At 74.7% G+C, this 115343-nt stretch carries 88 protein-coding genes and 1 pseudogene (1 of these 89 only partly in view); 43 read left to right on the top strand and 46 right to left on the bottom strand.

Translation table 11 applies throughout. From position 1 onward, the window contains the following. Both R3E88_14250 and R3E88_14255 read left to right on the top strand, forming a co-directional pair. Positions 1 to 2549, top strand: the 3' portion of a protein-coding gene (locus R3E88_14250; GenBank protein MEZ4217642.1) for an FtsX-like permease family protein. Its footprint begins 67 nt before the window's first position; 2549 of the gene's 2616 nt are visible here — the last part of the coding sequence; its start codon lies off the left edge, out of view; the stop codon is at positions 2547 to 2549. Positions 2550 to 2666: 117 nt separating this feature from the next. After that, entirely contained in the window at positions 2667 to 3476 is an 810-nt protein-coding gene (locus R3E88_14255; GenBank protein ID MEZ4217643.1) for an enoyl-CoA hydratase, read from the top strand. A gap of 49 nt (positions 3477 to 3525) precedes the next feature. Here the strand turns inward: R3E88_14255 and R3E88_14260 are convergent, their stop codons facing one another. Next, on the bottom strand, positions 3526 to 4716 hold the full coding sequence (locus R3E88_14260; GenBank protein ID MEZ4217644.1) for a cytochrome P450: 1191 nt from the start codon (positions 4714 to 4716) through the stop codon (positions 3526 to 3528). Between the two features lie 162 nt (positions 4717 to 4878). Between R3E88_14260 and R3E88_14265 the strand changes: the two genes are divergently transcribed. After that, complete coding sequence (locus R3E88_14265; protein MEZ4217645.1) at positions 4879 to 5769, top strand: TIGR03619 family F420-dependent LLM class oxidoreductase; 891 nt, start codon at positions 4879 to 4881, stop codon at positions 5767 to 5769. Between the two features lie 30 nt (positions 5770 to 5799). On the opposite strand, the gene R3E88_14270 is transcribed toward R3E88_14265, so the two are convergent. From R3E88_14270 to R3E88_14290, 5 genes are all read right to left on the bottom strand, one after another. After that, positions 5800 to 6957, bottom strand: coding sequence for a hypothetical protein (locus R3E88_14270; GenBank protein ID MEZ4217646.1), 1158 nt, complete (start codon positions 6955 to 6957; stop codon positions 5800 to 5802). Continuing rightward, entirely contained in the window at positions 6954 to 8102 is a 1149-nt protein-coding gene (locus R3E88_14275) for a phosphotransferase family protein (protein MEZ4217647.1), read from the bottom strand. Before R3E88_14275 ends, R3E88_14270 begins: the two co-directional genes overlap by 4 nt. A gap of 1 nt (position 8103) precedes the next feature. Continuing rightward, a complete protein-coding gene (locus R3E88_14280) occupies positions 8104 to 9222 on the bottom strand; it encodes a Zn-dependent alcohol dehydrogenase (GenBank protein ID MEZ4217648.1) in 1119 nt (372 codons plus the stop codon). Between the two features lie 76 nt (positions 9223 to 9298). After that, positions 9299 to 10756 (bottom strand): aldehyde dehydrogenase family protein, encoded by a 1458-nt coding sequence (locus tag R3E88_14285; protein ID MEZ4217649.1) that lies wholly within the window; start codon positions 10754 to 10756, stop codon positions 9299 to 9301. Then, complete coding sequence (locus tag R3E88_14290; protein ID MEZ4217650.1) at positions 10753 to 12507, bottom strand: amidohydrolase family protein; 1755 nt, start codon at positions 12505 to 12507, stop codon at positions 10753 to 10755. The genes R3E88_14285 and R3E88_14290 overlap by 4 nt, the downstream gene beginning before the upstream one ends. A 342-nt stretch (positions 12508 to 12849) precedes the next feature. On the opposite strand from R3E88_14290, the gene R3E88_14295 reads away from it, so the two are divergent. Both R3E88_14295 and R3E88_14300 read left to right on the top strand, forming a co-directional pair. Then, a complete protein-coding gene (locus R3E88_14295; protein MEZ4217651.1) occupies positions 12850 to 13665 on the top strand; it encodes an SDR family oxidoreductase in 816 nt (271 codons plus the stop codon). A 127-nt stretch (positions 13666 to 13792) separates the two neighbouring features. Then, the gene (locus R3E88_14300; protein ID MEZ4217652.1) at positions 13793 to 15229 is read left to right on the top strand and encodes a M48 family metallopeptidase; all 1437 of its coding nucleotides are present in this window, start codon (positions 13793 to 13795) and stop codon (positions 15227 to 15229) included. Here R3E88_14300 and R3E88_14305 read toward each other — a convergent pair. Further along, the gene (locus tag R3E88_14305; GenBank protein ID MEZ4217653.1) at positions 15138 to 16544 is read right to left on the bottom strand and encodes an alpha/beta hydrolase family protein; all 1407 of its coding nucleotides are present in this window, start codon (positions 16542 to 16544) and stop codon (positions 15138 to 15140) included. The genes R3E88_14300 and R3E88_14305 overlap by 92 nt on opposite strands. 343 nt (positions 16545 to 16887) lie before the next feature. Between R3E88_14305 and R3E88_14310 the strand changes: the two genes are divergently transcribed. Beyond that, the gene (locus R3E88_14310) at positions 16888 to 18321 is read left to right on the top strand and encodes a wax ester/triacylglycerol synthase family O-acyltransferase (protein ID MEZ4217654.1); all 1434 of its coding nucleotides are present in this window, start codon (positions 16888 to 16890) and stop codon (positions 18319 to 18321) included. On the opposite strand, the gene R3E88_14315 is transcribed toward R3E88_14310, so the two are convergent. Further along, entirely contained in the window at positions 18266 to 19534 is a 1269-nt protein-coding gene (locus R3E88_14315; GenBank protein MEZ4217655.1) for an alpha/beta hydrolase, read from the bottom strand. The genes R3E88_14310 and R3E88_14315 overlap by 56 nt on opposite strands. Positions 19535 to 19944: 410 nt before the next feature. Here R3E88_14315 and R3E88_14320 point away from each other — a divergent pair, with 410 nt between their 5' ends. From R3E88_14320 to R3E88_14335, 4 genes are all read left to right on the top strand, one after another. Next, a complete protein-coding gene (locus tag R3E88_14320) occupies positions 19945 to 21759 on the top strand; it encodes a phosphoenolpyruvate carboxykinase (GTP) (protein MEZ4217656.1) in 1815 nt (604 codons plus the stop codon). A 109-nt stretch (positions 21760 to 21868) separates the two neighbouring features. Further along, positions 21869 to 23677: a peroxidase family protein gene (locus R3E88_14325; protein MEZ4217657.1), complete on the top strand. Its 1809-nt coding sequence runs from the start codon at positions 21869 to 21871 to the stop codon at positions 23675 to 23677. Between the two features lie 75 nt (positions 23678 to 23752). Continuing rightward, a complete protein-coding gene (locus R3E88_14330) occupies positions 23753 to 24355 on the top strand; it encodes a 2-hydroxychromene-2-carboxylate isomerase (protein MEZ4217658.1) in 603 nt (200 codons plus the stop codon). Positions 24356 to 24448: 93 nt separating this feature from the next. Further along, a complete protein-coding gene (locus tag R3E88_14335; GenBank protein MEZ4217659.1) occupies positions 24449 to 24997 on the top strand; it encodes a porin family protein in 549 nt (182 codons plus the stop codon). 16 nt (positions 24998 to 25013) lie between these two features. Here the strand turns inward: R3E88_14335 and R3E88_14340 are convergent, their stop codons facing one another. Continuing rightward, positions 25014 to 26312, bottom strand: coding sequence for a cytochrome P450 (locus tag R3E88_14340; protein ID MEZ4217660.1), 1299 nt, complete (start codon positions 26310 to 26312; stop codon positions 25014 to 25016). 236 nt (positions 26313 to 26548) lie between these two features. Here R3E88_14340 and R3E88_14345 point away from each other — a divergent pair, with 236 nt between their 5' ends. Then, a complete protein-coding gene (locus R3E88_14345) occupies positions 26549 to 27697 on the top strand; it encodes an acyl-CoA dehydrogenase family protein (GenBank protein ID MEZ4217661.1) in 1149 nt (382 codons plus the stop codon). Between the two features lie 37 nt (positions 27698 to 27734). Here the strand turns inward: R3E88_14345 and R3E88_14350 are convergent, their stop codons facing one another. After that, entirely contained in the window at positions 27735 to 28418 is a 684-nt protein-coding gene (locus R3E88_14350) for a DUF4336 domain-containing protein (GenBank protein MEZ4217662.1), read from the bottom strand. 10 nt (positions 28419 to 28428) lie between these two features. Next, the gene (locus R3E88_14355; protein ID MEZ4217663.1) at positions 28429 to 30129 is read right to left on the bottom strand and encodes a PLP-dependent aminotransferase family protein; all 1701 of its coding nucleotides are present in this window, start codon (positions 30127 to 30129) and stop codon (positions 28429 to 28431) included. A gap of 27 nt (positions 30130 to 30156) precedes the next feature. Between R3E88_14355 and R3E88_14360 the strand changes: the two genes are divergently transcribed. Beyond that, positions 30157 to 32400 carry a molybdopterin-dependent oxidoreductase gene (locus tag R3E88_14360; GenBank protein MEZ4217664.1) on the top strand — a complete coding sequence of 748 codons (2244 nt, stop codon included), beginning with the start codon at positions 30157 to 30159 and terminating at the stop codon, positions 32398 to 32400. A 19-nt stretch (positions 32401 to 32419) separates the two neighbouring features. Here the strand turns inward: R3E88_14360 and R3E88_14365 are convergent, their stop codons facing one another. The 8 genes from R3E88_14365 to R3E88_14400 all read right to left on the bottom strand — a co-directional run bounded on the left by R3E88_14365 (position 32420) and on the right by R3E88_14400 (position 40635). Next, positions 32420 to 33124, bottom strand: a complete 705-nt coding sequence (locus R3E88_14365) for a tetratricopeptide repeat protein (GenBank protein MEZ4217665.1) — start codon at positions 33122 to 33124, stop codon at positions 32420 to 32422. 167 nt (positions 33125 to 33291) lie between these two features. Next, positions 33292 to 34980 carry a VCBS repeat-containing protein gene (locus R3E88_14370; GenBank protein ID MEZ4217666.1) on the bottom strand — a complete coding sequence of 563 codons (1689 nt, stop codon included), beginning with the start codon at positions 34978 to 34980 and terminating at the stop codon, positions 33292 to 33294. Continuing rightward, positions 34977 to 35849: a hypothetical protein gene (locus R3E88_14375; protein MEZ4217667.1), complete on the bottom strand. Its 873-nt coding sequence runs from the start codon at positions 35847 to 35849 to the stop codon at positions 34977 to 34979. Before R3E88_14375 ends, R3E88_14370 begins: the two co-directional genes overlap by 4 nt. Continuing rightward, a complete protein-coding gene (locus R3E88_14380) occupies positions 35846 to 36787 on the bottom strand; it encodes an ABC transporter ATP-binding protein (GenBank protein ID MEZ4217668.1) in 942 nt (313 codons plus the stop codon). Before R3E88_14380 ends, R3E88_14375 begins: the two co-directional genes overlap by 4 nt. 51 nt (positions 36788 to 36838) lie before the next feature. Beyond that, positions 36839 to 38056: an amidohydrolase family protein gene (locus tag R3E88_14385; GenBank protein MEZ4217669.1), complete on the bottom strand. Its 1218-nt coding sequence runs from the start codon at positions 38054 to 38056 to the stop codon at positions 36839 to 36841. Between the two features lie 52 nt (positions 38057 to 38108). Beyond that, the gene (locus R3E88_14390) at positions 38109 to 38792 is read right to left on the bottom strand and encodes a thiopurine S-methyltransferase (protein ID MEZ4217670.1); all 684 of its coding nucleotides are present in this window, start codon (positions 38790 to 38792) and stop codon (positions 38109 to 38111) included. A gap of 21 nt (positions 38793 to 38813) precedes the next feature. Then, positions 38814 to 40121 carry an acetyl-CoA hydrolase/transferase C-terminal domain-containing protein gene (locus R3E88_14395; protein ID MEZ4217671.1) on the bottom strand — a complete coding sequence of 436 codons (1308 nt, stop codon included), beginning with the start codon at positions 40119 to 40121 and terminating at the stop codon, positions 38814 to 38816. Between the two features lie 40 nt (positions 40122 to 40161). Further along, positions 40162 to 40635 carry a group II truncated hemoglobin gene (locus tag R3E88_14400; GenBank protein MEZ4217672.1) on the bottom strand — a complete coding sequence of 158 codons (474 nt, stop codon included), beginning with the start codon at positions 40633 to 40635 and terminating at the stop codon, positions 40162 to 40164. 93 nt (positions 40636 to 40728) lie between these two features. Here R3E88_14400 and R3E88_14405 point away from each other — a divergent pair, with 93 nt between their 5' ends. After that, positions 40729 to 41646, top strand: coding sequence for a DUF5718 family protein (locus R3E88_14405; protein MEZ4217673.1), 918 nt, complete (start codon positions 40729 to 40731; stop codon positions 41644 to 41646). Between the two features lie 89 nt (positions 41647 to 41735). After that, positions 41736 to 43160 carry an amidohydrolase family protein gene (locus R3E88_14410; GenBank protein MEZ4217674.1) on the top strand — a complete coding sequence of 475 codons (1425 nt, stop codon included), beginning with the start codon at positions 41736 to 41738 and terminating at the stop codon, positions 43158 to 43160. Positions 43161 to 43242: 82 nt separating this feature from the next. Here R3E88_14410 and R3E88_14415 read toward each other — a convergent pair whose 3' ends face one another. Continuing rightward, positions 43243 to 44811, bottom strand: a complete 1569-nt coding sequence (locus tag R3E88_14415) for a hypothetical protein (protein MEZ4217675.1) — start codon at positions 44809 to 44811, stop codon at positions 43243 to 43245. A 377-nt stretch (positions 44812 to 45188) separates the two neighbouring features. Between R3E88_14415 and R3E88_14420 the strand changes: the two genes are divergently transcribed. Then, the gene (locus tag R3E88_14420; protein MEZ4217676.1) at positions 45189 to 46088 is read left to right on the top strand and encodes a 1,4-dihydroxy-2-naphthoyl-CoA synthase; all 900 of its coding nucleotides are present in this window, start codon (positions 45189 to 45191) and stop codon (positions 46086 to 46088) included. Here R3E88_14420 and R3E88_14425 read toward each other — a convergent pair. The 7 genes and pseudogenes from R3E88_14425 to R3E88_14455 form a co-directional block, all read right to left on the bottom strand. Continuing rightward, positions 46082 to 48190: an ATP-binding protein gene (locus R3E88_14425; protein MEZ4217677.1), complete on the bottom strand. Its 2109-nt coding sequence runs from the start codon at positions 48188 to 48190 to the stop codon at positions 46082 to 46084. The genes R3E88_14420 and R3E88_14425 overlap by 7 nt on opposite strands. 51 nt (positions 48191 to 48241) lie before the next feature. Then, positions 48242 to 49264 carry an MBL fold metallo-hydrolase gene (locus tag R3E88_14430; protein MEZ4217678.1) on the bottom strand — a complete coding sequence of 341 codons (1023 nt, stop codon included), beginning with the start codon at positions 49262 to 49264 and terminating at the stop codon, positions 48242 to 48244. A gap of 60 nt (positions 49265 to 49324) precedes the next feature. Next, positions 49325 to 51424 (bottom strand): sodium-translocating pyrophosphatase, encoded by a 2100-nt coding sequence (locus R3E88_14435; GenBank protein MEZ4217679.1) that lies wholly within the window; start codon positions 51422 to 51424, stop codon positions 49325 to 49327. A gap of 465 nt (positions 51425 to 51889) precedes the next feature. Next, a pseudogene (locus R3E88_14440) lies at positions 51890 to 52519 on the bottom strand (mechanosensitive ion channel family protein). Between the two features lie 226 nt (positions 52520 to 52745). Further along, positions 52746 to 53954, bottom strand: a complete 1209-nt coding sequence (locus tag R3E88_14445; protein ID MEZ4217680.1) for a CoA transferase — start codon at positions 53952 to 53954, stop codon at positions 52746 to 52748. Continuing rightward, on the bottom strand, positions 53951 to 54991 hold the full coding sequence (locus R3E88_14450) for an NADPH:quinone oxidoreductase family protein (GenBank protein ID MEZ4217681.1): 1041 nt from the start codon (positions 54989 to 54991) through the stop codon (positions 53951 to 53953). The genes R3E88_14445 and R3E88_14450 overlap by 4 nt, the downstream gene beginning before the upstream one ends. Before the next feature lie 59 nt (positions 54992 to 55050). Next, a complete protein-coding gene (locus R3E88_14455) occupies positions 55051 to 56022 on the bottom strand; it encodes an NADPH:quinone oxidoreductase family protein (GenBank protein ID MEZ4217682.1) in 972 nt (323 codons plus the stop codon). A gap of 100 nt (positions 56023 to 56122) precedes the next feature. On the opposite strand from R3E88_14455, the gene R3E88_14460 reads away from it, so the two are divergent. After that, a complete protein-coding gene (locus tag R3E88_14460; GenBank protein MEZ4217683.1) occupies positions 56123 to 57370 on the top strand; it encodes an autotransporter outer membrane beta-barrel domain-containing protein in 1248 nt (415 codons plus the stop codon). Here the strand turns inward: R3E88_14460 and R3E88_14465 are convergent. Then, positions 57266 to 59863, bottom strand: coding sequence for a caspase family protein (locus R3E88_14465; protein MEZ4217684.1), 2598 nt, complete (start codon positions 59861 to 59863; stop codon positions 57266 to 57268). The two genes, R3E88_14460 and R3E88_14465, sit on opposite strands and share 105 nt — an antisense overlap. Here R3E88_14465 and R3E88_14470 point away from each other — a divergent pair. Continuing rightward, complete coding sequence (locus R3E88_14470) at positions 59862 to 60365, top strand: hypothetical protein (protein MEZ4217685.1); 504 nt, start codon at positions 59862 to 59864, stop codon at positions 60363 to 60365. The two genes, R3E88_14465 and R3E88_14470, sit on opposite strands and share 2 nt — an antisense overlap. An 18-nt stretch (positions 60366 to 60383) precedes the next feature. Here the strand turns inward: R3E88_14470 and R3E88_14475 are convergent, their stop codons facing one another. The 3 genes from R3E88_14475 to R3E88_14485 all read right to left on the bottom strand — a co-directional run bounded on the left by R3E88_14475 (position 60384) and on the right by R3E88_14485 (position 64512). Next, the gene (locus R3E88_14475) at positions 60384 to 61634 is read right to left on the bottom strand and encodes a DUF4384 domain-containing protein (GenBank protein MEZ4217686.1); all 1251 of its coding nucleotides are present in this window, start codon (positions 61632 to 61634) and stop codon (positions 60384 to 60386) included. Positions 61635 to 61724: 90 nt separating this feature from the next. Beyond that, positions 61725 to 62228 carry a hypothetical protein gene (locus tag R3E88_14480; protein MEZ4217687.1) on the bottom strand — a complete coding sequence of 168 codons (504 nt, stop codon included), beginning with the start codon at positions 62226 to 62228 and terminating at the stop codon, positions 61725 to 61727. A gap of 13 nt (positions 62229 to 62241) precedes the next feature. Further along, complete coding sequence (locus tag R3E88_14485) at positions 62242 to 64512, bottom strand: caspase family protein (protein ID MEZ4217688.1); 2271 nt, start codon at positions 64510 to 64512, stop codon at positions 62242 to 62244. Between the two features lie 984 nt (positions 64513 to 65496). Here R3E88_14485 and R3E88_14490 point away from each other — a divergent pair. From R3E88_14490 to R3E88_14530, 9 genes are all read left to right on the top strand, one after another. Next, complete coding sequence (locus R3E88_14490) at positions 65497 to 67308, top strand: YdbH domain-containing protein (GenBank protein MEZ4217689.1); 1812 nt, start codon at positions 65497 to 65499, stop codon at positions 67306 to 67308. A gap of 108 nt (positions 67309 to 67416) precedes the next feature. Then, positions 67417 to 69669, top strand: a complete 2253-nt coding sequence (locus R3E88_14495) for a hypothetical protein (GenBank protein MEZ4217690.1) — start codon at positions 67417 to 67419, stop codon at positions 69667 to 69669. Continuing rightward, complete coding sequence (locus R3E88_14500) at positions 69666 to 70874, top strand: hypothetical protein (GenBank protein ID MEZ4217691.1); 1209 nt, start codon at positions 69666 to 69668, stop codon at positions 70872 to 70874. Before R3E88_14495 ends, R3E88_14500 begins: the two co-directional genes overlap by 4 nt. A 20-nt stretch (positions 70875 to 70894) precedes the next feature. Continuing rightward, a complete protein-coding gene (locus R3E88_14505) occupies positions 70895 to 72742 on the top strand; it encodes a hypothetical protein (protein MEZ4217692.1) in 1848 nt (615 codons plus the stop codon). Positions 72743 to 72746: 4 nt separating this feature from the next. Continuing rightward, positions 72747 to 75080, top strand: coding sequence for a hypothetical protein (locus R3E88_14510; protein ID MEZ4217693.1), 2334 nt, complete (start codon positions 72747 to 72749; stop codon positions 75078 to 75080). Positions 75081 to 75084: 4 nt separating this feature from the next. Beyond that, entirely contained in the window at positions 75085 to 76908 is a 1824-nt protein-coding gene (locus R3E88_14515) for a hypothetical protein (GenBank protein ID MEZ4217694.1), read from the top strand. Further along, positions 76905 to 78776, top strand: a complete 1872-nt coding sequence (locus R3E88_14520) for a hypothetical protein (GenBank protein MEZ4217695.1) — start codon at positions 76905 to 76907, stop codon at positions 78774 to 78776. Before R3E88_14515 ends, R3E88_14520 begins: the two co-directional genes overlap by 4 nt. Continuing rightward, a complete protein-coding gene (locus R3E88_14525) occupies positions 78776 to 79360 on the top strand; it encodes a YnbE family lipoprotein (protein MEZ4217696.1) in 585 nt (194 codons plus the stop codon). Before R3E88_14520 ends, R3E88_14525 begins: the two co-directional genes overlap by 1 nt. After that, complete coding sequence (locus R3E88_14530) at positions 79357 to 81480, top strand: hypothetical protein (GenBank protein MEZ4217697.1); 2124 nt, start codon at positions 79357 to 79359, stop codon at positions 81478 to 81480. Before R3E88_14525 ends, R3E88_14530 begins: the two co-directional genes overlap by 4 nt. Here the strand turns inward: R3E88_14530 and R3E88_14535 are convergent. The 3 genes from R3E88_14535 to R3E88_14545 form a co-directional block, all read right to left on the bottom strand. Next, positions 81477 to 83165, bottom strand: a complete 1689-nt coding sequence (locus R3E88_14535; protein ID MEZ4217698.1) for a hypothetical protein — start codon at positions 83163 to 83165, stop codon at positions 81477 to 81479. The genes R3E88_14530 and R3E88_14535 overlap by 4 nt on opposite strands. Next, positions 83162 to 85039, bottom strand: a complete 1878-nt coding sequence (locus R3E88_14540; protein ID MEZ4217699.1) for a hypothetical protein — start codon at positions 85037 to 85039, stop codon at positions 83162 to 83164. The genes R3E88_14535 and R3E88_14540 overlap by 4 nt, the downstream gene beginning before the upstream one ends. A 90-nt stretch (positions 85040 to 85129) precedes the next feature. Next, positions 85130 to 85816, bottom strand: a complete 687-nt coding sequence (locus tag R3E88_14545) for a TetR/AcrR family transcriptional regulator (protein MEZ4217700.1) — start codon at positions 85814 to 85816, stop codon at positions 85130 to 85132. Between the two features lie 293 nt (positions 85817 to 86109). On the opposite strand from R3E88_14545, the gene R3E88_14550 reads away from it, so the two are divergent. From R3E88_14550 to R3E88_14560, 3 genes are all read left to right on the top strand, one after another. Then, a complete protein-coding gene (locus tag R3E88_14550) occupies positions 86110 to 86847 on the top strand; it encodes a hypothetical protein (GenBank protein ID MEZ4217701.1) in 738 nt (245 codons plus the stop codon). A gap of 61 nt (positions 86848 to 86908) precedes the next feature. After that, positions 86909 to 87676: a Coq4 family protein gene (locus R3E88_14555; GenBank protein MEZ4217702.1), complete on the top strand. Its 768-nt coding sequence runs from the start codon at positions 86909 to 86911 to the stop codon at positions 87674 to 87676. Between the two features lie 78 nt (positions 87677 to 87754). Continuing rightward, entirely contained in the window at positions 87755 to 88651 is an 897-nt protein-coding gene (locus tag R3E88_14560) for an SDR family NAD(P)-dependent oxidoreductase (GenBank protein ID MEZ4217703.1), read from the top strand. A gap of 103 nt (positions 88652 to 88754) precedes the next feature. Here the strand turns inward: R3E88_14560 and R3E88_14565 are convergent, their stop codons facing one another. After that, positions 88755 to 90008, bottom strand: coding sequence for a porin (locus tag R3E88_14565; protein ID MEZ4217704.1), 1254 nt, complete (start codon positions 90006 to 90008; stop codon positions 88755 to 88757). Positions 90009 to 90227: 219 nt separating this feature from the next. Here R3E88_14565 and R3E88_14570 point away from each other — a divergent pair, with 219 nt between their 5' ends. After that, complete coding sequence (locus tag R3E88_14570; GenBank protein ID MEZ4217705.1) at positions 90228 to 91184, top strand: LLM class flavin-dependent oxidoreductase; 957 nt, start codon at positions 90228 to 90230, stop codon at positions 91182 to 91184. A gap of 66 nt (positions 91185 to 91250) precedes the next feature. On the opposite strand, the gene R3E88_14575 is transcribed toward R3E88_14570, so the two are convergent. The 4 genes from R3E88_14575 to R3E88_14590 all read right to left on the bottom strand — a co-directional run bounded on the left by R3E88_14575 (position 91251) and on the right by R3E88_14590 (position 95724). Next, entirely contained in the window at positions 91251 to 92321 is a 1071-nt protein-coding gene (locus R3E88_14575) for a succinylglutamate desuccinylase/aspartoacylase family protein (GenBank protein ID MEZ4217706.1), read from the bottom strand. Beyond that, complete coding sequence (locus tag R3E88_14580; protein MEZ4217707.1) at positions 92318 to 93814, bottom strand: glutamate--cysteine ligase; 1497 nt, start codon at positions 93812 to 93814, stop codon at positions 92318 to 92320. Before R3E88_14580 ends, R3E88_14575 begins: the two co-directional genes overlap by 4 nt. Before the next feature lie 53 nt (positions 93815 to 93867). Next, a complete protein-coding gene (locus R3E88_14585) occupies positions 93868 to 94362 on the bottom strand; it encodes a CBS domain-containing protein (protein ID MEZ4217708.1) in 495 nt (164 codons plus the stop codon). A 177-nt stretch (positions 94363 to 94539) separates the two neighbouring features. Next, the gene (locus R3E88_14590; GenBank protein MEZ4217709.1) at positions 94540 to 95724 is read right to left on the bottom strand and encodes a cytochrome P450; all 1185 of its coding nucleotides are present in this window, start codon (positions 95722 to 95724) and stop codon (positions 94540 to 94542) included. Positions 95725 to 95951: 227 nt separating this feature from the next. Between R3E88_14590 and R3E88_14595 the strand changes: the two genes are divergently transcribed. From R3E88_14595 to R3E88_14610, 4 genes are read left to right on the top strand one after another with little or no spacing between them, the layout of a single operon-like run. Further along, positions 95952 to 96824, top strand: coding sequence for an SGNH/GDSL hydrolase family protein (locus R3E88_14595; GenBank protein ID MEZ4217710.1), 873 nt, complete (start codon positions 95952 to 95954; stop codon positions 96822 to 96824). Positions 96825 to 96854: 30 nt separating this feature from the next. Next, positions 96855 to 97676 carry an SDR family NAD(P)-dependent oxidoreductase gene (locus R3E88_14600; GenBank protein MEZ4217711.1) on the top strand — a complete coding sequence of 274 codons (822 nt, stop codon included), beginning with the start codon at positions 96855 to 96857 and terminating at the stop codon, positions 97674 to 97676. A 40-nt stretch (positions 97677 to 97716) separates the two neighbouring features. Further along, positions 97717 to 98907, top strand: coding sequence for a DUF1214 domain-containing protein (locus R3E88_14605; protein MEZ4217712.1), 1191 nt, complete (start codon positions 97717 to 97719; stop codon positions 98905 to 98907). Further along, positions 98889 to 100214 carry a sulfotransferase gene (locus tag R3E88_14610; GenBank protein ID MEZ4217713.1) on the top strand — a complete coding sequence of 442 codons (1326 nt, stop codon included), beginning with the start codon at positions 98889 to 98891 and terminating at the stop codon, positions 100212 to 100214. Before R3E88_14605 ends, R3E88_14610 begins: the two co-directional genes overlap by 19 nt. Positions 100215 to 100238: 24 nt before the next feature. Here R3E88_14610 and R3E88_14615 read toward each other — a convergent pair whose 3' ends face one another. Continuing rightward, positions 100239 to 101030 carry a hypothetical protein gene (locus R3E88_14615; GenBank protein ID MEZ4217714.1) on the bottom strand — a complete coding sequence of 264 codons (792 nt, stop codon included), beginning with the start codon at positions 101028 to 101030 and terminating at the stop codon, positions 100239 to 100241. 102 nt (positions 101031 to 101132) lie between these two features. Here R3E88_14615 and R3E88_14620 point away from each other — a divergent pair, with 102 nt between their 5' ends. After that, complete coding sequence (locus R3E88_14620; protein MEZ4217715.1) at positions 101133 to 101801, top strand: hypothetical protein; 669 nt, start codon at positions 101133 to 101135, stop codon at positions 101799 to 101801. Here R3E88_14620 and R3E88_14625 read toward each other — a convergent pair. Beyond that, positions 101798 to 103027 carry an NAD(P)H-dependent oxidoreductase gene (locus R3E88_14625; GenBank protein MEZ4217716.1) on the bottom strand — a complete coding sequence of 410 codons (1230 nt, stop codon included), beginning with the start codon at positions 103025 to 103027 and terminating at the stop codon, positions 101798 to 101800. The two genes, R3E88_14620 and R3E88_14625, sit on opposite strands and share 4 nt — an antisense overlap. A gap of 341 nt (positions 103028 to 103368) precedes the next feature. Between R3E88_14625 and R3E88_14630 the strand changes: the two genes are divergently transcribed. Further along, a complete protein-coding gene (locus R3E88_14630; GenBank protein MEZ4217717.1) occupies positions 103369 to 104250 on the top strand; it encodes a hypothetical protein in 882 nt (293 codons plus the stop codon). Positions 104251 to 104272: 22 nt separating this feature from the next. Then, complete coding sequence (locus tag R3E88_14635; protein MEZ4217718.1) at positions 104273 to 105505, top strand: hypothetical protein; 1233 nt, start codon at positions 104273 to 104275, stop codon at positions 105503 to 105505. 19 nt (positions 105506 to 105524) lie between these two features. On the opposite strand, the gene R3E88_14640 is transcribed toward R3E88_14635, so the two are convergent. Together R3E88_14640 and R3E88_14645 are read right to left on the bottom strand one after the other, a co-directional pair. Further along, the gene (locus R3E88_14640; GenBank protein ID MEZ4217719.1) at positions 105525 to 106307 is read right to left on the bottom strand and encodes an SDR family oxidoreductase; all 783 of its coding nucleotides are present in this window, start codon (positions 106305 to 106307) and stop codon (positions 105525 to 105527) included. Between the two features lie 51 nt (positions 106308 to 106358). Continuing rightward, complete coding sequence (locus R3E88_14645) at positions 106359 to 107420, bottom strand: dihydrodipicolinate reductase (GenBank protein MEZ4217720.1); 1062 nt, start codon at positions 107418 to 107420, stop codon at positions 106359 to 106361. A 137-nt stretch (positions 107421 to 107557) separates the two neighbouring features. Between R3E88_14645 and R3E88_14650 the strand changes: the two genes are divergently transcribed. The 5 genes from R3E88_14650 to R3E88_14670 all read left to right on the top strand — a co-directional run bounded on the left by R3E88_14650 (position 107558) and on the right by R3E88_14670 (position 112425). Then, positions 107558 to 108352 carry a glucose 1-dehydrogenase gene (locus R3E88_14650; GenBank protein MEZ4217721.1) on the top strand — a complete coding sequence of 265 codons (795 nt, stop codon included), beginning with the start codon at positions 107558 to 107560 and terminating at the stop codon, positions 108350 to 108352. 21 nt (positions 108353 to 108373) lie between these two features. Next, positions 108374 to 109123, top strand: coding sequence for an SDR family oxidoreductase (locus tag R3E88_14655; protein ID MEZ4217722.1), 750 nt, complete (start codon positions 108374 to 108376; stop codon positions 109121 to 109123). 67 nt (positions 109124 to 109190) lie between these two features. Then, positions 109191 to 110276, top strand: a complete 1086-nt coding sequence (locus tag R3E88_14660) for a dihydrodipicolinate reductase (GenBank protein ID MEZ4217723.1) — start codon at positions 109191 to 109193, stop codon at positions 110274 to 110276. A gap of 19 nt (positions 110277 to 110295) precedes the next feature. Then, positions 110296 to 111378 carry a dihydrodipicolinate reductase gene (locus R3E88_14665; protein MEZ4217724.1) on the top strand — a complete coding sequence of 361 codons (1083 nt, stop codon included), beginning with the start codon at positions 110296 to 110298 and terminating at the stop codon, positions 111376 to 111378. A gap of 129 nt (positions 111379 to 111507) precedes the next feature. Further along, positions 111508 to 112425 carry a TauD/TfdA family dioxygenase gene (locus R3E88_14670; protein MEZ4217725.1) on the top strand — a complete coding sequence of 306 codons (918 nt, stop codon included), beginning with the start codon at positions 111508 to 111510 and terminating at the stop codon, positions 112423 to 112425. Between the two features lie 46 nt (positions 112426 to 112471). Here R3E88_14670 and R3E88_14675 read toward each other — a convergent pair whose 3' ends face one another. Together R3E88_14675 and R3E88_14680 are read right to left on the bottom strand one after the other, a co-directional pair. Further along, on the bottom strand, positions 112472 to 112993 hold the full coding sequence (locus R3E88_14675) for a VOC family protein (GenBank protein ID MEZ4217726.1): 522 nt from the start codon (positions 112991 to 112993) through the stop codon (positions 112472 to 112474). A 3-nt stretch (positions 112994 to 112996) separates the two neighbouring features. Next, positions 112997 to 113647: a carboxymuconolactone decarboxylase family protein gene (locus tag R3E88_14680; GenBank protein MEZ4217727.1), complete on the bottom strand. Its 651-nt coding sequence runs from the start codon at positions 113645 to 113647 to the stop codon at positions 112997 to 112999. A 130-nt stretch (positions 113648 to 113777) separates the two neighbouring features. On the opposite strand from R3E88_14680, the gene R3E88_14685 reads away from it, so the two are divergent. Next, the gene (locus R3E88_14685; GenBank protein MEZ4217728.1) at positions 113778 to 114644 is read left to right on the top strand and encodes an isocitrate lyase/phosphoenolpyruvate mutase family protein; all 867 of its coding nucleotides are present in this window, start codon (positions 113778 to 113780) and stop codon (positions 114642 to 114644) included. A gap of 15 nt (positions 114645 to 114659) precedes the next feature. Here the strand turns inward: R3E88_14685 and R3E88_14690 are convergent, their stop codons facing one another. Further along, positions 114660 to 115274 carry a TetR/AcrR family transcriptional regulator gene (locus R3E88_14690; GenBank protein MEZ4217729.1) on the bottom strand — a complete coding sequence of 205 codons (615 nt, stop codon included), beginning with the start codon at positions 115272 to 115274 and terminating at the stop codon, positions 114660 to 114662. Positions 115275 to 115343 lie beyond the last annotated feature (69 nt).

Consider the following 115343-nt stretch of genomic DNA (forward strand, 5'->3'; position numbering starts at 1 on the left):
TGTACGGCGCCTGCATGGCGATCGGCATCGCTGCGATCGTCGCGCTGCACTCGCTGCGCACGTCCGTCGACGCCGCGATCGACGCGCAGTCGCGCTCGCTGCTCGGTGCGGACGTGCGCATCACGAGCCGCGCGCCCATCGAGGGCGAGCTCGCCGATGCGTTCGGCGAGCTCGAACGCGAGCACGCGAAGGCGCCGGCCGCGCGCGTCCTGCGCTTCGGCACGATGGCGCTCGCGCCGCGGACGGGGCGGACGCGGCTCGTCGACGTGCACGCCGTCGAGGGCGGCTTCCCGTTCTACGGCGCGGTCGAGACCGAGCCGCCCGGCGCGTGGGCGCGCATCGCGGGCGGGGCGCGCGACGCCTTCGGCGACCCGTCCGCCGCCGGCGACGCGCCGCTCGAGGCGATCGTCGACCCGAGCCTGCTCGTGCAGCTCGATGCCGAGCTCGGCGACGAGATCGCGCTCGGCGACGCGCGTTTCGTCGCGCGCGCGACGGTGCGACGCGCGCCGGGCGGGTTCGGGCTCGCGACACAGGCCGCCCCGCGCCTGTTCATCGCGCGGCGCGACGTCGCCGCGACGGGGCTCGTCACGTTCGGCAGCCTGGTCGAGCACATCGTCTATCTCGCGATCGAGCGCGCGCCGCTCGACGCGTGGCTCGACGCGCACGGTCCCGCGCTCGAGGCGGCGCGCCTGCGCGTGCAGACCGTGCAGCGCTTCCGGCGCGAGCTCTCGGGCGGCTTCGACCGCCTCGCGCGCTTCCTCGGTCTCGTCGGGCTCGCCGCGCTCGCGCTCGGCGCGATCGGTGTCGCGTCGGGCGTGCGCGTCTTCGTGCGCGAGAAGCTCGACGCGGTCGCCGTGCTGCGCGCGCTCGGCGCGCGCCCGCGCGACGTCGTCGCGACCTACGCGCTGCTGGCGGTCGCGTTCGGGCTCGCGGCCGGCGCGGCGGGCGTGCTCGCGTGCGCGCCGCTCGTCGCGCTCGTCCCGCGCTTCATCGCGAGCGCGCTGCCCGAGCTGCCGGTGGCGATCGACTTCGCGCTCTCGCCGCGCGCGGTGGTGGCGGGCCTCGGGCTCGGGCTCGCGGCGACGGGTGTCTGCGCGCTCGGGCCGCTCGTCGACGTCGCGCGCGTCGAGCCGCTGCGCGCGCTGCGGCGCGACTTCGCGGCGGCGGGCGAGGGCGCGCCGCGCGCGGGGCGCATCGCGCTCGCGCTCGTCGCGGGCGCAGCGGTGCTCGGCGCGTCGCTCTGGCAGGCGCCGAGTGCGCGCGTCGGGCTCGGGTTCGCGGCGGGTCTCGGTGCGGCGGTCGCGGCGCTCGCGCTCGCGGCGCGGCTCGCGATGCGCGCGGTGCGCGCGCTCGCGCCCGAGCGCGCGCCCTACTGGCTGCGGCAGGGCGTCGCCAACCTGTTCCGCCCGCGCAACCACACGCTCGCGACGACCGTCGCGATCGGCTTCGCGCTCTTCCACCTCGTCGCGCTGCGGACCGTGCAGCACAGCCTGCTCGCCGACCTCGCCGCGGACGACACCGCGAGCCGCCCGAACCTCGTGCTGTTCGACGTGCAGCGCGACCAGGGCGACGAGGTCGCCGCGTTCCTCGAAGGGCGCGGCGCGCGCGTGCTCGAGCGCGCGCCGCTCGTCTCGGCGCGGCTCGCGGCGTTCCGCGGCCGCCGCGCGACCGACTGGCTGCGCGAGCCCGACCTCCACCGCGAGCTGCGCTGGGCACTCGGGCGCGAGTACCGCCTCACGTATCGCGACGATCTCCGCGACACCGAGCGCATCGTCGCGGGAACGTGGTGGGAGCCGGGCGCGCGCTTCGCGCCCGACGCGCTGCCCGTCTCGCTCGAGGAGGACCTCGCGCGCAGGCTCGGCGCCGGGCTCGGCGACCGCGTGACGTGGGAGGTCCAGGGCGTCGACGTCGACACGGTCGTCACGAGCGTGCGCGAGGTCGATTGGGGGCGCATGGCGACGAACTTCTTCGTCGTGGTGCCGCCGGCCGTCCTCGAGCGGGCGCCGCAGTCGGCCGTGCTGCTCGCGCGCCTCGAAGGCGCGGACGAGCGCGCCGAGCTGCAGCGCGACCTCGTGGCGCGCTTTCCGAACGTCTCGGCGATCGACGCGACGGCGATCCTCGGCGTGCTCGACGCGGCGATGCGGCAGGTGGAGACGGCCGTGCGCGCCGTCGGCGCGTTCACGCTCGCGGTCGGGCTGCTCGTGCTGCTGGCGGCCGCGGGCGCGGTGCGCGGCGAGCGGGCGCGCGAGGCGGCGCTGCTTCGGGTGCTCGGCGCGTCGTCGCGCACGCTCGCGCGCATCGCGGCGACCGAGGCGCTCGCGCTCGGCGCGCTCGCGGCCGGTGTCGGCACGGCGCTCGCGCTCGCGGGCGCGTGGGCGCTCGTCCGCGGCGTCTTCGAGGCGCCGTTCTCGGTGCCGTGGGCGGAGGTCGCGCGGCTCGCGCTCGGCACGCTCGCGGCGACGGCGCTGCTCGGCGCGGCGGGCGGAGGACGGCGCGGGCGGCGCGCGAGCCCGCGCGCCCTGCAGCGCGCCGCGCTCGCGTCGCGCTAGCCCGGACCCCGGCCCCGGCCGCGATCGGATCGCGCGTCGCGCCCGCCCGTTGTCACGCGCCGCGCGCGCGACGCACAATGCGCCGCCGCCGCCCCGGGCGCGGCGCAGGAGGACCCCGTGAGTCGTCGCTACATCCGCATCGAGAAGCCCCGGCCGCACACGACCGTCATCGTGATGGACCGGCCCGAGCGCATGAACTCGATGTCGTTCGAGCAGATGGTGCCGCTGCACGAGGCGATCGAGGAGGTCGCCGCCGACAACGACTGCCACTGCGTCGTGCTCACGGGCACGGGGCGCGGCTTCTGCTCGGGCGCGGACACGCAGGGCGGCGAGCCGCCGCCCAACATCGCCGGCATGACGCTCACGCGCATCGCGACGCGCTCGATGACGATCCTCGCGGATCTCGTGCCCGCGCTGCGGCGCATGCCCCAGCCGGTGATCGCGGCGATCAACGGCGCGGCGATCGGCGGGGGCATGTGCCTCACGCTCGGGGCCGACGTGCGCATCGCGGGCGAGTCCGCCTACTTCCGCGCGGCGGGCATCAACAACGGGCTCACGGCGACGGAGCTCGGGCTCTCGTTCCTGCTGCCGCGCGCGATCGGCACGTCGCGTGCGTTCGAGATCATGCTCTCGGGGCGCGACGTCGACGCGCGCGAGGCCGAGCGCATCGGGCTCGTGTCGCGGACGGTGCCCGACGCGGAGCTGCTCGACGCCGCGCTCGACATGGCGGACCGGATCAACGGCTGGAGCACGCACGGCGTGCAGCTCACGAAGCGCATGATGTGGGCCGGGCTCGAGACGGGGAGCCTGGCGGCCGCCGTCGAGCTCGAGAGCCACACGCAGCTCTACATCCGGCTCACGACCCAGAACTTCGAGGAGGCGGTGCGGGCGCGCAAGGAGAAGCGCCCGCCCGCGTTCCGGGACTGAGCCCGCGGCCGCGCGCGAAGCGCGCGGCCGCGGGCCGCAGGCGTGCGGCCTAACGAGCGCCCGGCGCGAACGTGACGGGCATCTTCCAGAAGCCGCGGAAGAACTCCGACTGGATGCGCTCGATGCCGCCGCGGTCGACCTCGTAGTCGGGGATGCGGCGCATCACCTCCTCGAGCAGCGCGCGGCCCTCGAACTTCGCGACGTGGTGTCCGAGGCACATGTGCTGGCCGGCGCCGAACGACAGGATGCGCGGCGCGCGCCGGTCGACGTCGAAGCGGTCCGGGTCGGGGAACTCGCGCTCGTCGCGGTTCGCCGAGCCCCACAGGAACATGATCGCCGAGCCCGCCTCGAGCTTCTGGCCGTGCAGCTCGAAGCCCGTCGCGATCGTGCGGCCGAGCATGTGCGTCGGCATGTCGTAGCGGAGCGCCTCGTGGAACGCGTGCGGCAGCAGCTCGGGGTCGGCCGCGCAGCGCGCGCGCTGGTCGGGGTTCTCCCAGAGCCGGCACAGCGTCGCCGAGAGGATCTTCGGGAACGTCTCGGTGCCCCCGATGATCATCATGTTCAGGTGGATCGCGATGTCCTTCGCGTCCTGCTTGCGCTCGAGCAGGTCCTCGCGGAGGAGCTTCTCGAGCACGGTGTCCTCGGGCGCGCCCTGCTTCTCGGCCCGGCGCGCGAGGTCGAACAGGTAGAGCCCGAGCTCCTTCTGGTTCTTGAGTCCGATGGCCGTGGTGCCGCGCGTGCCGGGCTCGCGGTGGAAGAAGCCGTTCACCCAGTCCATCACCATGTTGGCGTCCTCGAGCGGGATGCCGAGCAGCGAGCACGCGGTGCGGACGGCGACGGGGCCGCCGAGGTCGTGCACGGCGTCGGCGCGGCCCTTCTCGACGACGGCGTCGACGGCGTCGCGCGCGAAGTCGCGGATGCGCGGCTCGAGGCGCTTCAGGTACGCGGGCAGGAAGAACGGGTTGAAGTACGAGCGCACCTTCGTGTGCTCGCGCCCGTCGTAGTACGTGAGGTTCGGCGCGCTCGGCGTCTGGTGCGTGAGCAGGTGCGTGGTGGTCGTGCCCTGCTGCGACGTGAAGTTGCGCTGGTCGGTCTCGAGCTTCCAGACGTCCTCGAAGCGCGAGATGAACCAGCAGTCGAACTCCTCGAGATAGTAGGCGGGCGCCTCGTCGCGCAGCTGCTTGTAGACGGGGAACGGATCGTCCCAGATCGTCTCGTCGAACGGGTGGTAGGCGACCATCGGGGTCTTCGGGGCTCCATGTGCAGGGGTGGTCCCGCCCTGCGTACGGGCGGGGCGGCGGCACTCTACCAGCGATCGGGGCGCGACGGACCCCCTCCGCCCCGCGCGCGCGGGTATGCTCCCGGGCCGGCCGCCGCAGGCCCGTCGACGAGGAGCCGCCCCGTGAAGTTCTGCAGCATGATGTCGTTCGTGAACCCGGAGTACTACGTCGAGCTCGCGCAGCTCGCGGAGGCCTGCGGGTGGGACGCCTTCGGTCTCTCGGACCACGTCGTCAACCCGGACGTGATCGAGGCGAAGTATCCGTACAACGCCGACGGCTCGCGCATGTGGGACCACTCCGCGCCGTGGCCCGACGTGTGGGTCGCGACGGCGGCGATGGCCGCGGTCACGAAGCGCCTCGAGTTCATCCAGAGCGTCTACGTGCTGCCGATGCGCGACCCGTTCACGGTCGCGAAGGCGCTCGGCACGGCCGCGCTGCTCTCGCACTACCGCGTGAGCCTCGGCCTCGGGCTCGGCTGGATGAGCGACGAGTTCGAGATCCTCGGCCACTCGTTCGCGCGCCGCGGCGCGCGCGCCGACGAGATGGTCGAGGTGATGAAGAAGCTCTGGACGGGCGGCCTCGTCGAGCACCACGGCGAGTTCTACGACTTCCCGAAGCTCGCGATGAGCCCGGGCATGAAGGGCCCGATCCCGATCGTCGTGGGCGGCATCTCGAAGGCCGCGATGGAGCGCACGGCGCGCATCGGCGACGGCTGGGCGCCCGCGTACCTCACGGTCGACCAGGTGCGCGACGGGCTCGCCTTCATCCGCGAGCGCCAGAAGCACCACGGCCGCGAGGGGCACCCGCTCACCGTCTACACGGCGTGCCTCGACGCCTTCGACATCGACGGCTTCAAGCGCATGGAGGACGCGGGCGTCACGCACCTGGTGACGACGCCGTGGCTCTTCGGCGACCGCGCGATCGACTACAAGGACATCGCGAAGGGCGCGCCGCTCGACACGCTGCGCGCCGGCATCGAGCGCTTCGCGGAATCCGTGATCGCGAAGATGTGAGGCGCGGCGCCGGCCCGCCGGCGCGACGCGCTACATCCAGCTCTCGTCGTCGAGGCCGAGCTCGGGCCACGGGCCCGACGCGATCGGCTGGCAGTTGCCGACGCCCGTGCCGCCGACCGTCGGGTCGACGACCTCGACGCACGTGTCGCGGATCTGGTGGAGGCGGCGCGCCTGCTCGGGCGTCGTGCAGTCGGCGATGTGCTCGCCGTCGACGTGGAGCGCGCCGCGCCACTCGCCGTGGTGGTGGCCGTCGAAGCCGAAGTAGAGCCCCGCGCCGAGGTGCACGCCCGTGTCGCCGAGCACGCGGATCTCGAGCGGGCGCGCGCTCCCGTCGGCCATCGTGCAGCGCAGCCGACCGCCGAGCAGGCGCCGGTTGCGCGGGTCGAAGCGCAGCTCGGGCGCGATGTCGGCGATCGTCTCCTCGCGCCCGTCCGGGTGCTCGATGCGCGCCGTCGTCATGCGCTGCTCGAAGCCGAGCCCCTTGAACCACGTGAAGTGCAGGTGCAGGCCGTACGGCTCGCCCTGGCTCGTGCGCATGAGCACGGGACACCAGATCATCATGAAGCCGACGCCCGGCGGGATGCCCGGCCGCGGCTCGACGTCGGTCGGCGGCGTGCCCACGTCGTACCGCACGCCCCACGAGTGGTCGCGCGTCGACACCCAGCTCGACGCGTCCATCTCCGTGCGCTCGCCGTCGACCTCGATCCAGCCCGAGGCGACGCCGGTCTGGTGGTAGCGGACGAGCTCGGAGGAGATGCGGTAGGCGGCGCGCTGGAGCGTGCGGTCCTCGGGGAAGCAGGGCAGCACGGCTTCGAACTGCCAGTCGAACGCGATCGGCAGCGTGTCGTTGCGCTCGAGCCGGAAGCGCACCTTGCGCAGCGGCTCGACCACCTCGTAGTGGATCGGGCCGATCGACATCGTCGTCGGCTTCGGCGCGAGCGCGCGGCTCGCGCGCACCGTCCACTGCTCGGCGCCGCGCGACACCGCCGCGTACGCGTCCATGACGTTGCGGTTCGTGTACTTGCCGAGGCCGAAGCCGATCTGCAGCCCGCCGTCGCGCGCCATCGCCATCGCGCAGACCTTCTCGGTCCACGCCGGGTCGCTCACGGCCGGCGTCGCGAACGTCTCGGTCGTCTGGTGGATGAACTGCTCGTCCTCGGGGAGGATGTCGCCGATCGGGTTGTTCACGTGAGCGGGCTCCAGCTGCCGTCGAGCAGGCGTTCGAGCGCCGGCCGATGGGGGATCACGGAGTCGGGGTCGTCCGTCCACTGCGACTGGCCGAACGCGATCATGCGCCGCTGGATGCGCGACATGACGATGCCGTGTCGCAGCGCGGCGTAGACGTAGTACCAGACGAGGTCGCGCGGCGTGCGACCACTCGCGCGTTCGTAGGCGGCGGCGGCATTCGGCAGGCGGAGGAAGTCGGGCAGCCCCGTCATCCCCACCGCGACCGCGATGTCCTGGAAGAAGGCGTGCATGAAGCACAGCCAGCCGAGGTCGAGCTCGCGCGGGCCGAGCCCCGCCATCTCCCAGTCGAGGAGCGCCGCCGGCTCGAAGCCGCGGTAGATCACGTTGCCGATGCGCGAGTCGCCCCAGCTGATGACGGGCTCGCTCTCGTGCGCGGGCCAGTGCGCGTCGAGCCACGCGAACGTGCGCTCGAGCAGCGGGTGGCGCACGCCGTCGGCGACGACCCACGCATAGTAGTCGCGCTGGTTCTCCACGTGGCGCTCGAGCGGCGTGTCGCCCTTCACGGGAAAGGCGAGGAAGCCCGCGTCCGCGCGCTCCGCGTCGATCGCGTGCAGCGCGGCCATCGCCTCGACCGTCGAGCGCTCGAGCGTCGCGCGCTCGGCGTCCGACGCCTCGAGCACGAAGCCCGCGAACACGTAGGGCGGGACGTCGGACGGCACGCGCCCCTCGACGCGGTCCATCGCGAGGAAGGGCGCGCCGAGGTGCGCGGCGTCGGTCTCGAGCCAGCGCACGCGCGGCACGGGCACGCCGCCCTGCGCGGCGACGAGCCCGAGCAGCCGGAACTGCGCGGCGAGGTCGTAGGACGGGAACACGGGCACGTCGCGGTGCTGCGGCGCGAGGCGCGCCACGAGCGACAGCGTCTCCTCGCCCGCGTCCGTGCGCACGCGCGCGTCGAACAGCAGCGTGTCGCTCGACATGCCCGAGCCCGACGGGCTCGACAACGCGGGGATCTCGACGGACGCGCCCGCGCCGAGCCGCCCGGCGAGCCACCGCTCGAGCCGCGCGCGCGCCTCCTCCCGGTCGAGCGTCGACCGCTCGACGCTCGTGATCTCGTCGATCGAGGGTGCGCGCTCGTCCGCCGCCACGTCAGCCGAGGCTCAGCACGGTGCGGATGCCGCGGCCCGCGCGCATGTCGTCGAAGCCCTTGTTGATCTCGGCGAGCGGCCGGCGCTGGCTGATCATGCCCTCGAGATCGAGCGCGCCCTTGCGCCAGAGCGCGAGGAAGCGCGGCACGTCGCGGTGGCTGTGGCACGAGCCGAGCAGCGAGCCCGTGAGCTTCTTCTCGTGCGTGAGGAAGAGCGCGGGGATCGGGATCTCGAGCATCATCTCCATCGGCGCGCCGACCATCACCGTCGTCCCGCCGATGCGGCAGGCGTTGATGCAGTCCTGCACGAGCCTCGCCGACCCCGCGCCGTCGAAGCCGTAGTCGACGCCGATGCCGCCCGTGATCTCCTTCGCGCGCGCGACGACGTCGTCCTGCGTCGGGTCGAGCACGTCCGTCGCGCCGAAGTTCGCCGCGTGGTCGCGGCGCTCGGCCACCGGGTCGGACACGATGATGCGCGACGCGCCCGCGAGCCGGGCGCCCTGGACGATCGAGATGCCGATGCCGCCGAGGCCGGTGACCAGCACGGTCGCGCCTTCCTCGACCTTCGCGGTGTTGAGCACGGCGCCGACGCCCGTCTGCACGGCACAGCCGATCACGCACGCGATCTCGAGCGGCGTGTCGTCGGGCACCTTCACGGCGCTGTTCTGGTGCACGACCGTGTAGGCGCCGAAGCCGCCCACGCCGAAGCCGCGGTAGACCGTCTTCCCGCCGCGCGACAGCGGCGACGTGCCGTCCGGGCGCGTTCCCGTCATGAAGCCCTGCGCGTCGACGCACAGCGTCGGCTGCTGGCGCACGCAGTAGTAGCAGTGCCCGCACGGCGGCAGCGGCGTCAGCATCACCTTGTCGCCCTTCGCGAGGCGCGTGACGCCCGGGCCGACCTCCTCGACGACGCCCGCCGCCTCGTGCCCGAGGACGACGGGGACCTGCGCGCCGCCGGGCGTGTCGACCATCGTGAGATCGGAGTGGCAGATGCCGCAGTTCGACACCTTCACGACGACCTCGCCCGTTCCCGGGCTCTCGACGGCGATGTCGTCCGCGATGGACAGGGGCTTCTGATGCTCTTCGAGCAGGGCGGCGCGCATGGTCGTCGCGGACGTCATGGGGTCTCCTGTGTGCCGGCGGTGCGGCCGGGCGGGTGAAGTCGTTCCGTTCGCGGAGTGGGGCGTCTTCGTTCGCTCAGCTCGCCCACACCACGCTCTGCAGCTCGCTGTACGCGTGCAGCCCGAACTCGCCGCCGTCGCGACCGACGCCGCTGCGCTTCGTTCCGCCGAACGGCGCCTCGTGGTTGCGCTGCGTGGTGTCGAGGCCGACGTTGCCCGAGCGGAGGCGGCGCGAGATCGCCATCGCGCGCGCCGCGTCGCGCGAGAACACGTAGTCGTAGAGACCGTACTCCGTCGCGTTCGCGATCGCGATCGCCTCGTCGTCGTCGTCGCACGGGATCGCGACGACCACCGGGCCGAACACCTCCTCGCGCGCGATCCGCATCGAGGGCGGGCCGGTGACGAGCGTCGGCGCCGCGAAGAAGCCGCGCGCGAGCGCCGGCCGCTCGCCGCCGGCGACGACGTCGCCGCCGTCCTCGCGCGCCGTCGCGATCCACGCCTCGATCCGGTCGCGCTGCGCGGCCGAGATCACCGGGCCGACCACGGTCTTCGGGTCGGTCGGGACGCCGACGGGAAGGCCCGCCGCCAGCGCGGCGAGCCCGGCGACCACCTCGTCGAAGCGGCTGCGGTGCACGATCGCGCGCGTCGGCGCCGTGCAGATCTGCCCGCTGTGGAACGTGAACGTCGAGCCGATCATGCGCACCGCGTTCGCGACGTCGGCGTCGTCGAGCACGAGCGCCGCGCCCTTGCCGCCGAGCTCGAGCAGCATGCGCTTCAGCGTGCGCGCGCCCGTCTCGGCGATGCGCGTGCCGACCGACGTGCTCCCCGTGAAGCTCACCATGTCGACGTCGGGCGACGCGACGAGCGCCTCGCCCGTCTCGGGCGTCGAGCCCGTCACGACGTTCACGACGCCGTCCGGGAAGCCCGCCTCGCCGAGCAGCTCGACGAGCCGGAGCACGCCGAGCGGATCCTGCGGTGCGGGCTTCACGACGACCGTGTTCCCCATCGCGAGCGCGGGCCCGAGCTTGCCCGCCATGTTCGTGATCGGGAAGTTGTACGGCGTGATGCAGGCGACGACGCCGACGGGCTGTCGCCGCGCGATCGCGTTGACGACGCCGCCGGGCGCGAGCGGCGTCGCGGGCATCTCCTGCGGTGCGAGCGGGAGCACGTGCGAGTGCAGCGCGCGGCGCGCGTAGTCCTCGAAGCGCGCGATCGCGACCGGGATCTGCATCTGCCGCGCGACGGCCTCCGTGCACCCCGTCTCGGCGATGACGAGCGGGACGAGCGACTCGGCGCGCGCGCGCAGCAGCTCGGCCGCGCGCGCGAGGAGCGCGGCGCGCGCGGCGGGCTCGGTCCGCGACCAGGGCTCGAAGGCGTCGCGCGCGGCGGCGGCCGCGCGTTCGGCCTGAGCCGCCGAGCCCTCGGGCGCGCGACCGACGAGCTCCTCGGTCGCCGGATCGACGACGTCGTAGGTGCCGCGCGCGCCCGGCTCGCGCGCGCCTGCGATCCGCAGCGTGTACGCGGCGTCGCTCACGCGCGCGCTCCGGAAGCAGGGGCGGCCGATGCGCGCGGCGGCGGTGCGAGCGATGCGGTGCGCGTGTCGGCGCCCGGCCGCAGCACGCGGCCGGGCAGGGCGCCCGTCGGACTCCCGTCCTCGAGCGTGCGCACGCCGCCCACCCACACGCCGCGCACGCCGATCGCGTCGGCCGTGAGGCGGCGGCTCGCGCCCGGGAGGTCGTCGCGGAACGCGGGCTCGGCGGCGTCGACGCGTTCGGGGTCGAAGAGCACGAGGTCGGCGACGAAGCCCTCGCGCACGAGGCCGCGGTCGCGCAGGCCGAACAGCTCGGCCGGCTCGCCCGACATCATCGCGACCGCGCGCTCGAGCGGGACGAGGCGCCGCCCGCGCAGGACGTCGCGCAGGAACGCGGTCGGGTAGCTCGAGCCGCACATGCGGTCGAGGTGCGCGCCGGCGTCGGAGCCGCCGAGCATCACGTACGGGTGCTCCCACGTGCGCGCGCGCAGCGCCCAGCTCGCATCGTCCTCGCCCGGCTGCGAGGGCCACAGCACGGTGCGCAGCCCGTCCGCCACGACGACGTCGAGCAGCGCGTCGAACGCCGATGCGCCGCGCTCGCGCGCGACGTCGACGATGCGGCGGCCCTCGAGCCCCGCGTTCGCCTCGGCGAAGGTCGTCCCGATGCGGTAGTCGCCCCAGCGCGCGAGGCCCGCGAAGACGCCGGCCTCCTTGCTGCGCGCGCGCGCGTCGAGCTCGCGCCGCACGTCGGCGTCGCGCAGCTTCGCGATGCGCTCGGGAACGGGAAGCTGCATCACCGGCGCCCAGCCCGGGATCGAGTGCAGCGCGCTGTGCGTTCCGAAGCTCGCGCACATGCCCGCGATCGTCGGCATCGTGAGCGCGACGATGCGCGCGCCGCGCTCGGCCGCGCGCTCGGACAGCTCGACCTGCCGCGCGACGCGCTCCGCGCTCTGCGCGTCCACCGTCAGCACGTTCCAGTTCGCCGGCCGTCCCGCGGCGAGCGCCATCTCCGTCGCGAGCTCGATCTCCTCGTCCGTGAAGCCCTTCAGGCAGCCGTCGACGATCCACTCGAGCGTCGTGCCCTCGTGGTCGCGAAGCGCGCGGCAGAGCGCGAGCACCTCGTCGCGCTCGGCCCAGCGCGACGGCACGGGGCGTCCCTCGCCGTCGGTGTGCGTGAACGAGAGCGAGGTCGAGAAGCCGAGCCCGCCGGCCTCGATGGACGCGTGCAGCAGCGCCACCATCGCGTCGATCTCGGACGGCGTCGCGGCGTTCCCGACGGCGCGCTCGCGCATCACCGCGCGGCGCAGCGCGCAGTGCCCGACGAGGAACGCGGCGTTCACGGCGATGCGTCCCTCGAAGCGCGCGAGGTAGTCGCCGAAGCCGCGCCAGTCCCAGGCGAGGCCCTGCTCGAGCGCGGCGAGCGGCATGCCCTCGACCTTCGCGAGCATGCGCCGCAGGTAGTCGGCGTCGTCGTCGCCGGCGAGCGGCGCGATCGTGAAGCCGCAGTTGCCGCCGACGACGGTCGTGACGCCGTGGAGCGACGACGGCGTCGCGAGCGGGTCCCACAGGAGCTGTGCGTCGTAGTGCGTGTGCGGATCGACGAAGCCCGGCGCGAGCACGAGCCCGTCGCCGTCGACGACGCGCGCGGCGTCCGCGGCGAGCCCGCCCGGTGCCGCGATGCGCGCGATGCGCCCGTCGCGCACGCCGACGTCGGCGTCGCGCGCGGGAGAGCCCGTGCCGTCGACGAGGCGCACGCGCGCGAAGAGCGTGTCGAGGCGGCCCTCGCCCGATCCCGGAGCGGGGCCGGGCTCGGGCGCGTTCGGCGCGGCGCGATCGGGAGGTCGGGACACGGGGCTCCTCGCGGGACGCCGAGCTTACTCCCCGCGGCGAGAACGTGACAAGATCGCTCGCAGCGTGCGGGTTCGGCGCGCGGGTTCGGCGTGCGGGTTCGGCGTGCGGGCGGCGCGCACCGGCCGGCGACCGCGGCCGCCGCGCCATCGACTAACAATGCGCGCGGGCTCGGCGCCGCGGGTCGCCCGGCGGGCGGCGCCCGTCGGGCGCGGGCGCGCGCGCCGGCGCGAGGGGGAGGAATCGGCGTGGATCTCGGACTTCGCGGCAGGACGGCCCTCGTGACGGGGAGCTGGCGCGGCACGGGCGCCGGCATCGCGCGCGTGCTCGCGCGCGAGGGCGCGCACGTGCTCGTCCACGGACTCGAGCCCGGGCAGGCGGAGGCGGTCGCGAGCGAGATCGCGTCGGCGGGCGGCCGCGCGAGCGCCGTCGCCGGCGACGTCCGCACCGATGCGGGCGCCGAGGCCGTGGCCGGCGCGGTCGGCGAGCGCGGCGGCCTCGACATCCTCGTCAACAACTACGGGCGCGCCGAGGGGCGCGGCTGGCTCGACGGCGCGAGCGACGACTGGACGGCGATGTGGGAGACGAACGTGCTGTCGGGCGCGCGCATGGTGCGGCTCCTCGTGCCGGCGATGCGCGCGCGCGGCTGGGGCCGCGTCGTCTTCGTCGGGACCGTCGGGAGCCGCCGTCCGCGCGCGCAGATGCCGGGCTACTACGCCGCGAAGGCCGCGCTCGCGAACATGGCCGTCGGGCTCGCGAAGGAGCTCGCCGGAACCGGCGTGACGGCGAACGTCGTGAGCCCCGGAATCCTCGCGACCGACGAGGTCGTCGCGTCGCTGCGGGCGCGCGCCGAGCGCGCGGGCGAGCGCGTCGCCGAAGGCGACCTCCCGGCGCTGGCGCGCGTCGCGGCGGCCACCTTCCTGCCCGCGCCGAGCCTCGCGAGCGGGCGGATCGGCACGGTCGAGGACGTCGGCCACCTCGTGGCCTTCCTCTGCAGTCCGCACGCCGACTACGTGAACGGGGCCGACCTGCGGATCGACGGAGGCGCGGCCGACTGCGTGTGACTTCCCCGTCGGTCCGGCGCGCCGGATTCCGGCGCTCCGCCCTCTCCCGCGCGCGCCGCCCTAACAAGGATGGCGCCGGCGGCCGAAGGACCCCGGGGTCCACCGGAGGCCTCGGGAGGGGGAAGTCGTGCAGCTCGTCTATCCGAAGGAGAAGGCGCTCTTCGCCATCGTCGTCGCGGTCTCGGCGCTCGTCTGGACGGCGCTCGTCGTCGGCACGCTCGGGATCGCGCTCGTCTACGCGCCGTTCGTGCTCGTCGGCTACCTGTTCGCGCAGTCGGGCTTCATCTCGTACGTGCGCGGGACGGGCGTCGAGGTCTCGCCCGCGCAGCTCCCCGACCTCCACGACCGCCTCGAGCGCTGCTGCGCCGAGCTCGGCATGGAGCGCGTCCCCGTCGCGTACGTGCTCAACGCGCACGGCCTGCTGAACGCACTCGCGACCCGCTTCCTGCGCCGCCACTACGTCGTGCTCTTCAGCGACGTGCTCGAGGCGCTGACCGACCGGCCCGACGCGCTCGACTTCTACATCGGTCACGAGCTCGGCCACATCCGCCGCGGCCACCTCGCCTGGGCCTGGTTCCTCGCGCCGGGGCGCATCCTCCCGCTGATCGGCACCGCCTACTCCCGCGCGCGCGAGTACACGTGCGACCTGCACGGGCTCGCGTGCTGCGCCGACCCCGAGGACGCGGCCTACGGCCTCGCGGTGCTCGCGGCGGGCCGACACGGATCGAACGCGCTCGACCTCGACGCCTTCGCCGACCAGTCCGATGCGACCGGCGGGTTCTGGATGTCGTTCCACGAGCTGACGGGCGACTACCCGTGGCTCACGAAGCGCATGCGGCACCTGCGCGCGGCGGCGACGCGGCACGCGCCGTCGTTCCCGCGCCGCCATCCGCTCGCGTGGCTGATGGCCGCCTTCGTCCCGCGCATGGGCGGCGCGGCGGGAGGCGCCGCCGGCGCGATGATGAGCGTCGCGATCGTCGGCGTCGTCGCCGCGATCGCGATGCCGAACTACCTGCGCTTCCGCGCCGCGTCGGAGCTCGCGCCCGCTGCCGAGATGCGGCGCGAGGTCGAGCGAGCGGCCGGCGCGTTCATCCTCGAGCGCGGCCACGTGCCGGCCTCGCTGCCCGACATGGGCCTGCCCGCCGACGCGGCGAACGCCGCGGTCGAGTCGGTCCGCATCGAGGGCGCGACGATCGTGATGGAGCTGCGCACGATCGAGAATGCCGGCGGTCGCACCGTCGTGCTCACGCCCTACATGGACGGCGACCGGATCGGATGGGAGTGCGAGACCGACGTCGCCGACGCGTTCGCCGGCGCCATCTGCAGCGACGCTCCGCCCGCGGCGCCGTCGCCGGGGCTCGCGGAGATGCTCGGCGCCCTCGCGGGCGGCGCGGCAGAGCCGGGCGGCGACGATGCGGGGGGCGACGACCCGACGTGGTTCGTCGGCCGCGAAGAGTACGCCTGCGGCGCGTTCAAGGAGACCGACGGCTTCGAGGCGCTCGAGCCGTCGAGCCGGCAGCGGCTCCTGCAGCACTGCGCCGAGTGGAAGCTCGAGAACCTCTAGCGCGCCGCGCGGGACGGGCGAGGCCCGCTTCGTCCCAGGCGCGCGCGAGCAGCGCGCGCACCTTCGGCTCGGTCGCGTAGGAGACGTGCCCGCCCGGATACCACGCGATGCGCGGGCGCTCCCAGTGCCGCCACAGTGCGAGCACGTCGGCCGGACGCACGACGCGATCGACGACGCCCGCGAACACGTAGCGGCGCTCGCGCGGCACGAGCGGCGCGACCGCCGTCGGCGCCGCGACGCGCAGCAGCCGCTCGGCGCGCGCGCGCACGTCCGACGGCGCCTCGCCCGTCTTGCGGGCGACGCCGTCGCAGTAGCTCGCATAACGAGGAGCGACGTCCGTCGCCGGCATGCCCGCGACGACGCAGTCGAGGCCGGGCTCGACGCTCGCGAGCAGCGCGGCGAACGACGCCCCGAGCGAGAGCCCGAAGACGCCGACGCGCTCGGCGCCCTCCGCGCGCAGCCACGCGACGAGGCGTCGCAGCTCCCACACCGCCTGGGCCGACGCGTGCACGAAGGCGAGCGGGCTCGCGTCGAAGAGCCCGTCGCCGCTGCGCCAGCCCGCCCGCCGCGGGCCGTGGAGCGGCGGCACGTAGAGCAGCACGTTCAGCCCGTGGGCGGCGTGCAGCGCGTCGGCGGCGAACGCGGAGAGGTCGAGCGACGGCGAGCCCATCCCCCAGCCCGGGATGCAGACGAGCCAGCGGCGGGTGTCGCTCGCGCTGCGCACGGCCCACGCGTGCGCCTCGCGGTTCGCGCGCTGGGCGAGCCAGCGCGCGCGGCCGGGGACGTCGGGATCGGGCGCATAGCCGCTCACGAAGCGCAGGTGGTCGAAGCGCCCGACGGCGGACCACTCGCGCCGCGCGCGCGGCGCGGCCGGAGGCGGCGAGCCCGCATCGCCGGCCGTGTGCCGGTGGAAGGAGCGCGGGTCGTCGAGCCAGCCGCGCCGCGCGAACAGCTCGAGCGCGGCCGCGATCTCGGCCTCGGCGCCGACGAAGTCGACGGCCGGGCCGAGCGAGCTGACGAGCGGTGCGCGCGCGAGCAGGTAGGCCTCGTCGGCGACGAGCTTCGCGGCGACGAGCGGGTGGGGCGGCGCGATCGGGACGTCGATGCCGCCCGGGTGCGCGACGAGGCGGTTCCACTCGTCGAGCCAGCGCGCGACCCCGGCGCCGTCGCCGAGACCGCCGAGCGACGACAGGCGGCGGAGGTCGCCGAGGCGCGCGAGCGCGGCGAGGTCCGGGCGCAGGTCGAGAGCGCGAAGCTCGGGAAGCCAGCGGAGCCAGGACGCGCGCTCGTCGCGTCCGGTGCGTCGTTCGCCCACGGGGCCTGCTCCTCGCGTCGGCGGCGCGCGCTCGCCGCGCCGGCTCTCCGGCGCGGCACGCCGCTCCGGACGCGGAGCTTCGCACACGGCGGGCCGAGGGTGGGCGCGTCGCGGGGCGGGATTCGCGTCCGCGCGGGACGCTCGCGCTCGGCGACCGGTGGCGCGCGGCCCGAGCGGGCCGCGTGCGACCCGATGTCGCACCGGCGGGCGCGCGCGCCGGGGGCGGCGTCGCGCATGGCCTCGGCGGCGCCGGGCGGCGGACGCGTCGCCGCTTCTGACCTAGCCTGCGCGCGCCGGTCCGTCGGCTCGCACGGGCCCGCACGGCGAGGAGCGCGCGCACGCGATGACCCGGTACCACTACGAGCGGCTCACGACCGAGAGCGCGTCGCACCTGATGGTCGAGGACTCTCGCCACTTCGCGCACGCGCTCAGCATCATGATCTTCGAGCGCGGGCCGCTCGCCCGCGCCGAGCGCGCGATCGACGTCGAGCAGGTCTCGCGCGGCATCGAGGCGCGCCTGCACCTGGCGCCGCGCTTCCGCCAGCGCCTCAAGTGGGTGCCCTACGAGGACCACCCGTGCTGGGTCGACGACGCGGAGTTCCGGCTCGACTACCACGTCCGCCACACGGCGCTGCCGCACCCCGGGATGGAGCGGCAGCTGCGCCGGCTCGCATCGCGCCTCATGGCGTCGCGCCTGCACCGATCCCGCCCGATGTGGGAGTGCTGGGTCGTGGAAGGGCTCGACCGCGACCGCTTCGCGCTGATCGGCAAGGTCCACAACTGCATGATCGAGGACGACTCGGGCGCCGACCTGTTCCAGGCGCTGCTGTCGCCGGACCCGGACGAGCCGTTCGATCACGCGCCCGAGTTCACGCCGCGTCCGGCTCCGTCGGGCGTCGAGCTCGTGCGCGACGAGGTCGTGCGCCGCTTCCGGCTTCCGCTCAAGGCGCTCGAGCGCATGCGCCGCCTCGCCGCCGACCGCGATGCGCTCCGCCACGACGTGCAGCGCCGCATGGAGGGCGCGGCGCGGCTGCTCGGCTACTCGGTGATCCCGCCGCGCACGACGCCGATCAACGGGCGCATCGGCCCGCACCGCCGCGTCCACACGCTCGTGCTCCCGCTCGCGCCGATCCTCGACGCGCACCGCGCGCTCGACTGCACCGTGCACGACGTGATGCTCGCCGTGCTCTCGTGCGCGCTCCGCCGCTTCTTCCAGGAGCGGCTCGTGCACCCCGCGTCGCTCGACCTGCGCGTCGCGACCCCCGTGCAGCAGCCGGCCGACGCGGGCCGCGACGAGATCGCCGAGTGGGTCGTCGAGCTGCCGATCTGGGAGGCCGACCCGCTGCGCGTCGTCGACGTCGTGCGCACGCAGACGCGCGACCAGTTCGCCGCGCATCCGGCGATGGGCGCGCGCACGCTGTTCTCGGTCGCGCGCTGGTCGGGCTCGCGGCTCGTCGCGCTCGCCGCGCGCTCGCTGTCCAACTACGCACCCGTGCACACGTCGCTGATCAACGTGCCGGGCTCGCAGGAGCCGCTCTACTTCATGGGGGCGCGCCTGCTCGAGACGTATGCGGCGGCGCCGCTGCGCGGCGAGCAGGCCGTCGCCGTGTCCGCGATGAGCTACGAGGGCAAGATGTGCATCGGGCTGAACGCCGATTCCGACGTCGTGCCCGACGTCGACCAGCTGGGCAAGGCGTTCGAGCGCGCGCTGTCGGACCTCGTCAGTGCGAGTCAGCAGCCCGGCCCGCGGCTGCGCGCGATCCAGGGCGGCGCCTGACGCGCGCCTTGGCCCGCCGTCCGGCGGGCCCGCCGTGGACGACGCCCGACTTCGCGAGCGCGGACTCGATGAAGGTCATCACCTCGCCCTTCCACTGGCTCGCGACGTGGCCGCCCGAGTACCAGAGCATCTCGGGCCGGCCCCAGTGGCGCCACAGCGCGCGCGCCTGGTCGGGGCGCACGACGCGGTCGGCGATGCCGGCGTAGACGAAGCGCTTCTCGCGCGGCACGACCGGATCGAGCGCGAGCGGCGACACCATGTGCGTCATCTTCCGCACGTTGTGCCAGTCGATGGCGAGCTCGCGCTCGTAGCCGCGCAGCACCCAGGGCTGGTTGTCGCGCGCGACGTTGGGGAAGTCGCTCGGCGGGATGCCGGCGATCACGCAGTCGAGGTCCGCCTCGAACGCCGACACGAGCGCCGACGTGTAGCCGCCGAGCGAGACACCCCACAGCGCGATGCGATCCGCGCCGCGGTCGCGCACCCAGCCGAGCAGGCGTCGGATGTCCCACACCGCCTGCGAGAACACGTAGACGAGGTTCACGAAGTCGGGCGTGAGCAGCTCGGAGCCGCTCATGTGCGCGCCACCGCGCGGGCCGTGCAGCGGCAGCACGGGCAGCAGGACGTTCAGGCCGAGCTCGTGGTGCAGCCTGCGCACGTTGAAGCCCGCGAAGTTGACGACGGGGCTCCCCATCCCGAACCCGTGCACGCCGACGACCCACGGTCGATCGGACTCGCCCTCGTGCTCGAGCACGTAGGCGTAGGTGCGCTGGTTGTGCGTGTACGCGGCCCAGCGATCTGCGTGCGGGAGGGCGGGGTGCGCGCGGTACTCGCTCTCGAACGAGAGCTCGCGGTAGCGGAGGAAGCGCCCCTGCGCCCACGCGCGGCCTTCCTTCTCGTCCCACGTCTCGACGCGCGGCGGCGTGCGGTAGAAGGAGCGCGGGTCGCCGAGCCAGCCGCGCGATTCGACGACGCGCGCCGCGCGGTCGAGCGCCTCGTGCGCGGCGCGCACCTCGGTGGGGTTCGGGACACCGGTGAGGAGGTTCACGCCGAGCGTGAAGCTGCGGTCGAGGACGGCCTCGCCGATGGCGGCGAGTGAGGCGTCGAGCGGCGGGACCTCGGCGTGCGGCGTCTCTCCGCGCGCCGCCGTCCACGCCTCCGACACGAAGTGGCCGAGCTGCAGGATCGGGAGCGCGAGGATGCGAAGGCCGCCCATCGGGGCGCGATACTAGCCTCGGAACGGCGCTCGCGCGGCGGCGCGCTCGGCCCCGCTTCGCGTTTTCCGCCGCGCGCGCCCGGCCCGCGCTCTTCACGCCGCGGTCGCCGCGCCCGCGGCGGGGCAGCGCGTACGCATCCGCGCGCGCAACGCCGGGTGTTCCCTCGATTCGTCGCACCCGCGCCGCGCGAGCTGTGCCATGCTCGGGCGCTCGTTCCCGAGGGCGGCCCGTCGCGGCCGTCCCCGCGGTGCATCACCCCGACGCGCCGCGCGGCCACGCACACCGGGATGCGAGCGACCTCCGCACGTATCTCCCGGGCCGTGCCGGTCGCGATCGGCGCGCGCGAGCGTTTCCGGCATTCGACGCGATGGCGGTCGGTGTCGGCGGAGAGAGGCCGAGGAAGGCGACGATGACGACGGATGCTCCCACTCGAAACGCGAAGCTCCTCGCCTGGGTCGAGGAGGTCGCGGCGCTGACGAAGCCCGACGCGGTCCGCTGGTGCGACGGGTCCGAGGCCGAGTACGACGAGATGTTCCGGCTGCTCGAGGCGAGCGGGACGGCGCGTCGGCTCGACGAGGGGAAGCGGCGGAACAGCTACCTCGTGCTCTCCGATCCGGCGGACGTCGCGCGCGTCGAGGACCGCACGTTCATCTGCTGCGAGCGCCGGGAGGATGCGGGCCCGACCAACAACTGGCGCGCGCCCGCCGACATGAAGGGGACGCTGCGCGGCCTCTTCGACGGCGCGATGCGCGGCCGCACGATGTACGTGATCCCGTTCAGCATGGGGCCGCTCGGCTCCCACATCGCCCACATCGGCGTGCAGATCTCCGACTCGCCCTACGTCGTCGCCAACATGCGCATCATGACGCGCATGGGGAGCAAGGTGCTCGACGTGCTCGGCGACGGCGACTTCGTGCCGTGCCTGCACTCCGTCGGCTTCCCGCTCGTGGACGCGCAGGGCGCGCGCCGCGCGGACGTCGCGTGGCCGTGCGACGGCGACAACAAGTACATCGTGCACTTCCCCGAGACGCGCGAGATCTGGAGCTACGGCTCGGGCTACGGCGGAAACGCGCTGCTCGGCAAGAAGTGCTTCGCGCTGCGCATCGCGTCGACGATGGCGCGCGACGAGGGCTGGATGGCCGAGCACATGCTCATCCTGAAGCTCACGTCGCCGGGCGGCGAGGTGAAGTACGTCGCGGCCGCGTTCCCGAGCGCGTGCGGCAAGACGAACCTCGCGATGCTCGAGCCCACGATCTCGGGCTGGAAGGTCGAGACGGTCGGCGACGACATCTGCTGGATGAAGTTCGGGAAGGACGGCCAGCTCTACGCGATCAACCCGGAGGCCGGGTTCTTCGGCGTCGCGCCGGGCACGGGCATGGACTCGAACCCGAACGCGATGCGCGGGCTCGACGAGAACTGCATCTTCACCAACGTCGCACTCACCGACGACGGCGACGTCTGGTGGGAGGGGATGAGCGCGCCGCCCGCGCACGCGATCGACTGGCGCGGCAACGACTGGACGCCGGCCGCGGGCAAGCCCGCCGCGCACCCGAACGCGCGCTTCACGGCGCCTGCGCGCCAGTGCCCGGTGATCGCGCCCGAGTGGGAGGACCCGAACGGCGTGCCGATCAGCGCCATCCTGTTCGGCGGTCGGCGCGCGACGGTCGTGCCGCTCGTGCACGAGAGCCGGAGCTGGCAGCACGGCACGTTCCTCGGCTCGATCATCTCGAGCGAGAAGACGGCGGCGGCGGCCGGCAAGGTGGGCGAGCTGCGCCGCGACCCGATGGCCATGCTCCCCTTCTGCGGATACAACATGGCCGACTACTGGAGCCACTGGCTCTCGATCGGCGCGCGCTCGGGCGCGAAGCTCCCGCGCATCTACTACGTGAACTGGTTCCGCAAGAGCGCGGAGGGCGACTTCCTGTGGCCGGGCTTCGGCGACAACGGCCGCGTGCTCAAGTGGGTCTTCGAGCGCGTGACGGGCAAGGCCGAGGGCACGGAGACGCCGATCGGTGTCGTGCCGGCGCCCGGCGAGCTCGACCTCGCGGGCCTCGCGCTCGACCAGACCGACCTCGACGAGCTGCTCGCGGTCGACGTCGACGGCTGGCTCGCGGAGATCCCGCTCATCCGCAGCTACTACGCCAAGTTCGGCGAGCGCATGCCGCAGGCGCTCGTCGGCGAGCTCGAAGCGCTCGAAGCGAGGCTGCGCGCCGCGAAGCGGTGAGTGTCGGTGCGCACGCCGACGGCGCGGGGAGCGGCCGAGACGACCGGTTCGTGACTTCGTCGTGACCTCGGGAGGGGGAGCCGGCGCATCGCGCCGCAGGAGCCCTGCCATGCCCAGTTCGACTCCCCCCGTCCTTCCGTCGCCGTCGGTGCGCGCGCGACGCGCGACCCTCCCGTTCGAGCTCGCCGGGCTTGGGCTCGCCGGGCTCGCGCTCGCGGGCATCGCGCTCGCGGGCATGGCGAGTGCCGCCGAGGCAAGGAGCCGCCGCGCGTCACCCGAACAGCGCATCGAGCGCAGCCGCTCCGAGCGCGCGGCGCTCGCCGGTGCGCACCGCCGCGACGCCCACCGGCGCGACCGGCGCCCGCGCTGGCAGCGCGACTTCCGCACGATCGACGGCTCGTTCAACCACCCGGGCGACCCCGACGCGGGCGCGGTCGGCGCGCGACTCCTGCGCTGGGGCGGGAGCGACTACGCGGACGGCGCGAGCGAGATGGCGGGCGCCGCGCGCCCGAGCGCGCGCACCGTCAGCAACCTCGTGCACGCGCAGGACGCGCCGCGGCCGAACGCGCTCGGCGCGAGCGACTACCTCTGGCAGTGGGGCCAGTTCCTCGACCACGACCTCGACCTGACCGGCGGCGCCGACCCCGCCGAGCCCGCGCCGATCGCCGTTCCGATCGGCGACCCGCACTTCGACCCCTTCGCGACCGGGACCGCGCAGATCGACTTCGACCGCTCGATCTACGACGGTGCGACGGGCGTCGCGTCGCCGCGCGAGCAGGTCGACGAGATCACGGCGTGGATCGACGCGTCGAACGTGTACGGCTCGGATGCGGAGCGCGCGCGCGCGCTCCGCGCGGACGACGGCTCCGGGCGGCTGCGTACGAGCGCCGGCAATCTCCTGCCGTTCAACGACGCCGGGCTGCCCAACGCGGGCGGCTCGGACGACGCGTCGCTCTTCCTCGCCGGCGACGTGCGCGCGAACGAGCAGGTCGGCCTCGCGGCGATGCACACCCTGTTCGTGCGCGAGCACAACCGCATCGTCGACGAGCTCGCCGCTCGCCACCGCGGCTGGCGCGGCGACCGCGTCTACGAGAAGGCGCGCCAGCTCGTCGGCGCGCTGATGCAGGCGATCACGTATCGCGAGTTCCTGCCGGCGCTGCTCGGGCCGAACGCGCTCGCTCCCTACACGGGCTACGACCCGGGCCTCGAGCCCGGGATCGCCAACGTCTTCGCGACGGCCGCCTACCGGTTCGGGCACAGCGCGCTGAGCCCCGTGCTGCAGCGGCTCGACGCGAACGGCGACCCCATCGCCTACGGACCGCTCGCCCTGCGCGACGCGTTCTTCGCGCCGGAGCGGATCGTCGACGAGGGCGGCATCGAGCCGATCCTGCGCGGCCTCGCCGCGCAGCGCTGCCAGCGTGTCGACGCCTACGTCGTCGACGACGTCCGCAACTTCCTGTTCGGGCCACCCGGAGCGGGCGGCTTCGATCTCGCCTCGCTCAACGTCCAGCGCGGCCGCGACCACGGCCTGCCGAGCTACAACGCCGCGCGCGCCGCGTTCGGCCTCGCGCCCGCGGCGGACTTCGACGACGTGACGAGCGACCCGGCGCTCGCCGCGCGCCTCGCCGCCGCCTACGCGAGCGTCGACGACGTCGATCTCTGGACCGGCGGGCTCGCCGAGGACGCCGTCGACGGGGCGCACCTCGGCCCGCTCTTCCACCGCATCGTCGTGATGCAGTTCCAGGTGCTCCGCGACGGCGACCGGTTCTGGTACGAGCGCGTGCTCGAGCCCGACGAGGTCGCGTGGGCGAACGCCTCGCGGCTCTCGGACGTGATCCGCCGCAACACCGCGATCGGCGACGAGCTGCCCGACAACGTCTTCCAGCCCGAGGTCGGGGCGAGCGCGCGCCCGCGCTGAGCGCGGCGGCGGGCGCGGCACGCGCGCGCGGATTCCCGCTCGCGCGCGCGCGACCGATGATAGGCTGCGCGCCCCATGGCGACGCTCGAGTTCTTCTACGACATCGGAAGCCCGTGGACCTATCTCGCCTTCCACCGCATCGAGGAGGTCGCGCGCGAGGCGGGCGCCGAGCTCGCGTGGAAGCCGATCCTCGTCGGCGGCGTCTTCAACCGCGTCAACGCCGGCGTCTACGAGGCGCGCGCGAACCCGAACCCCGTGCGCTGGCGCTACATGGCGAAGGACATGGCCGACTGGGCGCGCGCCTACGGCCTGCGCATCGCGTGGCCGCCGAGCGTCTTCCCCGTGAACAGCGTGAAGGCGATGCGCGGCGCGCTGGTCGCGCTCGACGAGGGCCGTGTCGCCGCCTACTCGCGCGCTGCCTTCGAGGCCTACTGGGGCGACGACCGGGACATCTCGCGCGACGACGTGCTCGCGGACGTCGCCGCCCGCGCGGGGCTCGACCCCGCGCGCTTCCTCGCGCGGATCGCGAGCGACGACGTGAAGGCGCGCCTGCGCGCGAACACGGACGAGCTGATCGAGCGCGGCGGCTTCGGCACGCCGACGATGTTCGTCGACGGCACCGACATGTACTTCGGCAACGATCGGCTCCCGCTCGTGCAGCGGGCGCTCGCGAGCTAGCGCGCGACGCGCCGGCTGGGCGAGCGCGCGAGGAGGGAGGCAGGCATGGACGAGCGAGGGCGGTCGCGGCAAGTCGGCGTGCGTCGGGTCGCCGTGGCGGGAGTCGCGCTCGCGGTCGCATTCGCGCTCGGTGCGGCGCGCGATGCGCGCGCCGAGGAGGCGCCGTCCGGGGCCTACGTCGCCGTCGGCGTGGCCGGCGTCTTCGACCAGACGGGAATCGACTTCGACTCCGGCGTCGGGGCCGACGTGCGGGTGGGCGGATTCCTCTCGGAGTACGTGCGCCTCGAGGCGGAGTACGCCTACACCGGCGATCTCGAGCGCTCCTTCGGCTTCTTCGGGCGGCTCGAGGCCCGCGCGCACACCGCGACCGTGAACCTGCGCGTCGGGCTGCCTTCCGAAGTCGTGTCGCCCTTCGTGGTCGCCGGCGTCGGCTACCAGCGGCTGCAGGCCGAGACCTTCTTCGCCCGGGCCGACGACGACGCCTTCGCGTTCCGCGTCGGCGGCGGCCTCGAGGCGCAGGTGGGCGGCCCCTTCGACTTCTTCCTCGAGGCCGGCTACGTGCGCTCGACGAGCGATCTGCTCGGGGCCGACTTCGACTACGTCGCCGTGGTCGGCGGGCTCGCGCTGCGCTTCCCGCGCTAGGCGGCGCGGCCGTCGACTAGCGAGGCGCGAGCGCGACCGGCAGCGCGCTCGGTCCGCGCACGAGGAACGAGTCGAGCCGCGGGCTGCGCGGGCCCGCGCGCCGCAGGCGCGGGAGCAGCGGCAGCAGCGCCTCGAGCGCGCACGTCGCCTCGAGGCGCGCGAGCGACGCCCCCAGGCAGAAGTGCTTGCCGAAGCCGAATGCGACGTGGGCGCGCGGGCGGCGCTCGACGTCGAAGCGATCCGGGTCGGGGAAGCGGCGCTCGTCGCGGTTCGCGGAGCCGAGCAGCGGGGCGACGATCGAACCGGCGGGGATCGTCTCGCCGTGCAGCTCGACGTCCTCGGTCGCCGTGCGGAACACGAGCTGGATCGGCGAGTCGAAGCGCAGCACCTCCTCGATCGCGGCTTCGGCGAGCTCGGGGTGCGCGGCGAGGTGCTCGGCCTGCTCGGGATGGTCGAGCAGCGCCTCGACGGCGTTGCCGATCAGGTTCGTCGTCGTCTCGTTCCCCGCCACGAGCAGCAGCATCACGAACTGCACGACCTCGTAGTCGTCGAGCGTCGCGTCGCCCGTCACGATCGTGCTGATCAGGTCGTCGGTCGGACGGGCGCGGCGCTCGGCGCACACGCCCTTCAGGTACTCGACCATCTCCACGAACACGTCGACCATGCCGCGCGAGAAGAGGACGCTGTGGCCGGCGACGGTCGACACGTTCTCGATCACGCAGTCGGACCAGCGCTTGAAGTCGTCGCGCCGCTCGGGCTCGATGCCGAGGATCTCGCAGATCATGCGGAGCGGCAGCGCGACGGCGAGGTCGTGCACGACGTCGTACCGCTCGCCGCGGCGGAGCGGCGCGAGCTGCTCCTCCGCGACGGTGCGAACGCGGCCTTCGAGGCTCGCCACGCCGCGCGGCGTGAAGCCGCGGTTCACGATGCTCCGGAGCGCGGAGTGGGATTCGCCGTCCTCGGCGATCAGCATGCGCGCCGTGGCGAAGCGCGCGGGCCGCATGCGCGTCCGCCACAGGAGCTTGACGATCAGACGCACGACCGCGAAGGAGAGCGGCGGCGGTCCCTCGCGCCCCTGGTTCATCAGCATCGTGTTCATGGCCCGCGACGAGAAGCGCTTCGGGTCGTTCAGCAGGCCGAACACGTCGTCGTAGCGCGAGATGCAGACCACCCTCGAGCCGGGGCTGCGGAAGACGGGCGTCGCGTCGCGCAGCACGCGGTACTGCGGGAACGGGTCGTCGCGGAACGCGGACGCGAGCGGGTCGTAGGAGGTGGCGGCGCTCGCGTGCGTCGCGGGGACGGCTGCGGTCGACATGGGCCCTCCGGCGCAGCGCGGCTGCGCATGCTCGCCCGTCGCGCCGGGCTCGCGCGGGGCGCTCGCACGCTATCCCGCCGCGGCGCCGCGCGACACGGCCGCAACGAATTCCTGCACCGGCGGCGATGCGGTTGACGCGGCGGCCGGCGCGCCCGTAGCGTGCCGCGCCGCCGCGACCTCCGGCCGCCCGGAGCGCGCCGCGCCGTGCATGCGACCCCCGACTCCAGGAGCCCGTCATGACCGCCTCGCCCGATGTCCTCGCCACCGCGAAGTCGCTGCGCCCGCTCGTCGAGGCGCAGGCCGACGCGACCGACACCGACCTCACGATGACCAAGGCCTGCGTCGAGGCGTTCGCCGAGACGAACCTCTTCCACGTGATGGTCCCGAAGGCGCTCGGCGGTCTCGAGGCCGACACCGACACGCTCATCGACGTGTTCGAGGAGCTCGCGCACCAGGACGGCTCGATCGGCTGGTCGCACATGGCGAACGCGAGCTCGACGTCGTACGCGGCCTTCCTCGACCCGGCGTTCGCGCGCGAGATGATCGGCGACAAGCCGGGCTCGGTGTTCGCCGGGCAGTTCGCGCCGCGCGGCCAGGCGAAGCGCGCGCCCGGCGGCTTCCGCGTCTCGGGCGGCTACCAGTTCGGGAGCGGGAGCGCGCACGCGTCCTACCTCGGCGGTGGCGGCTTCGTGACCGGCGACGACGGCGCGCCCGAGATGCTCGCGAGCGGGCTTCCCGCCTACCTGTGCTGGTTCGCGGCGAAGGACGCCGTCGAGATGAAGGGCAACTGGGACGTGCTCGGCCTGCGCGGCACGGGAAGCTTCGACTACGTGATTCCCGAGCAGGTGATCGAGGAGGGGCGCACGTTCTTCCTGTTCGATCCGCAGGTGCGCACCGGCGGCGCGCTCTTCCGACTCGGCGCGACGGCGCTCGCCGGGCTCGGCCACGCGGGCTGGGGCCTCGGCGTCGCGCAGCGCGCGCTCGACGAGATCGAGCACCTGGCGACGGGCGGGCGCGCGCGGCTGAACGGAGGCGCGATCCGCGACCAGGCCGTCTTCCAGCGCTCGTTCGGCGAGAAGCAGATGGCGCTGCGCTCGGTGCGGCTGCTCGCGCACGACGTGTTCGGCGGCATCGTCGAGCGGCTCGCCGCGGGCGAGCCGATGTCGAAGGCGATGAACGCCGACGTGATGGGCTCGGTCGCGTACCTGACGCAGGTGGCGCAGGACGTCGTGCTCTTCGCCTACCAATGGGCGGGCAGCAACGGGCTGCGCAATCCGAGCGTCGTGCAGCGGTGCTTCCGCGACATGTTCACGGGCGGCCTCCACCTCTACGTCGACCGCAAGTCCTACGAGGACGTCGCGAAGGAGCGGATGGGGGTCGCCTAGCATCCGCCCGCGGCGCGCGCCCGCGGCGACGGCGCGCTCACATCCACGCGAGCGCGCGCTCGAGGATCGGCACGGCGTTGCTGCGCGCGCACGCGCCGTGCGCGACGACGAGCGCTTCCGGCCGGAGGGCGAGCAGCCGCGCGCGCGCTTCGCGCGCGCGGCTGCGGCGCAGGAACGTCGATCGCCACTCGAGCGGCGTGCTGCCGTTCTCGCCGACGACGCCGACGAGCCGCATCGCGAGGCGGCGCCAGCCGGTGAACGCGTCCGCGTCGTTGCGCTGCACGAGGTCGGTGACGAGCGCGGTCCGCGACGGGTGGTGCACGAACACCACCTCCTCGAGCGCGAACGAGCCGCGGACGACGACGGGCGCGATCTCGCCGCCCCACGCGGGGTCGGGCGCGTCGCCGAGCTCGGCGTCGAACTCGAGGTCGCGGCGGCGGCGCGCGAGGCCGGGCGCGGCGTGGAGCTTCGCGTCCGGGTAGCGCTCGCTCCACGCGCCGAGGAACAGATGGTGCAGCTTGTTCGGCGCCACGAGGTGCCGGACGGGGCCGAGCGCATCGACCTCGCGCGCGAGCGCGTCGTCGATCGCGATCGGCGACCACACAAAGAGCCCGCCGTCCGCCAGCACGGCGACCGCCATGCGCGTCGGGTACGGGATCCCGAGGAACGGGACGGTCGGCCCGTCGGCGACGAAGAGGCGCGTTCCGAACGGCTCGAGCACGGAGCGGAGCCTACACCGTGTGCACCGACGCGCCCGACGGAGCGTCGGCGTCGCCGGATCGCGTGTCGCTCGGCCGCGCCGCGCCTTCGAGGCACGCCGCGAGTGCGGCGACACCCGCCGCGACATCGCATTCGTCGATGCGCGTGAAGCCGAGGACGAGCTCGAGCGGTGCGGCCGGCGCGGGCGGCGAGAGGTGGAACGGACGCGCGTCGTAGACGGCGAGCCCGTGCGCGCGGGCGCGCGCGTCGATCGCGGGCCACGCCGATGCGGCGACGTCGGGGAGGCGCACGAGGAGGTGGAGGCCGGCGCGCCCGTCGCGCACGACGGCGCGCGCGCCGAGCTCGCGCGCGATCGCGTCGAGCAGGGCCGCGCGCGCGCGTCCGTAGAGCGTGCGCGCGCGCCGCACGTGGCGCTCGAAGTCGCCGGAGGCGAGGAAGCGCGCGAGCGCCTCCTGCTCGAAGGTCGGCGACGCCCAGTCGGCGAGCCACTTCGCCGCGCGCACGAGCTCGACGAGTGGCTCGGGCAGCGCGAGGTAGGCGGTGCGCAGCGCGGGGAAGAGCGTCTTCGAGAACGTGCCGACGTAGACGACGTTGCCGCGCTCGTCGAGGCTCGCGAGCGCTTCGATCGCGCGGCCTGCGTAGCGGAACTCGCTGTCGTAGTCGTCCTCGACGACGAACGCGCCGCGCGCGTGGGCCCACGCGAGCAGGTCGAGGCGCCGGCGCAGCGACATCACGCTGCCCATCGGAAACTGGTGCGACGGCGTGACGTACGCGAGCTTGCATCGCGCGAGCGCTGCGGCGTCGACGCGCGCGAGGTCGAGCCCGCTCGCGTCGACCGGGCCGGCGACGAGCTCGGCGCCGGCCGCGCCGAAGACGCGCCGCGCGCCGAGGTAGCCCGGATCCTCGACGAGCACGGCGTCGCCGGGGTCGACGAAGAGCCGCGCGCACAGGTCGAGCGCCTGCGCGACGCCGCCGACGACGACGATGCGATCGGCGCGCGCGCGCACGCCGCGCGCGCGCAGCAGGTGTGCGGCGAGCGCGTCGCGCAGCGCGCGCGAGCCGGAAGGGTCGGCGTAGTCGAAGGCGGCGCGCGGCACGGCGGCGGCCGTGCGCGCCAGCGCGCGGCGCCACGCGTCGTCGGGGAGGCGCTCGAGGTCCGGCACGCAGGGCGTGAAGTCGAAGCGCACGGCGTCCCGCTCGGTCGCCGCCTCGTGCGCGAGGCGCGGGCGCGCGCGGGCGAGGAGCCGGCCGAGGCGCGAGAGGCCGGGCACCCGCGCGTCGCTCGTCGCGGGCGCTGCGCGCGTCGCCGCCGCCGCGTCCGCCGTCGCGCGCGCGCGGCCCGCGAGCCCGTTCGCGCGCGCTTCGCGGACCTCCGGCAGCTGCGGTGCGACGAACGTTCCGGCGCCGACGCGCGCGACCGCGTAGCCCTCCGCGAGGAGCTGCTCGTAGGCGGCGAGCACGGTCGTGCGCGAGACGTCGAGGTCGGCCGCGAGGGCGCGCGTCGCGGGCAGGCGCGCGCCGGCGGGCAGGCGCCCGGTCAGGACGGCCGCCCGCAGCCCGCGGTAGATCTGGCCGTAGACGGGCCCGTCGCCGTCGAGCGGCAGGTCGCGCAGGGCGAAGCCGCGAGCGGTGCCGCCATCCGCGCGCCGCCGCGGGCGCGGCCGCCTCCGATTGGCCTCGTCGGATCTTTCGAAATTGGTCACGGCCGCCATGCCAATCGGCAGCGTATCCTGCGCCCCATGACGACCACAACCGTTCATCGCACGTGCACGATCTGCGAGGCCACCTGTGGGATCTCGGTCGAGGTCGACGCCGGACGCCGCGCGGCGCTCCGCGTCGTCGGCGATCGCGACGACCCGTTCTCCGCCGGGCACGTCTGTCCCAAGGTGCACGCGATGGGGGCGCTGCTCGACGACCCCGATCGCCTCCGCACGCCCGTGCGGCGGACCGAGCGCGGCTTCGAGCCGATCGGCTGGGACGAGGCCCTCGAGTTCGCCGCGCGCGGCCTCGCGCGCGTGCGCGACGCACACGGCGTCGACGCGATCGCGCTCTACCGCGGCAACCCGACCGTGCACGACGCGCAGTCGATCCTCTACTGGAACGCGCTGCAGCGAGCGCTGCCGACGCGCAACCAGTTCTCGGCCGGCTCGCTCGACACCTGGCCTCGCTTCGTGCAGGCCGGGCTCATGTACGGCGGCTTCCTGAACACGCCGGTGCCCGACGTCGACCGCACGGACTACTTCCTGATGCTGGGCGCGAACCCGCTCGCGTCGCACGGCAGCCTGATGACGGCGCCGGGCATGCGGCGTCGACTCGACGCGCTGCGCGCGCGCGGCGGCACGCTCGTCGTCGTCGATCCGCGCCGCAGCGAGACGGCCGCGCGCGCCGACGAGCACGTCGCCGTGCGTCCCGGCGGCGACGCCGCGCTCGTGCTCGGCATGGTCCACTGCCTCTTCGAGGAGGGCCTCGTCGACCTCGGGCGCGCCGCGCCCTGGGTGCGCGGCGTCGACGACGTGCGCGCGCTCGTCGCTCGCCACGCACCGGAGGCGGTGAGCGGCGCGTGCGGCGTGCCGGCCGCCGACATCCGCCGCCTCGCGCGCGCCTTCGCGGCGGCGCCCTCCGCCGTCGCCTACGGGCGCATGGGCACCTGCGTGCAGTCGTTCGGCACGCTCGCGAGCTGGGCGATCGACCTGCTCAACGTGCTGACGGGCAACCTCGACCGGCCGGGCGGCGCGATGTTCCCCGAGCCGGCGGTGAGCCTCGCGTTCGCGGGCCCCGGCAAGGACGGCACGCCGCCCTACGGGCGCTGGCAGAGCCGCGTCGGCGGGCGCGACGAGATCCAGGGCGAGCTCCCGATGGCGGCGTTCGCCGAGGAGATGGAGGCGCCGGGCGACGGGCAGGTGCGCGCGCTCGTGATCATCGCCGGCAATCCGGTCGTGTCGGCGCCGAACGCGCGCCGCATCGACCGCGCGCTCGCCGGCCTCGAGCACATGGTCGCGTTCGACTACTACCTGAACGAGACGACGCGGCACGCGCACGTCGTGCTGCCGCCGACGCCGCCGCTCGCGAACGACACCTACGACCTCGCGCTCCTGCACTTCGCCGTGCGCAACGTGGCGAAGTGGTCGCCCGCGGCGATCGAGCCCGAGGACGGGACGCGCCCGGTGTGGCGCTCGCTGCTCGACCTCGCGAAGCAGCTGCTCGGCGCGGGCGCGCTCACGACCGAGCAGGCCGACGACCTCGTGCTGCGCCAGGTCGCCGAGCAGGCGCTCCCGCGCTCGCGCTTCCGCGACGTCCTCTCGGTCGACGAAGTGCTCGCCGGTGCGGGCGGCGAGGCCGGGCCGCGGCGCGCGATCGACGTGCTGCTGCGCATCGGGCCCTACGGCGACGGATTCGGTCGCGAGCCCGGCGGGCTCTCGGTCGAGCGACTCGAGGAGAGCGTGCACGGCGTCGACCTCGGCGCGCTCGCGCCGCGCCTCCCCGGAGCGATCCAGACGCCGAGCGGGTCGATCGAGCTCGCGCCCGAGCGCATCGTGCGCGACCTGCCGCGCCTCGACCGCTTCCTCGCCGACGCGGCGCGCGACGACCGCGTGCTGCTGATCGGGCGGCGCGACGTGCGATCGATGAACTCGTGGCTGCACAACCTCCCGAGCCTCGCGAAGGGAAGCGAGCGCTGCACGCTGCTCGTCCACCCCGACGACGCCGCGCGCCACGGCCTCGCGCAGGGCGGGCTCGCGCGCGTAGAGGGACGCGTCGGTGCGGTGGTGGCGCGGGTCGAGGTGGACGACGCGATGCGGCCCGGTGTCGCGAGCCTCCCGCACGGCTGGGGCCACGACCTTCCGGGTGTCGAGCTCGCCGTCGCGCGCCGCCGCCCCGGCGTGAACGCGAATGCCGTGGTCGACGACGCGCTCGTCGACGTGCCGTCGGGAACGAGCGTGCTGAACGGGATCCCGGTCGCGCTGTCGCCCGTGCCCGGGCTCTAGCGCCGCGGAGGGCGCGCGCTCACGAGCGCCAGTCGAACGGCGCGGGGTGGTCGCCCTCGTCGCCGGCCTGGCGCCGCTCGCCGATCCAGTTGCGCAGGCCGGCCTGGAGCCACAGCCACGCATAACGAGGCGAGAGCGTGATGCGCCACTGCAGGGCGCGGATGCGGCTCGCGACGTGCGGCCGCGTCGTGTGGCCGGCGAGCGAGCCGAGCAGCTCGAGCGCCGCGTCGGCCTCGCCGGTGCGCGCGTAGAGGCGCGCGAGGTCGATCACGAGCTCCTCGTCCCAGGGCTCGATGTTGCGCGCGCGCGTCAGCAGCGCGATCGCCTGGGCGCGCGAGTGCGCGTCGCGGAAGTAGGTGCGGCCGTCGAGGAGCACCTCGAACGCCTTGTCCTCGCGCCCGAGCTTGAGCTCGAGCTCCGCGCGCAGCCGCCAGGCGTCGAACTCGTGGGGGACGAAGCGACAGGCCTCGGCGTAGACGGCGAGGCAGTCGTTGTAGCGGCGCTCGCGCGCGAGCTGGCGGGCGGCGCCGCGGAAGAGCTGCCAGGCCTCGAAGGCCTCGCCGCGGCGGGCGAGCAGCGGCGCCACGCGCAGCGCGATCTCGATGTTGCGCGGGTCCTCGCGCAGCAGGCGCTTGTAGAGCGCGATGGCGCGGCGGTCCTGGCCGCGGTTGCGCGCGCGATGGGCCTCGAACAGCAGCTCTTTGTGACCGAGCGATTGCAGCACGGCGTCGCACCCCGGACGTGAGTGGCTCCCCACGCCCCGGTGGTGACGCCGCTCTCCCCGCCCTTCCCTCGGGCGTGACGACCCGCACGGAGGTGATCGCCCTCACCGCGCGTCGCGGCTGCGCGCGGGCTGCGCGCCGCGTGCGCGCGGGCTGCGCGCGGCACGGCCTAACGTGACAGGAGCACGTGGATGCGCGACGCGGCGGGCGGCGCGGCCGGCGCCGTCGTCGGCGCCGGAGCGCGGGCCGGGCGCGTGCCGCGGCGCAGCTCGGTCGGCGACCGGCCGTCGTCGTCCTCGTCGTCCTCGTCGTCCGATGCGCGGCCGAGGTAGCTCACGACGTCGCTGCGCCCGTCGCCGTCGACGTCGACGAGCTCGTGCGCGAGCGAGGACTCGAACCGGATGGCGAGCTCCGGGCCGCGCGAGAAGTCCGCGTCGCGGTTGCCGAAGCGGATGTGCAGCTGCCCGCGTCCGTCGTCGGTCGCGAGATCGCGCAGGCCGTCCCCGTCGAAGTCGCCGCGCGTCGTGATCAGGGGCGCGAAGTGTTCGGGCGGGCGGCCCCCGGCCCCGAACAGGAAGCGCATCACGTCGAGGTGGTAGTCGAGCACGATGCGGCGGTCGACGCGCGCGAACCGGTTGCCCTCGTCCTGCCCGAAGCGCCCGTCCTCGCGCAGCAGGAACATCCGCAGCTGCACGCGCAGCGTGTTCTGCGTGACCATCTTGAGCGCCTGCGACGGCGCGATGTGGAAGTACGGGATCACGAGATCGCGGCGTCCGTCACCGTCGAGGTCGGCGATCTCGAAGTCGGGGAAGACGCTCTCGGAGCGCACGATCTGGTCGGGCTCCTCGGGATACGCGAGCCCCTCGCGGGCGAAGAAGACGTGCCGGTCCATCTTCGTGCGCTCGCCGTCGGCGCCCCACTCGAGCACGATCAGGTCGGCGCGCCCGTCGCCGTCGAGATCGGCGAAGCTCGTCGCCTCGCCGCGGAACCCCTCGCGCTCGGCTTCGGGCGAGAGGACGCTGCGCTCGACGTCGAGCGTCGGCGTCGAAGGGAACGCTCCGTCTTCGCGCTGCGCGAAGACGCGCACGCGGTTGTCGGTGATCGTCACGACGTCGAGTCGCGCGTCGCCGTCGAAGTCCTCGACGTAGAGCAGCGGCGTCGTCGCCTCGCTCGCGAGGCGTCGCGCGGGCTCCCGCCCGGTGGCGGCCGCGAGCTCGCTCGCGCGGCGCCCGAGCCGGTACCGCACCTGCGCGGGGCTCGCGAGCGTCTGCGCCGCACCGGGGCCCGCGTCCGTGAACCGGCGCAGCGCGGGCCCGGCGAGCGTCGGGAGGAGCAGCTCGTCGCGGCCGTCGCCGTCGAGATCGAAGAGCACGCGCGCCGCGACCGGTGCGCCGTCGTCGCTCCCGGCGAGCAGGCTGTCGAGCGCGAGCGGCTGGGGCGGCGCGAAGCGGCCGTCGCGCCACGCGGCGAGGGCGCCTCCGCCGCGCGTGAGCAGCACGAGCTCGCTCGCCGGCGTCGCGTCGACGTTGCCGACGTCGAAGGCGCGGACGTCCTCGCCGAGCGCGAGGTCCGCGCAGCGCGAGAACGCGGGCTCCGGCGCGAACGTGCAGGTGCGCAGGCCGAAGTGCTCGCCGCTCGCGTCGCGCTCGAACGCGAACACGAGGTCGCGCCGGCCGTCGCCGTCGACGTCGACGGTGCGGTGGGCGAGCGTGCGCTCGGGGTGGGCGAGCTCGACGACGCGGTAGTCGCCGAGCGCGCGGCCGGGCGCGGCCTCCTGCGCGCGCGCGGCGGAGGCCGTCGCGAACGCGACCGCCGAGGCGACGAGCGCCGCGGTGCACGCCGAGGCGCCGCGCTTCACAGCGTGTAGTCCCGCCGGTGCGCGCCCGCCGCCGCGATCGCGCCGAAGACGAGCGTCGTGCCGAGCGACACCGCGAGCATGCGGCGCACCTCGGCCGTCCACCACGTGTCGATCGGGATGCCGGTGGGCAGGTCGTCGAGCAGGTACATGGGCACGAAGACCTGGTTCATGAAGGACGCCGTCGAGTACGGGACGTGCACCGTGCCGCCATCCCAGGGCACGTCGACGCCGAGGCTCGCGGGCACGAGCCCGAGCGTCCCGAACATCGTGAAGAGCACGAGGCCGGTCAGGATCGCGCCGCCCATCGTGGTCGCGTACGTGGAGACCGCGACCGCGAGCGACGCGATCGAGAGCAGGACGATCGCGACGAGAACCGTCGCGATGGCGACGTGGCGCGCCATCGTCGCGGCGGGGAAGATGACGTAGTCGTTCTCCGTGAGCGCGCCGAGGTCGTAGTACCAGGCCGCGGCTCCGAGGCTCCCGGCCCAGAGCAGCGCGAGCGTCGCCGCGATCATCACGAGCGCGGTCGCGTAGCGCGATGCCAGCAGCTCGAGGCGCGTGACGGGGCGGGTGAGCACGTACTTGAGCGTCGCGTTCGCGGTGTCGAGCGTGAACACGAGACAGAACATCAGGAACAGGACGCTGCGGGAGAAGTCGAGGCTGCGCAGCATGACGGCGAACGCGAAGTCCCAGCCCGACCCGGAGTGGATGCTCGCGCGCGCCTCCGCGAGGTGGTAGAGCGCCGCGCCGCCGACGGCGACGACCGCCATCGCGCCGTAGGCGCCGAGCACGACCCAGTAGCGCGAGAGCTTGAGCAGGTCGGAGCGCACGAGGCGCGCGACCGTCACGGGCGAGGGCAGCGCGCTCATGCGGCGGGGCGCCCGCGCAGCGCGGACGCGTCGCCGGTCAGCGCGACGAACGCCTGCTCGAGGCTGCGCCGACGCGGCGCGAGCTCGTGGACGTCGACGCCCGCGTCGAGCAGCGCGCGGTTCAGCGCGGCGAGGTCGAGCGCGCCGCGCGCGAGCTCGATGCGCCCGCGCCGCAGCACCGACACGTCGGTCGCGCCGCGCGCGCGCGCGACGCGGGCGGCGTCCTCCTCGCGGCCGTCCGCGACGCCGATCTCCACGCGTTCGGCGTCGCGGCCGACGATCTCCTCGAGCGTCCCCTCGCGCAGGATGCGGCCGCCCGCGATGACCGCGACGCGATCGCAGATCTGCTCCATCTCCGCGAGCAGGTGGCTCGACAGCAGCACCGTCGTCCCGCGCTCGCTCCGCACGCGCCGCACGAGGTCGCGCACCTCGCGCGTGCCCTGCGGGTCGAGCCCGTTCGTCGGCTCGTCGAGCACGAGCAGGCGCGGCGCCTCGAGCAGCGCGAGCGCGATCCCGAGCCGCTGCCGCATGCCCTGCGAGTAGCCCTTCACGCGGTCGTCGGCGCGCGCGAGGAGGCCGACGGCGTCGAGCACCTCGTCGACGCGCGCGCGCGGCGCGCCGCCCGTCAGGCAGCCGAAGGCGCGCAGGTTGTCGCGGCCCGACAGGAACGGATGGAAGGCCGCGCCCTCGACGAGCGCGCCGACGTTCGCGATGGCCGCCTTGAAGTCGCGCGCGACGTCGTGCCCGAAGAGGCTCACGCTCCCCCGCGTCGGCGCGACGAGCCCGAGCAGCATCCGCAGCGTCGTCGTCTTCCCCGCGCCGTTCGGGCCGATGAAGCCGAAGATCTCGCCGGCCTCGACGCGCAGGCTCACGTCCTCGACCGCGACGAACGAGGAGAAGCGCTTCTCGAGGCGCTCGGCGTCGACGGCGAGGGTCATGGCCGCCGCAACGTAGCGAGGGACGAACGCAGGCGCGCGGGCGCCTCCCGCTCAGGCGCGGCGCAGCGCGTTCGTGTGCGTGAGCGCCGGGAACTCCTCGTCCGCGGGCTTGCGCGCCACCTCCGCGACGCTCGGCCCGTACTCGTCCGCGAGCTTCTGCAGCTTCGCGAGATCGAAGCCGTAGAGCTCGGCCGCGTTGTCGCCGAGCATGCGGCGCACCTCGGGAACGGGCTTGTCGTTGAAGGCGTGACGGATCGCGAGCCGCGTGTGGGGATAGGTGCCTTCGTAGTGCGGGTAGTCGCTGCCCCAGAGGATGCGATCGGTGCCGATCACCTCGCGGTCGGCGAGCTCCATGGGCGACGGCGAGCTCGCGCCGTACCAGCAGTTGCGCTTCGCGTAGAAGCTCGGCGGCTCGGGGGTCGCCGCATCCTTCGCGAACTCGAACTCGCCCGCGACGCCCGCGCGCACGCGGCCCCACGTCCAGTCGAGGGTCTGCAGCTGCTGGGGCACCCACGCGCAGCCCGCCTCGGTCACGATGTACTTGAGCTTCGGGAAGCGGTGGAAGACGCCGGCGAGGATGAGCTGCGAGTACGAGCGCGTCGAGAAGAAGCGCGTCTCGATCAGGCGGATCGGCAGCGACACGGACCACTTGCCGTAGTCGGGCGAGCCGGTGCCGCCGTGGTGGTTGATGACGAGGCCGGCCTCCTCGATCAGCGCCCACAGGCGATCGTAGTCGGGGGAGTAGAGCGGCTTGATGAACGACGTGCAGTCGTCGGGCACGTGCGGGAGCAGGATGCCGCCGCGCAGGTCGTGCTTCGCGATCCACTCGACGTCCTGGATCGCCGCGTCGATGTCGTGGAGGTAGACGAGCCCGATGCCCGCGCGCTGGTCGGGGTACTCCTTGCACCAGTCGGCGAGCCAGCGGTTGTGCGCGCGGATGCCCTCGAGGCGGAGCGGGTAGTCCTCGGGTCGCGGGTTGCCGCAGATCAGCACGCTCGAGCGGAAGAACGGCGGCACGGTGTTCGGGAAGACGACCTCGCCGACGACGCCGTCCTCGCGCATGTCCTTCATGCGCGCCTCGTCGTCCCAGTTCTTGTGCTTCTTCGAGCCGATGTGCTGCTGCTGCGGGTTGCGGTACGAGCCCCGCCAATCGTCGAAGAGCTTCTGGTGCTTCGCGTCGAGGTACTCGCGGTAGTCGTTGACGCTCGCTCCGGCGTGCGTGTCGCAGGAGATGACGACGTAGTTCCGATCGCTCTGTGCGCTGGCCATGGCGTGTCCTCGCTCGCGAAGGGGCGCGACGACCGCGCCGGCGTCGATTCTCTCAGATCCGGCCCCGCGCGTCACCGGCCGCCGATTCGCGGGGCCGCAGCGCGTAGATGCACTCCGCGACCGGCCCCGCCTCGGCGAACTTCGGCGGCACGGCGGCGCCCTCGTGGCGCGCGAGCGGCTCGACGCGCAGCTCCGCGCCGAAGAGCCGCTCGACCTCGGCGGCCGGCACCGAGAAGGGCGGCCCGGCCACCCGTTCCTGGTCGTACTCGAGCGTGACGAGGAGCGTCGGTGCGCGGCCTCCGAGCAGCGCGCGCAGGTGCGCCGCATAGCGGACGCGCAGCGCGGGCGGGAGCGCGATCAGCGCGGCGCGGTCGTAGACGGCCGCGCAGGCGGCGACGTCCTCCCGCGCGAGCGCGAAGAAATCGCCCGTGAAGATGCGTACGCGGCCGGCCTCGAGCCACGGGAGCGAGACGCCGCGCCCCGCGTGTGGCGCGACGCCGCCTTCGGCGAAGAAGGCGCGCGCCGCCTGCTCGGCGAGCTCGACGCCGACGACGCGGTGGCCGCGATCGGCGAGCCACTGCAGGTCGCGCGACTTGCCGCAGAGCGGCACGAGCACCGTCGCGTCGGTGGGAACGCCTAACGAGCTCCAGTGTGCGACGAGCAGCGGGTTCGCTTCGGGGAGGTGGAAGCCCAGCTGCTGCGTGCGCCAGCGCTCGAGCCAGAACTCCGGGTCCACGCGCAGATCCCTCCGGTGGCGTCAGGCGCGCGGGGGGCGCCGGTACGGCGACGCCTCGCGCAGACCGTCGCGGAACTGCGGGTGCGCGATCGCGGCGAGCGCGTCGGCGCGCTCGCGCACCGTCTTCCCGGCGAGCTCGGCCGCCCCCCACTCGGTGATCACGACGTCCACCTGGTGGCGCGGCGACGTCACCGTCGTGCCCGCGGCGAAGCGGTCGACGATGCGCGAGACGAGCTCGCCGTCGACGGTCGCCGTCGACGGCAGGCACACGAGCGAGTGTCCGCCCGGCGACATGCTCGCGCCCGACGTGAAGTCCTCGTGTCCGCCCACGCCCGAGAACTGGCGCGCGCCGATCGTGTCGGCGGCGACCTGCCCCGCGAGATCGACCGCGAGCGCGCCGTTGATCGAGATCATGCGCTCGTTCCGAGCGATGACCTCGGGCGAGTTCGTCACCTCGACGGGCAGGAAGCGCACGGCCGGGTTGTCGTGCAGCCAGGCGTAGAGCTCGCGCGTGCCGGCCGCGAACGTCGCCACCGAGAACGGCCCGAGCAGGCCGTGCGCGTCGTCGATCTTGCCCGCCGCGTGCAGGTGCATGAGCCCCGTCGTGAACATCTCGGTGTGGATGCCGAAGGGGCCGCGGTCGCCCTTCGCGAGCGCTTGCGCGACGAGGTCGGGCACGCCGCCGATGCCCGTCTGCAGCACGGCCCCGTCCTCGACGTAGCCGAGCGCGTGCGCGGCGATGCGGCGCTCGACGTCGGTCGGCTCCGACGACGCGATCGTGAACGGCGCGCGGTCGACCTCGATCAGCACGTCGATCTCGTCGAGCGGGATCGCGTGCGGGTGGTCGGGCCGCACGCCGTGCGTGCTCGGGAGCTGCGCGTTCACCTCGACGACGAGCAGCCGCTCGGGGTCGCGCCCGGCGCGCCGCAGCTCGTCGACGAAGCCTCCCGCGTGGAGCGAGAGCGACACCTCGCCCGGCCGCAGCCCGGGCGCCGCCGCGGTCGCGAGCACGCGCGGCGCGAACCGGCGCGCGAGCGGGCCGTAGCGCCGGAAGTCCGAGGGCACGAACTCGACGTCGTGGCCGGCCGCCTCGAAGGCGCGCTCGGCCGGGCCGTGGAAGCCGCTGCGCGTGCGCACGCCCTTGCGCGTCACGAGCGGGAAGGGCGCGATCAGCAGCGACGAGAGGAACAGCAGGTCCTCCCAGTCGTCGCGGCGCCCGAGCGCTTCGAGGAGCGCGGGCGGCTGCGCGGTCGCGACGCCGACGGCGAGCGCGTCGCGCGGCCGGAAGCGGGCCGCGGCCTCGTCGGGGGTCAGGATCTCGGGCGGCATGCGCGCGAAGTATGCCGGCCGCGCGCGCGCGCGGGAAGCGCTAGCCGGCGCTGCAGCGGCCGCGTCCGCCGCCCGCTCCGCCCCCGCGTCCTTCCTCGCACACGGCGCGGATGCGCTCGGCCGGGACGCGCAGCGCGCCGAGCAGGTACGTCTTGAACGCGTCGTCCCACGGCTGGCGCGCGATCGCGAGGGCCATGCAGCGCAGCCACGCGTCGCGATCGTCGGCGTCGATCGGCAGGTGCGCGTGCGCCCGCGGCAGGCGGATCGGGCCGTACCTCTCGGCATAGCGCTTCGGGCCGCCGAGCCAGCCGCACAGGAAGCGCGCGAGCTTGTCGATCGAGACGTCGAGGTCGGAAGGGTGCATGTCGCGGATGCGGCGCGCGAAGTCGCGCGTCGACATCAGCTCGTAGAAGTCGGTGACGAGGGCGCGCAACCCTTCCTCGCCTCCGGCGGCGCGGAAGGACGCGTCCCCGGTTCCGTAGGGGCGATCGTTCGCGTCGGGGCTCGCGGACAAGGCGTCGTCTCCCGTTCGGATCGTTGGGCGCGCCGCGAGCATCGCCTACGCTCGCGCGCCCCGCGACCGGCGGGCTTCGACGAGGAGACGAACGTGGGCACGACGACGGCGGCAGCGCAGACGGGTTCGGGATCGCGGAGCGACGCCCCGGGCGAGCCCGACTACCGCGACGCGATCGGCCTCGGCGTCGCGGGCAACTTCGCGGGGCACCTCGAGCAGGCGGGCGAGGCGGCCGACTTCGCGTCGCTCGCGCCGCGGCCGGTCGACGCGCCGAAGGGGCTGTTTCCGTTCTACGTGCCGCCCGGCCCCGGCGCGGGTGCGCACTTCCTCCACACCTATCCCGTGTCGTCGACGACGCTGCGCCTCGCGCCTGGCGGCGAGAAACACCAGATCGAGCCCGAAGTCGCGCTCCTGTGCGACCTCGCGTACGACGACGGCGGGCGCGTGCACAGCGTCGTGCCGCGCTTCGCGATGGCGCACGACGACTGCTCGATCCGCCGCCCGGGCGCGAAGAAGATCAGCGAGAAGAAGAACTGGGGCGCGCAGAGCAAGGGCACGGCGCGCGGCGCGATCGCGATCGACCGCTTCGAGTCGGGCGGCGTGCTCGACCGCTACCGCCTCGCGTCCTTCCTCGTCCGCGACGGCGCGGTGCACGAGTACGGCGTCGACAGCCCCGTCACGAGCTACAGCTACTTCTACGGCCGCCTCGTCGACTGGCTCGTCGACCGCATGCGCGCGCAGGCGGACGAGGGGCCGCTCGAGGACGTGCCGCGCTGGATCGCCACCGCCGGCGCACCGCGCCGCGCGCTCATCAGCATCGGCGCGACGCGCTACACGGAGCTCGGCGAGCACACGTTCCTCGAGGCCGGCGACCGCGCCGTCGTCGCGCTCTACGACGCTTCGCGGTACGACGCGGCGGGCGTGCGCGCGCTCGCGGCCGCGCCACCGCCGACCGCTCCCGACGGCGTGTCGCTGCTCGACCAGCTCGTCGTCGCCGCGGCGCCGCAGTGAGCCGCGCGCGCGGCTCGCACGCGGCGGGCCGCGCAGCCGGCTCGCACGCGGCCCGCCGCGCCCGCGCCTTCGCGGAGTAGGATCGGCGCATGTCACACGCTCCCGTCTCGCGCGAAGCGGCGGCGCGCATCCGCGCGTCGCTCGACCACCCCGTCGTCGACGCCGACGGCCACCTCGTCGAGTACTGGCCGGAGCTCGATCGCCGCCTCCGCCGGGAAGGTGTGGACGGCGGCATGGCGACGCTGCTCGCGACCGCGACGTTCGACGGCTCGCGTTCGTGGGCCTCGCTCACGCCGGCCGAGCGCGCGCGCGAGCGCGCCTATCGTTCGCCCTGGTGGGGGTTCCCGAACGACGCGCGCGATCTCGCCACCGCGACCGCACCGCGTCTGCTGCACGCGCGCCTCGACGAGCTCGGGATCGACTTCGCCCTCTGCTATCCGAGCGTCGGCCTGCAGATGCCCGCGCAGCGCGACGAACGGCTCCGCCGGCTCGGCTGCCGCGCCTACAACCGCTATGCGAAGGACGTCTGCGACGGGCTCGGCGATCGACTGCGCGCCGTCGCGATCGTCCCGACGTGGAGCCCCGAGGAGGCCGTCGAGGAGCTCGAGCACGCCGTCCTCGAGCTCGGTTTCCGCGCGGTCGTGATCGGCGGCTTCGTGCCCCGCCCCTTCGACGACGGAGGCGAGCGCGCGTTCTGGATCGACGCGCTCGGTCTCGACAGCGCGCACGACTACGACCCGCTCTGGAAGCGGCTCGTCGAGCTCGGCATCGCGCCGAGCGTGCACTCGGGCTCGATGGGCTGGAGCGGCCGGCGCTCGACCTCGAACTTCTCCTACAACCACATGGGCAACTTCGCGGGCGCGTGCGAGGCGACGGCGAAGTCGCTCTTCTTCGGCGGCGTGCTGCACCGCTTCCCGGCGCTCCGCGTCGCCTTCCTCGAGGGCGGTGCGGGCTGGGCCGTGCAGATGCTCGTGAGCCTCGTCGAGCACTTCGAGAAGCGCGGCGTCGAGGGGCTCCGCGAGCGCGACCCGGCCGGCATCGACGCCGCGCTCTTCGACGAGCTCGTCGCGGCGCACGCGGCCGGGATGTCGACCGTCGCGGGCTGGGGCGAGACGATGAAGCGCGTCCTCGGAACGCCCGACGTCGTCGACGACTTCGCCGCCGCCGGCATCGCGAGCGAGGACGACATCGTCCGGCAGGTCTCGCAGCAGTGCTTCTTCGGCTGCGAGGCCGACGACCCGCTCGCGGGCGTCGCGTTCGACGCGCGGCGCCTTCCGGGCGGCCGGCCGCTCAACGCGATGTTCTCGTCGGACATCGGGCACTGGGACGTGGCGCACATGCACGAGGTCGTCCCCGAGGCGTGGGAGCACGTCGAGCGGGGCTGGATGGATCGCGACGCGTTCCGCGCCTTCATGGCCGACCACGCGATCCGCCTGTACGGAGAGGCGAGCCCCTCGTTCTTCGAGGGCACGCGCATCGAGGGCCACGCACGGGCGGTCCTCGCCCGACGGTGAGCCGGCGGGACCGCGCCCGCTTCGTCGACGTCGTCGGTCGCGCACCCCGCTTCGCGAGGACGCTTCGAGCCCGCGCGTCTCGTTAGGCGACGGGTGCGCGGCGCGCGGTGTCGCGCGCCGCGCGTCGCCGTTCGCGCGCGCGCCGCGCGGCGACCCAGGCGGGGAGGAGGAAGAGGAGGTCGACGCCGCCGAGTCCACAGGCGCGGTTGTGCTCGTGGAGGTGGGCGGGGTCGCCGAGGCACGAGGCGTCGGGCGCGCCGAGTCCGGGGTGGCCGGCGCCGAGTGCGGAGAGGCCGCCGTCGAAGTCGAGGGAGCCGTCGCCGTCGTCGTCGATGCCGTTCTGGCAGACGGGGCTCTCGGTGAGGGCGGCGGGGTCGGCGCATCCGGGGTCGGATCCGAAGTCGACGAGTCCGTCGCCGTCGTCGTCGACGCCGTTGTCGCAGGGAAGGGCGGGCTCGGTCTCGTCGGTGTCGGCGGCGGAGGTGCATCCGGGGTCGGATCCGAAGTCGACGAGTCCGTCGCCGTCGTCGTCGATGCCGTTGGCGCAGGCGGCGCCGACGGTGACGGTGACGGTGTCGGAGACGGGAGTCGCGGCGAAGGCGGTGAGGCGCAGGACGTAGGAGCCGGGCGCGTCGAAGGTGGCGGTGGCGGTGGGGCTCTCGTCGTCGTCGAAGGCGACGTTGCCGGGCCCGCTGTCGACCGTCCACTGCACGCGCTCCGGCACGCTGTCCAGGAGCATCGAGTGCGAGTCCGTGCCGGTCAGCGTCGGGCCGATCTGGCGCGTCGCGCCCGTCGTCGTGTCGATGCGGTGCAGCTGCGCGTGGTCGACCCAGAACGGGCCCGTGTCCACGACGATGCGCAGCACGCCGTAGAGCTCGCCGTCGAAGAGCGCGATGTCGTCGAAGAACATCTCGACGATGTCGAGCCCCGCGAAGGCCGGGCCCGGGTCGAACGACAGGAAGACGAGGTCGACGTGGCCGCCCGTCGCCGGGTTGAGCACGTAGATGCGCTGGGTGGCCGCGTCGGCGACCCACAGGAAGCCGGTCGCCGGGTCGCGCACGAGGCCGCGCGCGTCGGACGACGGCAGGCCGCCGAGCGCGAGCGTCCACACGCCGGTCGCGAGGTCGAAGTGCCAGAGGCGGTCGGCGCCGCCCTGCCAGTCGATCGCCCAGAAGCCGTTGCCCGTGCCGTCCTCGCAGAGCGCGCCGAAGCGCGTGTCCCAGCTCGCCATGCCGGCCGGCGCGCCGATCGGCGTCACGAGCGCGGTGGTCTCGTCGAGCGCGTAGAGCCGCTCGTGGAACGTGTCGACGCCGTACGTCGTGCCGAGCCCGTCGCGCACGAGGCCGCTCGGCCAGCCGTACACGAAGCCCGTCACCGGGTCGTGGATCGGTCCGACGCTCGTCACGCCCGTCGCGTCGTCGTAGAAGACGAGGTGGTTCTCGAGCGCGTTGCTCGCGAGGTCGTCGCCGTCGGCGATGAGGAAGGCGAGCGGCGCGAGGCCCGTGACGTCCCCGGCGAGCGGCGTCGGCGCTGCGACGGGCGTCGCGATCGGCGCGCCGGCGTCGACGACGACGGCGGCGCCGGAGGCGCCGGCGACGAGGCCGAGCGCGGCGGAGAGCGCGAATGCGTGGCGGAACCCGGTCGGCGACATGGCGGCGGCTCGACGCGAGGGGGGCGCGGGCACGGGACGCGCGGCTCGCGATGCGCGCGTCTCGCACGATTCCCTCGTGAGTGTCCCTCGCGCGTGCGCAGGTGCCATCGAAAATCGCCGACCCAGCGCTCGCAGGGCGCTCGGCGCCCTCGCGCGCCGGCGCGTTGCCCGTCGTCCGCGCGGCGGCTGCGCGCCGTCGTCCGCGCGGCGGCTGCGCGCCGCCGGCCGCGCGCCGCTGCGCGCCGGGCCGCGCGGGGCCTCCGTCGCGCCGACGCGGCGCGCCGGCGCGCGTCTTCGCCGCCGGGGGCCGCGCAGGGCCCTATGCTCGCGCTCCGCGCGCCGGCCGGCCCGGCGCCCCACCGGAGGGGAGAAGGTCCATGGTCTCGGAGCTGTTCGACGCGGAGCGCTGGCGCGAGGTGCCGGGCTTCGCGTTTCGCGACATCACCTACCACCGCGCCGTCGACCAGGGCACGGTGCGCATCGCCTTCGACCGGCCCGAGGTGCGCAACGCCTTCCGGCCGTCGACCGTCGACGAGCTCTACCGCGCGCTCGACCACGCGCGCATGACGACCGACGTCGGCTGCATCCTCGTGACGGGCAACGGGCCGTCGCCGAAGGACGGCGTGCGCGCGTTCTGCTCGGGCGGCGACCAGCGCATCCGCGGGCGCGACGGCTATCGCTACGCGGAGGGCGAGGACGCGGGCTCGATCGACCCCGGGCGCACCGGGCGCCTGCACATCCTCGAGGTGCAGCGACTCGTGCGCTTCATGCCGAAGGTCGTGATCGCCGTCGTTCCCGGCTTCGCAGTCGGCGGCGGGCACAGCCTGCACGTCACGTGCGACCTCACGATCGCGAGCCGCGAGCACGCCGTCTTCAAGCAGACCGACACCGACGTGGCGAGCTTCGACGGCGGCTTCGGCTCCGCCTACCTCGCGCGCCAGATCGGCCAGAAGCGCGCGCGCGAGGTGTTCTTCCTCGGCGCGAGCTACTCGGCCGAGGAGGCGCACGCGATGGGGATGGTGAACCTCGTCGCGCCGCACGCCGAGCTCGAGCGCACGGCGCTCGCGTGGGCGGCCGAGATCAACACGAAGAGCCCGACCGCGCAGCGCATGGCGAAGTTCGCGATGAACGCCGTCGACGACGGCCTGATCGGGCAGCAGGTGTTCGCCGGCGAGGCGACGCGGCTCGCGTACATGACGGACGAGGCGCAGGAGGGGCGCGACGCGTTCCTCGAGAAGCGCCCGCGCGACTTCTCGCGCTTCCCCTGGCACTACTGAGACGACTGGGCGGCGGCGTGCCCCGTCGGCGCCGCGGCGTGCGCGGGCGGGGCGACGCGCGCGGCCGGCCGGTCGAGCTTCCCGCGCACGCGCGCGAGCAGGGCCGACGGCGCGATCGGCTTCAGCACGAGCGCCTCGTCGGCCAGCTCGTCGCCGTAGTCGTGGAGCCGGTCGACGTGCCCCGACATGTAGAGCACGCGCGTCCCGGGGCGCTCCGCGCGCAGCTCGCGCATCATGCGCGGCCCGCTCATGCTCGGCATCACGACGTCGCTCAGCACGAGGTCGATGCCGCCGGCGAAGGCGCGCGCGACCGCGAGCCCGTGGGCGCCGTCGCGCGCCTCGAGCACGCGGTAGCCCGCGCGGCGGAGCGCCGTGCAGACCGCGGTGCGGACCTCGGCGCGGTCCTCGACGACGAGCACCGTCTCGTCGCCGCCGGTCGCGGGCGACGCACTCGCGGGCGCGGCGACGGCGACCGCCGCGCTCTCGGTCGCCGCGGGGAGCTCGATCTCGATCGCCGTGCCCTCGCCCGGCGCGCTCTCGACGCGGATCCCCCCGTCCATCTGGCTCACGAGCGAGTAGACGACGTAGAGCCCGAGGCCCGTGCCGCTGTGGCGCTGCTTCGTGGTGAAGAAGGCCTCGAAGGCGCGCTCGCGCACCGTCTCGTCCATTCCCACGCCCGTGTCGGCGATGCGCAGCGCGGCCGCGCCGTCGCGCGCGTGCGTCGCGATCTCGAGGCGCCCGCCCGACGGCATCGCGTCGCGCGCGTTGACGGCGAGGTTCACGAGGATCTGCTCGAGGTGGCCGGCATCCGCGTGCACGGCCGGCAGCGCCGCGTCGAGCGCGACCTCGACCTGCACGCTCTCGCCGACGAGCCGCGTCAGGATGCCCTGGATGCCGCGCACGACGTCGTTGAGCTGCACGGTGTCGGGCGTGCTCGCGCTCGGCCGGCTGACGGCGAGCAGCTGGCGCGTGAGACCCTCGCCCTTCGCCGCCGCGCGCAGGATCTCCTCCGCGGCGTCGCGGTCCTCGCCCGTCGGGAGCCGCTCGGCGAGCAGCTCGGCGTAGCTCGCGACCACCATCAGCAGGTTGTTGAAGTCGTGCGCGACGCCGCTCGCGAGCTGCCCGACGGCGTCCATCTTCTGCGACTGCCGCAGCTGCGCCTCGAACTCGTGGCGCAGCGACAGGTCGCGTGCGACGACGATCAGCCGCGGCTCGGCCTCGGCGGCGCGGTACGACGTCATCGCGGGCTCGTACCAGTGCCACGTCCCGTCCTTGGCGCGCAGGCGGACGTCGTTGCCGTGCGAGCTCCCGCCGGTGAGCGCCTCGGCGATGCGCCGCGGGATCTCGTCGTGGTCCTCGGGGTGCACGAAGTCGCTCGCCGGGCGCCCGATCAGCTCCTCGGGACGCCAGCCGAGCGCGCCCGCGTGGACGGGCGTCGCGTAGGCGATGCGGCCGTCGGGATCGAGCTCGAAGAGCAGGTCGGTCGACTGCGCGCCGAGCGCGAGGTGGCGCGCCTCGCTCTCGGCGACCTCGCGCAGGCTCGCGCTGCGCAGGTGGTCGTAGATGACGGCGATGCCGAGCAGGATGAGCTCGAACAGGATGGCCGCGCGGAACGCCGACTCGGCCGCCACCTCGTGCGTCACGACGTACGGGAAGTGGACGCCGCGTCGGCGCGCGAGCTCGACCGTGCACAGGACGGCGACGTTGAGGAACGCGGTCGCGCCGCCGGCGCGCGCGCCGAAGATCATCGTCGCGAGCAGCGGCACGAGGCACAGGTAGAACGCGGCGGCGGTGAGCGTCGCGCCGCTGAGCGCCGTGGTCGTCGCCGCGGCGGCGAAGATGCCGAACGTCAGTGCGCCGCCGACGCGCCGCCAGCGGCCCGAGCGCCGGATGTCGACGATGCCGGCGATCGACAGCACGCCGAGCACGAGGGTCGCGACGCCGGCGACGCGGCTCCCGACCGCGAGCTGCACGGCGGCGATGTAGAACGAGACGACGGCCGAGATCGCGCAGGCGATCAGGACGACGCGCGCGCGGCGCGCGATGTCGACGCCGTCGCGGCGGACCACCTCGGGGAGCGTCAGGTCGAGCAGCCGGTCCACGTTCGCGATCCTACTCCGGCGCGGCCCTTGCCTGGAGGCCCGCGCCGCCGTTCAGAAGAGCACGACCGGGTCGAAGCGCGGGAGCGTCGCGAACGCGACGTCGGGATGCGCGCGCGCCTTCGCTCCGAGGAAGGCGCGCAGCGCGTCGCCGCCCCGCGCGAGGAAGCCGGCGGCGCGCACCTCGCCCGTGAACGGCCCCTCGGCCGGGCCCGCGAGGCTGTCCCAGTGGATCGGGACGACGCGCGACGGCTTCGTTAGGCCGACCGTCTCGCGCCAGAACGCCTCGCGATACGCGTCCGTCTGCGAGCCGAGCCCGCCCACGCCGAGGAAGACGGTGTCGGCGCGGAAGCCCTCGAGGCCGCCCGGGACGAACCCCGCGCTCCCCACCACGAGGAAGGACCCGCGCGGGTGGGCGACGTGCAGCACGTAGGCCTTGCCGACGCGGTAGTCGAAGGCCGACACCGGGGGGACGAGCGGCTCGGTGATGTCCGGCTCGCCGAGCGCGCGCTCGCGGACGGCGGCGTCGGGAAACTCGAAGTGCCGCGACTCGATAGGCGTCACGACGAAGCGGCCGAGCGCGATCGGCTCGCGGTCGGCGACGACGCGGATGCGGTCCTCGGCGAGCCCCGCGCCGCGCCCGATGTTCGCGGTCGATTCGGAGCCGAGGAGCACGGCGCCCGTGCGCTGCGCGACGAGCGGCGCGTCCATCGCGTGGTCGAAGTGCGAGTGGACGGGGAAGACGGCGGCGAGCCGGTCCACCTCGTTGCGCGCGAGCCCGCGCGCGATCGCGTCCGCGTCGGGCGCGATCGTCCCGAAGAAGAGCGCGAGCGCGCCGGGGCGCGTGAACCACCCGTCCGTCATCCAGGTGGTCTCGCCGTCGGAGAAGACGAGCGTCGCCGTTCCCGTGTAGCGGACGGTGACGGCGCCGTCGGGGATCGAGCCGCTGCCCGCGACGGCCCAGGCCGGGTCGACGGGCGGCTCCTCGTAGGTCGTCAGCAGCCGCGCCGCGACGGCGCCGACGCCGAGTGCGACGAGCACCGCGACGAGCGCGATGCGCGAGGCGAGCGATCCCATGTCCCCTCCGCACTCCCCGGTCGGCCGCGGCGGGCGGCCGACCGGCGCGCGGGCCCGCGGCTACGCGATGGTGGCGATCAGCGGCGCGATCAGCAGGCTCACGACGCTCATCACCTTGATGAGGATCGCGACGCCCGGGCCCGACGTGTCCTTGAACGGGTCGCCGACGGTGTCGCCGATGACGGCCGCCTTGTGCGCGTCCGAGCCCTTCTTGTGCCCGGCGAGCCGCCCGGCCTCGATGTACTTCTTCGCGTTGTCCCACGCGCCGCCCGCGTTCGCCATGAAGAGCGAGAGCGAAGCGCCGACCGCGACCGCGCCGGCGAGCATGCCCGCGAGCGCCGCCGGCCCGAGCACGAAGCCGATGCCGACCGGCGCCGCGATCGCGATCGTGCCGGGCAGGATCATCTGCACGAGCGCCGCCTTCGTCGCGATGTCGACGATCGCCGCGCCCTGCGGCTCGGCCTTGCCCTCGCGCAGGCCGGGGATCTCGTTGAACTGCCGGATGATCTCCTCGATGATCGACTGCGCGGCCTTGCCGACCGCGATCATCGTCGAGGCGCCGACCGCGTACGGGAGGCACGCGCCGAGCAGCAGGCCGATGAGGATCGGCGCGTCGTCGAGCCGCAGCACGAGCGCGCCCATCCCGGACGCCTCGCGCACGTGGTTCACCTCGAGGATGAACGCCGAGAAGAGGCTCAGCACCGTCAGCGTCGCCGAGCCGATCGCGAAGCCCTTGCCGATGGCGGCCGTCGTGTTGCCCACGGCGTCGAGCTCGTCGGTGATCGCGCGGACCTCGGGGCCGAGCTCGCTCATCTCGCTGATGCCGCCCGCGTTGTCGGCGATCGGGCCATAGGCGTCGACCGTCATCACGATCGCCGTGCCCGCGAGCATGCCGACCGCGCTCATCGCGATGCCGTAGAGGCCCATGCCCTCCGGCATCGCCGCGTTCGCGACGAAGCCGACGACCGCGACGACGAACATCGAGACGACCGTGCTCTCCATGCCGACCGCGAGGCCCGAGATGACGCCCGTGCCCGCGCCCGTCGTGTTCGCCTGGGCGACGCGCTCGATCGGGCCCCAGGCCGTGTAGATCTCGGTGATCAGGCCGATGGCCGCGCCGCCGATCGCACCGGCGCCGAGCGCGTAGGTGACGGACTGCGAGACGCCGAGCATCGGCAGGAGCACCGCCGCCACGACGACGAGCACGATCGAGGGCACGATCAGCGCCGCGCGGAGCACGACGGCCGGCGTTCCCTGGCGCATCGCGCGCGCGATGAAGATGCACACGATCGAGACGAGCAGGCCGACGCCCGCGAGGAACACGGGCAGCGTCACGGCCATGAAGCGCGGGTCGATGTCGCCCGCGAGGTTCGTGAAGAGGCCCTGCACGTAGTGCGGCTGCGCGGTGAGCGCGATCGCCATCGCCGCGACGATCGCCGCGACGAGCGACTCGTAGATGTCCGCGCCCATGCCCGCGACGTCGCCCACGTTGTCACCGACGTTGTCGGCGATGCCGCCCGGGTTGCGCGGGTCGTCCTCCGGGATGCCCTCGACCACCTTGCCCGCGATGTCGGCGCCGACGTCGGCCGCCTTCGTGTAGATGCCGCCGCCGATGCGCGCGAACAGCGCGATCGACGAGGCGCCGACCGCGAAGCTGTGCAGCACGGTGCCGAGGTGCGGGTCGGACGCGAACGCGATGTAGAGGCCGCCGAGGCCGATCAGTGCCGTCGCGGCGACGCACAGGCCCATCACCGCGCCGCCGTCGAGCGCCGTCAGCAGCGCGTTCGGCTTCGAGCCCTCGCGCGCCGCCTGGCTCGTGCGCACGTTCGCGAACGTGGCCGACTTCATCCCGATGAAGCCGGAGAGCAGCGACATGCCGGCGCCGAGCACGAAGCAGCCGCCCGCGATCAGCCCCGTCCCCTCGCGGCTGAACGCGAGGAAGAGCAGCGCGAACACGGCCGCCGCGTAGACGGCGAGCACCTTGTACTCGCGCGTCAGGAAGGCCATCGCGCCCTCGCGGATGTAGCGCGCGATCATGTTCATGGTGTCCGTGCCCTCGGGCAGGGACTTCACGCGGAAATAGAAGAAGGCGGCGACGACGAGGCCGAGCGCACCCGCCCCGAGCGAAACCATGGTGAGTTGACCGATCACGCCGTCCATCGTCGATTCCATCCTTCTTGGGAGCGAGCGCAGCGGGCCGCGATGCGCTCGTGTTGTGTGCTCGTCTTCGCGCACGCCGGCACGGCCGGCGGTCGCGCAGGGATCTGCACGTGCACGCGCGGCGGCACGGCGGCCGGCGGTGCGGGGTCGAGAGTGCGGGCTGGCGTCGAAGCGCCCTTCCGGCGTCCCGCCCCTGGCGGGGCGGCCTTCCCGGGCCGGTGATGTAGCGACTCCGGCGCCCCGGGGAAAGCTGCCGGATGGGGATTTTCGAGGCGCGGCGCGGCCCGCGCGGGCGGCCGGGGGCCCGGAGCCGCGCGACGCGCGGCCGACGGCGGGCCGGCCGGCCGGCCCGCGGCGCCCCAACGTCCCGGCGCCCGCCGAAGGTGCGTGCGGCGGCGCGGCCGACGCTGGGTCGGCGGCGCCGGCGCCGAGGACCCGCAGCGTCTCGAAGGGCATCTCGACGCCCGCGGCGCGCAGCGCCTCGAAGGCGCTCTCGCGCAGGGCGAAGCGCTGCGCGATGTGGTCGGCCTCGTCGTCGATCCAGACCTGGAGCTCGAGGTCCACACGGTAGTCGCCGAGCGCGCGGACGACGACGCGCGGCGGCGGGTCCGCGATCGCGCCGGCGTGCGCGCGCGCGGCGCCGAGCAGCACGTCGCGCGCCCGGCCGAGGCTCTCGCCGACGCCGATCGACACGGGCACGTCGAGGCGCAGGTGCGGGAAGTTCGTGTAGGACGCGACGGTGCTGTTCACGATCGTCGAGTTCGGGATGGCGAGCATCTTGCCGTCGGGCGTGACGAGCCGCGTCGAGCGCATCGTGATGTGCTCGACGCGTCCGTAGAAGCCGCCGACCTCGACGAGGTCGCCGATCACGAACGGCCGGTCCCAGAAGATGAAGATCCCGGAGATCACGTTCGAGAGCGCGTCGCGCGCCGCGAAGCCGATCGTGAGCCCGGCGACGCCGAGGCTCGCGAGCACCGACGTCATGTCGACGCCGAGCGCGCCGAGCGCGGTGATCGCGCCGAGCAGCAGCACGGCGTACTGCAGCACGGCGAGCACGAACGTCTGCGCGGTGCGGTCGACGTGCGCGCGCGTCATCAGCGACGTCGCGACGCGGCGCGCGATGCGCCACGCGAGCACGAACACGAAGAAGGTGAGCGCGGCGACGGCGAGATCGGGCAGGAAGCCGACGAGTGCGCGGCGCACGACCTCGGGGTCGAACGTGGCGGCGAGGCGGTCGAGGATTTCGTGCACGGGCGACGCTCCTCCGGCTCCGGCGGCCCCGTTCGCTCCGGCGCTCCAGCGCTCCTGCGCTCCGCCGCGCCTAGCGGATCGCGCCGCTCGCGCGCAGCGCGGCGATGCGCGCGTCGTCGACGCCGAGCTCGCGCAGCACCTCGTCGGTGTGCTCGCCCTGGCGGGGCGCGTGGCGCGCGATCGACGCGGGCGTGCGCTCGAGCCCGATCGCGGGCTTGAGGTAGCGCACCGGGCCGAAGCGCGGGTCGTCCTGCTCGGTCACCGTGCCCCGGTGGCGCACGTGCGCGTCGGCGAGGAACGCGTCGACGTCGTTCACGGGCGCGAACGGCGCGCCCTCCTCGCGCGCGCGCGCGACGAAGTCGGCGGTCGCGTGCCGCCGGATCTCGTCGGCGAGCACGGCTGCGAGCGCGGCGTAGTTCGCGAAGCGCTCCGCGCGCTTCGCGAAGCGCGGGTCGGCGGCGACGTCGGGCCGCCCGAGCGCGCGGCACAGCGCGGCGAGCTGCGCGTCCTCGATCACGACGCCGACGACGTGGCCGTCCGCCGTCTCCCACGCGCGGAAGTAGCTCGACGCGACGCTCGCGTCGCCGGCGAGCGGGGGGAACGAGCGCGACATCATCGCGTCGGGCAGCGCGAACGCGGCGTAGGCGTCGATCATCGCGACCTCGACGCGCTGCCCGCGCCGCGCTGGGTCGCGCTCGCGCGCGAGCAGCGCGGCGAGCACGCCCGACACCGCGGTGAGCGCCGTGCTCTTGTCGGCGACGCTCCCCTGCACGAGCGCGGGCGGGCCGTCGCCGCCCTGCTCGGGCATCAGGCCGACGAGCCCCTGCATCACCATGTCGTAGGCGGGCAGGCCGGCGTACGGGCCGTCCGCCCCGAAGCCGTTGATCGAGAGGTAGACGAGCGCGGGGTTGCGCGCGCGCAGCGCGTCCCAGCCGAGCCCGAGTCGCTCCATCACGCCCGGCCGGAAGTTCTCGGCGACGACGTCCACCGCCGCGGCGAGCTCGCGCACGAGCGCGCACCCCTCTTCGCTCTTCAGGTCGACGACGATGCTGCGCTTGTTGCGGTTGAGCTGGGCGACGAAGCCCGAGAAGCCGGGCTCGCGGAACGGGCCGCCGCTGTAGCGCGCGGGGTCGCCGGCCGGCGCCTCGACCTTGATCACGTCGGCGCCGAGGTCGCCGAGCGCCTGCGTGCAGAGCGGTCCCGAGATCACCGACGTGAGGTCGAGCACGCGCAGGCCCGCGCACGGGCCCGGCGCGACGCGGGAAGGGGCGCCGCTCACGCGCGCGCCGGCGTGCGCGCGGGCGACCGCGTCGCATCCTCGCGCACGGCGAGTGCGAGCTTCCCGCGCACGCGGTTCGCGACGAGCCGCTCGAGCGCGTCGGGGAGCGCCTCGAACGCGACGAGCTCGTCGACCGCGACGCCGACGCGCCCCTCGCGCCACCAGCCGACGAGGCGCTCCTGCGCGGCGCGCTTGAAGGCCACGTCGTAGCCGCTCGGCATCACGCCGAGCACCGAGTAGTTGCGGTTCACGAGGTGCGCGGTGTCGACGGTGCCCCAGCTGCCGCTCGCGAACCCGACGGCGAGCAGCCGCCCCTCGTGCGCGATGCAGCGCGTCGCGGCGCGGAAGGCGTCGCCGCCGACGGGGTCGTAGACGACGTCGGCGCCGCGCCCGTCCGTGAGCGCCTGCACGACCTTCGCGACGTCCTCCGCGCGGTGGTCGACGACGTCGTGCGCGCCCTGCTCGGCGCAGTAGCGCGCCTTCTCCGGCCCGCCCGCCGCCGCGATCACGCGCGCGCCGAGCGCGCGGCCGACCTGCACGGCGGCCGAGCCCGTGCCGCCCGACGCGCCGAGCACGAGCAGCGTCTCGCCCTTCGCGAGGCGCGCGCGCTGCACGAGCCCGATGTACGCCGTGTGGAGCGGGATCAGGAAGCACGCGGCCTCGGCGTCGCTCATGTCGTCGGGCACGGGCAGGCAGAAGTCGGCGAGCCCGAGGCACCGCTCGGCGAAGCTCCCGTGGCCGGTGAAGAAGCTCGTCACCGCCATCACGCGCTCGCCGACGCGCAGGCCCTCCGCGCCCGGCCCGAGCGCCGCGATGCGGCCCGCGACCTCCTGCCCCTGCGTGAACGGGAGCGGCGGCGTCAGCGCATAACGAGCCTCGCACATGAGCGCGTCGGGCAGGCCGATGCCGGCGGCCGCGACGTCGACGAGCACCGTGCCCTCGCGCGGCGCGGGAACGGGCGCGTCGCCGCGCAGGGCGAGCGCCTCGCGCGGCGTTCCCGCCCGCACCGTCTGCCACGCGCGCATCGTCTCGCCCATTCCGAGCGCTCCTCTTCGAGCCGCGCGCCGCGCCGCGCGCGCGCCGCGCCGGGACACGGTCAGGGAACCAGCACGACCTTGCCGCGCGCGCGCCGGTCGCGCAGCGACGCGAGCGCCTCGGCGGCGCGCGCGAGCGGGTAGCGCTCGGACACGTACGGCGCGAGCCGCCCGTCGGCGACCATCTCCATGAGCTCGCGCTGCAGGGCCGCGGCCGTCTCGGGCTCGCGCGCCGCCATCGCGCCGAAGAAGACACCGACGATCTGGCAGCTCTTGAGCAGCGTGAGGTTGAGCGGGATGCGCGGGATGCCCGCGGTGAAGCCGATCACGAGGTAGCGGCCGCCCCAGCCCGTCGCGCGCAGCACGGGCTCGGCGTAGTCGCCGCCGATCGCGTCGTACACGACGTCGGCGCCCGCGCCGCCGGTGAGCTCCTTGATGCGCGCCTTGAGATCGTCGTCGGTCGCGATCGCGACGTCGGCGCCGCGCTCGAGACAGAGCGCGCGCTTCTCCTCGCTCGACGCGACCGCGACGACGCGCGCGCCGAGCACCTTGCCGAGCTCGACCGCCGCGAGCCCGACGTTGCCCGCGGCGCCGAGCACGACGAGCGTCTCGCCCGCGCGCAGCGCGCCGCGGTAGCGGAGCGCGTACCAGCCCGTGCCGTACGAGTAGAGGAGGCCCGCGGCCTGCGCGAAGTCGAGGCCCGCGGGCAGCCGGCGCACGCCCGCCGCGCTCGCGCGCACCTTCTCGGCGAAGCCGCCCGTCACGCCGCCCGCGCCGACGACGGCGTCGCCGACGGCGAAGCCCTCGACGCCCTCGCCGACCTCGCACACGACGCCGGCCACCTCGCTCCCGGGCACGAACGGCGGCTTCGCCTTGAACTGGTACTTGTCCTCGATGATCAGGACGTCGGGATAGGTCACCGACGCCGCGCGCATCTCGATCACGAGCTGGCCGGGCCCCGCGTGCGGATCGTCGACGTCCTCGACGACGAGCGATTCCGGCGGCCCGAACTGTCTGCAGACGACGGCTCTCATCCCGCGCTCCCCGCGATCTTCCTTTGTGGCTCCCGAGCGCGCGACGTTATCATGCGCGCGCTCGACGCCACGAGCCGAACGAACGGAGAAGGGGGGAGCCGTGCGATCGATCGTCGGAGTCCTCGCGGCCGCGGCGCTGCTCGCGCCGGCCGCGCGAGCGCAGCACGCCCCGTTCCAGGCGTTCTTCGCGACGGTGTGCGCGGGCAGCCCGGGCGGCAGCCTGGCGACGCGCTGCGGCGAGACGCCGGGCGGTGCGGGCGACCTGTCCGGCGACAGTGAGCTCTCGCTCAACCCGAACCAGTCGCTCGCCGCGCACGACGCGTCGCAGGCGCGCGTGCGCCAGCTGAGCCAGGACATCGAGGAGCGGCTCGCGGCGCGGCGCGCCGACGAGGGCGCGAGCCTCGCCACGCCGATCGGCTTCATCCTGAACGGCCGCTACACGCGCAGCGAGCGCGACCGCAGCTTCGACGGCAGCCCGCTCCAGCCCGAGCCGCTGCAGCGCGAGCGCGGCTACACGGCGAACGAGGGGAGCGTGCAGGTCGGTGCGGACCTCCGCGTCGGCGAGGGCGCGGTGATCGGCGCGCTCTTCGCCTACTCGCGCAGCGAGGCCGAGTTCGACCCCGATCGCTCGACCGCGCCGAGCTTCGTGCCGGCGTCGACCTCGGGCGAGGCCGAGACCGACAGCTACTTCCTCACCGCCTTCGGCTCGCTCGACCTCGGCATGGGCTTCTGGGTCGACGGCAGCCTCGGCGGCGGCATCACGCGCCACACGCTCACGCGCCGCGCGGTCTTCCAGGAGACGACGCGCACCATCGCGCAGACGCTCGGCGTGCTCGAGGGCGACACGGACGGCTACGAGCTCTCCGCGACGGCGGGCGCGGGCTACGACCGCCAGGACGGCGCGCTCTCGTACGGCCCCTACCTGCGCGTGCGCTACGTGAACACGACGCTCGATGGCTATGCGGAGGACGACCCCGCGTCCTCGGGGCTCGCGATGCGCTACGACGAGGAGACGCAGCACTCGGCCGTCGGCGTCGTCGGCCTGCGCGCGAGCTATGCGCTCAGCACCGGCATCGGCGTCGTCGTCCCGTCCGTGCGCGTCGAGTGGGAGCACGAGTACGCGCGCAATGCGTTCACGACGCACCAGTCGTTCAACCGCGACGGCTTCGCGAACGACTACGCGCTGCGCGGCGACGCGCCCGACCGCGACTACGCGAACGTCGGCGCGGGCGTGACCGCGGTGCTACCGGGCGGGTGGATGGCCTTCGCCGAGTACGAGGGCCTCTTCGGCTACCGCGATCTCGCCCGCCACCGCGCGACCGCCGGCCTGCGCGTCGAGCTGCGCTGAGCCTCCCCGCGGCACGAAGAAGAACTCGCCGGCCTCGTGGCCGGCGAAGCGGATCGGCGCGTACTGCGGCGTCTGCTCGAAGCGCACGTCCTCGGCCGCCCACACGACGCGCGCGGCCAGCTCCTGGTGGATGGCCTGCCCCTCGAGCACCTCTTCGTTGCGCTCGAGCACGTCGAGCAGCGCGCGCGCGAAGATCGAGTGCGCGCCGCCGCCCGCGTCGAGCACGGGCTGGAGGCCGCCCGACGTGAGCGCGGTGCGCGAGCGCTTCCCGAGCATCGCGCGCTGCCAGGCGAGCCGCGCCTGCGGCGTCGACCCGGCCTCGAGCCGCGCGAGCGACGAGCGCGTGAGCGAGCCCGAATAGCACGAGTCGGCGATCACGAGCACGTGCTTCGCCGCCATCGCGTTCAGCACGTCCGTGATCGCGACGTTCGAGATCCAGTTCGCGCTCGAGTCGGGCTCGGCGTCGATCGGCAGCCAGTGGCCGCGCATGTTGGCGCGGTCGAGCTCGCCGTGGCCGGCGTAGTAGACGACGAGGTTGTCGCGCTCGGTCAGCCGCGCGCGCAGCGCGTTCAGCTTCGACAGGATCTCGTAGCGCGACGCGTCGAGTGCGAGCTCGACCTCGAAGCCGTAGCGATCGGCGAGCACCCGCGCGATCGCGCGCGCGTCCTCGCCGGCCGTCTGCAGCCGCGGCAGGTGGCGATAGGCCTCGTTGCCGATGACGAGCGCGTGATAGGTGCCGAAGTCGAGCGCGGGCCGCGCGGCGGGCGCGCGCGCCGGCGCGCGCGTGGCTTCAGGCGCGCCGAAGCGCAGCTCGCGCTGCGCGCGCTGTCCGCGCTCGTCGATCGCGACGATGCGCACGTCGAGCCCGCCGGGCGGGACGTCGACGCGCGCGCGCACGACGCCGCGCGCCGTCGGCTCGACCTCGCGCTCGTTCACCGTGACGGCGAGCAGCCCGGCCGGCGCGTCGACGCGCGCCACCACGAGGCGCGCGCCCGCGTCGCTCGCCGCCGGCGTCACGGCGACGCCGCGCTGCAGGGGGATCGGCGGATCGATCAGGTGGATCGACGGCCCGGCGAGCTCGACGTCGGCGGGCGCGACGGCCGCGGCCGCCGACGCCGCGCGCTCGCGCTCCTCGGTCGCGGCACCGAGCTCGGTGCGCAGCCGGTCGACCTGCGCGCGCAGCGCGTCGAGCGCGGCGTCGCTCTCGGCGCGCTCGCGCTCGCTGCGCGCGAGCGACGCCTCGCGCTGCGCGAGCTCGGCGCTCGCGCGGGCCGTCTCGGCGCGTGCCCGCTCGACCTGCCGCTCGGCCGACTCGAGCGCGCGGCGTCGCTCCGCGAGCTCGCCGTCCGCGCGCTGCCGGTCGCGCTCGCCCGCGCTCGCCGCGGCGTCGTTCGCCTCCGCGAGCGCGCGGCGCGCCGCGTCGATCGCATCGCGCTCGTTCGCGAGCTCGGCGCGCGCGGCCGCGAGCTCGGCCCGCGCGCGCTCGACCGCGTCGCGCTCCTCGCCGAGCGCGTCCCGGGAACGCGCGAGCTCGGCGCGCTCCCGTTCTTTGGCGCGCGCCAGCTCGGCGCGCTCCCGTTCGTTCGCGCGCGCGCGCTCGGCGCGCTCGGTTGCGTTCGCGCGCGCCAGCTCGGCGCGCTCCTCGGCGATCGCTTCCTTCTCGCGCGCGAGGTCGGCGCGCTCCTCGCGGAGGGCGCGGTCGCGGGCGTCGAGCTCGTCCGCGCGCGCGTCGTCGTCGTCCCGCCGCGCGTCCCGCGCGGCCGCGGCGCGTTCGAGCTCTTCGTCGCGAGTGGCGGCCGCGCGTTCGAGCTCGTCGCGAGCGGCCGCGGCGCGTTCGAGCTCCGCGCGCGCGGCGGCGAGCGCGCGCTCGAGCTCGTCGATGCGGCGCTCGCGCTCGGCGTGGGCGCGCGCGTCCTCGGCGCTCGCGTGCGGCGCCTCGGCGGCGCGGAAGGCGACGCCGTCGTCGCCGAGCCCCGCCGCGCGCGCGTACCAGCGCTGCGCGGCCGCGGGGTCGCGCTCCACGCCGAGTCCGCGCTCGGCCAGGCTCCCGAGGTTGAGCTGCGAAGGGGCGTAGCCCTGCTCGGCCGCGAGCGCGTACCAGTGCGCGGCGGCGCGGTAGTCGGGCGGCAGGCCGAGACCCTTCTCGAAGATCTCGCCGACGTAGTGCTGCGCGGTGGCGTCGCCCTGCTTCGCGAGCGGAAGCCAGACCGCGAGCGCCGACGCCTGGTTCGCGCGCGCGTGCGCGACGTACTCGCCGCCCGCGGCGCGGCAGTCCGCGGCGCTCGTCTTCACGGCGCGGCGCGCGGCGAGATAGGTTACGCGCTGGCCGAGCGCGCGGATCTGCGGCGGGAGCAGGCAGTCGACGACGAGCAGGTCGTCCGCGTCCCCGGGTGCGGCGCCGAGCGGCACCGCCGGGCCGGACGTGCAGGACGGGCCGCTTCCGAAGCCCGCGAGCACGGCGGCGAACACGGCGGGAAGGAGGCGTCGCGGCATGCGCACGACAGTCTACCCAGCCGGCCGCGCGCCATGGCGCGCGGCGGCCGCGGCGCTCCTCGTCGCCGTCGCCGCCGCGAGCGCCGCGCGGGCCGACGTCGAGATCCGGCCCGTGCTCGCGGCGACGTGCGACGGCGCGGCCGCGTCGCTCCCGCCCGCGAGCGGATCCGCGGACGCGTGGGCCGCGCGCGCCGCGGAGCTCGGCGCGGCGCGCTTCGTGATCGACGCTGCGGGCAGTGTCGCCGAGATCGCGCGGCCGGAGGCCGGCGACGCCGCGATCACCATCGTCGCGCTCGTGAATCCGCCCGCGGGCCGGGACTTCCCCGACGAGCAGATGGTCGCGCTCGTGCTGCTCGTCGACGAGCTGCGCGCGCTCGAGGGCGGCGCGTCGCGCGTGCCGCGCGCGGTGTGGGGTGAGGGTGCGTGCGCGCGCCGCTCCGACGCGGTCGCCGCGTTCGACTGGAGCGCCTTCGTCGACCGCCTCGCGCGCATCGCTCCGTAGGCGGGCGGGCGCGCACGCCTAACGATGGTCGAGCACGCGCGTCGCGGCGACGCCGTTTCCGGCGGCCACCTCGACGTGGCGGGCGAGCGCGACGGGGGCGTCGCCGCCCGCGACGAGCGCGGGCTCCGCCGCCGTCGCGCCCGTGAGCCCGCGCGCCGCGACCGCGGGCGTCTCGAGCACGGTCCGCTCGCTCACCGTGTGCACGCGGCCCTCGACGCGCGGGAGCGGCCGCCCCACGAGCGGAGTGAGGCTCGCCTCGAGCTCGGCGCTCCGCTCGGTCGACGCGTAGAAGTACACGTGCTCGAGACCCGCGTGGCGGTCGAGCCCGTACCAGTGCGCGGCCCCGGGGAGCGACAGCGTCGCGCCGGCGGGCACCGGCGCCGCGGGCAGGCTCGTCGGGTGGAGCGCCTGCACGCGGCCGACCGAGTCGATCGCGATCACGTACACGTAGGCGTCGGCCGACGGGCGCGCGAAGACGCGCAGCGCGTCGGCCGCTTCGCCGTCGCCGACGCCGTCGTACACGACCGCGCCATCGGCGAGCGCCTCGAGCCCGCCGGCCGTGCGCCGCGCGACCGCGACGTCGAGGGCGAGCGGCGCGTCGACGCCGCGCGCGACGACGCCGGGCTTCGGATACAGGTCGCCCCACGGGCTCGCGCCGGCCGCCGCGCCGGCGCCCGGCGCGCTGGCGGGCGCACTGCCCGGAGCGCCGCCGGGAGCGGGCAGGGCGGGTGCGCCGCCGGGCGCGAGCGTCGCGACCGCGGGCGACGGCGCATCGTCGACCGTGCCCCAGCTCGGCGCGCCTTCGCCCGGCGCGGCGTCGCTCGCCGTGCCCCACTGCGGCGGGCCTGCCGGCGCGCTCGTCGTCGCGACGGCGGGAGCACCCGCAGGAGCGGGCGCGCCCGCCTCGGCCTGCGTGCGCGCGTACTCCGCGCGGATCTCCGCCTCGATCGCCTGCAGCTCGGCCATCTCGCGCTGGCGGCGACGCAGATCGATGTACGAGCCGGCCGCACCGTAGGCGAGCGGCGTGAGCGTCGTGACGACGCTGACCGCGGCGACGGCGTAGTTCGGATCGTCGTAGTGGTTGAGCGCGAGCACGCTCGCGGCGGCTCCGCCCGCGATCACGAGCGCGGGCAGGTACTCCTCGACCGTCTGGCAGGCGGCGACGAGCGACGCCGCGACGAGCGCCGCGACGAGCCGGTGTGCGCGGCGCGCGCGCGGCCGCGCGCGCGCGCCGTCGCGCACCGGAGCGGGGAGTCGTTGTGCATCCACGGTGAGCCTCCCGGCCTTCCAGCGTTCCGGCCTTCCAGCTGTGCAGCTTCCCGGCCGTGCAGGTTCCCGGCCGCGGGCAGGCGCGCTCGCCTACTCCTGCGGCCGGCGGGCGAACACGAGCCTCGTCAGTCGTCCCGTGCGCGGGTCGTGCAGCAGCACGGCATCGTAATCGCCGGCGACGGCGAAGAACAGCCAGTCGCGCGTCGCATCGTAGGCGCGCATCGCGAGCGACAGGCCGAGCCCGATCGCGGCCGGATTCTTCGGCATCGGCAGCCTCGGGTCCGGCCGCACCTGCACGCGCTGCGCGTCCTCGCTCGCGATCGTCGTGAGCCAGCGGTCGAGCCGGTCGGGGATCTCGTTCACGGTGGCGTCGGTCCCGATGAACGCGACCGTGATCTCGGGCGACTCCTCCGCCATCGCGCGGCGCAGCTGGTCGTCGAAGAGCTTCGAGTCGAAGAACTCGAGCAGCACGGGGCCGGGCGGCGGCTTCGGCTTCGAGGCGCACGCGGCGACGGCCGCGACGGCGGCGAGGCCGGCCAGCGCGAGCGCGACGGCGCGTGCGAGATCCGAGCCGGAGTGGCGACCTAGCGACACGGCAGCTCCGCCCTCAGTCCACGATCGAGAGCGTAAGCGAAGCCGCGGCCCAGTCGGGGCTCGGCTTCGGTGCGGCGGGCTCGGGGGCGGCCTCGGGTGCGACGGCCGCGCCCTCCGCCGCGGGCTCGGGCTCGGGCGTCGGGGCGGGCTCGGGAGGCGGCGCCGGGGCGTCCGGCTCGGCGGCGACCACCGCGATGCCGCGCGCGGCCGCGCGCGCGAGCGCGGGCGCGAGCTCGCCGAGCAGCACGCGGCGCACCGCGCTGCGCTCGCCACCGCGCGCGGCGCCGCGCGTGCGGAGCTCCGCCTCGAGCGCGCCGATCGCGTCGCGCAGCGCGCCGGCCGCGCGCGCGTCGCGGAAGCAGAAGGCGCGCACCGTGTCGGTGCCGGTCGGCGGCACGTAGTCGAGGAAGAAGCCCGCCGTGTTGTCGGCGCCGAGCGAGTCGGGAATGCGGACGGCGCTCGCCGGCTCGATCCGGCCGCCGGGCACGAAGCCGCTCGCCTCGGAGATCGCGTTGGGGAAGAGCAGCGCGACGCGGCCCTCCGTGTCGACGTCGACGACGACGAGCGAGCACGCCTCGCTCGCCTCGACCTCGAGCCACAGGCTGTTGTCGGCGCTGCGCGGCTCGCCCTCCCGCCGGATGCGGAGCTCGGGCGCCGCGCTCGACGTGCGCACGACCTCGGTCTGGGGCCGTTCGCCCGGCGCGGATTCGGTGGGCGGCCGCCCGGCGATGCCGACGCGCAGCCCGAGCGCCGCGGCGTCGTTCGAGATCGAGAGCAGCTCGGCCGCGGTCAGCGAGCGCGCGAACAGCGCCGCGAGCGCGCGCGCGACCGAGCGTTCGTCGTCGCGCGACGCGGGCAGGGCGTGGCGCGCGACGAGCGCGCGGCCGTCCGCGCCGCGCACCTCGATCGCGTCCGCCGTCGCGCCGACCGCGAAGCGCGCGAACGACGCGTCGCCGACGAGCTCGAGCTCGGGCAGCGCGTCGAGGGCCGCGGCCGTCATGCGCGCGCGCCGCTCGGCATCCGCGTCGTCCCAGCGCACGGCGACGGCGGCGACCGCCGGCGCGGGCGCGATCGCGACCGCGCGCCCCGGCGCGAGGAGCGGCGTCGCTTCGTCGCTCGTCGGGCGCGCGATCGCGTCGGCGGCCGCGCCCGGCGCACCCGCGCGATCGAGCCGCTCGACGACGACCTCGAGCTGCGCGCCGCCGGGAGCGAACGCGCGCTCGCCTTCGGGATACACGGCCCAGACCGAGCCCGGCCGCGCGCCGAGCCCGCTCCCGCGCACGAGGCGCACCGCGCCGCCTTCCTCGGGAAGGGCGGAGACCCACGCGAGGCGCGGCCGGTCGCTCTCCGCCGCGGCCGGCGGCAGCAGCGCGGTGTCGATCTGCTCCGGCCGCCCCTCGAGCTGCGGCTCGGGCAGGTCGTCGAGGCCGAGCTGCGCCTTGATGCGCTCGAGCTCGCGCTGCACGTGGTCGAACAGGCCGCGCGCGGTCGCATCCGGCGGTGCCGTCGCGAGGCTGCGCGCGAGCGCGTACGAGAAGAGCCCGTACGAGCTGCCGTCGATCGGGCCGTCGAGCGCCTCCTGGTGCGAGGCCGCACCCGCGAGCAGCAGGTGGTCGCCGCCGTCGGTCGCGACGACGCCGCGCGTCGCCGTCGCCGCGTAGAGCTCGCGGCGCTCGTCGGGCGCGACGAAGCGCGTGCGCAGCGCGCTCGCGCCGCGCGTCGCGGTGCCCGAGTGGCAGGAGTCGAGCGTGACGACGAGCCGCGTGTCCGCGAGACGCGCGAACCGCTCGCCGAGCTCGTCGTCGGTGATGTCGGGAACGCCGGGCGTGCGGCCGTCCTGCGGAACGAGCGTCTCGTCGAGCCCGTCGGCCTCGTCGCCGCCGAGGTCGGTGACCTGCGACCCGTGACCGGAGTAGTGGACGTAGACGACGTCGCCGGGCTGCGCGCGCTCGGCCAGCGCGTCGAGCTCGGCGAGGATGCCCGCGCGCGTCGCCGCCGCGTCGGTCACGACGCGGACGTCCTCCGGCGCGAACGCGAAGCGCGAGACGAGCACCTCGCGCACCGCGGCGACGTCGTTCAGCGCGCCGTTCAGGTCGGGCACGGCCTGGTAGTCGTTGATGCCGACGAGCAGCGCGCGGCGTCGGCCGCCTTCGGCGTCGGCCGCGCCGGCGAGCCCTGCGAGCGCGGACGCGACGAGGAGCGACGCGACGAGGAACGCCCGCCCGCGCGCGCGATCGAGGCGCCGCGCCGGTGCAGCGCGGCGGCGGCCGAGGCGAGCGGTCATCGGCGCGCGACTGTAGCAGCGCGGCGCCGCGCCGCGCATGCTCGGGGCGTGTGCACGCGACCGCCCGCCGCAGCTCCGCGCCGATGCGCCGCGCGCTCGCGCTAGGCGGCGCGATCGCGGCGCTCGCCGCGATCGCCGGATGTTGGGCGGCGCGCCACGCGCTCGCCGCGCGCGCAATCGAGCGCGCGCTCCGCGAGCGCGGCGTCGCGCAGCCGTCGCTGCGCGTCGATCTGCTCTCGCTCGGCCGCGTGCGCGCGCGCGACGTCGCCCTCGGCGCGCCGCCCGCCCCGCGCGCGGCGACGGTCGACGTCGCACTCGCATGGGACGTCTCCCTCGCGCGCATCGCACCATCGATCGCCGACGTCCGCATCGAGGGCGCCGAGGCGACGCTCGTGCGCGACGCGTCGGGCGCGCTCGCGATCGCGGGCACGTCGCTCCCGCTCGACGGCTTCGACGCGGCGGGCTCCGCGGGCGCGTCCGGTGCGGCCACGCCTGCGGAGGCGACGAGCGCGCACGGCACGGCGGCGTCGGCCGGCGCGGCGGCTGCCCGCGAGCCCGCCTGGCGCGCGCTGCTGCGCGCGCTGCCGCCCGTGCGCGTCGACGGCGCGCGCATCCGCGTCGCGTCCGGCCGCGAGGGCGACCTCGCCGTCGAGGGCGCGGGGAGCGTGCGCGGCTGCGCGCGCGGCGGTGCCGCGCTCGCGCTCGACGCGCGCGTCGCGAGTGCTGCGGGCGCGGCGCCCGTCGCGCTGCGCATCGCGCCGGCCGGCGCTTCCGGCGCATCGCACCGGCTCGCGCTCGAGGGCGACGTCGCGCCCCTGCTGCGCGCGCTCGGACTCGCACCGTCCGCCGCCGCGCCGTCCGCCGGCGCCGCGAGCGCATCGCGCGCGGCGCCGCGAGCGCACGCCGCGGCGCCGCGAGCGCGCCGGCGCCGCGAGCGCTCCGCGCGACGGCGAGGATCCGTCCGTCGACCGCGAACGCGACGCGGTGCTCGTCGACGTCCGGGTCGACGCGTCGCTCGACGCGCTCTGCGACGCCGCGGTGCCGGTCGGCGGCGACGTGCGCGCGCGCGTCGCGCTCCCGCTCGCGTGGCTCGGCGCCGGCGACGGGCGCGCCGAGGTCGAGCTCGCGGGCGCGATCGACGGCGCGGCGCGGATCGCGCTTCGCGAGTGCGCGCGCGTGCGATCGCTCGCCGCGCGCGAAGCGCCGGCGCTGACCGTCGGCGCGTGGAGGGTCGACGCGCCGCGCGAGCTCTGCATCGTCGGCGGCGACGGCGCGCCGCTCGCGCTCGACGTCGCGGCGCTCGCGAGCGCTTTCGGGAGTGCGAGCGAAGGCGCGAACGACGGGAGCGGAGGCGCGAACGCGTGGCCGGGGCTTCGCGCCGACCTCGAGGCCCTCGCGCTGCGCGGGCCGGACGGCGCGCGCGTGCGGGCCGACGGCGTGCGCGTCGAGCTCGTCGCCGACGCGCGCGGCGGCGCGCCCGCGCTGCGAGCGAGCGGCCGCGCGCTCGCGGGCGACGGCTGGCCCGTCGGTCTCGAGGGCCTGTCGCTCGAAGCGCCGCTGCGCGCGCTCTCCCGGCTCCTGACCGCGACGAGCGCGCACGACGCGCACGACGCGGGCGGCGACGGCGCCGCGCCGCCGGCGCGGGACGGCGGCGTGCGCGTCGCGGCGGCGCGCGTCGCGAGCACGGCGCGGCCGCCCGCGTTCGCGCCGCTGCGCGTCGACGTCGAGCTCGCGCCCGACGGCGCGGGCCTGCGCGCGCGCGGCACGGCCGTCGACGCGAGCGGCGCGGCGCGGATCGCGTTCGAGGCGCGCCACGACGCGCGCGCGCGAAGCGGTGCGCTCGATGCGCGGCTCGCCGACATCGACTTCTCCGCGCCCGGCGCGCCCTCGATCGCGGCGCTCGTGCCGCCGCTCGCGGGCTGGGTCGACGGCCTCGGTGGCCGGCTCGGCGCAACCGCGTCGCTCGCGTGGAGTGCCGACGCGATCGGCGAGCCCGCGCTGTCGCTGCGCTTCGACGACGTCGATCTCGAGACGGCGGGAGAGGCCGTGCGCGGGCTCGCCGGCGACGTCGAGCTCGTCGGCCTCGCGCCGCCGCGGACGCGCGCGTCGCAGACGCTGCGCTTCCGCCGCGTCGACGCGCTCGCGCCGCTCGCGGACGGCGACGTGCGCTTCGCGATCGAGCGCGGCGGACGCGTGCGCCTCGAGCGCGCGACGGGGCGCTTCGCGGGCGGCTGGCTGCGCGCCGTCGCCGAGCCCGCCGACGCGAGCGGCGACGACCGCATCGTGCTGCGCGTCGCCCGCCTCGACGCGCGTCGGCTCGCCGCGCTCGCCGGCGACGCCGTCGATCTCGAGGCGACCGGGACGCTGTGGGGCAAGGTTCCGCTCGTCGTCCGCGACGGCGGCGTGGCGATCGACGGCGCCGTGCTCGCGGCGTCGCAGGGGGGCGTGCTGCGCTATCGCGCGCGCGACGGCGCCGGCGCCGCCGCGGACGCCACCGACTCGTGGGCGCTGCTGCGACGCGCGCTCGCGGACTTCCGCTACGAGCGCCTCGAGATCTCCGCGGACGGGCCGCTCGACGGCGAGATGAGCGCGCACGTCGAGCTGCGCGGGAGCAGCCCCGCCGTCGAGGACGGCCGGCCGATCGAGCTGCGCGTGCGGCTGTCGGGCGGCGTCGCGCAGGTGTTCCGGTCGGCGCTCTTCGGGAACGCGGTGGTCGAGCGGCTGCGCGAGCGGCTCGTCGAAGCGGCCGCGCGCGGGGCCGCGCGGCGCGTGCGCGACGACGGCGCGCGACGATAGGCGGGCGAGGAGCGGGCCGAGGCGAGGATAGGCGGCTGCGGCGCGAGCATTTGCGGTCGCGCGCGCCCGGATGACACAATGCGCCGCGGTCCGCAGGGGGAGGCGCGCATGGCGACCGCAGTCACGGCGACCCGCACCGCGCGACGGGGGCGCGCAGCCGCGCTCGCGTGCGCGATGGCGTTCGCGGTCGCGGCGCTCGCCGACGCGTCCGATCCCGAGCCCCGCGTGATCGAGATCGCGCCCGTGCCGATCGGCGCGGCCGCGCGGCTCGCCTCGACGCGCGCCGTCGGCGGCGCGCCGCCGTCGCTGCCGCTCGACGGGCTCGAGCCCGCGGCGCCGAGCGCGCCCGCGCTCGCGCCGCGGCGCACCGCGACGCTCTCGACGACGAGCGCGACGCTGCTCCAGTCGGTCGCGGTCGCCGACACGTCGTCGACGAAGATCGCGACCACGTCCACGATCGCCACCGCGCCGATCGCGACCGCGACGACGAGCACCGCCTACGTGCCGGTCGTGCAGACGGCGATCGTCGCGACGCCGACGACCGCGACGAGCGTCTCGACGCTGCCGACGACGACGTCGGTCTCGACCGGCGGCGGTCTCACGGCGGGCACCGCGACCGCGACGCTGCTCGACCGCACGCGCGTGTTCGAGGCGAGCGAGCCGTCGATCGTCGCGATCACGAGCCCGACGCTCGAGGTGCTGCGCCCGCCGCCGTACTCGATCTACGAGCCGCCCGCGCCGCGCCCCTACGACCCGACGCCCACGCCGTACGACCCGACGCCGCCGCCGGGAACGCCTCCGCCGGAAGGCGGCGGCGCGGACGGCGCGAACGGAGGCGGCGCGGGCGGCGCGCCGCAGGGCGACGGGAAGCGCTGGTCGCTCGATCAGCAGCTGCAGGTCTACGCGATCTTCCGCGATCGCATCCAGGAGCTGCAGCAGCTGCGGCGCGAGCGCGAGGCGCGCAAGGAGCAGGAGGCGCAGCGGCGGCAGGACTTCCAGGGCCCGTCGGCGCTCGGCGCCGCCAACCTGCTCGAGAACCTGCACGTCGACCGGCGCGTCGAGCTGCGCGCCAACGAGATCCTGAAGATCGCGAGCGAGGTGTACTTCGACGCGAACCGCGACACGGGCGTCGTGTACTACCTGCCGCGCCGCTACGACCTCGCCTGGAACCCGCGCGACCAGTACGCGCTCACCGTGATCTACGGGATGGCCGGCGCGACCGAGGGCGACGGCGAGGTGTTCATGGCCGCGCGCCTCGACACGGGCATCGACGCGCGCGAGCTCGAGGTCGCGAAGGCGCTCGTGCGCGCCTACATCCGCCGCCACGCGAAGCAGACGCCGCAGCGCTTCGAGGAGCTGCGCCCGGTGCCGCTCGCGTCGACGTCGAACGTCGAGCTGTTCGGCGGCGCGAGCAACGAGTTCACGGTCGACGCGGGGCAGGTGAGCGTGCAGCGCGTGTCGGGCTTCCTCGAGAGCATCGACGTGTCGTGGGCCACCGACGTGCGGCGGCTGCTGAACATCGAGAGCCTGCTGCGCACGGACGCCGGCATCCACGGGTCGACGACGTTCGAGACGGCGGGCCGCGAGCCGTTCCGGCGCACGATCCCGCTCGAGATCGACGTGACGTCGCGCGGCAGCCTCGGCCGCGTCGTCTTCGACCGCGCGAAGGGCTGGGCGAACGAGGCGCCCTACCCGGTGACGCTGCACGACCTGCACGCGCTCGTGCTCGCGACGGAGAGCCGCGGGCGCGTGCGCGAGGACGACCCCGTCGTCTACTCGTGGAGCCTCGGCGACGCGGTCGTCGCGCCGGGCGAGCGCGTGCGCTGGCAGGCGGGCGCGGTGCCCGAGTGGCTCGACGGGCAGGCGCTCCTCTTCTGGGTCGAGTACTCGGTCGACGGCACGTGCGCGCCGTGCGACGACGCGGTGTTCAGCGAGCGCTTCATCCCCGACCTCCCGAAGACGCGCGAGGTCGTGTTCACGACCGGCGACGCGTTCGAGGCGACGGGCGCCGAGCGCATCACCGTGCACGTGCGCTCGCCCTTCCTCGACCCGCAGCGCAGCGCGATCGTGCAGCTGCCCGGCGTGCGCCTCGCCGCCGACGGGCAGGAGACGCAGGTCGCGCGGCTCTTCCTGACCGAGCGCGAGTTCTCGCCCGCGGCCTCGCACGAGCCGTTCTACGAGTGGTTCCTCGAGGTCGCGATGCGCGACGGGACGACGTACCGGTCGCCGTCGTGGAGCCCATCGCGCGCGCTCGACCTGCTGCTCGGCTCGGCCGTCGTCGAGCAGGCGCTCGGAGGCCGCGTCTGGGAGCGCGCGTCGCCGAACGCGGACGACGCGGTGTCGCCGTCCGCGCTCGAATGAGCCGCCGCGCGCGCGCGGCGCGCGGCGTCGCGTGCCTCGTGCTCGCCCTCGTCGCGCCGGCGTTCGCGCGCGCGGCGCCCGACCTCCGCAACGCGGTCGAGGTCGGGCCGCTGCAGGTCTACCGCGATCACGAGCGGCGCGACGTCTTCTACTACGCGCCCGGGCCGCTCGAGCTCGCCGTCGAGCGCGACGGGCGGCCCGGCCTCTCGTTCCTGCAGCTGCGCTGGGTGGGCGGCGCGCTCCACGGCGACGCGAGCGACGCGGGGAGCCTCAGCACGCTGACGCTGCGCTTCCGCATGGCGGGGCCGACGCCCGCCGACCTCGCGGTGATGCGCGCCGGCATCCAGCGCGCGGTCGGCAGCGCGCGCATCGAGCTGCGGCCGCTCCCGATCACGGGCTTCGACGCCGCGCTCGTGTACGCGACGATCGGCGAGGGCGCGCGCAGCGAGCCGCTGCCGGCCGGCTACTTCGAGGCCGACGGCGCGCCCGAGACGCGCACGTCGGCGGCCGGCTACTGGAGCGAGCGCAGCTACACCGTGCCGCTCGACGAGCGCACGTCGCAGGTGCTGTGGCGCACGCTGCACGAGCAGCAGGTGCTGATGAGCCTGTCGTACGTGTTCTCGACCTCGGGGCGCGGCCACGACGGCGACGTCTTCGTGTCGATCCGGCGCGACACGTCGGACGCGATGCAGCTGCTGCGCGAGCGGCTCGGGCTCGCGGAGCCCGACGCGCTCGACGCCCTGGCGCGCACGCTCGAGGAGCGCGCCGACGACGTCGTGTCGTCGAAGCTCGTGCGCGCGGGCGCGCTCGCCATCCGCGTCGACGCCGAGCGCTGGCCGGCGCTCTTCCAGCGCGTCGACTTCGAGGACGCCGCGCCGCCCGGCTACGCGCACCTGCGCGTCTACTGCTACGACTTCCAGAACCGCCTGCGGCCCGATCTCTTCTACAAGAAGGTCGAGGTCGAGGCGCGCGCCGTCGACGGGCGACCCGTGCGCGCGGAGGTGAAGTTCCTCGGCAGCGAGCCCGACCTGTACGCGCGCACGCTGCGCTTCCCCGTCGCCGTCGAGCTCAAGGCGCCGTACCGCTATCGCGTCGTCGCGGCGCATCGCGACGGGCGCGTCGAGAGCGGCGAGTGGCGCGAGCGCGCGCAGTGGAGCCGCATCCTCGACATCACGACGCGCCCGGACGGCGAGGGGCCGGGCTAGTGGGCGCGCGGCGCGGAGCGGTGCGGAAGGTGCGGCGCCGCGCGCTCGTCGCGCTCGCGCGCGGTGCCCTCTGCCTCGCGGTCGCCGCCACCGCCGGCGCGGCGCGCGCGCTCGTGCAGCTCGAGGAGGGCCGCCGCGTCATCGAGGGCGTCGTGCTGCTGCGCGATGCCCACGACGACAAGGCCTACTACTACCTGCCGCGCGCGCCGCGCCTCGCGCGCGCCGCCGACGGCGAGACGCTCGAGCTCCTGTGCGTGAAGTACGTGGGCGCGGGCGACGCGCCGAGCGGCGGGCTCCTGCACGCGCTCGTCGAGCTCGACCTGCCCGACGGGCTCGAGGCGACGGTGGCGCGCGAGCTCGCGCGCGAGGTCGAGGGCGCGACGCTGCGCGGGCCGGTGCCGCTGCTCGAGGCGGTCGACGACGGCGCCGCGGGCGTCGGTGCGTTCCGCGTCGTGTCGGGGACGCTCTCGAGCGCGGGCGACGGCGGGCTCACGCGCGCGCTCGTCACGTCGGGGCACGCGCCGCTCGCGCCGGGCGCGAAGGCCGTCGTCGCCGCGCGGCTCACGCCCGAGGGCGCGACGCTCCTGTGGGAGACGTTCGCGTCGCCGACCTCGGACGTCTCGGTCGCGATCACCGCCTACTACGAGGCGGCGATCCCCGCCTATCGAGCGCGCGTGTCGGCGTCGATGGACACCGTCTACGCGCACTTCAGCGAGCACGCGAACGCGCAGCTCGGCTACTCGAAGGCGGAGCTGCGCACGCAGACCGACGCGCTCGTGCGCGACGGCGGCATCGCGATCGAGGTGCTCGACCGCTCGTCGTCGGCGGGCGTCGACGCGGCGGCGATGGACCGCATCGTCGACCTCGTCGCGACGCGGCTCGCCGAGCAGCTCTTCGATGCGACGGCCGGCTGGGCGCGCGCGCCCGAGCGCGAGGCGGCGGCGGGCGAGAGCGGGGGTGCGGGGCGGCGCGAGCCGGGCTGGCTCGACGCGGCGCTGCAGCTGAACGACCAGCCCTACGTGACCGACGTGCGCTACGAGCTCAAGCGGCGCAGCGACGTGCAGCGCAGCGCGTTCGAGCTCGACCTGACGCGCGCCGCGACGATCCGCGTGCCGTTCGAGACGGCCGGCAACCTCGGCGGGCTCTACGCCGAGCTCGGCTCCGACCCGCGCTACTTCCGCGTCGTGAACCTCGCCGACCCGGTGTTCGAGACGCGCACCGTCCACTTCCAGATCGACGGCGCCTTCCTCGACGCCTTCCAGGACACGCTCAACTTCGTCTCCGTGAGCTTCCGCAAGCGCGCGGCCGGGCGGCCGGAGTTCGCGCGCTCGCTCGTCTTCACGCACGACGACGTGAAGGCGGGGCGGACGCTGCAGAGCGTCGACTATCCCCGGCTCGGCGAGGGCGAGGACGACTGGCGGAGCTACGAGTACCGCGTGAGCTGGAGCGTGCGGGGCCGCGACGCGATCGCGGAGCCGGCCGAGCCCGACGCGTGGATCCGCGCCGATGCGCCCGCGGTCGCGCTCGCGCCGCCGCTCGAGCGGCGGACCGTCGAGATCGACGCCGATCGCGCGCTCTTCGCGGAGCGCGGCGTCGCGACGGGCGTGGTCGAGTTCGCGGTGCCGCTCGGCGGCCGGCCGAAGCTCCAGCGCAAGGCCACGCTGCGCGCCTCGGACGCCGAGGCCTCGAAGGTGGTCTCGATCTTCCACGACCGCGGGGCCGCCGTCGGCTGGCGCGTCACGTGGCACGGAAGGTCGGGCGTCGCGCGCACCGAGGCGCGCGGACTCGATTCGGAGTATCTCTACCTCGTTCCACCCGTTCCACCCGAGCCCGGCGCCGAAGGCGGCGCCGCGCGCGAAGTGAGGTGAGCCGATGGATTCGCTGAGGATCGCCCGCGCCCTCGTGGCGACGGGCGCCCTGCTCGCGGCACCGGCCGCGGACGCCGTCCTGCTCGACGGCAACAACCGCTGCTCGGTCAAGATGAAGGACGGCACCGACGTCGTGCTCTACGGCGAGTTCGTGAGCTCGGTCGGGACGCGCCGGCCGCTGCTCTCGCCGCTGATGGGCGCGGGCAAGTCGTTGCGCACGCTGCAGCAGCACGCGCTCGCGCCGGCGAAGCAGGCGAGCTCGCTCATCGACGCGCGCGGCGAGCCGACGCAGAAGGGGAAGGACTTCCTCGCGTCGTGCGTGCGCGACCAGGTGCGCGGCCAGCGCGGCGTCGCGCTCTCGCCCTCGTTCGGGACGCCGTCGCTCCTGCACCCGGCCGTCCTCGGCAGCCGCGCCTACGGTCTGTGCGCCGGCGAGCTCCAGCGGCGTCACCGCGCCGAGACCGACGCGGCGAAGCCGAGCGCGACCTCCGCGCTGCAGGACCTCACGACGAACCTGCCCGACTTCGAGGAGCCCGCGCGCTCGAACCGCTTCTACTACCTGCCGCCGGGCAACAGCCTGCGGCTGTCGGAGCGTCCGGCGAAGCCGGGTCAGAGCGCGAGCCAGCGCACGCCCGAGTTCCTGTTCGTCAAGTACACGACCGAGGAGCGCGCGGATGCGGGGGGCGTGCAGGGCGGCCTGCTGCACTTCCTGATGGAGTGGAGCCTCACGCCCGATCAGGAGGCCGAGCTCCGCAGCCTCGTGAAGGCGAACTGCAAGGTCGACGGCAAGCCGGGCGAGCTCGTCGCCGCGGCCGAGGTGGGCGAGGGCGACGCGCAGGGCTCGTTCCGGCTCGTGTCGGCGACGCTCTCGGACGAGGGCATGACGCGCTCGGTCGTGAAGTCGGGGCACGCGCCGACGATGCCGGGCGGCAAGGTCGCGGTGGCGGCGAACCTCGACAAGAACGGCGCGCAGCTCTTCATGGCGACGCTCGAGAAGTCGCGCTCGATCGCCGACCTCTCGGTCGAGCTCGACTTCGAGTACGTCGTGCAGCTCCCGGCGGCGAAGGGCGAGATCATCTTCCACTGGGACAAGCTGCAGGAGAACGAGGAGGTCCTCGACGCGTACTTCCGGAAGTCGCGGAAGACGGACCTGATCGACCAGGATCTCCAGCTGCTCTCGACGAAGGAGAGCAACCGCGTCCGTTCGGAGCAGGCGGCCTTCAACACGATGATCGAGCGCGGCGTCGTGCAGTTCAACTTCGAGGGCTACCGCCCCGACGACGCGCAGACGCAGCAGATCATGCAGGCCATGCTGCAGTTCTTCACCGACAACATCATGAAGCCCGACGACGGCGCGGGCGACGTCGAGGAAGCATCGGTCGAGGACGCCGAGGATCCCGACACCGCCTTCGAGGGCAGCGGCCGCCGCACCTTCGACATCGACCGCGAGAAGCTCGAGTCGGCCTACGCCGCCAAGAAGCAGATCGTGCGGCTCGACGCGGGCCTCGCGGTGAAGCAGCGCTTCCAGGTCGTGGGCAACGTCGCGAGCTGGTACGACGCGGCGAAGGACAACCGCGACTGCGTGATGGCCGTGAACCTGAACGACCCGTTCTTCGAGCACCGCGACATCCGCTTCATCCTCGATCTCGACGCGAAGGAGATCTTCGAGGACATGGTCAACTACGTGACCGTGAACGTGCGGAAGGTGCGCCCGCGTTCGACGAACTTCGAGCGCAGCCTCACGATCGACCAGGAGTACCTGAAGACGCGCGGCGTGCAGGCCGCGATGAGCTACGCGCGCGAGGGCGACGTCGACACGGAGCTCTACGAGTACGAGACGCAGTGGAGCATCCGCGGCGGCAACCTCTGGCCGCGGACGCCGCGCTGGCGGAAGGGGAGCTGGGAGGGCGTGACGCTCTCGCCGCCGATCGAGCGCTGGGCGGTCGAGGTCGAGGGCGACCTCGACCAGATGCAGGCCAACGACATCGCGCGCGTGACGGTCGAGATGCACTACCCGCTGTTCGGGAAGGAGGAGTACAAGGTGCTCGCCCTCTCGCCGCGCGGCGGCAACTGGCTCGTGTCCGACCACATCTACGTGGATCGCGGCACGCGCGGGTTCGCGTACCGGCTGATCGTGCACCACAAGACGGAGGGGCGGATGGCGCTGCCGTGGCAGACGCGCGTCGGCGACCGCTACGTCTACGCGACGATCCCGGAGGAGCTGCTCGTCGCGGGCAGCCTGCGCGAGCAGGCGAAGTCGCTCGCCAAGCAGCTCGGCCAGCTCGGCAGCGAGCAGGTGCTCGACCGGTTCCAGGAACTCTTCTCGCAGGCGGACTGAGCGGATGCGGCGGCGATCGACGGCGCTCCTGTGCCTCGCGGTGTGGGCCGTGCTCGCGCCGTCCCCGGCGCGCGCGCAGCAGATCCGCATCGATCATCCGATGCGCGCCGAAGGGCTCTGGCTCTTCCCCTCGGCGCTCGACGAGAACGCCTGGTACTGGGTCCCCGCGCAGGCGCGGCTCGCCACCGACGAGAGCGGGAGGCCGCGCTTCTCGTTCCTCCGCTACGTGAAGAACGCGCCGTCGGCGGACGCGGGGACGCAGGGCATCACGCAGGCCGAGGGCGGCGGGATCCTCCACTTCCTCGTCACCTACGACACGCCGCGCGACGTCGTGGCGAGGGCGGAGCGCGCGCTCCGGCGCAAGGCCGGAGAGGCGGCCGAGCTGCGCGGCCCCGTCGTGTTCACCGAGGGGCGCTACAGCCTCGTGTCCTCGATCGTGCTCGACGGCGGGAAGCCCGAGGACGTCCTGCTCGCGAGCGGCAACGCGCCCGTCATGGAGGGCAGCCAGATCGCGCTCGCGTTCGAGCTGCCCGCGGAGCGCGCGACGCTCCTGCAGCGCTCGCTCGAGATGGCGAACCCGGACATCGCGCTCGTCTTCGAGATGACGCTCGAGGGCCTGACGGACGCCTTCGACGCCGACGTCGTCGTGAAGTGGGACGAGGTGAAGAAGCACAGCGCGTGGGGCACGCGCGCCGACGTCCCGCTCGGCTACATCGTCGGCTCGCTCACGCTCGGCAGCGGCGGCGGCGCGGGCTACCTCCTGCCCGGGCTCGGCGGAAACGCCGGCGGCATCCTCGACGAGCTGCACCGAAGCCAGGCGATCGAGGTCCGCACGCGCGGCGAGGACGCGAACATGTCCGAGCTGCTCGACAAGGCGGTCACGACGCTCGTCGAGCTGCTGTTCGAGCCGGTCGAGGCCGAGGACGCGCAGCCGGGCGGCATGGGCTCGCTCACCGACCGGCTGGCCGAGTTCGGCGAGGACAAGGACGAGTTCGGCGCGCCGATGCTCCCGCTCGTCGGCATCAGCGCGGGCTACCGCGCGAAGGAGATCCGGCGCTCGGGCGTGACGACGATCTCGCTCGCGAGCCGCACGCCGCAGAAGCGCGTCACGACGATCGCGTTCGGCGTGGGCGACCTGTGGAAGCGCCACGGCGGCGACGCGTCGATGTTCCGCACGGTGAACCTCGCCGACCCCGCCTTCGAGCAGCGCGAGGTCCACGTCGGCATCGACGGCGCGATCCTCCCCGAGTTCGACGCCTACATCAACAGCGTCACGACGACGCTCCGCAAGCGGCACGAGAACGGCGCGACGACGGTGCAGGAGATCGTCGTCGACCGCACGACGTTCGAGCGCGAGGCGAACGACTTCCGGATGCTCTACGGCTGGAACGGCGACGCCGACCGCGACGCCTGGCTCCGCTACGAGTTCCAGACGCGCTGGAGCTTCAAGGGAGGCGGTGTGTACGAGACGGGCTGGACGGCGACCGACTCGAACATGATCGACCTGTACGCCCCGTACCGCCGCAAGGTGGTGCGCGTGCTCGGCGACGCGAAGGCGCTCGCCGAGCAGGGCGTGCGCGCCGTCGTCGTGAACGTCGAGCACGACTTCTTCGACGGGCGCCGCCGCGAGCGGCTCCGCCTGCGCCCCGACCAGCCCGGCGAGACGCCGACCGTCGAGCTGACGCTGCCGCTCGACCAGCGCGAGTACGACTACACGGTCACGTGGATCCGCGGCACGGGCGAGCGCCTCGAGACGCACGGGCGCGACGGGACGGGGATGATCTTCGTCGACGAGCTGCCGGCCGCCGCGGGCGGGGCGACGCCGTGAGTCGCGGCGCCGCGCGACGACTCGCGGCGAGCGCGTGCGCGCTCGCCGCGCTGCTCGCCACCGCGGGCGCGGCGAGCGCGCAGCGCGTGCTCCTCGACCAGGGCGTGCGCGCGGGCGATCTCTGGTGCTTCCCGTCGGCCGACGACGCGACGCAGTGGTACTACGTGCCGCTGACGGCGCGGCTCGCGACCGACGACGCGGGACGGCCCGCGTTCGCGTTCCTGCGGTACGTCGTCAACGCGCCGGGCGGCGACGACACCGGCCAGGGCATCACGCGCGCGGGCGGCGGCGGCGTCGTGACGCTGCGCGCCACGTACGACACGCCCGAGGCGGCGATCCGGCGTGCCGAGCGCGAGCTCGCCCGGCGCGCGGAGCGCGCGGCGGCGGCCGCGGCCGCGGCGGGCGCGAGTCCCGCGAGTCCCGCGGACCGCCCCGCTCCCGTGCTGCGCGGCCCGGTGATCTTCGCGTCGGGACGCTATGCGCTCGTGTCGTCGACACTGCGCGAGAAGGGCGAGCAGGACACGCGCGTGCTCGCGACCGGCAACGCGCCCGTCTTCGAGGGCAACGAGGTCGCGTTCTCCTTCGACGTCGATGCCGATCGCGCGACGCTGCTGCTCGAGAGCTTCCGGATGGCGACGCCGGACGTGTCGATCGTCTTCGAGATGGAGCTCGAGGGGCTGTCCGACGCCTACGCCGCGACCGTCACCGTCGACTGGGATCGCGTCGAGTCGAGCGAGGCGTTCGGCGCGGAGCTCGGCGTCTACTACGGCGTCGCGTCCGGCGCGATCGAGCAGGGCTTCGAGGAGCTGCGCAAGAGCGACGCGATCCGCATCGAGACGCGCGGTGCCGACGCGAACATGGAGGCCCTGCTCGACAAGGTCCACGAGCGGCTGCTCGGCATGCTCTTCCGCCGCGTCGAGCCCGAGCGCATTCCCGCCGACGAGTCGGCGGAGGAGGCGCCGGGCGGCGGCGGCATCCTCGACTCGCTGCTCGGCGGCATCGAGGACTTCCGCGAGCACCCGGGCGGCGTCGCGAAGGCGACGAGCCTGTGGAGCATCACGGCGCGCTACGAGCGTCGCGAGACGCGCATGAGCGGGACGACGCGGATCGACATGAACCACCAGGCGCCCGTGAAGCGCTTCGTGACCATGGCCGCGAACGTCGGCGACCTCTACCGGCGCTTCGGCGACGACCCGCGCACCTTCCGCACCGTGAACCTCGCCGACGCCGCCTATCAACAGCGCGAGATCCACGTCGGCGTCGACGGCGCGATCCTCCCGGAGTTCGACCGCTACATCAACAGCGTCTCGGTCACGCTGCGCAAGCGACACCAGAACGGCGCGCAGACCGTGCGCGAGGTCGTCCTCGACCGCGACACGTTCACCGCCGCGAACCGCGACCTCCGCATGATCTACGGCTGGAACGGCGACGACGACCGCGAAGCGTGGCTCGCCTACGACTACCGCACGCGGTGGAGCTTCAAGGGCGGTGGCCTCCACCGCACCGACTGGCAGACGGCGACGACCAACATGATCGACCTCTACGCGCCGTACCGGCGCAGCACCGTCGAGCTGATCGGCGATGCCGAGCGGCTGCGCGCGCAGGGCGTGCGCGCGGTGTCGGTGGTCGTGTCGTACGACTTCTTCGAGGGGCGCCGCTCCGAGGAGGTCGCCGTGCACGACCTCGACGCCGTCGACGGCACGAGCGTCGAGCTGACGCTGCCGCACGGCGTCTTCGCCTACGACTGGGAGGTGACGTGGATCCGTCGCGGCGCGCCGCCGCTCACCGCGAGCGGGCGCGACGAGACGGGCGTGATCTTCGTGGACGAGCTGCCGGCCGAGGGCGCGGCCGCGGCGGCGGGCTCGTGATGCGCCCGCGCGCCCTCGCATCGCGCGCGCGCGCCGCGCGCGCGCTGGCCGCCTGCGCGCTCGTCGCGGGCCTCGCGGCGTGCGCGCCGAGGGTCCAGGTCGCGACCGACAAGCCGATCGTGCTCGAGCTGCACATCCGCGTCGAGCAGGAGGTGCGCATCAAGCTCGACCGCGAGGTCGACGCGTTGATGGACGAGGAGCGCGCCGCCGCGCTCACGCGCCGTTCGCTCGACGGCGCGCCGCCGCCGCCGCGCGCGCTCGCGCTGCGCGCGGTCGCGGCCGCGCGGCAGACCGGCCAGGCGGGCGAGGGCGTCGACGGCTACGTCGCGCTGCCGGACGGGGCCGAGGACGACGCGCAGCTGCGCGGCCAGGTCGCGCGCGTGAACGCGGAGCGCCGCGCGGAGTACGCCGAGCTCGCGGCGGAGCACGGACTTCCGCTCGCCGACGTCGCGGCCGTGGCCGGCGCGCGTCGCGTCGCGGCCGCGCGGCCCGGCGAGCGCGTGCGCGGGGCGGACGGCGCGTGGGTGACGCTGCCGCCTTCGCCCGGCGCGGCGGGCGGTCCGCACGACGGAGGGAGCCGATGACGCGAACGACGAGGTGGATCTCCGCGCTGCTCGCGCTCGCCGCGGCTTTGGCCGCGAGCGCGCCGGCGCGCGCGGCGGACGTGCTGCTCGACGCACCGCTGCGCATCGGCGACCTCGTGCTCTTCCCGAGCCGCGAGAACCCGGGCCGCTACTACTACGCCCCGACGAAGGCGCGCCTCGCGACGCACGCGTCGGGCGCGCCGCAGTTCTCGTTCCTGCGCTGGGTGCAGAACGTGCGCTCGGGCGCGGGCCAGGCCGACGTGCGCGAGGGCGAGGGCGGCGGGCTCGTGCACGCGGTCGTCGTGCTCGGTATCACGGACGACGAGCTCGAGGCCGCGCGCGCACAGCTCGGCTCGCTCCGGCCGGGCGCGACGATCGAGGGCCCCATCCTCTACGAGCGCGGCGAGTTCGCGCTCATCACCTCGTTCCAGGGCGAGGACGGCGAGCTCACGCGCAGCCTCGTCGGCGTCGGCGACGCGCCCATCCTCGACGGCGGGAAGGCCGCGGTGTCGATCCTGCTCACGCGGCTCGGCGCACAGATCCTCTGGGAGTCGTTCCACACCCCGACGCCCGACATCTCGTTCCTGTTCAAGATGGAGATGGAGGGCTTCCGCTCGCCGAAGCAGGCGATCCTGCGCGCGAACTTCGACGAGGTCTACACGCACGAGAGCTTCGACGAGAAGTTCGGGGCGAACGCGAGCGCGGACGTGGGCGTGAACGTGCCGGTCGACGAGATCGCGGCGGCGATGGGCGCGCCCATCCCGATCGACATCAGCGTCGGCGCGAGCGCGCACGTCGGCGGCGCGATCCAGTCGGAGATCGACCAGGTCTTCGAGGAGCTGTTGCAGGACGGCGCGATCGAGATCGAGTTCGTGGGCGAGGACGAGCAGCTGCGCGAGATCGTCGACGAGGCGTTCGCGACGCTGCGCGACGTGATCTTCGAGCCGGCCCGGAAGATCGCGCGCCCCGACGAGCAGGGCCTCGGCGGCCTCGGCGGTGGCGGGCTGCGCTCGCGCGCCGGCGGCGACGCCGCGCTCGCGGCGGCGGCCGTGCAGGCGGCGGGCGCGCAGGCGGGAGGTGCGTCCGCGTCGCAGACCGCCGCGGCGGCGGGCCCCGCGAACGCGAGCCCGAACGCGCCGGCCGCCGCGGGCGGCGCGCCCGCGCAGGCCGCGCCGACGCCGGCCGCCGCGCCGGCGCCCGCGCCGCGTCAGGGAACCGGCTGCTCGGGCCATCCCGGCCCGAACGCCGCCACCGGCGACTCGACGGTCGACCTCGCGCTCGCGCTCGACGTCTGCCTGACGACGAAGTACGAGCTCAAGAAGAAGCGCCACACCGGCACCTATCGTCTCGACCTTCGCAAGTACACGGCGTCGAAGGTGGTGTTGCCGTTCGCCGAGAACATCGGCGACCTGCGGCAGTACCTCGACGACCCGGCCGTCTTCCGGCGCGTCAACCTCGACGACCCGCTCTACCAGCAGCGCGAGATCGCCGCGGCCGTGAACGGCCTCGAGCTCGCGGACTTCGACGGCTACCTGAACTCCGTGGCCGTGCAGCTGCGCAAGCGCCACCAGGGCGGCGAGCCCACCTTCGACGAGGTGCGCATCGATCGCGCCACGTTCGACCGCACGGGCAACGAGTACAAGCTCCTGTACGGCTGGAAGGGCGACGACGACCGCGACGCCTGGCTCGCCTACGAGTACCGCGCGCAGTGGAGCTTCGCGGGCGGGAGCCAGATCGCGACCGACTGGCAGCCCGCTTCCTTCTCCGTGATTCCGCTCGACCCGCCGTTCGAGCGGCGCGAGATCCGGCTCGAGGGCAGCCCCGACTATCTCGCCGAGGCCGATGCGGCCGTCCGCTCCATCACGGTGCGCGTCTTCCACGGCGGCGCGGGCGAGGCGCGCGAGGGCGAGCGCACCGAGCAGGTGACGCTGCGCGCCGACAAGGGCGAGCTCTCCGACGTCGTGAAGCTCGTGCTTCCCGCCGGCCAGCTCAGCTACGACTACGAGATCTCGTGGCGCCTGCGCGGCAACAGGACCGTGACCACCGGCCGTCGCACGACGACCGAGGACGTGCTCTACGTCGACGAGCTGCCCGAGCCGCCTGCGCCGCCCGCGAGCTAGCGGCGCGCGTTGATGTCGCGGACGCGGTAGCTCGTCGCGCCGAGCAGGATCTTCTCGGCGATGCGCGCATCGAGGCCGGGCGCGTTGTAGTGGAGCCAGCGGAACTGCGAGCTCGCCGACCGCCCCGGCAGGAACACGATCACCTCGCGCTTGCGCTCGTCCCCGCCCCAGCCGCGGTGCGTGAACGGGAGCGAGAACGCGACCGGGATCTCGAGGTCGAAGACGCTGCTCTCGGTCGTCACGCTGCGCACGCGCACGGCCGTGCCCTCGCGGCCGAACCCGTCGTCCGTCGTGATCTCGTGCTCGCGCGTGCGATCGTCGAGCAGCGCCTCCTCCTCGAGCGAGAGCTTGCGCGCGCACCACGGGTCGACGTCGAGCTCGCCGGAAGCGGGCAGGGCGCGGCGCGCGGTCGCCGCGAGCCCCGCGCCGCCCTGGAAGCGGATGCCGAGGATCTCCTCGTCGATCGTCGCCTCGCGCGAGCGCGCATTGCACGCGTCCCACACCGGACACCAGGTGCCCCCGCAGCTCCCCTCGACGGCGCTGCGCAGGAAGTCGCCGAGGTTCTCGCCGAAGGACCGGCCCGAGAAGCCGATCGAGACCTCGGTCATCGGCGCCGACGCCATCTGCTCGACGCGGTCCTCGAAGCGGTCGACGCCGCCCGGCCGCAGGTCGAACCAGCGCGGGTCGTAGCCGAGCCCGAACCATCCTTCCTCGGACGGCTCGATGGTGAGATGGCCGACGCCGTCGACCGCACCCTCGTTGAGCCACTTGCGCAGGAACACGAAGCGGACCTGCTCCTCCGTCACGACCGTCTTGCTCGTCGCGAAGCGCGCGAGGAAGTCGCAGATCCACTCCGCCTGCCGGTGGCTCAGGCCGCCGTGCGCGGTGTTCGCGCGCTCGGCCAGCGCGGGAGGCCACAGCCGCGGGTCCTCCCAGGTCGCCGCGCCGTTGCTCTTCGTCTCGTCGAGCTTCTTGACGAGCATGTCGGCCCAGGTCTCGGCGTCCTTCTTCGCGATCTCGGCCCACGCCTTCGCCCACTCCGACTGCACCTCGGCGACGGTCTTGTAGCCGGCCGTCACGGCGCCGAGGACGCGCGGGCTCGGCCCGGCGCCGGCGTCTCGCGTCCCGAGCAGCTCCTGGCCGATGCGGCTCCGCTCCGCCTCGTCGCGCGCGCGCGCGTCCTCGAACGCCTTCTGGCGCTCCTTCGCGCGCGCCTTCTCCGGGAAGAACTCGAGCTCCTCCTTCTCCTGCTTCGCCTTCCTTCGCGCGTCGAGCTCGCCCTTGACGGCGTCGGTCGCGACGCCGAACAGGTACGAGCCCGCGATGCCGAGCGTCTTCTCGCGCGGGTCGAGGGCGCTCCACGGCGTCGCGCGCACGACCCGGTCGACGAAGCCGCGCACGGCCTCCTTGCTCGCGTCGACGCGCTGGTTCACGTACTCGTGGTACTGCGCTGCGAAGGCCGCGACGAGGTCGTCGGCGAGCTCGGGGGCGGGCCCGAGCGAGCCGCTCACGCCCACCACGTCCTCGTACGAGCGCGACGCCGGCGGATGGGCCTCCGCATAGCGTCGGCACTGGATGCCCTGGGCACTCGCGCCGGCGGCGATCGCGCAGGCGATCGCGCTCGCGCCGGCCGCGATCGCGGCCGCGCGGGCGCCGACGGTTCGGGAGCGGCGGACCCTCGTCATGACGCCTCCGGGAGCTCGTCGAGATACAGGATGTCCTGGTCCCCGCGCTGCGGACCCGTCGTGATCGACCGGTTGCCCTTGAGTCGCCACACGATCTCGTAGTCGTAGGTGGTCGCGTCGGCCGGCACGAGCAGCTCGATCGAGGACGAGAGCTCGCCGCGCGCCGTGTTCAGCGTGACCTGGCGCTCCTGCGACGCGTCGCCGATCGCGCTCGTCGTCTTCACGCTGACCGAGCGCACTCCCGCGGCGGCGAGCGCGTCGTGGTCGAACACCTCGAGTGCGACGCGGCGGCGCTGGAGCGGCGGGCGCAGCGGGATCACCGCTTCGCGGCGCACCGTCCACGGGGCCTCGATCGACGGCGCGCCGTGGTAGCCCCAGACCGTGCGGGTCTCGTAGTCGTTCCAGCGGTCGCGGTCGGCGTCGCCCTTCCAGCCGTAGACGAAGTCGAAGCGGTTGCCCGCGCGGTCGAGCGCGCCGCGGTCGATCGTCAGGTCCTCGACCGTGAGCGCGCCCGACTCGTGCCGCTTGCGGAACTGCACCGTCACGTACGCGATCTCGTCCTCGAACGCCGCCGCGTTCACGCCCTGGAGCGAGGCGACGATCGTGCGCTGGCGGAACATCGGGTCGTCGAGGTTCACGGAGCGGAAGACCTCGGCGTCGTCGAGATGGCGCGTCAGGTCGCCGACGTTCTCGTCGAAGCGCAACGCCTGCGTGTCGGCCGTGTACTTGTCGAGGTCGACGCGGTAGGTGCCGCGCTGGCGGCTGCGCTTGCGCTCCCAGAGCGCGACGGCGGCGAGCTCGGGGAGCGCCTCCTGCGTGACCGGGTCGACCCCGGTCGCGGGTGCGGGGGCCGCGAACACGAGCGGGAACGCCTCGGCGAGCGCGTCGTACTCGTAGCCGCTCGCCGCGAGCTCCTCGCGCCGCTGCGCGGCGAGCGCGTTCGCGTCGCGCGCCTCCTCGCGGCGGCGCTCGAGCAGCTCGGTCGCGCGGTCGAGCGCGCTCCTGCGCTCGCCTTCCGCACCCGCCGTCGGCGTCGGGCTCGCCGGCTGGAACACGAGGTCGCGAAGCATCGCGAAGGCCTGCTCGCGCATCGCCGACAGCTCCGCGTCGTCGCCGACGATCTCGACGCGGATCGCGCCCTCGGCGTAGAGGTCGTCGAACGCCTCGTCGATCTCCGCCTGCAGCACGGGCGTCGCGACCGCCTCGTTCACGCGCCGGTGCTCGTAGACGCGCTCGAAGTCGGCCTCGATCCGCACCTGCTTCGGCGCGCGGTAGCCCGCGACCTCCATCTCGAACTGGAACGAGACGTCGGGCGTCGCGGAGTGGAAGGACTCCCAGAGCACCTTCGCGCCGAGCTTCGTGAGCTGCATCGAGACGGCGGCCTTGCCGCCGTCGAGCACGGGCGCCGTGCCGAGGCCGACGACGCGGCGCGTGAGCTCGCCGTCCTCCTGCGCGAACGAGCTGACGAGACCGAAGCGGCCCGACCGGAAGATCACGGGGCCCGCGAGCCTCGCGCCCGGCACCGCCGCGCGCAGCGCCGACTCGGCCTTCGCGACCTCGCCGTCCGTGAGGCCGAGCTCGACGACGGCGTGCACGATGCCGCCGCCCGTTCCCTCGTCGACGCCCGCGTCGGCGCGCTCGACGTAGCGGAGGAAGGAGAAGCGCGGCCGTCCCTCGCTGCCGCGCGCGAGGCGCGCGCGCGTCGGCGCGTAGTAGTAGGCGCCGGGCTCGCTGCGCGACTCGAACGCGACGACGTCGCCGAGCGCGACGAAGCGGTCGAGCACGATCTCCTGGGCGCGGGCGGGGCTCGACGCGACGAGGCTCGAGACGACGAGGCTCGCGGCCAGCGCGAGCCCCGCGCGACGACGGAGCATGGAGACCCTCCTCGGCCCGGTGCCGCGGCGAGTCTACCAGCCGCCGCCGCGCCGAGGGGACGCCGTGTCGCTAGGCGGCGCGCGCCGCGGTCAGGGCGCGACCGCCCCGCGCGCTTCCGCGAGGAGCCCGGCGACGAGCGCGTGGAGCGCGGCGAAGCCGAGCCGCACGGCCTCGTCGCGCGAGAGGGCGCCCGCGCGGTGCTGGAGCACGAGCACGTAGGTCGTCGACGTCGCGCACTCGAGCGCGAGCTCGATCGCGACGTCCCCGAGCCCGAGTGCGCGCAGCGGCTCGAACCAGCGGTGGTCGATCTCGGCGGAGAGCGTCGCCGAGCGGTCGACGAAGACGTGGGTGCGCACGAGCTCGGAGCGCGAGAGCACGAGGCCGCCCATCCCGACGTCGGTGACGACGTCCCAGAGCGCCTCGAACACCCGGCGCGCGCCGGCCCAGGCGACGTCGGTGTCCGGGTCGGCGAGCGCGGCGACGCCGCGCGCGTGGTCGTCGCCGGTCATGGACGCGTTGAGCCGCTCGTAGAAGTGCGTCACGACCGCGACGAGCAGGTCCTCGCGCTGTGGGAAGTAGCGGTAGACGAGCGGGCGCGTGCAGCCCGCGAGCTCGGCGACGCGCGCCATGCGGACGGCGTCGGGCCCCTCGGTCTCGATCAGGTGCGCGGCGACGGAGATGAGCTGGCGCCGACGGCGCTCGCCGTGCGGCTCGAGGTCGAAGGGCGCGGTCGCGGTCCCGGCGGCCAGCTCGGTGCGGCCGACCGACGTCCCCATCTCTCTACTGTCTCTACTGCTCGCCTTGCCTGCTGCGCCCACTGGCTCCGCCTCGTGTCGTCGCGCGGCGCCCGCTCCCGCGCCCTTGCGTTCCCATTCGTTCCCGCTCGTCCAGGCTCGTCCCCGCGCGGCCCCAAGGGGCGCCGCGCGGCGGGCCAACGGTAGGGCATCGGGCCGCGCGGCCGACGCGCGGAACGGTTTGTATCTCTTATTGACGTTTTGTAAACACCCGCGGAGAATGCGGGCACGCGAAGGCCCGGTCACGCCGCCGGCCGCCACCGAGGAGATCGCTCATGTCGATGCGCCCGCGAACGCTCCCGCTCGTCCTCTCCGCCGCGCTCTGCCTCTCGCTCCCGCTCGCCGCGTCGGCGGTCGTGAAGGTGTACGACGCCACGCCGCCGCACGGCACGCCGGGCGACGTGTTCCTGTTCACCGCGACGCTGTGCCCGCCCGTCCAGCAGACGCCCGGCCAGGTGCAGGGCGCCTACTCGCTGTCGGACACGGGCGGCGGCGCGGTCACGATCTCCGACCTCGAGATCGCGCAGCCGCAGAACCTCGACCTCGACCTGCTGAACGTCTTCGGCCCGGGCGCGTTCGTGTTCATCGACGGCATCGTGCTGTGGAACGTCCCGCCCGGGCACACGGGCACGGGCAGCACCGCGCCGGGCGGCTCCGTCGACTGGGGCGTGGTGAGCGGCTGGACGCGCAGCGGCTTCACCTACTGCGCGTCGAGTCCGGCGACCATCTGCACGAGCGGCACGCAGGTTCCGCACGGCGTCACGGTCGCGACGCCGCCGGCGCAGTCGTCGACGTACGACCTCGGAACGTGGACCTTCGACGCCGCGGGCGACATGTCGGCCGCGTCGCCGTACATCTTCTTCACGGCGAACGGCGGCATCTCGAACGGCCAGTATCTCGTTCGCGGCGCGTTCGTCGGTGGCTCGGTGCCGGCGCTGCCGCTCGTCGGGGCCGGTGCTCTCGCCCTCGCGCTCGGCGTCGTCGGCGTGCGCGGGATGCGACGGCGCTCGTGACGAGACGCGAAGCGCCCGGCGGCGGCCGGGCAGGAGGGGAGCGATGGAGCGCGAACCGACCGTGAGTGGGCGAGACGCAGGCGCGGGCGCCGATGCGCTCTCGAGCCTTCCGCCGCCGCCGCCGCGACCCGTGCAGTGGCGGCGGGCGTGGGAGCAGGTGGTGCTCCTGTGGCGCAACGATCCGAAGGACGCGCTCGACGCGGCGTACGGGATCAAGGACGCGCTCGGCGGCATGACCGACGAACGCCTGCTGCAGCGCGTGCTGCGCGACCCGGTCGGCCGCGCGGTGATGGCGGAGCGCGCCGACCTGCCCGGCCTGCTCGCCGATCACGCGCGGCTCGCGGAGATGCCGCCCGGCAGCCTCGGCCGCGCCTATCTCGAGTTCGCGCGCCGGCACGGCATCAACGCGGCCTACCTGATCGAGTCCGAGCACCGCATGTCGCGCGACTTCGGGAAGCTCGACCCCGTGCGCCAGTGGTTCAGCGACCGGCTGACGGTGCTGCACGACGTCTGGCACGTGCTCGCCGGCTACGACGCGGTGAACGCGGGCGAGTCCGCGATCATCTGCTTCTCGATCGGGCAGGGCCTCACGTACCGGCCGATGCCGGTCTTCGTCGTGATGATGCTGCTGGCCGGCCACCTGACGCCGCGGCGCGCGTTCGAGGCGCACCGGCGCGGCCGGCGCGCCGCACTCCTCGTCGCGCAGGACTACGAGACGCTCCTGTGGAAGCCGCTCGAGGACGTGCGCCGCGAGCTCGGCCTGCCCGCGCCGACGGTCGACCACGCGGGGCGCACGCCCGAGGGCATGCTGATCCCGGCCTCGGCCTAGCATCGACGGCGCGAGGCGCGAGAGTCAGGGGACGGAAGCGAACGGCGCGCCCGCGTGCGCGCGGAGGAGCGAGGACGGATGGCGAAGGACCAGAGACTGCGCGGCCAGGTCGCGCTCGTCACGGGCGCGAGCCGCGGCATCGGCAAGGGCATCGCGCAGGAGCTCGCGCTCGCCGGCGCGAAGGTCTACTTCACCGGGCGCTCGACGGCCGAGGACCCCGACCGGCCGGGCACGATCGGGCGCACGGCCGAGGAGATCCGCGCGGAGGGCGGCGACGCCATCGCCCTCCAGTGCGACCACCACGACGACGCGCAGGTCGCCGCCGTCTTCGAGCGCATCCTCGCCGACGAGGGGCGGCTCGACGTCCTCGTCAACAACGCGACGGCCGAGCTCTCGTCGATGGTCGGCAAGCACTTCTGGGAGCTGCCGCTCGGGCTCTGGGACGACGTGATCGGCGTCGGGCTGCGCTCGCACTACGTCGCGAGCGCGCTCGCGGCGCCGACGATGATCGCGCAGCGCAGCGGCCTCATCGTCAACGTCTCCTCGCACGGCTCGCGCGAGTACCTGATGGGCGTGATCTACGGCGTCGGCAAGGCGGGGCTCGAGAAGCTCACCGCCGACACGAGCAAGGAGCTCGCGGAGTTCGGGGTCGCGGTCGTGTCGATCTGGCCCGGGCTCGTGGCGAGCGAGAACCGGCTCGTGCACGCGACGCGCGGCGCGGACGGCCGGCTCACGCTCTTCGGCCTCGACCTCACGAACGCCGAGACACCGGCCTTCCCGGGCCGCGGCGTCGTCGCGCTCGCCGCCGACCCGGACAAGATGCGCCGCACCGGGCGCGCGTTCTGGGTCGCCGAGCTCGCGCGCCAGTACGGCTTCACCGACGTCGACGGCCGCATCCCGGACGCCGAGAAGTTCCACGACTCGCTGAAGACGGGGGCGGCGCCCGACTACTGGCGCGGCGTGCTCGGCACCTGAGGCGCCTGCGGCGCACGCGCGCGAGGCGCGCGCTGCGCCGCAGCGAGAGCGGGCGCCCCCCGCGCGAGGGGCGCCCGCCGTCGCGACGTGCCGCCGGGCGGCGCTAGAACACGATCTGCGATCGCACCGTGAAGATGCTCATGTGCTCGGCATCGACGCCCGCGACGGTCGCCGAGCTCGCCGGCAGCCCGCGCGCGCGATCGGTGTCGACGACGTACGTCCAGCCGAACAGCATCCGCACGTTCTCGTTCAGGTACCAGTTCACGTCCGCGGTGAGCGCCTGCTCGCGACCGCCTCGCACGTCGGCGTCGGTGACGTCGAGATAGGCGTAGCGCGCGGCGACTTCCCAGGCGCCGCAGCCGCCGTTTCGCAGGCTGAACGGGTGATCGGGCACGAGGCGCTTGTACTCGCCGCTCGTCAGGCGGTAGCTCTTCGCGAGCGTCTCGCCCGTGAGCACGACCGACGCCGAGGCGTGACCGCTCTGGAACTCGAGGTCCGGTGCGCCGCGCCGGTGGACGTGCGCCCGGTTGTACTCGCCGAGCAGCGTCACCGGGCCGAGCGTGACGCCGACCTCCGGTCCGTAGAGCGCGACGTCGCGCGTGCCGAGGATGTCGTCCGTGTCGAGCACGTAGAGGTTCGACGCGTGCGTCGTCTCGTCGCGGATCTGGATCATGCGGTCGTTCTCGGGCTGTGCGCGCCAGGCGCCGCGGAAGCCGAGGTGCACGACGTGGGAATCGTCGTGGATCGGTGCGAAGACGAGGCGACCGACGCCGCCGTAGCCCTCGTCGCGGCCCGACTTGTTGGGCCCGATCGACTCGCCGAAGAAGCCCGCCGCCGCGAACCAGTGCTCGCCCGACGCGTCGACGCGCAGGCCGAGCGCGCGGTCGACGAAGGGGATCACGAGCTCGTTGTCGATGCTCCGCTCGGTGAACGCGATGTCGTTCGAGCTCATCTCGACCGCGAGGCTGTAGGGCTGCTTCTGGTGTCCGGCCGTGATGCGGACACCCTCGAGGCCGTCGTACGCGACCCACATGTCCTTGATCGCGGTGGCGTTGTCCGCGAAGTCGACCTCCGCCCACCACGCCCACTCGTCGCGCACGCGGCCGTTCGCGTCGATGCGCCCGCGGCGGATCTCGGTGCCGTCGGTCGCGCCGCGGCCCGGGCCCGGGTCGCCCACGTGCCAGCTGCCGTCGGCGTGGATGCGCCCGCCGAAGTGGAACGTGTAGGCGCCGTCGCTCGTGGCGAAGTTGAGCCCCTTCTTGTCGAGCGTCACCGCCGTCGTGGGCAGCGCCTCTCCCGCGGAGGCCGCGCCGGCCGCGAGTGCGACCACGGCGGCGAGAGCCAGGCGTACGAACATCGGATCCTCCCCCCAGGCGCCCGCGCGCGGGCGCGTCGGCCCGCATGCGAGCACCCACCCGGGCGCCTCGGCGCGCAGCCGCTCTCGAAGTGCGCGCTTTGTAGCCCCCGGTCCGTGACGAAACGGTGGCGACGGGAAGGAGAACGTGAATCGTTCGCGATCGGAACGGCGTTATCGTCTTCGCGGAGACCACTCGACCGCCATCACGGAGACACCGCCATGTCGAACGCCGCCGCGAGCGGCGCGCCGCGCGCGCGCTTCGGAGTCACGCTCCCGCAGATCAAGCGGACGTGGGAGGAGGCGAGTGCGTGCGCGCGCGAGCTCGACGCGCTCGGGTTCCATTCGCTCTGGGTCTGCGACCACCTCTACGGCGTGCCCGCGCCGCACCTCCCGATCCTCGAGGCGTGGACCGAGCTCGCGGCCGTCGCCGCCATCACCGAGCGCGCGAAGCTCGGCACGCTCGTGACGCCGCCGTTCTTCCGCAACCCCGCCGTGCTCGCGAAGCAGATCGCGACGATCGAGTGCATCGCGCCGGGGCGCGTCATCGCCGGGCTCGGCGCGGGCTGGCTCCCGCCCGAGTTCGAGCAGCTCGGCTGTCCCTTCCCCGACACGCGCGAGCGGCTGCGCGCGCTCGAGGAGACGATCGAGATCCTGAAGCGCCTGTGGACCGAGGAGAAGGCGACCTTCGAGGGGAAGTGGTTCTCGGTGCGCGACGCGCTCTGCGAGCCGAAGCCCGCGACGCGCCCGGAGATCCTCGTCGGCGGCGGCGGCGAGCGCGTGCTGATGGGCATCGCCGCGCGCCACGCCGACGTGTGGAACAACATGGCCGTCTTCCAGGGGCAGCTCGCCCGCAAGGTCGAGGCGCTGCACCGCCGCTGCGAGGAGCTCGGCCGCGACCCGGCGACGATCGCGATCTCGCAGCAGTGCACGATCGTCATCGACGAGGACGACGCGCGCGCGAAGGCCTCGCTCGAGAAGGCGAAGGCCGTGTTCGGCGGCCACATGGGCAGCGCGATCGAGGAGCACGGCATCTGGGGCGGGCCGGACGCCGTGATCGAGCGCATCGAGCGCCACCTCGAGCTCGGCGTCACGCACTTCGTCGTCGAGTTCTTCGGCCGCGACACGCGCGTGCCCGCGCGCTTGTTCGCCGAGGCCGTGATGCCGGCGTTCGCCTGACGAGCAGGCGTAGCGACCCGCTCGAGCGCAGCGACCCGCTCGAGCGGCACGAAGCGCGGCAGCGCGTCAGGCCGGGCGCACGATGTAGAAGAGGCAGTCCGAGCGCGCGATCGACGGGTTCGTCGTCATCATGATCGGGACGAGCGGCCGTCGCGTCGCGACGCGCCCGTCGCGCAGCTCGAACCAGTCGCGCGCGCGGTCCTCGCCCGCCGCGCCGCGCGCGAGGAGCGGCCACGCGCCGCTCGCGCCCACCCAGCCGATCGGGACGCCGGCCTCGAGGCGCTGGAAGTTGTGGCGGTCGACGTCGGCCGACATCGTGAAGCCGGCACCCGCGACCGGGCCGTCGCCGATCGCGAGTGTGACGTCGGGGCGTACCTCGACGCGCACCGGGTCGACGAGCAGCTCGAGGGCTCCGGTCGGGCACGGCGGGATCGCGGCGTCGGCGAGGAGCCGGTCGAGCCCCGCGCGCGCGGCGGCGTCGGCCTCGGCGCTGCCCGCGCGTCCGCACTCGATCGTGACGCTCGGGAAGTGCGGATCGGTCGCCTCGACGAGCGCGCCGAGCGCGAGGTCCGAGCGCACGAAGTAGCGCCCGAACAGCGCGGCGACGGCGCGGTGCGCGGCGTCGGCCGCGGGGCCGACGGCGTAGGCCGGGTTGTGGCCCGTGTTGTTGTGCAGGTCGACGAGCAGCTCGGGCCGCGCGGCGCGCAGGCGCGCGAGCGCCTCGGCGGCGAGCGCGTGCTCCGGCGAACGGTTCGGCGCATCGCCGTCGCCCGCGGCCGCCGCCGCGCCCGCGGCGGCGCCGAAGCAGCGGTTGAGGTCGCGATGGCCGGGCAGCGCGCGGTGCGCGAAGAAGGGCGGGCCGAGCGCGGCCTCGACCGACGCGATCCACACCACGACGTCCGTCGCGGGCGTCGCGCCCTCGCGCAGCCAGCCGAGCACGGCGCGCAGGCCCGACGGCTCGTTGCCGTGCACGAGCGTCGCGACGGCGCGCGTGCGCGCGCGGTCGCGCCCCGCGACGCGCGCGATCGCCGAGCCGCCGAGCCAGCGCAGGAAGTCGACGTCGCCGGCCGGCAGCGCGCGGCGCGCGTCGCGGTCGAGCGGGCCGAGGTCGCGGATGCGCGCGGCGGCCGCCGTCATCGCGCCTCGCCGTGCACGGGCCAGGCGTGCACGGGCGCGCCGGTCGCGGCGAGCTCGACGTAGCGGTCGAGCATGTGCGCGAGCGCGGCGCGCCGGTCGAGCCGCGGGCCGAGCGCGTCGAGTGCGGCGAGCTGCCAGCGCGCTCCCGTCCGCCCGCTCGCGACGCGGCGCGCGACGACGTCGAGCCGCGCGGCGGCCTCGCCAGCCTCGACGCCCGCGCGCGCGAGCCCGCGCTCGGCGATCGCGAGCGCGCGCGCGGCGACGTCGCGCGCGCGCGCGGCCCGCGGCGGTGCGCCGGGCTCCGCCGGCCACGCGATCTCGGCGTCGAGGCCCGCCTGCGCCGCGCGGTAGAAGCTCCCGTGGAGCCGCTCGAACGGCCACGCCGCGCGCCACGCGGGCTCGTCCTCGGCGATGCCGTACGTGAGCCCGACCAGGAAGGCCGCGTTCGCGACCATGTCCGCGACGCTCGGCCCGGCGGGAAGCGCGCGCAGCTCGATGCGCACGTGGCCGCCGCCGGCCGGGTCGTACACCGGCCGGTTCCAACGCCACACCGTTCCCTGGTGGAGGCGCACCTCCTCGAGCCTCGGCACGCCGCCGTCGCGCAGGACGGCCGCCGGGTCCTCGGGCGACAGCACGGGAAGCAGCGGCGCGTACGATGCGATGCTGTCCTCGAAGAGCTCGATCGCGCCGCGCTCGCACCAGCCCGTGCCGAACGACACGCGCGCCTGCGCGCCGCTGCGCCGCGCGTCGTCCGTGCGCGCGTCGACCGCCTGCTTGAAGAGCGCGACGCGCGTCTCCTGCCACAGGCGGTGGCCGAGCAGCGTCGGCGAGTTGCCCGCGACGGCGACGGCCGCGACGGTCGCGATCTGCGCCGCGTTGTAGAAGCGCGCGAAGTCGCGCGGCGCGACGCGCAGGTGCACCTGCAGCGACGTCGCCGCCCCCTCGAACGTGACGTCGTCGCACGCGAGGTCGAGCGGGTCGGCGCCGTCGATGCGCAGGTGGAAGGGCTCGCTGCGGATCGCGCGCAGGGCGCGCGACAGCGCGCGGAAGCGCGGCGTGTCGGTCATCGCGCCGGACGCGAGATCGTCGGGCTCGAGCGTCGGGAGGATGCCGATCGCCGCGACGCGCGACGCGTGCAGCGCCGCCGCGCGCTCGACCTCGCGCAGGCTCTCGCGCATCTCGCGCTCGAGCGCGGCGAACGGACGGCCGGCGAGCGGGCCGTGCCGCAGGTTGCACTCGAGGTTGAAGCGGTCGAGCTCGAAGGTGAGGCGCGGATCGAGGCTCTCGGCGAGCACGTCGAGGTTCACCGGCGACGGACGGCCCGCCGCGTCGACGAGGCAGAGCTCGAGCTCGGCACCGATCGACGCCTCGCCCTCGCCGAAGCCCGGCCGCGCGAGCAGCGCGCGCAGCGCGCCGAGGCCGTCGGCCAGGCGGCCTTCGAAGCGGCGGCGATCGTCGTCGGTGAAGTCCTCGCGCTCGATCGCGAGCCCCATGCGCCGCCCCGTCTCCTCGCTCTGCTCGCGCCCGAACGTGCGCCGAGCGCGGCCTAGCGCGCGTCCGCGAGCCCGCGCTCGGCGACGAGGCGCACGAGGTCGAGCGCGCTCACGATGCCGACGAGCTCGCCGTCCTCGACGATGGGCAGCCGGTGCACGCGCTCGCTCGCCATCACGCGCGCGACCACCTCGACGTCGTCGCCCGGGCGCGCGGTGAGCGGGTCGGTCGTCATGATGTCGCGCACGCGCGCGGTGGCGAGGTGCTCGGCCACCTTGCGCGACTGCTTCGAGAGCTCCTCGAGCGCGGCGAGCGGAATCGGGTAGGGGCTCGAGTAGACGTCCGTGATGCGTGCGGCCTGGGCCTGCTCCTCGTAGAGCGCGCGCAGCGCGTCCGCGCGCGACGCGACGCCGACGAGGCGCCGCCCGTCGACGACGGGCGCGCCGCTCACGTGTCGCTCGAGCAGCGCCTGGTCCATCTGCTTGAGCGTCATGTCCGGGAACAGCGTCAGCACGTCGCGCGTCATCACGCGCTCGACCGCAATGCCCATGTTCGATCTCCTCCGCGCGTCGCGCGCGCGCGCCGCAGCGCGCCGGGCGCTCGTGGTGCAAGATGGCTGCCAGCGTCGCGCTGCGCCTCGGCGCGTCGGCACGCCGCGGCGGCGAGTCCGCGCGACCCACCGCGGGGCGCGCGGCCACGCACGCTCGGCCCGCGCGCCTCGGCCCGCCTACGCGCGCGACGCGATGCGCACGGGCAGCCGGTCGGGGCCGCGGAACGCCGTGCCGACGATCCGCGAGCGCTCGCCCGGCGCGAGCGCGAGCGCGTCCGTGCGGTCGAGCAGCGCCTCGAGGCCGATGCGCGCCTCGAGCAGCGCGAGCCGCGAGCCCGCGCAGTAGTGGCGGCCGAGCCCGAACGAGAGCGTCTCCGCGTTGTCGCGGTCGATGTCGAAGCGGTCGGGGTCGCGCCAGCGGCGCTCGTCGCGGCTGGCCGAGCCCACCAGCAGGAGCACGTCCGCGCCCTCCGGAATCGCGACGCCCGCGATCTCGGTCGCGCGCGTCGCCTCGCGCGGCAGGATCGCGACCGGCGTCTCGAAGCGCAGCGTCTCCCAGAGCAGGTCGTCGATGCGGTCGCGCCGCGCGCGCACGAGCGCCTGCAGCTCCGGGTCGTCGAGCAGCACGTGCAGCGCGCTGCCGAGCAGGTGGAACGTGGTCTCCGCGCCCGCCGACACGAGCAGGCGCAGGAAGCTCACGACCTCCTCGTCGCCGAGGCGCGTGCCGTCGACCTCGGCCGCCGCGAGCGTCGAGATCAGGTCGTCGCCGGGCTCCGCGCGCTTGCGCGCCACGACCGGCAGCAGCAGCTCGCGCATCCGCCGCGACGCCGCGAACGCGCGGTCGGGGTCGGCCTGGACGAGCGTGAGGTCGGCCGCGCAGGCGTGCAGCGCCGCGACGTCGTCGGTCGGGAGCCCGAGGATCTCGACGAACACGCGCAGCGGGAACACGAACGTGAACGCCTCGACGAGGTCGACGTCGCCGCGCGGGAAGCCGTCGACGATCTCGTGCGCGATGCGCTCGACGAGCTTCGGGAAGTCGCCGCGCAGCGCGCGCGGCGCGAGCGCCGGCGTCACGAGCTTGCGGTGTCGGAGGTGCTCGGCGCCGTCCATCTCGATCAGCGTCCGGCCCATCACGAGGCTCGCGCCTCGCGCGTTGGCGCGGTTCGAGAAGAGCGCGTCGTCGCGCAGCGCCGCGCGCACGTCGTCGTAGCGCGAGAGGACGAAGAGCCCCGCGCCGAGTCCGGGGATCGCGAGCGCCGGCGCCTCGTCGCGCAGCCGCGCGTAGACGGCGTAGGGGTCGGTGACGTCGCCGCGCGGGCCGCGGGCGAGCAGCGCCAGCAGGTCGGTCGCGACGTCGGTCATGCGTCGCTCTCCTCTCCCGCGCCGGGCGGCGCGGCGCCCGCGGTGCGCGGGGCCGCGAAGGGATGCGGCCCGCGCGGCCGCGAGAGCGTCGTCGACGCGCGCCAACCTACTACGCGGCGCGCGCGCGAATCCAGCGCGACCGCCGCGGCCGAGGCGGGTTCGAGCCCTCGTCGCACCGGGGCGGTCTACGCTGGCCGGCGTCGGCAGCCGCTGCAGGAGGTCTCCCCGTGACACCCGCTCCCGCCGATCGCCGCGCGCGCGCCGCCGCGCTCGCATTCGGCATCTCCGCATTCGCCGCATTCGCCGCATTCGCCGCCGCGTTCGCCGCGGCGGCGCAGACCGGCGTGCCTTCGCTCGACCGGCGCCTGCTCGTCGTGCTGACGGGCGACTCGATCACCGAGGGCGTGATCACGGATTCGAGCCTCGCGATCCCGCCCGGCGTGTCGCCCGCCGACGCCGTCTGCTGGCGCGACCTCTGCTATGCGGCGATCGTGCGCGCGCGCCTCGCCGAGCTCGCCGCGCGCGGCGAGATCGAGCCCGTGCTCGTCGGGAACCGCGGCGTCGGCGGGGCGACGTCGCGCGACTGGGACCCGGACGACTTCCGCGTCGACGACCTGCACTTCCTCGCGAACACGACGCTGTACGGGAACCAGGGCCTCTTCTACAACATCCCCGCCGCCGACGTCGTCGTGCACTACGTCGGCACGAACGACGCGGTCGCGTTCTTCGAGGAGGGCCCGCCGCTCACGCCGCGCGACTACGCGAGCAAGCTCGTCGACTTCGCGGTGACGCTGCGCCGCCGCGGCGTCGCGCACGTGCTGCTCGCGACGCCGCCGGTGCCGGTCGGCTGGCGCGGCACGGAGCAGGGCGTGCGGATGCAGCTGTACGGCGAGGCCGTCCGCCAGGCGTGCGCGCACCTGAACGAGGGCTTCGGAACGGAGACGTGCCTCGTCGAGCTGCAGCGCGAGTTCCCGGACGACGTGGGCTGGGAGGGCGACGCCATCCACCCGACGGCGGCCGGCCACGCCTTCATCGCGGAGCGCGTGCTCGAGGCGATCGTCCCGCTCGTCGCCGAGCCGCGCGTCCCGCTTCCCGAGTGAGGCGCCGGCGCGAGCGGGTATGCTGCGCGCATGACGCCGCCCGCCGCCGCGCTCGACGATCCGGCCGCGCTCGCCGCCGCGCGCCATCCCGAGCTCTCGGGTCGCGTGGCGATCGTCACGGGCGGCACGCGCGGGATCGGGCTCGGCATCGTGCGCGTGCTCGCGCGCGCGGGCATGAAGCTCGTCGTCACGGGCCGCCGGGCCGAGCGCCTCGAGCGCGTGAGCGCCGAGCTCGCGGAGGGCGGCTTCCCGCACGTCGCGCTGCAGGCCGACCACGCGCGCGCCGAGTCGAGCCGCGCCGTCGTCGAGCGCGCCGCGGCCGACTTCGGGCGCGTCGACGCGCTCGTCGCGAACGCGCAGTCGTACCGCCCCGTGACGCCGCTCGCCGACGTGACGGAGCGCGACTTCGACACGGTGCTCGAGACGGGGCCCAAGGGAACGCTGTGGCTGATGCAGGCCGTGCTCCCGCACATGCGCGCGCTCGGCCGCGGCCGCATCGTGACGTTCGGCTCCGCGATGGGGAACACGGGCGCGCCGGGCTACGGCCCGTACGCCGCGGCGAAGGAGGCGGTGCGCTCGCTCACGCGCACGGCCGCGCGCGAGTGGGGGCGCGACGGCATCACGGTCAACTGCGTGTGCCCGGCCTCCGTGGCGCACCGCCTGCCGCCGGCCGACGACGACGGCGCGCGCGCGCGCGCCTTCGCGGCGATGTACGCCGACCACCCGCTCGGCCGCGACGGCGACCCCGTCGCCGACATCGCGCCCGTCGTCGCCTTCCTGCTCTCGGACGGGAGCCAGTACGTGACGGGGCAGACGCTGATGGTCGACGGCGGCGGCATCCTGCGCGCCTAGCATCGCGCGCGGCGCGCTGCGTGCGGGGGAGGACGGGGCGATGGCGGAGCGGGGAGGGGCTTCGGGCGAGCGGCCGGAGCTCGCGGCGTGGCGCGCCTTCTGCCGCCGCATCGAGTCGCTCGGCGAGGAGGTGCTGCGCGAGCCCTATCCGTGCGCGCCCGAGGACGGGCCCGAGGGCATCGCGCACCTCGCCGACCAGGTCGCGTGCTGGCTCGGATGGTCGATCGGGCACCTCGACGCGACGGCCCCGTTCTTCCATCGCTCGAACGATCTCTTCACGCAGTGGGGCGGCCCGAACCAGGACAACGCCTACCACCACGCGCGCATCGATCCGCGCCGGCGCTACCGCGTGAGCGGCCGCATGAACGCGTGCGAGGACTTCGCGCTCACGCTGCGCGCCGGGTTCATGCACATGGAGGTCTGGGGCACGAAGCTCGCGATCACCGCGTCGGAGCGCGGCATCGGCCCGGGCGATGCATTCGAGCTCCTCTTCGGCGGCGACGGCAGCGAGCCCGGGTGGATCGCGATTCCCGACGACGTGACCACGCTGTCGCTGCGCGAGTACTACCTCGACTGGAGGCCCGCGGAGCCGGCGGTGTTCGCGATCGAGTGCCTCGACGACGTGCCGGCGCCACCGCGGCTCGACGGCGCCGCCGTCGCCGGGCGCCTCGAGCACGCGCTCGCGCAGGTCGATCGCTCGATGACGCAGTGGAACGCGTACCTGCGCGAGCACCGCGCGAAGGGGCGCGACAACACCTTCGCCCTGCCGCAGAAGCTCTCGAAGGGCCTGCCCGCCGCACGCTATGCGTTCTGCTTCTTCGATCTCGACCCCGGCGAGGCGCTCGTCGTCGAGACCGACGTCCCCGACGCGCGCTACTGGAGCCTGCAGCTCGCGACGATGGGCTGGTTCGAGCCGGTCGACCCGGTGCACCGCATCACGTCGATCAACCAGCGCCAGGCGCACGTCGACGGCGACGGCCGCGTCCGCGTCGTCGTCGCGCATGCCGACCCGGGCGCGCCGAACTGGCTCGACACGGGCGGCCATCGCGACGGCCTGCTCACCTTCCGCTGGTTCTGGCCGCGGAGCGACCCGAGCCCGACGACGCGCGTCGCGCGCCTCGACGAGGTCGACGCGCTGCTCCCACAGGGCTCGCCGCGCGTCGGGCCCGACGAGCGCCGGCGCGACGTCGCGCGCCGCAAGGCCCACCTCGCATGGCGCTTCCGCACGTGAGCGGCGCGGCCTCCGAAGCGGGCTGGCCTCCGCCGCCGCGTCCCGACTGGGTCGCCGCGATCAACGCGGGAGCCGTTCCGCTGCTCGCGGCCGAGGCGGAGCTCCCGTTCGAGCGCGACGCGCTGCTCGGCGAGGCGCTCGCCGCGCAGGGGCTCGACGCGCGCGACGCCGCGGCGTTCGGCGCGCCGGGCTTCGACGCGGAGCCCGCGCTCGAGGGGCTCGCGCGCGCGGCGACGGCGATCGAGGAGGAGGCGCGCCTGCACGTGCTCGGGCGCGTGCTCGCGCGCCGCTTCCTGTTGCGACTGCTCGTCGGCCGCCTGCAGCTGATGCGCTTCGTGCGCGACGACCCGGGCGTGCGCGACGAGGAGCTCGCGTCGCCGCTCGTCGTCGCGGGCGCGCCGCGCACCGGCACGACGGCGCTCTACGCGATGCTCGCGGCCGACCCGGCGCACCGCGCGCCCCTCGGCTGGGAGCTGCTGCACCCCGTGCCGCCGCCGCCCGCGGACGCCTCGCTGCGCGCGGCCGACCCGCGCATCGCCATCGCCGATCGCGAGCTCACCGCGCCGCAGACGGTCGTGTCGGGGCTGCGCGCGATCCACGCCTACGGCGCGCGCCGCCCGAAGGAGTGCCTGTCGGCGATGTCGTTCTCACTCCTCTCGGAGGAGATCACCGCGCGCTTCTTCGTGCCGAGCTATGCGGCGTGGCTCGAGGCGTGCGACCCGGCGCCCGCCTACGACGTGCACCGCCTCGTGCTGCAGGTGCTGCAGCGGAGGAGCGGGCCCGCGGCGTGGGTGCTCAAGTCGCCCGTCCACCTCCACGCGCTCCCCGCGCTCCTGCGCGCGCATCCGGGTGCGCGCGTCGTCGTCACGCACCGCGACCCGGTCGCGATGCTCGCCTCGCTCGCGAGCCTGATCGCGACGCTGCGCTACGCGCACAGCGACGAGGTCGACCTCGCGCGCGTCGCGGCCGAGCACGCGCGCCGCTTCGGCGCGTCGCTCGCGCGGCTCGTCGCGTGGGACGACGCGGGCGCGCTCCCCGCGACGCGCGTGCGGCACGTGCGGCACGCCGAGCTCGCGCGCCGCGGCGTCGGCGTCGTCGAGGACGTGTACGCGTGGGCGGGGCGGCCGCTCTCCGACGCGGTGCGCGCGGAGATGGCGGCGGTCGCCGCGCGCGGCGGCGACGAGGGAGCGGGCGGGCACGCGTACTCGATCGCGGCGACGGGCCTCGACGCCGCCGCACTGCGGCGCGACCTCGCGGCCTATCGCGCGCGCTTCGAGGTGCCCGACGAGGCGGTGGGCACCGCCTAGCATCGCGGCTTTGCGCTGGCGCGCCTACGCGGGCGGCGGGGCCACGCGCACGAAGGCGGCGGCCGTGGTGCGGCCGCCCGCGCCTTCGTCGACGAGGTCGACGCGCAGCGCGCCGTCCTCGGGCCGCGCGACGAAGCGCGCCTCGGCGGCGAGCGGGCCGCGGCCGCTCGCCGCGACGTACCGGATGTCGAGCTCGGTCGCGACGCGCGGCCCGAGTGCGTGCTCGGCCAGCGCGAGCGCCGCGACCTCGACGAACACGGCGACGGCCGTGCCCTGGAGCGAGCCGTTCGGGTTGCAGACGGCGGCGCTCGGCGCGAGCGCGACGCGGCCGCGCGCGGCGTCGACGACCTCGAGCCCCATCGCGCGCTCGATCGGCTGCGAGAGCCGCGCGCCGCCCATGCGCGCGGGCACCGCGCCCGGCGTCGCGCGCGAAGCGTCCTTCGCGATGCGCCGGCGGAAGGTCGTGATGCCGGTCGCGACGGGATCGGCGCCGTCGTCGAACACGAGCTCGACCGCGACCGCGCTCGCTCCCTCGCGCAGCGTGCGCGCTCGCGTGCGCAGGAGCGCGGGTGCGCGGCGCGCCGGTGCGCGCACGGAGAGGTCGGTCGTCAGCACGCTCTCGACCGGCTCGCCCGCGCGCGCGGCGAGACTTCCCGCGACGTCGGTCGCGGACGCGAGCACGGCGGGCCGCACCGCGCCGCGGTGACAGACGTGCTCGTAGGGCGCGACGACGAGCGGCGCCGCGGGGTCGTCCGTGCGCTCGATGCCGACGAGGAAGACGAGCGCGCGCGGCGCCTCGGGGGCGGGTGCATCCATGGGGGCCGCAGGGTAGGGCGTGCGCGCGCGAACGGAACGCGGCCCGAGCTCGCCTAGACTCGCGGCGCGCGCCGGAGCCCCGGGGTCGCGGGAGGTGCGAGCATGACGGAGCGAGCGCGGAGCGGCGGGCAGAGGCGCGCGACGGGTCGCGTCGCCGGGACGCGGCGCGCGCGCCGGCGCCTGGCGGCACTCGCGGGCCGCTTCGCGCGCGTCGTCCGCGTCGCCCGCGTCGCTCGCGCGCGCGCGCGCGCCGCGCGCTTCGCCCCCTCGCCCTTCGCGGTCGCGCTCTGCGCGTGTGCGCACTTCGCGTGTGCGCCGGGCGCCGGCGGCGTCCGGCTCGACGAGCTGCGGGGTCGCGCGGTCGATCTCGAGACGGGGGCGCCGATCGCCGGCGCGCTCGTCGTCGAGTGGTACGTGGGCGGCGGCGTCGGCGACGGAGCGCGACCCGTCCACCACGCGCGCTGGACGACGACCGCGGCCGACGGCTCGTTCGCGCTCGCCGCCGAGGCGGCCGACCCGTGGACCGCGCTCGGCGCGAGCTACGGCCCGGAGCTCGCGCTCGTGCATCCCGACTACGGCCTCCAGCGCCAGGCGCGGCGCGAGGGCGAGCGGTGGCGGCTCGAGGGCGACGCGCGGCGCGCCGAAGCGGCGCGCCGCGACCTCGACCCGTACTGCCGCGGCGAGCGCGACGACGAGGGCGCGCGCCGGATCCGCGCCTTCGCCTGCCCGCCGCGCCCGGAGCGGCCCGCCGCGGAACGCGTCGATCGTTAGGCGGGCGCGTCCGGCCCGCCGTCCGCGCCCGACCCCTCGCCCTTCGCGCCCGGCCCGTCCGCACCCGGTTCGTTCGCACCCGGTCCGTCCGCGGCGCCGACGCGCTGCCCCTTGCGGCCCGCGCGCACGAGCGCGGCGCCGTCGGTCGCGAGCAGCCGCTCGGCCAGCTCGACGCCGCGCTCCACGAGGCCGCGCGCCGCGACGCGGAGCGCCTCGCTGCGCTGCACGACGGCGACGTTGCGCTCCATGTCCTCCGCGTCCCAGCCGCGCGAGTGCGCGATGTAGGCGTACTGCGGAACGTGGCAGCCGAGCTCGGTGAAGAAGCCGAGCATCTGGCCCGCGACGCCCTGCACGTTGTCCTGCCCGCCGGTGATGATCGCGGTCACGACCTTGTCGCGCAGCAGCGTGCGTCCCGCGATCGTCACCTGGTTCTGGATGCAGTTCATGCGCTCGACCATCTTGTAGTAGAGGCTGCTCGGGTTGCCCCAGCGGATGGGCGTCGCGACGACGAACACGTCGGCCCAGTGGACGACCGCCTCGTAGACGCGGTCGAGCTCGTCGTCCGGGTCCATCTGCGTGATCGAGCACGGCCACGTGCAGGCGCGCGCGGCCTTCGAGTAGTAGCCCTCGCAGTGGCGGAACGAGAGATCGCGCAGGCGGATCGTGCGCGTGTCGCAGCCGCGCGCGGCCGCGTGCGCGATGGCCACGTCGAGGAGCTCGTCCGACGTCGAGAAGCGCGGGTAGTCGGCGCTCATCGCGGTGGTCGAGATGCCCACCACGCGCACCGGCCCGGGCGCGCGGACGGGCTCGCGCGCGAGCGGGTGCGGCGCGTGCTTCGTGCGGTGGCGCTTGACGTGCGGCGTCACCGACACCTCGAGCACGCCGTCGCGCACGCGCGTCCGGTAGGCCGGCACCACGTCCGACTCGAAGCCGCGCTCGCCATGGCCGTCGCGGCGGTGGAAGCGCCACTGGTGCCACGGGCACACGACGAACTCGCCCTCGAGACAGCCCTGGCCGAGCGGCCCGCCCGCGTGGTTGCAGGCGCCCGAGATCGCGCCGAACTCGCCGTCCTTGTGCGACAGCGCGATGCGCGTGCCGTGGACGACGATCTGCTGGAGCTCGCGGCGCGCGAGCTCGCGCGCGTCGCCGACGGCGTGCCACTCCTCGCCGGGGCGGCGGCTGCGGTGCGGAGGCTGCGGTCCCGACGACGATCTGCGCGCGGCCATGACGCCCTCCTTCCGCCGCGCTCGCGCGGCCTCGCGCGATGTCCGCGGCATTCGCAGCGTTCGCGGCGCCGGAAGGTGCCACGGAGCGCGATGCGCGCGCTCGCGGGCGCACGCGATCGCGTTCGCGCGCGCGATGACGCGCTGCGCCGTGACCCGCGGTCAGCCGCGCGCGCGTCGCGCGCGCGCTCGCCGGTTCGCGCTTCGTTAGTCGCACGCCGTTGACGTTCGTCGCCGATCGGCTCACCCTGCGCGCGTGCCGACGCCGCGCGTGCCGCGCGGCGCGAACGTCCCGCCGCGCCCGCGCACGGCGGCGACGACTGGGGGATGCGATGCGTGATGCGATGCGTGGATGGATCGGAGGGCTCGGACTCGTCTCGTTCCTGCTCGTCGGAGGCGCCGCCTTCGCGGGCGTCGGCGGCGACGACGCCGGAACGTGCGTCAACGCGTGCGGCAGCTACGGCGCCGGGAACAACGCCAACAGCTGCTACTGCGACTCCGCCTGCACGACCTACGGCGACTGCTGTGCCGACTACCAGCCCGTCTGCAACGGCAACACCGGCTGCTCGGCGAACTCCGGCGGCCGCTACATCCTGCACGTCGGCGGCATGTGCTCGCAGGGCTGGAACACGACGCTCTCGAACAAGGCCGGCTACACGAGCATCGACGTCAAGGCCGTGCAGACGAACCACAGCGGGCTCTCGGACGGAAGCCACACGGTCGGCATCTACCTCGACCAGTGCTGCACGGGCTCGAACCTCTGCTACGTGATCAACTACAGCGGCGGCGACAACGTGGTCGGCCACCGCCTCGCGAACTCGGCGACGAACTACAACATCAACTGGGTCGGGACGTCGGGCGGCGCCGGTGGCGGCAGCGAGCTGTCGGGCAACTTCCTCGCCGACATCTTCGGGCCGTGCGACTACGCCGGGCACCTCGGCACGTCCGAGGCGCGCAACTCGTACAACCACAACGACACGAACGGCGAGACCGTCTACCACATCGGTGGCTACGACGGCTGGTGGTACTCGTCGTGGCTGCTGCCGGGCGAGGACGACGGCGCGGTCGCCTACCACTCGGCGGGCGCGGTCACGAGCACGACGTCGACGAGCAGCATGTGCAAGACGCCGAAGTACACGAACCACGTCGCCGCGTGGACGTGCAGTGGCTACAACCTCGACCACTACGGGATGAAGACGAAGTTCATCAGCCAGATTGGCTGGTAGCGGCGCTTCACCGGACGGCCCCGTGAGCGGCAGCGGCGCGCGTGCGCGCGTCGCTGCCGCGATCGGCGTGGCCGTGCTCGCGGTGCTCGCCGCGAGCGCGTGGTGCGGGCGCGGGAGTGCGGGGCTCCGCGAGTCCGCACGCACGGCGGACGCTCCGGACGCGAGCGCCGCCGCTCCGCCCGCCCCCGCGCCGCCTCCGCTCCCGCCCGAGGACGAGCTCCCCGAGCCCGTGCGCGACTATCTCGCGCGCACCGTCTACCCGCCCGACGCCGGGCGGCTCGACCAGGCGGGCGATCTGCTCGAAGCGAACCCGCGCTACGAGCAGTTCAAGCGCGTGCCCGGGTCGCACGGCAGCGTTCCCGACGTGACGTTCCTGTGGACCGCGGACGCGTTCCGCTACACGAGCGACGAGATCGTGCACGCGCGCTTCGAGGCGAAGCAGGGCGATGCGCCGGCGCTCGTGCGCGACCTCTCCGGGTGGGCGCGCGCCGAAGGGCGCGGCGGGCCGGAGGGCGACGAGGTCGCGCTGCACTTCCGGCGCGCGGGCGCGGCGCACCTCGCGGACGTCGATCTCTCGCGCGAGTTCGCCGAGCACCACGGCTTCGTCGTGCTCGGCGTCCGCTACACCGTGGCGGACGTCGCGCAGCAGGAGGAGAGGATCCGCGTCTTCGTGACGCCGGCCGATGCGATCCCCGCTGCCTTCACGGGCACCTTCCGCGACGACGTGCGCGACGGGAGCCTCGTCGTCGAGGCCGGCGTCGAGGTGTACCGGCCGGGCTTCTACCGCTTCGACGCGAACCTCTACGGCGCGAACGGCGAGCCCGTCGCGTGGGCCGCGTTCAAGGGCGAGCTGTCGCGGCGCGACGGCTTCGTGCCCCTTCGCTTCTTCGGCCGCGTGCTGCGCGACGTCGGCGCGCCGGGCCCGTACCGGCTGCGTCAGCTGCGCGGCTACCTGTTCCGCGACGGCGAGTTCCCCGACCGCCTCCACCTGCGCGACTACGAAGGCAGCTACGTGACGAGCGCGTCCGCGCTCGACGCGTTCTCCGAGGCCGAGTGGGACGACGCGCACCGGCGCCGCATGGTGGAGCTGATGCTGCAGGACGAGGCCGCGGGCATCCCGATCGACGTGCCGCCCGCGCCGGGCGCCGACGGCGCCCTGGGCGCGGCGCCCGCGCCGGACGCGCCGGGCCCGGCGAGCGCGCCCGACGGCGCGAGCGCGCCCGACGGCGCGAGCGCGGCGCCCGGCGCTCGTTAGGCGCGTCGCCGCCCGCGTCTCACGCGACGAACCAGCGGCCGCCGTTGACGGCGAGGCTCTGTCCGGTGATCGGCCGCGCGAGGTCGGACGCGAGGAAGAGCACGGCGCCCGCGCACTCGTCGGCCGTCGGCACGCTGCGCAGCGGTACGTCGCGGCACTGCAGCGCCTCGAAGTCCGGCTCGCTCATGCCGGCCTCCTTCGCGCCCGCCGCGATCCAGCCGTCCCAGTTCTCGCCCTTCACGGGGCCGAGCTGCACGCCGTTGGCGCGGATGCCGTCGGGGCCGAGCTCGACGGCGATCGTGCGCGCCAGGCTCGCGAGCGCGGCCTTCGACGCGGCATAGGCGCCGAGCGTCGGCGGCGGGTCCGTGCTCGCGCCGGTGTTGATGAGGACGATGCGGCCGTCGCGCCGCGACCGCATCGACGGCGCGACGAGCTGCACGAGGTGGAGCGCGCCGAACAGGTTCACCTCCATGATCGCGCGCCAGTCGTCGGGGTCGGAGTCCGTCACGACCTTGTAGTCGCCGTCGTAGTGGCCGTTCTGCACGAGCACGTCGATGCGCCCGAAGCGCTCGAGCGTCGCGTCGACGAGCCGCTGGCACGCCGCGCGGTCGGTGATGTCGGTGGGCACCGCGAGCACTTCGCCGCCCGCGGCCTCGACCTCGTCGACGACCGCCTGGAGGCGATCCTTCCGCCGCGCGCACAGCGCGAGCTTCGCGCCCTCGCGCGCGAACGCGAGCGCGATCGAGCGCCCCATCGCGGGGCCGATGCCGGTGACGATCGCGACCTTGTCCTCGAGCAGCATGGGGCCTCCTCTCGATGCGGGCGCGGCGCGCCGCGCGCGCGTCGCGCTCGTTCAGGCGGGCAGCCGCACGCGGCCGCGGCCCGTGAGCAGCGGCAGGTCGAGCGGCGTGCGGATGCCGGGCGGCGCGTGGCAGACGGGCGCGATCGCGTTCACGCAGTTCATCGCGGTCGCGAGCAGTCCGAACTCCGACGACGTCCCGTCCGTCACCGGGCCGAAGCTGCAGCGCAGCGGCGGGTCGCCCGCGATCTCGACGCGGTACTCGAGCGTCGCGTCGTACGGCCAGCGCGGCTCCATGTGGTCGGTCATCTTCCAGTAGGTGCGGAAGGCGATCATCGGAACGCCGCGCACGAAGCCGGTGTAGTGGTAGTGCTGCCCGGCGACGCGCCCCTCCGGAATCGTTCCCGCCGCGGTCTCGACGTCGCGCGTCGCGAGCGCGAACTCGTAGCCGGTGCGGTAGTCGTCGAGCTCGAAGCCGAGCCCCGCCGCGACCATGTCCATCGACTCGCAGAAGATCCGGCTCATCACCGAGAGCAGCGCGGGCGGGTTCGCGCGCGCCTCCTCGGGCGTCGCGCCGAAGCCGAGCTGGTCGAAGATCATCTGCGGGCTCTCGCTCATGTTCGAGAGGTCGCAGATCTCCGCGACCTCGATGCGGTCGATGCGGCGGGAGAGCGCGGAGACGACGAGCGGGAGGCGGTCGCCGCCGAAGCCCGGGTGGATGCCCGTGCCGTGGAAGGAGACGCCGCCCTCGCGGCACGCGTCCTCGATGCGCTCGACGAGCGCGGGATCCTTCAGGTAGACCCAGCCCGTCGGCGTCACGAGGTTCTTGCCCGAAGCGAGGATGCGACACATCTCGTCGAGGTCGGCGAGCAGCGGCGCGTAGAGCACGCAGTCGGCATCGACCGCGAGCACCTCGTCGATCGAGCCCGTCGCGCGCACGCCGAGCGGCGGCAGGCCGACGAGCTCGCCGGCGTCGCGCCCCACCTTCGCCGGCGTGTGCACCCACACGCCCGCGAGCGCGAGCGAAGGGTCGGCCAGGATCGCGGGGATCGCGTGGCGCCCGACGCTGCCCGTCGCCCACTGGATCACGCGGAGCGGTCGGCTCGCGGTGGTCATCGCGCTCCGCAGGATCGCACGAGACGCGGCGCGCGTGGGTGTGATAAAGCGCGAGCGACGCGGTCGCGCGCCGGTGTGCGGCGGGCGCGTTCGTACGCAGCGCGCCGCGGAAGCGGGTGCGGCGCGAGGAGGGGCGAGTGGCACTGGACCTGATGCGACTCGACGGGCGGGTGGCGATCGTGACGGGCGCCGGGCGGGGCGTCGGCGAGGGCATCGCGCTCGCCATGGCCGCGGCCGGCGCGACCGTCGTCGCGGCCGCGCGCACGAAGAGCGAGATCGACCGGACCGTCGCGGCGATCGCCGCGCGCGGAGGCGAGGCGCTCGCGGTCGTCGCCGACGTGACGAAGGGCGACGAGCTCGCGCGACTCGTCGACGCGACCGTGGCGGCGTTCGGACGGCTCGACGTCGTCGTCAACAACGCGGGCGGCCAGGAGAGCTACGTCCCGTTCCTCGAGATCGGCGAGGACGTCTTCTACCACCACTTCGCGTGGAACACGGGCTCGGCCTTCCGCCTCAGCCAGCTCGCGACGCCGCACCTGCTCGCGACGGGCAACGGCGCGATCCTCAACATCTCGTCGGGCGTCGGCCACATCGGCGTGCGCGGCATGCTGCCGTACGGCGTCGCGAAGGCCGCGCTCGACCACCTGACGCGCACGCTCGCCGAGGAGCTCGCGCCGAAGGTGCGCGTCAACGCGCTCGCGCTCGGCGCGATCATGACGCCCGCGCTCCAGAACACGTTCGACATGGATCCGTCGTTCCGCGACGGCATGATCGCGAAGACGCCGCTCAAGCGGATCGGCACGACCGAGCAGATCGGCGCGGCCGCCGTGTTCGCGTGCTCGGACGCGGCGTCGTACATGACGGGCGCGGTGATCCCGATCGACGGCGGTCTGCAGGACACGAACCTGCCGTTCAAGCTGCCGGACCTGTAGGCGCGGGAGGCGCGGAGCGGCATGGCGGGAAGGCTCGAAGGGCGGCGCGTGCTCGTCGTCGGCGCGTCGAAGGGCATCGGCAAGGCGACGGCCGTGGCGCTCGCGCGCGAGGGAGCGCGCACGGCGCTCGTCGCGCGCCGCACCGACGTGCTCGCCGACGCGGTGGCCGAAGTCGGGAACGGCGCGGTCGGCGTCGACGGCGACGTCGCGAAGCCCGCGGACTGCGAGCGCATGGTCGAGCGCGCCGCGGCGGCGCTCGGCGGCCTCGACGCCGTCGTGTACGCGCCGGGCATCACGCTGTTCGCGCCGGTCGAGCGCATGGACGCCGACGCCTGGCGCTCGACCTTCGAGGTGAACGTCTTCGGCGCGACGCTCGTCACGCGCGCGGCGCTCCCGCACCTGCGGGCGACGCGCGGACGCGTCGTCTTCTTCTCGTCGATCGTGATCGACGACCGGCCGCCTCGCTACGCGATGGCGCCCTACGTCGCGAGCAAGGCGGCGCTCGAGTCGCTCGCGCAGGCGTGGCAGGGCGAGCACCCGCAGCTCGGCTTCACGACGATCGCGATCGGCGACACGACCTCGGAGAAGGCGGAGGTCGTCGACCCGCACGTGCTCGAGGACTACGTGCCGCGCTGGATCGCGGCCGGCGTGATGCACGGGCGCCTGATGGAGCCCGGGCCGGTCGCCGAGCAGGTCGTGAACGTGCTCGCCTCGAGCGAGAACGTGCGGCGCGTCGCGATCTGGCCCAACGCGCCGGGCGCGGGCGACTAGCGTCGGGCGGCGCTCGCATCCGTGCGCGCGAGCCGGCGCACGGGCCGGCCGAACGAGGAGGAACGACGTGGCGCTCGGCGTGATCGTCTGGGGAACCGGGAGCGTCGGCTCGGTCGCGCTCGCCGAGGTGCTCGCGAACCCCGCCTTCCGCCTCGTCGGCGTGAAGGTGCACGCCGCCGACAAGGAGGGCGTCGACGCCGGAGCGCTGTGCGGGCGGCCGCCGGTCGGCGTCGCGGCGGTGCGCGACGAGGCGGCGCTCGCGCTCGACGCCGCCGACTGCGTCCTCTACTGCCCGCGCGTCGCCGACTACGACGAGATCGAACGGCTCCTCGAGCGCGGCATCGACGTCGTCACGACCGCGAGCAACGTCTACCCGCAGTTCTACGGCGAGGCGGTGTACGGGCGGCTCCAGCGCGCGGGCGAGCGCGGCGGCGCGAGCTTCCACGGCTCGGGCGTGAACCCGGCGTTCATGAGCGAGGTGCTGCCGCTCACGCTCTCGGGCCTCTCGCACCGCGCGAAGCGCATCGCGGTGCGCGAGGTCTCCGACGTGAACCACTACGCGTCGACCGCGCCCGAGATCATGTGCGACCACATCGGCTTCGGGAAGCCGCCGGCCGAGGCGCTCCGCGCGGACGACTTCCTGAAGGGGATGACGGCCTACTTCAGCGAGTCGATCGCGATGGTCTGCGACCACCTGGGCGTCGCGCTCGAGCGGATCGACGAGCACCACGAGGTCGCGACGACGCGCGAGCGCGTCGTGCTCGAGAGCGGCCGCGTCATCGAGCCCGGCACCGTCGGCTGCCGGCGCTTCGAGTGGCGCGGCATCGTCGGCGGCGAGCCGCGCGTCGTGCTGTCCACGTTCTGGAAGGTGACGACGCAGCTCGAGCCGCAGTGGGACGTGCGCTCGTCCGACGTCGTCGAGTGGACGGTGACGGTCGAGGGCACGCCGTCGTTCCGCTGCCGGGTCGAGACGTGTGCGAGCTTCGACCCCGAGAGCCCCGAGTGCGGCAAGGGCGGCGAGCGCGCGGCCGTGCTCGCGACGGCCGTGCACGCGGTGAACGCCATCCCCTATGTGCACGCCGCGCCGCCCGGCGTCCGCACGTTCCTCGACCTTCCCATCGTCGCGAGCCAGGGCGCCTTCCGCGGCCTGTGACGCGACACGGAGGCCCGCCATGCCGCGAGCGACGAAGCCGATCCGCGTGATCCAGTGGGCGACGGGCTCGGTCGGCAAGCTCGTCATCGCGACGTGCGCGAGCAACGAGGCGTTCCAGCTCGTCGGCTGCTGGGTGCACTCCGAGGCGAAGGACGGGCGCGACGCCGGCGAGATCGCGGGGGTCGGCGCGCTCGGCGTCGCCGCGACGCGCGACGTCGACGCGCTGCTCGCGACGCCGGCCGACGTCGTCTGCTATGCGCCGCTGCTCGCGGACGTCGGCGAGATCTGCCGCATCCTCGAGGCGGGCCTCGACGTCGTGACGCCGACCGGCTTCACGACGATCCGCGACCCGGACGCGGCCGCGCGCATCGAGGCCGCCTGCCGCAAGGGCGGTGCGAGCTTCCACGGCTCGGGCATCCACCCGGGCTTCTCGGGCGATCGCCTCCCGCTCGTGCTGTCGGCGATGTCGCGCCGCATCGACCGCATCGTCGTGCACGAGATCGTCGACATGTCGCACGTGAACGAGAGCCCCGAGCTCGTGCGCATGCTCGGCTTCGACATGACGCCCGAGGAGGCGCGGCGCAGCCCGCCCGCGCTGCTCGGCGTGATGGGCACGATCTTCTTCGAGTCGATCGCGCTCGTCGCCGAGGGGCTCGGGCTCGAGATCGACCGCTACGAGAAGCGCCACGAGTTCGCGCTCGCGAAGCGCGACGTCGAGATCGAGCTCGAGCTCGGCGCGAGGAAGGGCACGATCCGCGCCGGGCACGTCGCGGGCCAGGCGTTCGACTACGTGGGCTTCGTCGGCGACGTGCCCGCGATCGAGTTCCGCACGCGCTGGAAGATGGGGCGCGACCTCGAGCCCGACTGGCCCTTCGACCACCCGTGGGCCTACCGGATCCAGATCGACGGCGACCCGCCGCTGCGGCTCGAGTTCACGTGCGGCGCCGAGGACGGAAGCGACTCGGCGGCGCTCGGCCTGCTGTGCACGGCGATGAACTGCCTGAACACGATGCCGCACCTCGTCGCCGCCTCGCCCGGCGTGAAGACGCAGCTCGACCTGCCGCTGATCCGCGCCGTCAACGCGTTCCATCCCCTTCGTTAGGGGGCGCAGGCGGCGCGCGGTGGGCGCGGGCGGCCCTCGGGCCGTCGGGCCTGCCGGCCATCCGGCGGGTGTAGACTGCGCGCGCGGCGCGTCCGATGCCGCGCCGGCCCCGCCGAGGAGGAACCCGCCATGGCCACCGCCCCCGCGCACGCGAAGTCCGGCGCGCCGCTCGAGGTCGAGCGCCTCGCGGGATCGCTCGGCGCCGAAGTCCGCGGCATCGACCTCGCGAAGGCGACGGCCGAGGACGCGGCGGCGCTGCGCGCGCTCCTGCTCGAGCACCTCGTGCTCTTCTTCCCCGATCAGCACCTCGGGCCCGACGAGCACATCGCGTTCGGGCGGCTCTTCGGGCCGCTCGACGCGCACCCGAACCTCGGGCTCGGCGGCGAGCGCCCCGAGTTCTTCGAGCTGCGCGCGACGAGCGGCGCGGGCGCGATCGCGGACGAGTGGCACAGCGATCTCACCTGCCAGGAGCGGCCGTCGATCTTCGCGATCCTCCACATGCGCACGTGCCCGGCCTTCGGCGGCGACACGATGTGGGCGAACGCGGTGAAGGCGTTCGAGGCGCTGTCGCCCCCGATGCAGGCCTTCTGCGAAGGCCTCTCCGCGCTCCACGACGCGGGGCCGCACGGACGACCGGAGGTGAAGGCGATCCATCCCGTCGTGCGCGTCCATCCGGAGACGGGCCGCAAGTCGCTCTTCGTGAACCACCACTTCACGCGTCGCATCGTCGAGCTCAGCCAGGAGGAGAGCGACATGCTGCTCGCCCACCTGACGCGCTGGGTGACGAGCCCGCGCTTCACCGTCCGCTACCGCTGGCGCGAGGGCACGATCGCGATGTGGGACAACCGGTGCACGCAGCACCACGTCCTCGACGACTTCGAGGGCGAGCGCGTGATCCAGCGCGTCACCGTGATGGGCGACGAGCCGCGCGCCGCGAGCCCGTCGCCGTGGTCGCCGTACAGCACGGCCTTCAGCGCCGCGAGCTGGCGCGACAACCCGCTGCGCCAGTTCCTCGCGCAGCGCCGCGAGCGCACCGAACGCGACTGACCGAGCGCGCCCGACGGCGAGCGCGCCCGACGGCGAGCGCGCCCGCTCAGCGCGCCGCGTGCACCTGGATGCGCGCGGGCGGCTTCGAGTGCGGCAGGTCGTCGGAGGCGAGCGCGGCGAGCGCGCGCTCGCGGTCGGCCGGCGTGAACGCGCCCGTCGTCAGGCAGAACTCGACGAGGTTGCCGTTCGGGTCGCGCGTGTAGATCGAGTGGCACCAGTCGTGATCGATCTCGAGCACCTCGAGCCCGGCCTCGAGCCACTGCTTGCGGCGCCGGTCGAGATCGGCGCGGTCCGCGACGTCGAACGCGATGTGGTTGATGTGCGCAGGGACGCCGGCGGCCTTCGCGATGTCCGTCTCGAAGCCCTCGGTGCCCGGGATGTCGTGCAGCTCCCAGAACGCGACGAGCTTCGAGTCGTCGTCCATGCGGTAGAAGAAGTGCTTGGCCCAGCCGCCCTCGGGCGCGGGCCCGATCTCGACCTTCACGAGCTCGAACTCCATCACGCCCTCGTAGAACGCGTGGATCGCGCGGATGTCGCGCGCCGCGAGCGCCAGGTGGTGGTAGCCCATGCGTCACTCCTTCCCCGGGTCGCGCTCGTCGACCATGCGCATCACGTCCTGTGAAGCGCCGTCGGGAGCGGGCACCTCGGCGACGGTCTCGTCGACGTCGTCGTACTCGAGCCGCAGCGCGCGCGAGATCGTCGCGTGCATCTCGTACGTGGCCGTGACGTAGGTGAGCTCGAGGATCGCCTCGTCGGAGAGCTCGCGCGCGAGCGCGTCGAACACGGCCTCGGGAACGCGGCCGCCCTGCAGGACGAGGCAGTCCGTGTAGGCGAGCACCGCGCGCTCGATCGGCGCGTAGACCTCGGCGATCGGCCAGTGCGGGATCGCCTCGATCTTCGCCTCGTCGACGCCGACGTCGCGGCACGCCTTGCAGTGCTGCGAGAAGACGAACCGCGAGCCGCGCGCGAAGCCCGCGCGCACCTGCGCGAGCTCGCGCAGCTTCGGGTCGAGCCGGCGCTCGGCGCTGCGATAGAGCTGGAAGCCCGCGGTCGCGTGCCGGAACACGTCGGGGACGAGCGCGAACACCGTCCACCAGTCGCCCGGCGTCCCGGTCTCGGTGCCGGGCGCCTCGACGGGGTCGCGATCGCCGAACACGAGCTCGTAGATCCGGCGCGCGAACGGGTCCGCATCGGCCTTCGCGACCTGCCTGAGACGCGGCATCCGCTTCCTCCCCGCGAGCCCGCCCTGCGGCGGCCGGCGCATCGTAGGATGGACGGGCCTCGCGCTGCACGGGAGATCGGCGCGGCCGGGGCGCGGGCGAGCGCGAACGCGCGCAGAGGAGCGGAGAGGGATGGCGAGCCTGGACGAGCTGCTCGCGACGCCGGGCATCGTCGTCGCGCCCGGCGCCCACGATGCGCTCTCGGCGCGGCTCGCCGCGCGCGCCGGGGCGCGCGCGGTCTACCTGTCGGGCTTCGGCGTGTGCGGCGCGAGCTTCGGGCTCCCCGACCTCGGGCTCGTCGGCGCCGCGGAGATGACGGAGCGCGTGCGCGCGGTCGCCGCCGCGTGCGCGCCCGTGCCGCTCGTCGCGGACGGCGACGACGGGCACGGCGGGCCGCTCCACGCCGCCCGTCTCGCGCGCGCGTACGAGGCGGCCGGCGCGCAGTGCATCCAGATCGAGGACCAGGCCGCGCCCAAGCGCTGCGGCCACCTCGACGGGAAGAGCGTCCTCCCGACGGCCGACGCGGCCGCGAAGATCCGCGCGGCGGTCGGCGCGCGCGCGAGCACCGCGTTCAAGGTGATGGCGCGAACCGACGCGCGCGCGACGCACGGGCTCGACGAGGCGCTGCGACGCGGCGAGGCGTTCCTGCGCGCGGGTGCCGACCTGCTCTTCGTCGAGGCGCCGCGCGACGAGGGCGAGCTGCGCGCCGTGGCCGCCGCGTTCCGCGGCGTCCCGCTCGTCGCGAACATGGTCGAGGACGGGAAGACGCCGTACCTCGACGCCCCCGCGCTCGAGGAGATGGGCTTCAAGGTCGCGCTCTTCCCGGTGTCGGCGCTGCTCGCCGTCACGGCGCGACTCGAACGCGTGTACGCCGCGCTGCTCGCGCACGGGAGGCTCCCCGCCGGCGAGGAGCGCGTCTCGTTCACGGGCTATGCGGAGCGGATCGGCACCGACGCATGGCTCGCGCACGCGGCCGCCCTCGCGCGCGACGCCGACTAGCATCGCGCGCGCGCCTCACGGCACGAGCACGCGCGCGACGAGGTCCGCGTGGCGCGCGACGGCCGCCGGTGTCGCGGGGTCGACGCCCGTGAGGCGGCGGCACTCCGGTGCCACGGCGAAGATCAGCGACGCCGCGCCGGCGAGCACGTAGTAGGTGTGGGCGGCCGCGACGGGGTCGCCCGCCGGGCCGCCGCCTCCGGCCCCTGCCCCGGAGCCGAGCAGGAACGTCGTGTAGAGGGGCTCGAGATGGGTGTCGACGAGCCAGGCCATGCGCTCGTCGTCGTTCTTGCCCTCGTCGACGAGCAGGCGGAAGAGCTCGGGGCAGGCGGCGGCGAACTCGACGTAGGCGCGCACGGCGGCGCGCGCGGCCTCGCGCGGGTCGGAGGTGGGGGAGGCCGCGAGCTGCGCCCCGAGGTGGGCGCGCAGGCGGGCGAAGACGCGGTCGACGGCGGCGCGCCAGAGCTCGTCCTTGGTGCGGAAGTGGTAGGTGATGAGGCCCTGGTTCGCGCCCGCGCGGAGCGCGATGTCGCGCGTGCTGGCGCCGAGGAAGCCGTTCTCGGCGAATGCGGCGAGCGCCGCCTCGACGATGCGTTCGCGCGTCGCGTCGCGCTGGGCGGAGCGGGAGGACATGGCGGGATCTTATTCGGTTGACAAGCGAATCGCCGCCCCGTACGGTCGGCTCGATTCACTGGTCGGTCG

It is taken from the genome of Myxococcota bacterium (genome assembly GCA_041389495.1).
Lineage (GTDB): Bacteria > Myxococcota_A > UBA9160 > UBA9160 > UBA4427 > JAWKRT01.

What these genes read in the sequence shown, in the direction of transcription:
- R3E88_14260 (MEZ4217644.1), bottom strand. Translation starts at nt 4,716, where the DNA reads ATGGTCGCCTACCACCCGTTCGACGAGACGATCTGGGACGATCCGTTC.
- R3E88_14280 (MEZ4217648.1), bottom strand. Translation starts at nt 9,222, where the DNA reads ATGACGTCCGCGACGACCATGCGCGCCGCCCTGCTCGAAGAGCATCAG.
- R3E88_14310 (MEZ4217654.1), top strand. Translation starts at nt 16,888, where the DNA reads ATGACCCGGTACCACTACGAGCGGCTCACGACCGAGAGCGCGTCGCAC.
- R3E88_14315 (MEZ4217655.1), bottom strand. Translation starts at nt 19,534, where the DNA reads ATGGGCGGCCTTCGCATCCTCGCGCTCCCGATCCTGCAGCTCGGCCAC.
- R3E88_14320 (MEZ4217656.1), top strand. Translation starts at nt 19,945, where the DNA reads ATGACGACGGATGCTCCCACTCGAAACGCGAAGCTCCTCGCCTGGGTC.
- R3E88_14325 (MEZ4217657.1), top strand. Translation starts at nt 21,869, where the DNA reads ATGCCCAGTTCGACTCCCCCCGTCCTTCCGTCGCCGTCGGTGCGCGCG.
- R3E88_14330 (MEZ4217658.1), top strand. Translation starts at nt 23,753, where the DNA reads ATGGCGACGCTCGAGTTCTTCTACGACATCGGAAGCCCGTGGACCTAT.
- R3E88_14340 (MEZ4217660.1), bottom strand. Translation starts at nt 26,312, where the DNA reads ATGTCGACCGCAGCCGTCCCCGCGACGCACGCGAGCGCCGCCACCTCC.
- R3E88_14345 (MEZ4217661.1), top strand. Translation starts at nt 26,549, where the DNA reads ATGACCGCCTCGCCCGATGTCCTCGCCACCGCGAAGTCGCTGCGCCCG.
- R3E88_14355 (MEZ4217663.1), bottom strand. Translation starts at nt 30,129, where the DNA reads ATGGCGGCCGTGACCAATTTCGAAAGATCCGACGAGGCCAATCGGAGG.
- R3E88_14360 (MEZ4217664.1), top strand. Translation starts at nt 30,157, where the DNA reads ATGACGACCACAACCGTTCATCGCACGTGCACGATCTGCGAGGCCACC.
- R3E88_14375 (MEZ4217667.1), bottom strand. Translation starts at nt 35,849, where the DNA reads ATGAGCGCGCTGCCCTCGCCCGTGACGGTCGCGCGCCTCGTGCGCTCC.
- R3E88_14380 (MEZ4217668.1), bottom strand. Translation starts at nt 36,787, where the DNA reads ATGACCCTCGCCGTCGACGCCGAGCGCCTCGAGAAGCGCTTCTCCTCG.
- R3E88_14385 (MEZ4217669.1), bottom strand. Translation starts at nt 38,056, where the DNA reads ATGGCCAGCGCACAGAGCGATCGGAACTACGTCGTCATCTCCTGCGAC.
- R3E88_14395 (MEZ4217671.1), bottom strand. Translation starts at nt 40,121, where the DNA reads ATGCCGCCCGAGATCCTGACCCCCGACGAGGCCGCGGCCCGCTTCCGG.
- R3E88_14410 (MEZ4217674.1), top strand. Translation starts at nt 41,736, where the DNA reads ATGTCACACGCTCCCGTCTCGCGCGAAGCGGCGGCGCGCATCCGCGCG.
- R3E88_14415 (MEZ4217675.1), bottom strand. Translation starts at nt 44,811, where the DNA reads ATGTCGCCGACCGGGTTCCGCCACGCATTCGCGCTCTCCGCCGCGCTC.
- R3E88_14420 (MEZ4217676.1), top strand. Translation starts at nt 45,189, where the DNA reads ATGGTCTCGGAGCTGTTCGACGCGGAGCGCTGGCGCGAGGTGCCGGGC.
- R3E88_14430 (MEZ4217678.1), bottom strand. Translation starts at nt 49,264, where the DNA reads ATGGGATCGCTCGCCTCGCGCATCGCGCTCGTCGCGGTGCTCGTCGCA.
- R3E88_14435 (MEZ4217679.1), bottom strand. Translation starts at nt 51,424, where the DNA reads ATGGACGGCGTGATCGGTCAACTCACCATGGTTTCGCTCGGGGCGGGT.
- R3E88_14450 (MEZ4217681.1), bottom strand. Translation starts at nt 54,991, where the DNA reads ATGGGCGAGACGATGCGCGCGTGGCAGACGGTGCGGGCGGGAACGCCG.
- R3E88_14455 (MEZ4217682.1), bottom strand. Translation starts at nt 56,022, where the DNA reads ATGAGAGCCGTCGTCTGCAGACAGTTCGGGCCGCCGGAATCGCTCGTC.
- R3E88_14470 (MEZ4217685.1), top strand. Translation starts at nt 59,862, where the DNA reads ATGCGCACGACAGTCTACCCAGCCGGCCGCGCGCCATGGCGCGCGGCG.
- R3E88_14465 (MEZ4217684.1), bottom strand. Translation starts at nt 59,863, where the DNA reads ATGCCGCGACGCCTCCTTCCCGCCGTGTTCGCCGCCGTGCTCGCGGGC.
- R3E88_14485 (MEZ4217688.1), bottom strand. Translation starts at nt 64,512, where the DNA reads ATGACCGCTCGCCTCGGCCGCCGCCGCGCTGCACCGGCGCGGCGCCTC.
- R3E88_14495 (MEZ4217690.1), top strand. Translation starts at nt 67,417, where the DNA reads ATGGCGACCGCAGTCACGGCGACCCGCACCGCGCGACGGGGGCGCGCA.
- R3E88_14500 (MEZ4217691.1), top strand. Translation starts at nt 69,666, where the DNA reads ATGAGCCGCCGCGCGCGCGCGGCGCGCGGCGTCGCGTGCCTCGTGCTC.
- R3E88_14510 (MEZ4217693.1), top strand. Translation starts at nt 72,747, where the DNA reads ATGGATTCGCTGAGGATCGCCCGCGCCCTCGTGGCGACGGGCGCCCTG.
- R3E88_14515 (MEZ4217694.1), top strand. Translation starts at nt 75,085, where the DNA reads ATGCGGCGGCGATCGACGGCGCTCCTGTGCCTCGCGGTGTGGGCCGTG.
- R3E88_14525 (MEZ4217696.1), top strand. Translation starts at nt 78,776, where the DNA reads ATGCGCCCGCGCGCCCTCGCATCGCGCGCGCGCGCCGCGCGCGCGCTG.
- R3E88_14530 (MEZ4217697.1), top strand. Translation starts at nt 79,357, where the DNA reads ATGACGCGAACGACGAGGTGGATCTCCGCGCTGCTCGCGCTCGCCGCG.
- R3E88_14535 (MEZ4217698.1), bottom strand. Translation starts at nt 83,165, where the DNA reads ATGACGAGGGTCCGCCGCTCCCGAACCGTCGGCGCCCGCGCGGCCGCG.
- R3E88_14540 (MEZ4217699.1), bottom strand. Translation starts at nt 85,039, where the DNA reads ATGCTCCGTCGTCGCGCGGGGCTCGCGCTGGCCGCGAGCCTCGTCGTC.
- R3E88_14545 (MEZ4217700.1), bottom strand. Translation starts at nt 85,816, where the DNA reads ATGGGGACGTCGGTCGGCCGCACCGAGCTGGCCGCCGGGACCGCGACC.
- R3E88_14550 (MEZ4217701.1), top strand. Translation starts at nt 86,110, where the DNA reads ATGTCGATGCGCCCGCGAACGCTCCCGCTCGTCCTCTCCGCCGCGCTC.
- R3E88_14560 (MEZ4217703.1), top strand. Translation starts at nt 87,755, where the DNA reads ATGGCGAAGGACCAGAGACTGCGCGGCCAGGTCGCGCTCGTCACGGGC.
- R3E88_14565 (MEZ4217704.1), bottom strand. Translation starts at nt 90,008, where the DNA reads ATGTTCGTACGCCTGGCTCTCGCCGCCGTGGTCGCACTCGCGGCCGGC.
- R3E88_14570 (MEZ4217705.1), top strand. Translation starts at nt 90,228, where the DNA reads ATGTCGAACGCCGCCGCGAGCGGCGCGCCGCGCGCGCGCTTCGGAGTC.
- R3E88_14575 (MEZ4217706.1), bottom strand. Translation starts at nt 92,321, where the DNA reads ATGACGGCGGCCGCCGCGCGCATCCGCGACCTCGGCCCGCTCGACCGC.
- R3E88_14580 (MEZ4217707.1), bottom strand. Translation starts at nt 93,814, where the DNA reads ATGGGGCTCGCGATCGAGCGCGAGGACTTCACCGACGACGATCGCCGC.
- R3E88_14585 (MEZ4217708.1), bottom strand. Translation starts at nt 94,362, where the DNA reads ATGGGCATTGCGGTCGAGCGCGTGATGACGCGCGACGTGCTGACGCTG.
- R3E88_14590 (MEZ4217709.1), bottom strand. Translation starts at nt 95,724, where the DNA reads ATGACCGACGTCGCGACCGACCTGCTGGCGCTGCTCGCCCGCGGCCCG.
- R3E88_14600 (MEZ4217711.1), top strand. Translation starts at nt 96,855, where the DNA reads ATGACGCCGCCCGCCGCCGCGCTCGACGATCCGGCCGCGCTCGCCGCC.
- R3E88_14605 (MEZ4217712.1), top strand. Translation starts at nt 97,717, where the DNA reads ATGGCGGAGCGGGGAGGGGCTTCGGGCGAGCGGCCGGAGCTCGCGGCG.
- R3E88_14610 (MEZ4217713.1), top strand. Translation starts at nt 98,889, where the DNA reads ATGGCGCTTCCGCACGTGAGCGGCGCGGCCTCCGAAGCGGGCTGGCCT.
- R3E88_14615 (MEZ4217714.1), bottom strand. Translation starts at nt 101,030, where the DNA reads ATGGATGCACCCGCCCCCGAGGCGCCGCGCGCGCTCGTCTTCCTCGTC.
- R3E88_14620 (MEZ4217715.1), top strand. Translation starts at nt 101,133, where the DNA reads ATGACGGAGCGAGCGCGGAGCGGCGGGCAGAGGCGCGCGACGGGTCGC.
- R3E88_14625 (MEZ4217716.1), bottom strand. Translation starts at nt 103,027, where the DNA reads ATGGCCGCGCGCAGATCGTCGTCGGGACCGCAGCCTCCGCACCGCAGC.
- R3E88_14630 (MEZ4217717.1), top strand. Translation starts at nt 103,369, where the DNA reads ATGCGTGGATGGATCGGAGGGCTCGGACTCGTCTCGTTCCTGCTCGTC.
- R3E88_14640 (MEZ4217719.1), bottom strand. Translation starts at nt 106,307, where the DNA reads ATGCTGCTCGAGGACAAGGTCGCGATCGTCACCGGCATCGGCCCCGCG.
- R3E88_14645 (MEZ4217720.1), bottom strand. Translation starts at nt 107,420, where the DNA reads ATGACCACCGCGAGCCGACCGCTCCGCGTGATCCAGTGGGCGACGGGC.
- R3E88_14655 (MEZ4217722.1), top strand. Translation starts at nt 108,374, where the DNA reads ATGGCGGGAAGGCTCGAAGGGCGGCGCGTGCTCGTCGTCGGCGCGTCG.
- R3E88_14665 (MEZ4217724.1), top strand. Translation starts at nt 110,296, where the DNA reads ATGCCGCGAGCGACGAAGCCGATCCGCGTGATCCAGTGGGCGACGGGC.
- R3E88_14670 (MEZ4217725.1), top strand. Translation starts at nt 111,508, where the DNA reads ATGGCCACCGCCCCCGCGCACGCGAAGTCCGGCGCGCCGCTCGAGGTC.
- R3E88_14675 (MEZ4217726.1), bottom strand. Translation starts at nt 112,993, where the DNA reads ATGGGCTACCACCACCTGGCGCTCGCGGCGCGCGACATCCGCGCGATC.
- R3E88_14680 (MEZ4217727.1), bottom strand. Translation starts at nt 113,647, where the DNA reads ATGCCGCGTCTCAGGCAGGTCGCGAAGGCCGATGCGGACCCGTTCGCG.
- R3E88_14685 (MEZ4217728.1), top strand. Translation starts at nt 113,778, where the DNA reads ATGGCGAGCCTGGACGAGCTGCTCGCGACGCCGGGCATCGTCGTCGCG.
- R3E88_14690 (MEZ4217729.1), bottom strand. Translation starts at nt 115,274, where the DNA reads ATGTCCTCCCGCTCCGCCCAGCGCGACGCGACGCGCGAACGCATCGTC.